This window comes from Domibacillus sp. 8LH (genome assembly GCF_038806185.1).
Classification (GTDB): domain Bacteria; phylum Bacillota; class Bacilli; order Bacillales; family Domibacillaceae; genus Domibacillus; species Domibacillus indicus_A.
Map to the genome: position 1 here is coordinate 1 of NZ_JAVJNG010000017.1, position 82538 is coordinate 82538.

Genomic DNA, 82538 nt, shown 5'->3' on the forward strand with positions numbered 1-82538 from the left:
TTTCTTCCATTGTAAATTTAGCCATAAAAACACCCCATAAATGTTAGTTTGGTGTCTAACATTTACGGGGCAGTTCATTATGCGGAAACAGCTTTTTCTTTTGGTATCGTAACAATAAATGTACTGCCCTTTTCCGGCTCGCTCTCTACAGAAATGGTGCCGTGATGAATATCAACAATCCACTTGGCGATCGATAAGCCTAGTCCATGCCCGCCGACAGTGCGGGTGCGCGATTTATCAGAGCGGTAAAAGCGGTCAAAAATACGAGGCTGGTCATCAGGATGAATACCGATGCCTTCATCTGTTACTTTCATCGTCCAGTGACGAGCGGTCTCTAATAATTGCAGGCTGACCCTGCCGCCGTCCGGTGAATACTTGACTGCATTATCCAGCAAAATGTACATAAGCTGTTTTAATCGCTCCCGATCCCCCATGACCGGCAGGCTTTCCGGTGCTTCTGTCTCAAGCGAAACACCGTTTGCTTCGGCATGCGGTGTCAGCGATTCGATCACACGGTCAGCTTCTTCCCTCACATCGAAGCTGGCCACTGTACGCTCTGCCCCGCCCGAATCAGCACGGGCCAGCACAAGCAGATCGCTGACAAGCCCTGTCATTCTTTTCACTTCCGACTTCATATTTCGCAGTAGTTTCTGTGCAAAAGGATCTGCTTCAACACCGTCTGTCATGTGAATCGCATCAATGGATGAAAGCATGACACTGAGCGGCGTCCGCAGTTCATGTGAAGCATCACCGACAAACTCTTTCTGCCGGTTAAAAGCATTTGAAATGGGTCCCATCGCTTTTTTCGACATTACAGAGCTGATAAAAATCGCTACGCCGGCAAACAGTACCGTTAAGCTGACCAGCACAACAAGCAGCCATTGAAACAATTGATACGCAAAAGAAATGTCCTTGCCAATGTAAATCATGCCGACAAACTGTCCGTTATAAAAAATCGGGCTGCCGTCAATCATCAGCCGGACTGTATCGGATTTCGGCTGTTCTTTAATTTCTTTTCCGCCAATACGCCGTTCATCAAATTTCACCTGTACGGTTTCTTCACGAATTTGATTGCGGTCAGGCACCCAGCCCGACACAAGCGAAAACAAATCCTCCCGTATATTCGGAACCATTTCATTTCCCATTACAAAATTTCCATCTGCATCTGTCACATAGTAAAAAAACTGGTCAACCCCGGCAAGCACCAGCTCCTGGCTGCCGATTCCCTGCAATTCATTTCGGGCGCTCTCTGCTAAGTAATCACTAATCACCCGCGTTTCCTGCCGGGTCAGCTGTTCAAGCTCCCGATGCTGGTCACGCAGAATGACGATATATAGCAGCGTGTATACAACCACGATAAAAAGAACGAGAAACAGCATAATTAAGCTGCTGTACTGCATGGTGAGTTTCCGCTGTGTTTGTTGAAACAAGTCGCTGCTGCTTTTGAACCAGTTTATCTTTAACCATTTATTCTTCAACTTTATATCCGACTCCCCGTACACTTTGCACAATATCCGGCCGGTCAACGAGATCGAGCTTTTTACGCAGCAGCTTTACCGTTGCATCGATCGTTTTGGTCGTTACGTCCGCCTCGTATCCCCAAATGCGGTCAAGCATCACATCCCGGGTTAATACTTGTCCTTTATTTTGTACAAGCAGGTCTAAAAGCTGGAACTCACGAGGGCTTAACTGAATAGATTGGCCGTTCTTTTGAATTGTTTGGCTATTTCGGTTCAGCTCTACCCCTTGAATAGATACCGTTTCTTCCACAATAGGGGCGTAGTTGCGGCGGGTAAGCGCCCGAAGCCGCGCCAGCAGCTCATCAATTTCAAACGGCTTTACCAGGTAATCATCCGCTCCTGCATCAAGCCCCATCACCCGGTCTTCTACGGCATCCTTTGCCGTCAGCATTAAAATGGCTCCACCGTATCCTTCTTTGCGCAGGTCCCGGCATACCTCCACTCCAGTGCCATTCGGCATCATCCAGTCTAAAATAAGAACGTCATAATGAACAGAGGATGCATAATCATAAGCATCTTCTCCTGTTTTCACCCATTCTACCCCATAGCCGCCTTTTTTCTTCAGCATAAAGCTGACTAATTCTCCAAGCTGCAAATCATCTTCTGCCAGCAATATATTCATCCGATCCACTTCCTTTCGCTTCTTTTGTTATACCATGTTTTAATGAAAAAAGAGTGAAAAAAAAAGACGCCCTCAATAGACGACTTTAAATCGAAACAAGCGGCAGCTCGATTGTAAAAGCTGTCCCTTTGTCCACCGTAGATTCAACGCGGATAATTCCTTCATATTGCTCGACAATATTAAAACAAACCATTAATCCGAGGCCTGTCCCATCTTCCTTTGTCGAATAAAAAGGTTCACCCAGCTTTTTTAATACGCTTTCCGGCATCCCTTTTCCTTCATCAGTAATCACAATTTCCACTTTTTCACCGTTTAAACGTGCCGAAGTGCGTACTACTCCGCCGTTTTCCATCGCTTCAATTGCATTTTTTATAATATTAATAAACACCTGCTTCATCTGCCCGGCATTACACCGAACAAAGCAATCCGGTTCTATGTCACTGTACTGAATGTCAATTTTCCGCATTACTGCCTGTGATTGAAGCAACATCGATACGTCTTTCAGCATTTTGCCGGCATCGCACGTTTCAATTTCAACCGACATCGGCTTGCCGAGCACAAGCAGCTCACTCGCGATCGTTTCAATCCGGTCAATCTCTTCTTCGATAATCGTGTAATATGCATCATGCATGGCGTCTTCACGGGCCAGCTTAATAAACCCCTTAATCGAAGTCAGCGGGTTGCGCACTTCATGGGCAATCGACGCAGCAAGCTGTCCGGCAAGGCTGAGCTTTTCTGTTTTAATAGTCAGCTGCTGATGAGCTTTGCGATCCTGAATGCTGCGGATAATGGCAATGAACGTAAAATCTTTTTCAATATCAAATGAAAAAGGAAAAGTCGCCACCTCAACATCTAAAATTTGGCCGTCATACGTTTTTATTTTCATTTCCTCAAGCGGTACTCTATCGTTTCGCAAAAGTTTTTCTGTATTTTCGTAAATAAGAGGATGATATTCCTTTGTGAATAAGTCCCAAATGGTCGCATGCTGCAAATCACTTTCTTTGCAATTCAGCATCTTTAAAGCGGTATAATTTCCATACACCACTTTCTCAGCCGAAAAAATAAAAACAGCATCAGGCATCTCGTTGATTAAATGTTTATAGTGCTGGACTTTTTCCTGCAAAAAGTCTTCTATAAATAGAGAGGGTGTGTTTTGTTCACTCTCATAATACGGTGAATTTGTAATCTCGTTATCTGTCATGATATGCGAGTGACCCTTCATCAGCTTTAAAGAGAAGTTTGCCGAAACATCATTGCCATCATACGCACAGACTGTGAATACGTGGAACGGTTTTAAAACGGCGTTGGCCTTTTGTTCATAAAGCGGAATTTCCTTATCGCAGTCTACATCTTTACGCCATATCACACGGCTCCATATACGAATAGGTGCGCCGTTCGCTACATAATGACGAACAGCGTCATCAAGCCCCTGCAGCACCGTTTCAGTTTCAAATGATTGATAGGCGTTATAAAATTGGCAGTGGTCCATAAATCCAATAGAGGCGATTTGTTCATCCGAGAACCCTTTTTGAGCAAGCTGCTGTTTGATTTTCTCAATCTTTTCCGCCGACTCAAGCAGGATCACCTGATGCTTCAGCTCTAAACCCGTTATGGTGAAGGAAAACATGTTTTCCCAGTACTTTTCCTGATCTGCATATAAATACAAAATTTGGGTTCCACTTATTAATTCCATATTTTTTGTTAACGCCACTTTCGGGTGTACAAGGTCATTTGGCAAGTTCATAAGCGTGATCCCTCATTTTGACATGTTTTTTCAATCTATTGTAACATGGACAATTTCTTCCGTATATATGTGACATTTCACCCACTCAACTGTACTTATGTAAGATCTTTTCGTAAAATAGTAACTAAAAGGAAGTGATGGATTGAAAACATGGTCATTCCGGCTCATATATCGCATCGTATTAATTATTTTTGCGCTTTTTTACGGAATTTCCGCTTATCCGGGCGGCTGGAGCCGATTCGCGCTGCTTGTAGCGGTTATCGCTATTTTTATGACGATTGAAGATCTTTTTATGAAAGAAGCAGAGAAAAAACAGCGAACTATTTTCGTTGTATTGTTTGCCCTTGTTTTTTTCGTTACCTTCTTTTTTATTTTTCTGGCATAAAGAAAAAAACCGCCGTTATGGGGCGGTTTTTTTATATTAACGTTTGTTTTGATCTAAATATTGATTTAGCTGTTTAAACAGCAAATGAAGCCCGCCGCTGGCGATCGCAATCGCAACAATAAACGTTACAAACATAATAAGAAAAAAGCTCATTTCTGCTATACGCCCCTCTCACGTAATCTCATGAGGTTAGTATAGCGCCGGACAGTTACACACGTGTGACAATGGAGTTAAGTTACATTACGGTTTGATGAACGAGTGAAACATAAAAGACATTCATTCGAGTTCCGTTTGTTTTGTTTCACGCCCAAGCAGAGCCAGCACAAGTACGCCGATGACAATACTTACGCAAAACAAGCCAAACACAAAGCCGATCGACTGGCCGGACGCAACAAGCGAGCCAACTAAAAGCGGACCTAAAATACCGCCAATTCGCCCAACAGAAGCCGCCATGCCGGATCCGGTACCACGGATAACAGCTGGGTACTGTTCTGGTGTGTACGCATATAGTGCTCCCCACGCCCCCAGGTTAAAGAATGAGAGAAGCATTCCTGAGGCAATCAATACCGCAGTTGATTCAGCATTTCCAAATACAAGAGCAGAAGCAGCTGTTCCAAGCAGATAAACAACTAAAACAAACTTCCGGCCCGCCCGTTCAATCAGCCAGGCAGCCGTAAAGTAGCCAGGCAGCTGTGCCAGAGTCATAACGAGGACATACCCGAAGCTTTGAATTAAATCAAAACCTTTTATCACCATTACACTCGGCAGCCATAAAAACATGCCGTAATAAGAAAACACGACCGTAAACCATACGACCCATAGTACGAGTGTAGACCGTGCATACTTTTTCGACCATACATCGCGGATATTTTGCCCAATCGTCCGTTTTTCAGCTTTAGACGGGGAAAACGCCGGCGAATCCGGCAGCTTTAACCTTAAATACAGCGCGTAAAGCGCCGGCAGTGCCCCAATGACGAGAGCCGTCTGCCATCCATAGGATGGAATAACAAAGTACGAGATGACCGCAGCCAGCAGCCAGCCCAATGCCCAAAAGCTTTCAAGCAGCACAACCACACGGCCGCGATCCTTCGCCGGAACGCTTTCTGATACAAGTGTAGAAGCGACCGGCAGCTCGCCGCCCAAGCCCATTCCAACGAAAAAGCGTAATAATAAGAAAACAGTAAGCGTCGTTGTCAGGGCGGATAAGCCGCTTGCCAGGGAAAACATCAACAATGTAATAATGAAAATATTTTTTCGGCCGATCCGGTCAGCATAAATGCCAAATACAAGCGCACCCACTGCCATACCAATAGAGTTTACGCTGCCGATCCAGCCCATTTGTTCCGGCGTTAAATCCCACTCTACTTTAAGCGCCGCAATAATAAACGACAGCATGCCGACGTCCATCGCATCAAACATCCAGCCGAGCCCGGCAATGCCAAGTAGTTTTTTCTGAGAAATTGTTTTTTCTGCCATTGATCCCTTCTCCTGTCTTTACAGATGTTATTACTTCATCACTATAGAGAATCTTTGTCGAAAAAACAACCGTTTTTCCCTTAATGCAAAATCTCTTTCAATGTCGAATTTTGCTCGACTATTTGCTTCGCTTTTTCTCTGTATACTTCTTCATGCAAGTATGTGCGGCGGCTCGGCTTTATTCCGGGTGCCCGGTCAATAGCCATCAGAAATTCAGACCGCTTCATTCCAATGGTTTTTACATAATCAAAAAAGCCTGTACGCGAAAATACCTTATGCATTCTCTCGTACCGATGCTCCTGCACAAGCGACATAATGTAAGCAGCGACACCGACTTGAATGCCGTGCATTTGCGGCTTTTCCGCCCATTGATCAAGCGCGTGTGAAATCAAGTGCTCCGAACCGCTGATGGGAGCGCTTGAGCCGCTGATTTCAGTGGCAATCCCGCTCATCGTCATCGAGCTGATCAGCTCTTTCAGTAAAATAGGGGCATGAATGTCTGCCATAGGCGTGCGGACAAAGCTGTTAACCGCTTTTTTACTGAGCATTTCCGCAAAAGCATTTACTTCTGCTGCCCCTTGTTCTGCTTCAAACTGCCAGTCGTACAAAGCTGTAATATTCGACAGCAGATCGCCAATTCCCGCCAGAATAAACGGAGCCGGTGCCTGCTCCAAAATAGTCAGTTCTGCTACAATGCCAAATGGAATTTTGGCTGGTACGCTCGTTTTTTTTTCCATTAACCATTAAAGAACAGCCGCTGCTTGCGAATCCGTCGTTTGAAGCGGATGTGGGAATGCTGATAACGGGCAGTTTCCGCAAGAAGGCGGTGTACTTTGCCACGTCGATCACCGCACCGCCGCCCATGCCAATGACGACATCGCTTGCTGTTAATTGAAACGCCCTCTCCGTAATATCATGAATATCACTCGTTCCGTCCAAAAGAACCGTCCCAACTGAACAGCCATGTAAAGCGGAAAGAAGCCGGGGTCCGTATGAGGCTTCCACAAAGCCATCCCACATAACGGTCACACGCTGAAATCCATACTGGCGTAACCGATCGCCTACAGAATCCAGCACCTGCACGCCAATTTCCATCATCGCTGGGATCGAAATGTTCGTCACTGCACGATTCATTCGGGCAGCCTTCCTTCTTTAATTAAATCTGCTTTAATATCATTAAAGCGTTCAAAGTGGACATAAGGGACTCCTTTTTCGTCTAATATAGCCGGAAGTGCTTCTTTTGCATACGTCCGGTCCGCAAAAACAGCTGGATGAGAATCTGGCTCACTGTCTCCAGCAAAATAAACGACATCATATTCTTCCTTCAATCGCTGAATCACAATCGCTTTATCAATCCCATACCGTTCTGAATAACTCCAGTGCTCCGGATCAATATCAAGGTGAATATTTTGCTCGCGGTACACGCCTTTATTTGAAAGCACAGTTACGTTTTCCAGCCCGCGGCTTTCTACAATTGGTTTAATATAGTAATCGGTGCCGGCGCTTAAAATGAAAAAATCGCCGCCAGCCGCCTGCACAGACCGGACAAACTCCGGTACATCTTCATCAATAGGAATGGACAAAATGTCTTTTGCAATCTGTTCCTCGCTTTGATGAATGGACCTAAACACTTTCGCCAAAAAATCAATATCTTTCCACTCGCCGCTTTTCCATTTCGGATATAAATCGCGTCCTTCCGGAAAATACGCATCGATCACAAGCCAGTAAAAATCGCGTTTTGAAATCGTGCCGTCAAAATCAGAAACAAATGCCCACTTTGTCATTCTTTTCCCTCCTGATGGTCTGTTATAACGTCATTATATAAAAGTCATTGTCCAAAAACGAGCAATGTCACAATTTTGTGAAATAATTCACAAATAAAGTCTGAAAAAAAGCGGCACTGAGCCGCTTCCTTTCTTTACTTTGTTGGTTCAATAAGGGCTTCCGGCTGGCCGTCCATTCCCTCTCCTAAGAAGAAAGATGGGTGAGGCGGCTGATTATAGCCGACATTCTGCCAGGCAACCGCTTGACGATACTGCAGGTCATGCATTAATGTGTACAGCTTGTGCTCCGTTAAATCCGTTGTCGTGTAAATACGAAGAGCAGAGCTGTCTTCTGTCCGCCAGGCAATTTCTTCACGCCAGTCGCCAAACAAGTCTGCTTGAATGGCCGGATTGCCTTTTGTCGTATTGTTTGAGAATGTTCCTTCTGCCGTTAGTAGATTCACAAGTTTATTTTGCTCGTAATCCCATTTGTCGATCGTACCGACGCCGGCTGCGACTGATTCGTTATACGTATGATCTGCCAGTTCCCGCAGCAGATCGCCATCCCACCAGATCGCAAAGTTTGCGGATGGAATCGAATCAGAAATCTTTTCTCCCGTTGACGTATGAAGCCCGCCTGCACGGCTGTTCCAGGCGCCTGAAACGGCCCATGCTTCAGCTCCGGCGTGACGCGGGTCAATATCTGCCGCAACTCCCCGGCCTATGTCCTGTCCGGTTTTCACGCCCCATAAAATACGTCCCGTTTTCGCGTCACGCATATCGTAGCCGTACGGGCCTGTTTTAATTTCCTGGGTCGCAAATACTTCCAGACCTGGATTTGACGGTACAAGATCACTTACATGAAGCGCGTCGCCGTGGCCAAGGCCTGTCGTATAAAGCCCTTTGCCGTTGTCATCAATAACCATCTGTCCGTATACAATTTCGTCTTTGGCATCGCCATCGATATCTGCGACACTAAGCGCATGGTAGCCTTGTCCTGCATAATCCTGCTTGCCTTCGTTTGTATCAAATGTCCATTGCTTCGTTAATGTACCGTTTTTAAACTGGTAGGCGGATACAACGGTGCGTGTATAATATCCGCGCGCCATAATTAAGCTCGGGGTTTCCCCGTCCAAGTAGGCGACTCCAGCAAGAAAACGGTCTACCCTGTTGCCATATGCATCACCCCATGAGGCCACATCGCCCCGAGCCGGTGTGTATGGAATGGTCGTTAAAGCTTTGCCTGTTGCGCCTTCAAAAACGGTTAAAAATTCATCACCCTGTAAAACATAACCGCTCGAATTGCGGTGGTCTGCATCGGCGCGTCCGATCACATTTCCCTGCCCATCAACCGTACCGTCTGCTGTTTTCATGGCGACCTCTGCTTTTCCGTCGCCGTCAAAATCGTACACAATCATTTGTGTATAATGGGCGCCGGCGCGGATGTTTTTACCGAGATCAATGCCCCATAATTTAGTTCCATCGAGCTTGTACGCATCAATGTATACATTGCCTGTGTAGCCTGCCTGGGAATTATCCTTTGAATTGCTCGGATCCCATTTGACAATATATTCATATTCCCCGTCGCCATCCACATCGCCAATACTTGTGTCGTTCGCCCGGTATTGGTACGGATCACCAAGCGGTGTCACACCCGGCTTTGGTTTATCAAGCGGAATATCCAAATAGTTTTTCTCTATTGCCGTAACAGTTTCATAGCCTTTTTCTTTTCCGGAGACAATCGGACGGATTTCGTATGTGTCACCTGCTTTTCCATCTGGATCAACCAGGTTCGCCGCACCGGAAACCGGCTGCTTGTTTACTTTTTTTCCATTGCGGAAAACATGAAATGAAACGTTCTTCGGATCTGTGCCCAGTATCCGCCAGCTCACAAACACGCCTTCATCTGTTTCCACTGCCACAGGAGACCGTTTCAAGGACTCTGCCTGCCGCTTTAAAACAGTGACAGCTTCGGTTTGGAGTACATCGGATTCTGCTGAAGCACCGCCTGCGTTTACAGCTGCTGCTTTATAATAATACGGAATGGTTGTCAGCACACTGCTGTCTGTAAAAGAAGCAGACGTTGTAACACCAGCAAATTCAAATTTACCATCTGCTGACTCTGAACGGTAAACCGCATAAGAGGAAGCTCCGTCTACAGCATCCCACGTGAATGTCACTTTATTTTTCTCGATATCGGTTATGTTCAAACCGGCTGGTTTTTGAGGTGCCGGTATGTTCGGGTCAATCAATGATACTTCCACTGATGCGGATGGAGCGGTTTCCTGTCCGCTTTCATCTACCGTTGTGACAGCATACGTGTACGTGTATCCAACATGGGCGGTTTTATCTGTGAATTCTGTAGTTGGCACGGTGCCCACTTTTTCTGTTTTATCTGTGCCGGCCATTGTCCGGTACACGTTGTACTCTTTCGCACCGCCCGCTTCCAGCCATTTTAGTGAGACGGATGGAGCAGCTGGATCAAGAGAAATGCCACTTGCCTGCGGCTGGGCTGGTGCGGTTAAAATCGGGGTAAGCTCTATACCGTTTACAATCCCCGTCGCGCCGCTGAACGCAAAGTTCATCTGCCCGTCTTTGATCGAAATATCCGGAATGATTTTTGTTGTATAGTTGTTTTTCGGTGCAGAAACGGTTCCGTAGCTCACTCCTTCTACCGCTACATCTGTGCGGGCTGTTCCGCTTAAATCACCGACATACACTTTCGCTGAATAAGATCCGTTTGGCACATCCGCTGCAAATTCCCACTTGTTGTTAAAATACCCAACCCAATCCCGGACAATATCGTTTCCGGCTGCACCACGGTCACGTCCAATCATACCTGCAGGATTCATAATGCCAAACCCTTTTTCTTTTGAATACGCGGTCGATAGGTTTACCTCGTTATATCCTTCTGCTACCGGTGTGCCGGCTAGGCCGAAGTCATATTTGTAAGCAGCCTGCTTTGTCTGCACCGTGATCGTTTGAGACGGCTCGGATTCGCCTTTCGCATTTACCGCCGTGACATAAAGATTGTATGATTTCCCTTCTTCCATGCCGGAAATCGTCAAGCGCGGCAGTGTGCTTGTCCCGATCAGCGAATACGAATCCGCCGTTGATTCTTTCCGATACACTTTATAAATATCGGTATTTTCTGTTTCATCCCACGTTAAAAGCGCTCCAGCATTGCTGATATTGCCGGCTTTGACGTTTTTCGGCACGGATGGTACGGCAGCCGGCGGCTCAACAGATGTGACGAATTCTTTTAAACTACTGCTGCTTTTTTCCACTTCACCGGCAACGAGCCGCGCCATTTGAATCGCCCCGTATTCCTGGAAGTGTGTATTATCCTGTGATCCATTTGGGAAAGCAGGATATACACCGGGATCTGTATGCAGGAAAACAGCAAGCGTGCCTTCAGGGCCAATCTCATTGAAATATTCTACGCTCCGGGCGCTTAAATCAACGAGTTCAACATTCATTTCTTCTGCGACTTCTTTCATCCCCTGTACGTATTCAGGGAAGCTGATATTAAATTGTCCGGTTGCTTCTTGAAAATCACGGCGTCCGACCGGTGTGACTAAAATTGGCTCGGCTCCGCGCTGGCGTGCTCCATTGATGTAAGTCTTGAGGTAATTTTTGTAGTCAGGTACAGACGCGTAACGTTCCGGGCGGCTGATTGTCGCGTCGTTATGTCCGAATTGAATGAGGAAGTAATCGTTTGGACGGATGGTTCGCAAAATTTGATCGAGCCGCCCTTCCGTAATAAATGTTTTGGAGCTTCGGCCGCCAATTGACTGGTTGGAAAAAGCAATGTCTTCGTTAAAGTAACGTGGAATCATCTGGCCCCAGCCTGCTTCTGGACGCCAATATTCGTCGTACGTCTGCACAGTGGAATCACCGGCAATGTAAACCGTCGGCTCTTCTCCCGCTGTCCGTTCCGGAAGTTTTTTGATAGACAGTCCATTGATAACAGGCGCTGTCCCCGTCCACTGAAGTGTCAGCTGGCCGTCCACAAGTGCGATTTCAAAGGTGCGTTCCGTAAACTCACCGGCTGCCGCAACCGTATTCTGTACTTTTTGTATACTTTCGGCCATCACGCCGGTTTCTGTTTGTTCCAATGCGTCCCCTGAAGTAATGGTTACAGCATAATCACCATTGGGTAAATCAACTTGAAATTTGGATCCGCCAGGCCGGACGAAATCTGATTGAACCGGATCCTCTCCTGTTCGTTCTACAGAAGATAAAGATTCGGCGTCTGTAAAACCAAAGCCGGTACTGCCATCATATAGGCTTCCGTCCGTTACCTGCACGGCCCCTTCTTTCACTGGACTGTCTGCTGTGCCAAAATCAAATTCTTTTACTGTGCCTGCTTCTTCCGCCTGGATAACAGCAAGCGGCGGAACACTGGAAACAGCAAGCATCGTTCCCATAACAGCCGCTGCTGCTCTCTTGTGCTTCTTGGCCATCTTATCCCTCCTTTGTTTATGTAAGCACTTACAATGATCATCGTAATCTCGTAAACTCCATTTGAATAGCCAAAAAACAGTTGTGATTGTTTAAAAAGTAGATATTCATGCTCCTTTTTTTAAGAATAAAAATATAGACCTATGACTTATAGAAGTACTTTTAGATTTTTTTTACAAACGGCAGGAAAATGGAATGATCTGTTTTTTAAACAAGGATTTAACAGTAAAAATAAGGCACATAAAAAGAGCTTTGCTCAATGTGTAGACAAATAAAATCTATTGCCAAAGGATTTCTTTCGTTTCTTTTTTATGCAAGGTGTGCAGGCGGTTGGGATGAGAGCCGATAAGGCGCCGGACGCGCGGCTTCGCTTTCCATGGAGCAGGCGCTGAGCCCGCTAGTCCCATAGGAGTCTTCGCCGCACACCCGCCGCCTGTGCGGTTAAATAAGACTGCACAGCTTAATAGATACACATGCCTGCCCTATCACCAAAGCGGTAAAAGTGCAGGTGGAAATACGCTTTTTGCTGATTTTTCGAAACACATGGGGAAGCCGGCCGGACGAAGACTCCTGCGGGATGCACAGTGAGTCGGGAGACCCCGCAGGCGCGTGCGCCGAGGAGGCTCCCGCACTGCCCGCGGAAAGCGAAGTCCGGCCGGCTTCCCCTATCGGCTCTTTTTAAGAAGCGATGTTTCTCGAAAAGTCTCCTGCCTGTTTTCGGCGGTGAAAATTCTCATAAAAAAAGACTGACGACTTTGTCGTCAGTCTCAGCAAAGCTCTTTTGAAAAAAGAGCTTTGCTTTCTTTTTATAAAAACAATACTTCTCCGGTGGCTGCGTGAACAGCTGCACGTGAATCGAGCTTGCCGTTCAGCCGGTATTTTTCACCATCATACACATACATTGGTGTGACCGTGATGTGCGGCTTGATCTTATCAAATGCTTCATTTTTCGAAAGCACTGGTTTGGCGGCTTTTTGGAATTCAGCACATGCATCCGTCATCCAGCTGCTTTTATCTACATAATGAACGACTTTATATGAATCAAAATCAATAAATACATCGTACATTCTTGGAATGACGGTAATGTCTTTTGTGTTCACCAGCCTGGCTTTGACCATGCCATTCGTCCGGCTTATGTCCGACAGCGCCCATTCACCGCTTTCTTTTGGAACGTACGTCTGCAAAAAAACAGTAGCTGCTTCGCGTACTTTTGCCTGCGTTTTTTTCGTTAATGGCTTTGTATCGGGATGAGGTGGAAACTGAAAAAGTTCTTCTTCATCGATCTCTGCAGGCCCCAGCTGCAAAAGCTTTCGCTTTACCCGCTGGTTTTTTGCGCTTTTCCATGTTAGGATGTCCTGCTTCTTTAAAACCGCTTTTCCTGTTTTATTATCGATAAACACATCATCTATCATAAACAGCGGCAGCCATTTTTCTTCTTTCATAAGCGGGTATTCCACAAATACGAGCCGCTCTTTTGCCAAGGACTCAAGCGCGTCAGCATCAAGCTGGAACTCTGCTTCTTCCGCTTCATCTGGCACAAGTCCGTAAGCAGAAAACAGGGTCAGCTTTTTTTGTTCATCCATTTCCACTGTAACCGAGCCGCCCGGCGTAACGGGCACGCCTTTGTATGCAAGGTCAAATGTAAAGGAATCTGTCTCCGCTCTTGTATCTATAAACTGGCTTCCATAGATCCAGCCGGTTTCCTGTTCAATAAATCGGATGACTTCTTCCCTGTCCCCGCTTAAAAACGAAAAGCCATGCTCGGGCGCCCGTCTGCCCACAAACACAGCATTGGTCAGCCGTCCTGTTTTCGCGTCAAGCTCTATAACAGCCGTGCCTTCTGGATTTGTTTCGTCTTCTTTACGCTCGGAATGTCCCGGAGGAAGCCATTCACTCGTAAAACGATAGCTGGTTTCGTTCCACTCGTTTTTTTCGTATGTGGCAAACGTCTCCAGGCATGTGAATTCCTCAAGGCCAAACTTTGACTTGACCATGTCGACCCATTGGGCCAATTGCGCATGTTTCACTTCTTTAAGAACCCCTTCCCCTGAACAAAATCAAGCATATACGCACGGCGCGGCTGCGATAAATAATCGGCCATACCCTCGGTCCAGCCGGCTGACTTATTGTTGGTAGAACGGCTGGCGTAATACGTGCGGATCACATCATCGTACTCATCTAAAATCGTTTCGTATTTTGTTTCATCGTATTCATTCATATGCAAAACAGCTTGCACCGGCAGACGCGGTTTTACTTCATTGCGTTCAGCCGGGACGCCAAATGTTAAGCCGAATAACGGAATCACATGTTCAGGCAGGTTTAACAGCTCACTGATCAGCCCGGGATTATTACGGACACCGCCAATATAGCAAATCCCATAGCCTTTTGATTCAGCCGCAACAACGAAGTTTTGAGCGAAAAGAGCTGTATCAATCACCGCCACCATAAAGTTTTCGGCTGTGCCCGCTTCGACCGTTTTTCCGTGCTTTTTGGCTGCATAATCAAGCCGCTTCAAGTCCGCACAAAATACAAGCGCGCGTGCCGCGCCTTTGATTTGAACGGGGTTTTTTGACAGCTCGGCAAGCCTGTCCCGTTTGTCCGCATCTGTTACATCGACAATGGAGTAGGCCTGAACAAAGTGCGATGAAGCCGCACCTTGAGCTGCTTCGATCAAGTCATGAAGCTGCTTTTCTGTAACAGGTTCATCTGTGTATTTTCGAACGGAAACATGCGATTTCAAGAACTCTAGCATAAATGATCATCCTTTCGTTTGTTGAAGAAAAAAGTCAAAGCCAAGCACTGTGGCAATGCCAATAATAAGCGTCCAAAGAGCGATACTGACTGTTATCCATAAGGTTGTCCATCCCCTGCTTGCGCCAAATGACAGCCCGATGAATACGGCAATATGCGTACCGATAAACAAGGGGCCGAGCAGCGCGAGCGTCGGAAATCCGTATCGATTCATGATTTGGCGCGCACGGTCTGCTTGTTTTGTTCCCTTAAGGCCCGTTCGCTCCAGCCGTTTTTTCAGCCAGACTTCTACTTTTGAAAAAGCGGCAATCAAGAGAAGCACTGTTATCATATTGCCTGTGAACGCCAGCAGCATGACCCAAAAAGGCGACAGGCCGCGTACAATTCCGACTGGAATCACAAGCGCAATCTCCATCCAGGGGATTGCAGCTGCGATAAAAACAAGCGCATACTCAATGAGCTGCATCCGTCTGCCTCCATCTTCTTGTTATTCTTACTTTAACGAAGGGCTGTCTTCCCCGCAACTAAAGAGCACCCGGAGCTTTCTGTTCTTCGTTTGTAAAAATATTTTAGTCTTCAGCAATCAGGCAGGAAACCGGCCCCTGCTGCTTGCCATAGTTTAAAAGTTAATAAGAGCTGATTCGTGAAATAAAGCCGCCTACCCATAGGGCTGCCCATGTGGCAATCGGATAAGTAAACAGGCTGCCGAGCAGAATGAAACGTACGAGTCTTCTTTCCAGAAACGGCCGTACCTGCCGGAAAAAAAGCAGAAAGAGGACAAGAATTACACAAGCGGAGAGCACACCCGGATTATATGCCCTGAACACAGCGAACAGCACGATATGCTGGACAGCGTTGAAAAAAATGGTCCCATAAAGGAACAGCAGAAAGGCTTTTGACTTTCCAAAGGTTAAAACAAGAAAGAAAACGAGAATTGTCAGGATAGCAACAGCTGCTGTGAATTGGCGCTGTGTGACCGCTTCTATCCTAAACCGGTTGTGTAAAAAAGATATCATTCCAAAGGATTCCTCTATGTTATGTACAAGAAAAAGAACAGGCAGCCTCCATTTACATAGGTGCCATCCAGCCTGCTGTTTGATTGGCGTCACAATATTCCCTCCCTTTAATTTATTAAACCATAGAAAGCAAATCCATTGTCCGCTTAGCGGCAGGCTGATAAGATAAAGCGAAGAGATTTATTGAAGGAGGAATATACTTTGGCACAATCATTACAAGGAAAAAAAGCTATTATTACAGGCGGGGGCCGCGGCATCGGGCGTGCGATTGCGGAAGCGCTTGCGGCGGAAGGTGTTCATATTGGCTTGATTGGACGGACAGAAGAACATGTACAAGCAGTAGCGGAGGACCTCGGGTTAAACCCGGAAGTGTCAACACGTGATATGTGCGGCCGTCCCGTACTGATGCCGTCTAAGGTAGAAATTAAAACAGCGTTCGCAGCGGCGGATGTTTCAAATCTAGAAGAAGTAACAGCAGCTGCTGAAAAAGTGAAAGCAGAGCTTGGCGGAGTAGACATTCTCATCAACAATGCCGGCATCGCAAAATTTGGCGGTTTTATGGACCTCGATCCGGACGAATGGAAAAAAATTATCGATGTTAACCTGATGGGTGTGTACAATGTAACACGCGCTGTACTGCCGGATTTAATCGAGCAAAAATCAGGCGACATTATTAACATTTCTTCGACTGCAGGCCAAAAAGGAGCACCAGTCACAAGCGCCTACAGCGCATCTAAATTTGGTGTGCTTGGCTTAACGGAGTCTCTTGCGCTTGAAGTACGGAAGCACAATATTCGGGTCACAGCTCTAACACCAAGTACAGTGGCAACGGACCTTGCAGTTGAAAATAACTTAACGGACGGCAATCCTGACAAAGTGATGCAGCCGGAAGACATTGCGGAATTCGTGGTGGCACAGCTGAAATTAAACAGCCGCACGTTTATCAAATCAGCAGGACTTTGGTCGACTAATCCATAAAAATAAGTAAACGCGCCGGGACTGCTGGCGCGTTTTTTATATTTGAATTGACTGTTTTCATCAGCTTCTCTGTTTTTAAAATGCTTTTCGTCTCTCTTTAAAAGCCTGCTGCATAAAATCGGAGCAGGCCGGCTGCTTTTTAAACAAGAAGACGAATCCGGTTTCCTGCCGGGTCTTCTGTTACATACTGATCGACGTTAGCACCTATATTTTGAAGGCGTGCCACCGCTTCTTCTCTTGCTTCCTCATTCGGAAAAACAATTGTATACCAATTGAGCCCTGCACTGTTTTCGGCTGGACGCGGCGCACCAACCCCCTGCCATGTATTTAACGCAATGTGGTGATGATATCGGCCGGTTGAGGTAAAAATCGCCTGAGGATAATGGCTGACAATCTCAAAGCCAAGTCCTTCCGTATAAAAACGTTCCGCATCCGGAATATTCGAAACATGCAGATGAATGTGCCCCATGATTGTTCCAGCAGGAAGGCCCGTAAATGTTTCTTCACTTTCCGCAAGAATACTGTCCCCGTCGAGCTGGACAGTAGCCATATCAACCAGTCCATCGTTCCACGTCCATTCTGACGCCGGGCGGTCGCGGTACACTTCAATGCCGTTGCCGTCAGGATCATCCAGGTAAATCGCTTCGCTCACGTAATGGTCGGCCGCACCAAAACGGTAGCCCGTTTGCAGCAGGTGGCGTAAAAATTGAGCCAAATCTTTTCGCTCCGGCAGCAGAATCGCAAAATGATACAGGCCCGACGTACGTCCTGCTTTCCGTATGACACCTTCTGGCTGCTCCAGTGTCACCAGCGCTGTTTGTCCATTCGCTGTTAATACAGCCTGCTGCTCGGACTGCGACAACACTTTTAATCCGATTATTTGCGTATAAAATGCAATCGATCTATTCAAATCTGTTACACGAATACTCACTTCTCCAACAAACGTATGCGGCTTTTCATGAAAATGATTCATGGTCTATTCTCCTCTTATGTTACCTTTTTAATTTTTGTTACTTTATGTAACATATTGTACAAATGATCAAAAGTGAAAGTCAAGCATCTAGATGACCCTTTAAGAGAGCTCTCTTTTTGTAGAAAAGTGAATATAGTATAAACAAACAGGGGATCATTATCAGCGTTTACGAAAAATAATGGCTGTCAATAAAAAAATGAATCTTAAAGCATCTTTTCTTTTAGCGCTTCACCTGTTACAATAAAGCCACAAGCATTATGAACTGAATATCGCCTTCATCCGTAAAGGGGAGTAGCGTCAGGAAACTGAAATAAAGTCGTCATTACGTGGAATTCATTCCTCCGGCTTTATTGACCTATTAATTTAGTGTTTAGCGAGACCTTTGCCATATACCTATGGCAGAGGTCTCTTTTATTTTGATTAAAAATAAAAAGGAGATGGGCAAATGGAAACAGAATTTATAACCGCATTATTTGCTATTATTATGATTGACCTTGTGCTCGCTGGCGACAACGCCATCTTGATCGGTCTTGCTGCACGCAAGCTCCCGAAAGAACAACAAAAGAAAGTAATCCTTTGGGGAGCGATCGGGGCCATTGTGATTCGTGCAATCGCCACATTGCTTGTCGTGTACCTGCTTGAAATTCCGGGCTTGCACTTGATCGGCGGCATCCTGCTTGTGTGGATCGCATATAAACTGCTTGTGGAAGAAGAAGAGCATGAAGTCAATGCAGCTGACTCCCTATGGGGGGCCGTGAAAACGATTATTATCGCAGATGCTTTGATGGGACTCGATAACGTTTTAGCTGTTGCCGGCGCTTCTCACGGAAACATGTGGCTTGTGGTCATCGGCTTGCTTGTGTCGATTCCAGTTGTTATGTGGGGCAGTACGTTGATTTTGAGAATGATTGAGCGTTACCCGGTTATCATTATGATTGGGGCAGCGATTCTTGGCTGGACAGCATCGAAAATGATTGTTGGCGAACCATTTATGAACGGATACTTTGCCAATCCATTTATCAAATATGGCTTTGAGATTGTCGTCGTAGCGGGTATTTTACTGGCTGGTGCATTGAAACAGCGCAAAATGGCCAAAGAAAAAAACGATACACGCCTGGATGAAAATGCTCTTTAATACATTCAAACAGCCTGCTTTCTCTGCGAAAGCAGGCTGTTTTTTTATTCCACAACGGCAACATGGATCTGCCGTTCGTCCAATCCCCTTTTTATGGCTTCATCCAATCCTCTGTCTGTAATCACTTCATAAAGACCACTTGGCGGCCCGATCGATGAAAAAGCACGCTTGCCGAATTTGCTTGAATCAGCCATTAAAAACACTTCATCTGACTGCTCCATCATTTTCTTTTTTAAAAGAGCCTGCTGCTCATTTGAATCACTCAGACCTGCATCAAGGTGAACGGCTTTGCAGGACAAAAAGGTTTTGTTCACATGGTATAAATCAAGAGAACGTTCCGCCAGCGGCCCAACAAACGATAATGACTTTGGCAGAAGAATACCGCCGATTGAAATCACGTTGATCCGTTCTTTTTTACTTAGTTCCATCACTACTTTTATCGAATTCGTAATAACTGTCAGTGTCATATTCGGCAGCGCCTTCGCCATATACCAGGCCGTCGTGCTTGCATCTAAAATAATGCGGTCCCCTTCCTGCACCCGTTTGGCTGCTTCATGTGCGATTACTTTTTTTTCCTGTACATTCGTAATGACACGCTCGGAAAAATGCACTTCTGATTCTTCATCCTGCATGCTGACCGCACCGCCATGACTTCGCTGCAGTTTGCCTTCCTTTTCAAGCTTTTCAAGATCGCGGCGAATCGTTTCTTCCGTGACGGAGAAAATATCGCTCAGCTCTGATACGCGGATACTTGACCGTTCATTCACCAGCTCTACAATTTTTTGATGTCTCTCTGCTACCAGCATCCTTTTGCACCTGACCTTTGTTTGTTTTTGTTTATTTTATCATGCCAAATAAAAAACGTCTTTCAGCTCCACCGCCACTGGACTGTTATCCGGATTCGTCTCCATTATCGGCTCCATAAACGCCCACCATTTTTGGCATACTTCTGTCTCTGCCATTTGAGCCCATTTTTCTTCACTCTCAATTTCCACATAAGCAAACAGCTTGCCCGTCGCTTCCTCTAAGAAAATTGAGTAGTTGCGCGCTCCATGGGCCCGCAGTTCCTCTGCCAGCTCAGGCCATAGCTCATCATGACGCTTTTTATATTCCTCATACTGGTCTTTATACACAGTCATCACAGTCGCTTTTCGAATCATCGCCCACACTCCGTTTCTTTTTGTTTTATCATAACTTATTTTTGTTTGTTTTTGAATACCCTTTCAAAACAAAAAAACCGGATGTTTACAAAATCCAGTTTCTTTTATGTTCAACCTCATCTGTCTGCATATGCCTATTCATTTTTCAAGACATATCATTTGTTTCACCGATTAGCACAGCTAATCTTTTCCATAAAAAAACCGGTACTTGTTGTAAGTACCAGTTTCCGTGTGTAGACGAAGTCTCTCGCTTTAAAAAAGAGCCGATAAGTGAAGCCTGCCGGACTGCACGTTCCACGGGCAGTGGGAGCCTCCTCGGCTGCGCCTGTGGGGTCTCCCGACTCACTGTACTTCCCGTAGGAGTCTTCGTCCGGCAGTCTTCACTAAGTGGTGTTGAAGATCCATAAGCAAGGATTGACTAGACATTTTCTCTTTTTTAAACAGAAAGAGACAACCTTATTAGCTCCGTACCATCTTATCACAAGCCACTTGGCGGCGGGAGGGCAGCGAGACTCCTGTGGGACTCAGCGCCTGCCCCATGGAAAGCGGAGCTGCCTGGACGCCGCCCGATCCATCCCATTCACGTGCAGGTCATCCATATAATCTGTCCACAGTTTGAAACTGGTACTTGTTGTAAGTACCAGTTTTCCTTTTTGTTTATTTGCAACCGCTGCTTTTTACCAGGCAACTTCATAATCCACTACGATGACATTGTCGGTTAATCCTTCAATTTCGGACAGAAATTTTTCATGCAGTGGGTGTGTTTGGTACTCTTCTAAAGACTGTTTGTCTTTAAATGTAACATGCAGGCCTAATGTGTACCCTTGTGCCTGTTCTACTTCATCTGTTGCGTTAATGCCGGCTGTTACCTTCATAATACCCGGGATTTCTCCTTGAAACTTCAGCAGCTGCAGTGCCAGCTCCTGTTGCTTTTCCGTTGTTACCTCTTCTTTAAATTTAAAAGACACCAAGTGTTCGTACATGTTTGCTACACACCTTCCTTTTTTTCCGTTCACTCGTTTTATTCCCCATTTTTCCAGCGGATATGCAAAAGAAAAAGCCGCCCGGTGGAAGATCTCTGGGGCGGCCTTTCGCAAAAGAACTTTTTCTTGGTTTTTCTGTTTTATTTGCTTACTTCCTGCTCTTTTTGTGACCGTTTCGACAAAATCGTTTCTTCGTATTGCTTTACCTCATTCAGCCAGCTTTCTTTCACCGGCACGTTCATCTGCTCACAGTAATAATCCCAGACGGCGCCGAACGGATACGTTTTAAACTCTTCCATCAAAGCAAGGCGTTCGGTGAAGTTTCCTTCTTCCTGCAGCTGCTTTAAGTGCTCGTTCGGCACGAGAAGCGCATACAGCAGTGCTTTAATCATATTGCGTGTACCAATCGTCCACGCTGCTACACGGTTAATGCTTGCATCAAAGAAATCAAGGCCGATAATCACTTTATCGAGCGCATCGTTACGGACAATTTCAAGCGCAATTTCCCGAAGCTCGTCATCTAAAATGACAACATGGTCACTATCCCAGCGAACTGGGCGTGATACATGCAATGCCAGCTTATCTGCATAAAGCAGCATGGACGAAATTTTGTTCGAAACTGTTTCAGTCGGATGATAATGCCCCGTATCAAGCAAGCATAATTTGTTGTTTTTCAGCGCATAACCGAGATAAAATTCATGAGACCCTACCACATAAGACTCAGAGCCGATTCCGAATACTTTGCTTTCCACGGCATCCAGGTGGTATTGTTCATCGATATCTTCAGCAAAAATTTGATCCAATGACTCTTTTAATCTTTTGCGGGGCGTCAGGCGGTCACTTGGAATGTCCTTGTATCCATCTGGAATCCAAACATTCGTTAAGCAGGGCGTTCCAAGCTCACGGCCAAAATGCTCACCGATTTTGCGAGATGCGATGCAGTGATCAATCCAAAACTTTCGGATTTCTTCGTCCGGATGCGAAAGTGTCAAGCCGTCTGCTGCTTTTTCGTGTGAGAACAGCGTCGGATTAAAATCAAGGCCGAGGCCATGCTGTTTTGCCCAATGAACCCAGTTATCGAAATGCTCTGGCTTTAATTGGTCACGGTCCACTGCTTCTCCGTTCGTTTCCGCATATAAAGCATGCAGATTTACCCGGTGCGTACCCGGAATAAGCGACAATGCTTTTTCTAAATCTGCCCGCAGCTCTTCTGGTGTGGTTGCCTTGCCCGGGTAGTTCCCCGTAACATCAATGCCGCCCGATAATTCACTTTTGTTCACTTCAAATCCGCCAATATCATCACCCTGCCAGCAATGAATCGAAATGGGCACTTTTTTTAATGTTTCAAGTGCTGTATCTACATCGATTCCCCACTTGGCATATGCCTGTTTCGCTGCTTCGTATTGTTCTTTTACGTTCATACCTTTTCACCCTTTCGATGTTGACTAAATTGTTCTATTCGTTTTGCTGCCTGCTCCTGCGGTGAAAATATCTGGAGCGGAAATGAAGCGCGAATAAGTTCCCTTCCTTCCTGCAGGCTGCCAAGTTCTTTTGAAGCGATCATCTGCATCATTAAATTGCCAACCGCTGTTGCTTCCGAAGGACCCGCATAAACTGTTCTACCGCTTACATTTGCAGTAAGCTGGTTAAGCAGTTTATTGTTTGCTCCGCCGCCGACAATGTGCAGCCGGTCAATCCGCTGGCCGGTCATTTCCTCGAGATCTCGAATCGCAATGGCATAAATAATAGCCAGGTTGTCATACACACAAGCGGCCAGCTCACCGGCTGTTTCCGGGACAGGCTGATTGGTTTCACGACAGTACGATTTGATTTCTTCAACCATGTTAACCGGGTTTAAAAAACGGTCATCATTTAAGTCGACAAACTGGCGGAAATGCTCCACGTTTCTCGCTTCATCTACAAACTCGGCAAACGTGTAATCAACCGGGAGATGCCGGCGCACTTCCTGCATAATCCACATGCCCATAATATTTTTTAACAAGCGGTATGTGCCGAAAACGCCCCACTCATTCGTATAATTATCTTCAAGAGACCGCTCACTGATCACCGGCTCAGCCGACTCAATCCCCAGCAGAGACCAGGTGCCGCTGCTTAAATACGCCCAGTTTTCGCCTTCTCCCGGTGTACCGGCAATGGCGGAAGCGGTGTCATGTGACGCAGCCACTATTACGCGGCAATCCGGCAGATCTGCTCCCGGAAAACGTTCCTTTACAAGAGGGCCAAGCTCCTCCCCCGGTTCCGCGAACGGCGGAAATTGGCGGCGTTCGATGAACAGTAATGCCAGCAGTTCCTCATCAAAATCACGCGTTTTTACATTCAGCATCTGCATAGTCGATGCATTGGTCACTTCTGTAACTGCACGTCCAGTCAGGCAGTATCCCAGATAATCAGGCACAAGCAAAATATGTTTTGCGCGCTTGATGAGCTCTTGTTTTTCTTCATACAATTGATAGAGCGTATTAAACGGTAAAAATTGAATGCCTGTTTTTTCGTAAATGCTCTTTTTGTTTATATGCCGGCTGATTTTGCTTATCGTCTGCTCAGTCCGGCTGTCCCGATAGGCAACGACTTCTTGCAAGCGGTTACCATTTTCATCAACCAATACATAGTCAACCGCCCACGTATCAATTCCTACGGTGACAGAATGATAGCCACGTTTTTTCGCTTCAGCCAGTCCTTTAATGATTTCATTAAGTAAATGATCAATGTCCCAATAACATGTATCATCTATTTCCCGAAATCCATTGGCAAAACGGTGAATTTCGTTCATTACAAGCTTGCCGTCTTTTATTTCGCCCGCTACAAGCCGGCCGCTTGAAGCGCCGATATCTACTGCAATATGCGCCATTTCCATCACTCCTTCTTTCACGCCAAAAGCAGCCGGACTGCCTATGCCATTACTGCATAAAGCAGTCCCTTGCCTGCTCCTGCTGATGAAGCCTTATCGCGTAAACGCTGCCGGCACGCCGCCGTCAACTGTAATCATGCAGCCCGTTGTTTTGTCGGCTTTGGATGAAGCGAAAAACGCAATGGATTCCGCAATGTCAGACGGATAAATGTTTACAAGCAGCGTCGTGCGCTTCCGGTAATGCTCTTCCAGCTGATCCGGTTCAATGCCGTATGCTGCCGCACGTTCATTGCGCCAGTTGGAGCCCCAAATAGCCGATCCCTGCAGCACGGCATCCGGCAGCACCGAGTTTACACGAATGCCAAACTCGCCGCCTTCTGCTGCAATACAGCGGGCCAGGTGTGTTTCAAGCGCTTTTACGGCACTGTAAGCCGAAGCATTTTTCCCCGCGTACACAGAGTTTTTCGAACCGACAAATACCATGTTGCCGCCAATGCCCTGCTGTTTCATTTGCTTGAACGCTTCACGCGCCACAAGGAAATAGCCTGTGCCAAGTACATTCATATTTAAATTCCATTCTTTCAAAGATGTTTCATCAAACGGGCTGGATGTCGCAAGGCCTGCATTATTCACGATTGAATCCACACCGCCAAACGTAACAGCTGCTTTGGCAAAAGCCGCCTGCACCTGCTCTTCGCTGGTCACATCCATTTTCACGGCAGCCGCGCGTTGTTCCTTGTACTGCTCATTAATTTCAGCCGCGACTTTTTCCGCTCCTTCAAGATTCAAGTCAGCCAGCACCACATGAGCGCCCTCTGACACTAAACGGCGGGCTGTCGCGCTGCCAATGCCGCCGGCACCGCCTGTAATAAACGCGACTTTGCGGGAAAATTCTGCTTCAGCCGGCGCTAGAGACAATTTGTACAGCTCGAGCGGCCAGTATTCTACGTTATAGGACTCGTTTTCACTTAAGGATACAAATTCACCAAGAGCCGTTGAGCCTTTCATAACCGCAATCGCACGATGGTAAAGGGCGCCGCTCACATTCGCCATTGTGATGTTTTTGCCGGAGTTTACCATCCCGACACCCGGAATAAGGGTTACACGCGGTGCCGCCTCAAACATCACATCGCCTTCGTTTTTGTTTCGTTCGAAGTACTCTTTATATTCGGCTTTAAACTGTTCTACACCTGCTTTTACTTTCTCGATCAGCTCTTCCGTCGTACCGTTCTGTGGATCCCAATCAATATAAAGCGGCTTCATTTTTGTGTGAACAAGATGATCCGGGCAGGCCGCACCTACTTGTGAAAGCGTGCCGGCATTTCTGCTGTTGACAAATTGAAGCACATCTTCTGCATCATCATAAGTAAGAATCATTTTCTTTTCATCGCTGACTGCACCGCGGATCACTGGCATCACAGCCGCCAATACGTTTTGGCGCTCCTCTTCCGTTAATGACTCGTAAACCTGGCCGCCAAATTCTTCTGTTTGTTTTTGTTTATTTTGGATATAGCTTTCTGCTTCGTTAATGATATTGATGGTTTGGCTGTATGCTTCTTCGGATGTTTCTCCCCATGTAACCAGTCCGTGTTTTTCCATAAGGACAAGCTCTGCATTTGGGTTGTTTTTTATCCCTTCTGCAATCATTTTTGATAAGGTAAAGCCCGGGCGCACATAAGGAACCCATACAAAACGGTCGCCGTAAATTTCTTTGGCAATCTCTTTCCCATTGTCCGCGCAGCAAAGGCTGATAATAGCGTCTGGATGTGTATGGTCAACGTGTTTAAATGGCAGGAACGCATGTAAAAGCGTTTCAATCGACATACGCGGATGCTTGCTGTCGACCATGCAATGCGTCAAGTACTCTACCATTTCTGCATCCGGCATTTCATCGCGCTCAATAAGCGGACGGATATCTTCCAGGTTTAAGCCGGTAAAATTCTCTGCTTTCATTGTGGCTAAATCGGAACCACTCCCTTTTACCCACATCACTTGAATATCGCGGCCCCGAAAATCTTTTTCGGTTGTTTTCATAGATGTATTGCCGCCGCCCCAGTTGCATACGGCGCGGTCAGAACCGATTAAATTGGAACGGTAAACCAGTTCTTCTACACCTGACTTTGCTGCCGCTTCATTGGACTCCCACCAGTTTTTGACCATTTTGTTTTCCTCCACCCTTAATCTTTATTTATGTTTGTTTTATTGTACAATATATTTGTTTATTTTTGAATATATTTTTTGTTTTTTGTTTGTTTTCTTTTTCCCACACAAAAAACCCCTCTCAGCTGTTTAAGCTGGAAGGGGTTGAGTTATCCCTTTAAAAGCGTCTCCGCCCCGTCTACATACACTTTTGTTCCTGTGATATGGGAAGCGTCGTCGGAAACTAGAAAAGCAAACAAACTGGCAACCTGCTCTGGCTGGCCCGGTTTTTTCGTAAGTGGAATGGCATTTTTCGGGATATCGAGTGGAAAATGAATGTCTTTGGTTCGCTCAGATTCATCCATCGACTCAAAAATATTTGTATCAATAGAGCCTGGACAGATCGCATTGACTCGAATACGATATTGAGCAAGCTCAAGCGCCGCCATTTTAGAAAAAGCGGCAATGGCTGCTTTAGATGTACTGTACGCGCTGAACCCTTCCTGAGCAAACTGGCGGCTGCCGCTGACCGAGCTTGTCAGCACGATGCTTCCGCCTCTTTCTTTCATATAAGGGATAGCCGATTTCACGGTCACAAAGGTGCCAACCACATTGTTTTCAATGGTTTTTGCCCAATTTTCTTTGGTAAAATGCTCGATTGGGGAAACAGTCCCCAAAATGCCGCCATTCGCAAAAACACAGTCAATGCTGCCTGCTTCTTCGGCAGTTTTTTGCATCACGCGTGCCATCCCCTGTTCATTGGTTATATCCTCGTGAAAAACAAGCACATCTCCTCCAGCGAGCCGGATTTCTTCCGCTGCGACACTCAGCCGTTCAGCGTTCAGGTCAACAAGACTGATCAGAATTCTGTCTGCAGCAAGACGAAGAGCAGCTGCTTTTCCGATGCCGGATGCCCCGCCTGTAATCACAGCTGTTTTCTTTGTTTTCATATTTATAGCTCCTTTTGTTTATACCCTGTTTCTTTTCGTTTACACACCAAATTGTGCCAGCTGAACAGCTGGCACCACCTATATACAAAAATGAAAAAAGCCTGCGCCAGACTCCCGGCATAGGCTTCTTCCATTCCCTTTGTGAAACGGGAATTTGCTGGAGAAGATCTGCTCATATTCAGCAGTCTACTCTGCCTATTCGCAGGAACCGCTAAATGGATTCGGCCGGCGATTTTTGAAAACCTCGCCGCTTCAAGCAAATCATTCATCCTGTACAGAGCATGCTATTGTGAATAAAAATGGATTATTCACAGATGATGGAATAAAGGCTAACAGTATTTTTTCATCCGATCACTCGACCTGGATGCTTCAAATGCCTTTGTAGCTTCCATTTAGCTGCCTCTGTAATTATCTAGTACCCGGTTCTCTTGATTTGAAACCGCTTTCTAAATCTTTTTTAATTATTTTTTATCTTTTTCTGGATTGATCACAAAAAAAGAAACCAATGAAAAAGAATAAAAACGAGTTGAGAAACACAACGGGCTGTTTTTTATACTTCGTCCTTTAAAGCAGGAAGCATCTGCTGCTTCCTGCTGAAAAGTTATTATGGGCGAATTCGTACTTCTGATGTAGCATCAAAAAAGTGCGCTTTGTTCATGTCGAAAGCCAGTTGCAGTTTTTCACCTGCCGCAATATCAAGACGTGAATCAAGGCGTGCCACAAAATTTTGTCCTGCGATGTCCGAATACACCATAATTTCTGCACCGAGAAGCTCTGACACCGCTACTTTTGCTTCAAAAGCAGATTGCTGGGATGCTTCGAGGAAAATCAGTTCATCATGAATATCTTCTGGACGAACGCCAAGAATGATTTGCTTGCCTACATAGCCCTGATCACGCAGATAACGCATTTTTCCTTCTGGCACATCAAGCCTTTGTGTACCAATTCTTACATAGCCATCGCCAAGATCTGCATTAAAGAAGTTCATTGGCGGTGATCCGATAAAGCCGGCAACAAAGGCGTTTTCCGGATTTTCATATACTTCTTTCGGCGTACCGATCTGCATGATTTTTCCGGCTTTCATAACAACGATCCGGGTTGCCATCGTTAAGGCTTCAGTCTGATCATGCGTTACGTAAATCGTTGTCGTCTGCAAGCGCTGATGCAGTTTAATAATTTCAGAGCGCATTTGTACACGCAGCTTCGCATCGAGGTTGGAAAGCGGCTCATCCATTAAGAATACTTTAGCATCACGGACAATCGCACGCCCAAGTGCAACACGCTGGCGCTGACCGCCGGAAAGAGCTTTTGGCTTCCGTTTCAAATATTCTGTCAGCCCAAGAATTTGGGCGGCGTTTTCTACGCGCTGTCTGATTTCTTCTTTTGGCATTTTGCGAAGCTTTAAACCAAATGCCATATTATCGTAAACGGTCATATGCGGGTAAAGGGCATAGTTTTGGAATACCATTGCAATATCACGGTCTTTTGGGGCTACATCATTTACACGGCGGTCATCGATAAAGAAATCGCCTTTTGAAATTTCTTCAAGTCCGGCAATCATCCGCAGCGTTGTAGATTTCCCGCAGCCAGACGGACCGACAAATACGATAAATTCTTTGTCCTGAATATGAAGATTAAAATCTTCTACCGCCGTTACATCTCCATCATAGACTTTATAGATATTGTTTAGTTGAAGTTCAGCCATTTTCCAATTCCTCCTGTAACCGTTTTCTTAAACCTATTGTATTCGCTTACAAAATAAATAAAAATAGACAGGGTGCACAAAGATCGTTCGCTCTTCATTGTGCACGTTGTCCTTCTCACTTTTGTGTGCTGATTAAACACAGCATGTAAACTAACAGAGCCCCTTCGTAGGAACGGACATCTATGCTTGTCCTGTCAATGAATTTATCAATCCGATATTGCAGGCTGTTGCGGTGCAGGTGAAGCTGCTTGGCAGTCTGGCTTACATTAAGATGATTTTGAATCAATAATTGAAGAGTATGGCGCAAATCATCATCTGATTCAAACCATTTCAATTCCTCCGTAAACAGCTCCGAGAGCTCGCTGCGGCTTTGGGCCAAAAATAGATAAGGAATAACCGTTTCAATCGTTGTGACCCGCTGCTCTGGAACAAGCAGGACCGCTTTGCGCGCCGCTTCCGTTTCCCGCTTATACAGATTTTTTAATAAAGCGGATGCTTGTGCAAACCGTCCAATAAACAGGCGCCCCGTTATGTAAAAGTCCCCGGCGAGCACATCCAGAAACGTTTGCGCCTCTGTTTTTTGGATTGGATAATCAGACTCTTCTTCTATAAGAATGCATTCCCGCTCTCCTGTCCAGACAACCAGAAAAGCATGGTCAAAAAATGTATGGGCCGCTTCTAAAAAACTGCCGCGGTCATTCTCTGACAGCTTCATATATAAAAACCGGACCCGGTCTGCGTTTAAAGCGGGGCATTCCCCATCTTTTATCAGAAAGTTCCACCATGCTTGTTCTGCCGAGGAGAACTGGCTTGCTTCCCCGTCTTCACGGATTCGAACAAAAAAATGGGAAAGAAGCTGTTCTTCTCTTTCAGACACATCTTCTTTTGGAATAGAAATATAGTGGTTCTTTTGTTTGTCGTAATAATGCAGGCGGCTTTCGTCGAGTTTAGGCTGTTCTGTCGTAATGGCTCTTTTGTAAATCACATCGATACTTTGCATCTCGGCTGCCTTCTTTCAATAAGCAGAAGCGATCCGCTGAGAGGAACCGTTCCCGCCCTTTTCTCCTTATTATACTGAAATTCGCTGAAAAACGCCTATCCAGTCCATTCAAAATCATACTGAAGGGAGAATGCAAATAATCGAAACAACGAGGCGTGTATACTCGTTGTTTCATTCCCTTTTTCATAACTTACTTGGTCAATAAAGAAGGATGAAATCATCTTGATTTCATCCTTCTCACTTCTTCTGTTACGCCCACCACATCTCACCGGCAGATTCACGGATCAGTACATCGTTTAAATTTTTCACAGCACGGCTGAAGCCTTCGTCGATAGACATGATTGCATCTTCATGCTCTATGCTGACAACATAATCATAGTTATATAGACGAAGCGCGCTCATCATGTCAGACCACTCTTGTACACTATGACCGCAGCCAACACTGCGGAATGTCCAGGCACGCGACTGCACATCACCGTAAGGCTGCATATCTGTCAAGCCGTACATGTTGACGTTGTCTTGATCAATATACGTGTCTTTCGCGTGAAAATGGTGAATAGCACCTGCTTTACCGAGAATTTTAATGGCAGCCACCGGATCAATACCCTGCCACCACAAATGACTTGGATCAAGGTTTGCACCAATGGCGTCACATGTTTCCTCGCGAAGCTTGAGCATTGTATAAGGAGTATGAACCAGGAAACCGCCATGCAGCTCGAGCCCAATTTTTACATTATGGCTTTCGGCAATTTCGCCAATTTCCTTCCAATATGGAATAAGCTTTTTCTCCCACTGCCATTTTAAAATATCATGATATTCTGCCGGCCACGGAACAACAGGCCAGTTTGGCTGCTTAGCTTCCTCGGAGTCTCCTGGAGTGCCGGAAAAACAGTTAACAACCGGCACATTCAAAAGAGAAGCGAGCTTAATCGTTTTACGGAGTACAGAATCGGATTCTTCCGCAAATGCCTTGTCCGGTGTGAGCGGATTGCCATGGCAGCTGAAGGCACTGATTGTAAGACCGCGTGACGTCACAGCTTCCAGATAATCGGCACGCTTTTTCTCATCTTCCAGCAGCTCATCAAGCGGACAATGCGCGTTGCCCGGATAACAGCCTGTACCAATTTCAACGGCGTCCAGGCCAGCTTCTTTTACATGATCCAGCATGTCCTCAAAGGACTTGTTGGAGAATAACACGGTAAATACACCTAATTTCAATGGAATCGCTCCTTTTATCTGATTTTGACGCTGCGGCCAATTTTGGCGCTTTCGTAAACAGATTCAATGATACTCGATACGTACATGGATTCCTCTGGATTTGTCAGCGGCGTGCTTTCTCCAAAGCAGCAGGAAGTAAAATGTTCCGCCTGCAAAATGGCAAACGGCTTTTCTTCTGGAATCCATGCGATATCCGAGTTGATCAGCACGCCATGCTCGGCTTTGTTCAGGCGAAGCGGAAACACATCAATACCGCCTTTTGTGCCGGAAATGCTGATCGTTTCTTCATCTTTCGGAATGTTCGCTGCCCATGAGGTTTCAAACATGACCACTGCCCCGTTTTCAAGCCGGATAAAAGCCGTGGCATGGTCTTCTACTTCAAAGGTGGCCGGGTTAATTGTACCCCATTCGTTTACCATATCTTTTTGCATACTTAAATGGTTAAAAGTAGCGCCGCTCACTTCAAATGGTTTTGAACTGCCGGTCAGCCACATCGCCAAATCAAGCAAGTGGCAGCCATAGTCGATCAGCGCGCCGCCTCCTTGAAGTTCGCGATTTGTAAATACACCCCAGCCCGGTACTTTACGGCGCCGCATGGATTTAATGCGGATCACAAGCGGCTGGCCAATTTCACCGCTGTCAATCAGCCGTTTGGCCGCACGTGATTCTTTTAAAAAGCGCCAGTGATAGGCAATAAGCAGTACCTTTTTTGACTTTTCAGCTGCGGCAACCATTTCCTCACACTCTTTTGTATTCAATGCCATCGGCTTTTCACACATGACATGAACACCGGCATTTAGTGCCTGTACGGCGGCTGGAGCATGAAATTTATTTGGAGTAGCGATAATCAGCGCGTCAATTTTCTCAAGCATTTCTTCCAGGCTCTTGCAGACGTGCTCAATCCCAAATTTTTCGGCTGTTTCTCTCGCCCTCTCCTCGTTTACATCCATTACGGCCGTGATTTCCGCTTCTTTCACATGTTTAAAAGCCGGAATATGCCGCTCTGTTGCAATGCCCCCTGTACCTAAAATGCCGATTCTCAGTTTTGTCATGTTTGTCACCTCTTTGATTAAATACGGACAGTTCGTTTTGTTTCACTTGATTCCAGTGCAGCTAAGATCACCTGCAATGACTTTTTGCCTTCATTCCCGCAGACAGGCGGAGTCGTATCCTCCAAAATGCTGTTAATAAATTGCTCTACCACACGAGAATTTGTTTGTTTACCTTCTTCATTTGACTGAATTGCACCGAGGCTGTGACGTTCACTGTTGCCATTTTTATATTGAATAATGAGTGAATAATCCGGGTCATCTTCCAAACGCATGATGCCATTTTCTGCGTAAAAGACAGTAGAGTTGTCTTCGCCGCCGTTGTACGCCCAGCTTGCGGCTAATGTTCCAATCACACCGCTTTCCGATTTTAGGACACAGACAGCATTATCATCGACTGTGGAATTTTCCTTGGCGGAGCTCTCGACAAATGCTGCCACTTCTACAAATTCTTCTCCGAGCAAATAGCGAAGCAAGTCGGTTTTATGAACACCAAGGTCACCCATTGCCCCAATAAACGCAAGCTCTTTTTTGAAAAACCAGCTGTTTGTTCCATCCACACTCCAGCCTTCCGGACCGCCATGGCCAAATGCCGTACGAAAGCTGTAAATCTTACCTAAAACACCACTTTCGATAATAGACCGGGCTTTTTGGTGGGAAGCAACAAAGCGCTGATTATGGGCAATCATTAATTTTTTACCGCTTTTTTCTGCCGCTTCGATCATCGCCTCTGCTTCTTTCTTTGAAGTGGCCATTGGCTTTTCGCAAAGCACATGCTTGCCTGCTTGGAGTGCCGCAATGGTAATAGGCGCGTGCAGTACATTCGGTGTACAAACGCTGATGGCATCGACGTCTCCATCTTTAAGTAATTCTTCATAGCTTGTATAGGCCTTTGCATTAAAATGCTCCGCGTATTTTTGGGCCCGTCCTTCCTTTACGTCACAAAATGCTGTTACTTGAACATGCTCGTTTGCAACGTACTCCGGAATATGACGGTGCTGGGCAATGCTTCCGCACCCAATGACGCCTACTTTAATTTTCCCCATTCTTTTTATTCTCCCCTTAACTCTTCAATTGGTTGTGCATTACCGTATACAGGCCGTTCTCGTTTCACCGGAGCTGCCCATTTTACTGCGTTTTGAATGACACGTTGGACATTTTCATTGAAGTATGTAGGATGTGTTTCATGTCCAGGACGGAAATAAAAGATTTTGCCGTTGCCCCGTTTGTAAGTGACGCCGCTTCGGAACACTTCGCCGCCTTCGAACCAGCTCATGAAAATGAGCTCATCCGGCGCGGGAATATCAAAATGTTCGCCATACATTTCCTCATGCTCCAGCTCAAAATATTCGCCGATTCCTTCTGCAATTGGATGTGCAGGGTCCACGACCCAAAGGCGTTCCTTTTCTCCAGCTTCACGCCATTTCAAATCGCAGGATGTGCCCATCAGTGCTTTGAAAATTTTCGAGAAATGACCCGAATGAAGCACAATGAGCCCCATGCCATCGAGTACACGCTGCTGTACTTTTTTTACAACTTCACCGCTCACTTCTTCGTGTGCAATATGCCCCCACCAAAGAAGTACATCTGTTTGATTCAATATATCCTCTGTCAACCCGTGCTCTGCTTCATCCAATGTGGCCGTTTGAACGGTCCGTCCTTCTTCTTTTAAAAAATCTGCGATTACTTGATGAATGCCTTCTGGATAAATCTCTTTGACCGCCTGCTTGTTTCGTTCATGACGAAATTCATTCCATACTGTAATATTCATAGAATCGCTCCATTCTCTGATATTTTTTTGCATGAATCCCGTACCACAACAGAAGTCGGCACTAAAATATTCCGCTTCATCATGTCCGGTTTTTCCAAAAGATCTACCAATGTTTTTGCCGCCTCATAGCCGAGCTGAAATGCATGAATATCGACTGTTGTCAGCGGCGGGCTCGAAAGCTCGGAAAGCATGGAATCCGTAAAAGTGGTGACGGCTACATCATCCGGCACCCGCAAGCGCCGCTCGTATAAAGCAGAGAGCAGGCTCATAGCCATCAGTTCATCCGTCGTCACAATCGCCGTTGGCCTTGGATCCATTTTCATCATCTCATCAATGGTTTCCTTAGCCCCTTCTTTTGAAATTTCTTTTCTAAAAAGAACTTCTGATTGAATATTCGCAAGTTTTAATGCCTGTTTATATCCTTCTTCACGATCTTTATGCACTTCAAACCTCGGATCGCCCCCGACATACGCAATATGTGTATGTCCGGCACGAATCAAATGGTCTGTTATATCACGTGCAGCTTTGACGTTATCGTTATCTACATACATGACCTTGTCAGTATGCTCCGACGGTTTACCGATCATAACAAACGGAAAGTTTTGCTCTAAAAGCAGCTGCAGCACCGGGTCATGATCCTGTGAATAAAGCATAATCATGCCGTCGACGCTTTTGCCTTGAACCATGTTTACAACTTCCCGATAAATGTCTTCATCAGATTCACCACACGTCAATAGGATGCTGTATTCCTTTTGGTGCAGCAGGTCACTCATTCCTTGAAGCGCTGCCGGAAAAAACGGATCGGACAGTGAATGCTTCGTAGACGTTTTACGAATAATCCCAATTGTTTGGGAGGACTGCGTGACGAGCTTGCGTGCAAGCAGGTTCGGATGGTAGCCGAGCTCCTGCATCACTTTTCTTACTTTTTCTTTTGTTTCCTGCGTAATTTTTGGATGGTCCGCGATAACACGGGAGACGGTCGAAGGCGCAACCTGCGCTCTCTTTGCTACATCTTTAATTGTGACAGCCATGACCGGTTCCTCCCTTTTCTAGTTTATAGTACCATTTTTCAAAAAAAATAAGAAAGTATATCGTTTCTCATAATGCCCTGCTGCAGCCCCCGCTGCGTTTTACTTTCCCAGCCGCCCGGGGGCTTCTTGTATTTCTTTGTCTCGATTGGAGCGCTTTTATACGCAGAGCGCTGCTCTTTTTATTTTACAGCTCCATCGGAAACTCCTTTGATAATTTGTTTTTGTGCAAAGAAATACGCAATGATAACGGGGATAATCGAAATCGTTAAACCAGCAAGCGCTAAATGCCACTGCTTCGTATACTGGCCGAAAAAGTTGAACAGCTTTAACGGAATCGTGTCGGTGCCGTCACCGCTGATCACCAGTGATGGAAGAAGGAAATCGTTCCAAATCCAAATCACGTTCAAAATCCCAACTGTAATAGAGATCGGTTTTAGGAGCGGGAAGATAATGTACCAAAATACTTGAAGCCGGTTGCAGCCATCAATCGTTGCCGCCTCATCAAGCGATTTGGAAATGCCTTTAAGCGCTCCGTGATAAAGAAAGATCGACAAGCTGCATCCGAAGCCAAGGTACATAAAAATCAGCCCGTAAAAGTTAAGCGCATTGGCTTTTCCGAAAATCGTAACGAGCGGAATCATAACGGATTGGAAGGGAATCAGCATCGCTGCTACAAACACAAAGAAAATGATACTGCTCAGCCGGCTTCCATTGCGGGATAATGCATAAGCAGCCATAGCGGAGAAAAAGAGAATAACCGCTACGCTCAAAAGGGTTACAAGCATTGAGTTCACGAATGTCTGCAAAAATGTTAATTCTTCAAAAGCCTGCGTAAAGTTATCAAAAGTAAACTCTTCCGGCAATTTTAGCGTATTGGTAAAAATCTCGCGTTTTGTTTTAAAAGCATTGGCAATCATTAAGTAGAAAGGAGAGATCCAAAGAAGAGCCAGTAAAATACCAATAATTTCAAGAGTCCAGCGTTTTCCTGACTTTTTCATTACATCTCCACCTCCTTTTTCTTGTTAATGTATACTTGTGTTAATGAAATAATCGCCACAATGATAAAGAAGATAACGGCTTTCGCCTGTGCTTCTGCCATTTGGTTTAATTGGAAGGCCGTTTGAACAATATCCATGGCAACCATTTTCGTCGAGTCAAATGGTCCGCCGTTTGTGAGCGATAAGTTTTGATCATAAATTTTAAAAGCATTAGACAGCGTTAAAAACAAGCTGACCGTAAAGGCAGGCATTACAAGAGGGAACGTAATATTCCGGAAGCGCTGCCATGCATTTGCGCCGTCGATCTCTGCTGCTTCAAGCAAATCTCTCGGCACGTTTTCCAAGTACGCAATGTAAATAATCATGATATAGCCAGCCATCTGCCAGCTCATCAAAATAACCATTCCCCAGAACCCTGTCTGGGAGTCGGAAAGCCAGCCTTGCAGCCATTCAATGCCGGTTGCCCGTCCAATAGCGTCAAATACTTTTGTAAAAATAAACTGCCAGATAAAGCCGAGAATCAACCCGCCGATTAAGTTTGGCATAAAAAAGATAGTGCGAAGAACGTTTTTGGATTTAATGTAGGATGTAACAAGCATGGCGAGGCCAAGCCCCATAATGTTGATAACGATAACGGAAGCAACGGAGAATTTAAATGTAAACCACAACGATCTTAAAAAGCCCTCGTCGCTGAACAGCTCAATATAATTTTTCACACCGATAAATTCTGCTGCATTTACCCCATCCCAGTCTGTGAAAGAGTAAATAATCCCGTAAATAAGCGGAAGCAGGACGACGACGCCAAGCGCAAATAAAACCGGCGCTAAAAAAAGCCAAAACATAAAGTCTTTGTTTCTCATGCTGCCTAAACCTCATTTCCGTTGAATTTTGGGAAAGAAAAAGATAACAGCTGAAACGTGCCTGTTATCTTTTTTCTTTTCATGGAATTACTGACGCGCTTTTTTCCAATCATTTTTCGCGGCTTGAATCGCTTCTTCCCAAGACGCTTCACCTGCAAGATACTTTTGAAGATGCGCCCCTAAAATATCACTCCATCCAACTGGATAGCCAAGGAATACCCATCCTTGCGTGTTTCCTTCTTCGGCATATTGATAGATCGTTTTAGAAAGCGGGTCGGCAATTTTATCTGCATCATATCCTTCATAAGCCGGGATAAATTTAAATTGTGTTAAAACCGCTTCTTTTCCTTCATCAGACGTGTATAGCCAATCTAAAAATTCTTTTGCAGCTTTTTGAGCTTCTTCATCTGCGTTTTTGTTGACAGCCCAGTATTGTGGAACACCAACCGGCATTTTCATTTCGCCGTCAACCGGGATTGGGAAGATGCCGACATTTTCAGCAAGCTCTGGATCCATCTGTTCGATTGTCGGGTATACCCAGTTTCCTTGCTTAATCATGGCTACGCGGCCTGTTGAAAACAATTCTTCTACCTGCTGTGAATAATCAAGGCTTAAAACCGGCTGTACGGAATATTTGTTTTGAAGGTCAATATACTCCTTGTACTGCTCTGCTTTTGTAAATGGAAGTTCTTTCGCCTGGAATGCTTCCATTACGCTGCCATTAAAATCGTCTGCGATAAAAGAGTTTGAGCCGTGGTTTCCTTCTGTCCATTTTTCTTTTCCAGCAAAAGCAAACACAGCGTCAATGCCAAGCTCGTCCTTTTTGCTGTCCAGCGTTTTAACCGCTTTCGTTAAATCTTCCATCGATTTAATCGAATCTGCATCCACTCCGGCTTTTTCGAAAATCTCTTTGTTATAAACAAATCCGTATCCTTCCTGGTTGTACGGAAGGCCCAGCACTTTCCCGTCTTCTGTCACACTTTCAAGTGTGCCTTCCAGCGCTGCTCCAGCCGCTTTCGTATCGCTTACATCTATCAATCTATCACGGTACTGCTGCACATCAACGGCTCCGTTAATATTAAAAATAGCCGGCTCGTCTCCTGAGGCAAATTTGGATTTCAGCGCCGAAGCGTAATCGTTCCCGCCCCCTACTGTTTGAACATTTATATCAACTTCCGGATGTTCTTCTTCATATTGCTTCGCGAGTTCCTCAAACTGGTTTTTAAACTCCACTTTAAACTGGAAAATATCTACGACCGTTTGATCGCCGCCCCCTCCGCCTGAACTGCCAGATGATTCTTCTTTTTTCTCAGCTGTTGAGCAGCCAGCAAGACCTAGAAACAATGCCGATGAAAGTACGAATGCTTTTTTTGTTAACACGTCATCTACCCCTTTGCAGTCTTTTTATTCGGTCGAAAACAGTAACCGCTTTCAACTTCTGAAATTACTATACCATCGTCACTATGAAAGCGTCAACATTTTTTAAGAAATCGTTTGCATATTTTTTGTAAAGCCTTTCAATGTTAATTTAATAGGTTTTCAATTCTTGTATATACAAAGAAAATCTGAAATACTTGATGCAAACGATTGCTCTTCTTTTCACAATAAAGTGAAATAAAAAAACAGCCTTGACGGCTGTTACAGTGTGTAGACAAAGTCTTTCGCTTTTAAAAAAGAGCTGGTGCCGGACTTCGCGTTCCGCGGGCAGTGCGGGAGCCTCCTCGGCTGCGCCTGTGGGGTCTCCCGACTCACTGTACTTCCCGCAGGAGTCTCCGTCCGGCAGGCTTCACTAAGTGGTATTAAAGAGCAATAAACAAAGACTGAATAGACGTTTTCACTTTTTCAAACAGAAAGAGACGACCTTGTTAGCTTTATACAACCTTGTCGCAAGCCACTTGACGGCGGGAGGGCGGCGCAGACTCCTATGGGACTAGCGGGCTCAGCGCCTGCCCCATGGAAAGTGGAGCTGCCTGGACACCGCCGATCCACCCCATTCATGTGTACGGTTCCGTATTATAATTTGTCTACAGTCTGAAACAGCCTTTACGGCTGTTATTCCACATTGCTATGAAGCTTAAAGGTTTGTTCGTGTGTCCGATTCTGTTTTTCTGCATAGTCCAGACAAAGTACATCAAACAGTACATGGGTGCTTTGATCAAAAAGGGAGCCGAGCGGCTGAATGCTTTTTCTTTCTCCTTCGTTCCGATACTTCGTAGCGGCCGGTATGTAAAGAATAGAAGAAGCATGGGAGGCAAGCGGAGACGCTGGATCCGTTGTGACAGCTATTATTACACATCCTAATTCAGCCGCCCTTTCTGCTGTCCAGCATACACTTTTTGTTTTTCCAGATCCCGACACAAGCACGATGACATCCCCTTTTTGAATAGATGGCGTTGTGGTTTCGCCAATGACAAATGACTGGGCACCAAGATGCATTAACCGCATCGCAAACGACTTTACCATAAATCCAGACCGCCCTTCACCGAATACAAAGATTCGTTCAGCTGATGTTAGATGGTCTGCCGCCCTTTCCAATTGCTCCTTTTGAACGTGACTGGTTACATCTTCAATTTCTGCCAGAACGGCTTTTATTTTTTCCTTCATTTTGATTCCTCCATATTTAACTGTTGTTTGAATGCAGCTGCCGCCCGGGCAGGATCCTCTGCTTTTGTAATGGCGGAGCCGATAATAAAAACAAGTGGGTTCATTTTTTTGTACACTGGCAGGCTTTCTAATGTAATTCCGCCCGCTACCGCTCTTTTTAAGCCAGCCTGCAGGCCTGTTTCACTGTTTTGTTTTGTGCCAAGCTCCTGCTCGTCTTTGCTTGTATGCAGACAAAGAATCGCATTATACCGGCTTAATATTTCCCGCTGGGCAGGTGTTGTATGAAGCAGATCGATCATCATTTGCTTACCTCTTTTTTCTGCTTCTGCTATACAGGCTTCAATCGTCACAAGCGGTGAGGTTCCCATTACCGTCGCGATATCTGCTCCCGCTTCAAAACAAAGCCGGCATTCGTACTGCGCATTGTCATTCGTTTTCATATCGGCAACAATCACTTTATTCGGAAACGCTTTTTTCATCGCCCGGACACTGTCCATACCAAACTCCTTAATAAGAGAGGTGCCGACTTCCAGCCAGTCGACATACTCTTCTGCCGCTGCTGCCATTCCAATGGCTTCTTCAATGGTCATACGGTCTAATGCCAGTTGTATGTTCACCGTACTCCTCCTAACTAAATCGGTTTATTAACCAAAGAAAAAGAAAGAGCTTTTGTAAAAAGCTCTATTGGGCCGAATCCCGAATCAGCAGGCTTGTTTCTAAAACATGCGTCTTTGGGGTAACCGGCTTTTTCATAATTTGCTGAATCAACAGTTCCGCTGCTCTTGTTCCCATTTCGTAAGCCGGCTGTGAAATCGTTGTAATAGCCGGTTCGTAAATATCAGCAAATTTAATATTATCAAAAACAATCAACGCTAAATCCTGGCCAATCTTCAAGTTGTTTTCTTTAGCAAACTTCATGACTTCCATAAAAGATAGATCATTGGCCGCTATGAGTGCTGTCGGAGGATGCTGCTGAAACATTTCTTTCATAGATGGCACAATCGCCTCATATGGAACGGATTTTACATATCGATCCTGAAACGGCAATCCCCTTGCTTCTATCGCTTCCTTATAGCCTTCAAGCCGTTCTCTCCGTGTATACGTCGTCATTGGCGGCGTCACAAGCGCGATACGGTCATGCTTTTTTTCAACTAGATATTCTACTGCCTGGCGGACAGCTCTTCGATTATCGACTACAATCGTGCTTACTTCTACACCTTCTATCTTACGGTCAACAAAAACGATCGGATATTTTTCCCTTTCCAGCTGACGGTATAATTCCTGATTGCCCCCGGACGGAAAAATGATCAGCCCATCGACCTGGCGTGCGCGCAGCATATCAATATACTTTTTTTCTTTTTCCGGGTCGTCATATGCATTGCATACAATTGCATGGATGTCTTTTTTTTGACAGTAATCCTCAATAGCCTGGCATACTTCTGTAGAAATGCCATGGACGATATTGGCCACAATAATACCAATCATTGATGTTCTTTTTTGCTTTAAACTGCGAGCAATTACATTCGGGCTGTACGAAAGGTCTTGAACTGCCCGCTCAATTTTTTTCTTTGTGTCTTCGCTCATGTATTCAAATCGTCCGTTTAAAAATTGCGATACGGTACTTTTCGACACACCCGCTTTTTTCGCTACATCCGCCATTGTTACCCGTTTCATATGTCCTCTTCCTTTAAATCATTTGAATTTTCTTTTATATTACGCTTCTTTTTGCGCAATTCCAAGAGAGGAAGCGGACTCGGGACGTTTTTTTGGCTTTGCGCCTTTTACAGCAATAATCGTCAGGATAGCTGACAGGAATAAGGATCCTGACATAAACATGTAGGAAGCCCCAAATCCTCCGGTGGCCCCGTTCAAATAGCCAACGAAATAAGAACCTGCAAACGAACCAAGCGCACCCATACTATTAATCAGCGCCATCGCTCCTCCTGCTACGTTACGCGGCAGTACTTCCGGAATAATTGCGAAAAATGGCCCGTATGGTGCATACATGGCACCGCCGGCAATAATCAGCAGCACAAACGACAGCCAGAAGTGACTTGTGCCGATCATGTAGGATCCTAAAAACGCAAAGCCTCCAATTAAAAGAAACGGCCAGACAAACGCGGTGCGATTCTGCATTTTGTCTGAAAAATAAGAGGCACTCAGCATGCCGACAATCGCCAATACATATGGAACAGAAGCAAGCCAGCCGGTTTTGACAATATTCATGTTCGGCGCGGCATTTAAAATGGACGGCAGCCACATCACAAAACCATATACACCGATGCTCCAAAGCGCATATTGCGCACTTAACAGGATCACGGTTTTCGAACGAAATGCTTCTGCATAGTTTTTAACCGGCTTGATTCCCTGCTGCTCTTTTTCAATCTCCACCTGCAAGTCCAGCTTTTCTCCGTCTGACAGCCATTTAGCATCTTTCGGTTCATCTACAACAAGCTTCCACCATAAGAATGCCCAAACGACAGCTGGAAGCCCTTCTAAAATAAACATCCAGCGCCAGCCGACCGATTCAATTAAGTAGCCGGACAAAATGGACATCCATAAAACGGTGGCTGGATTTCCTAAAATTAAAAACGTATTCGCCCGGGAACGCTCTGCTTTTGTAAACCAATGGCTTAAAAACACAAGCATAGACGGCATAACGGCACTTTCGACAACGCCAAGCAAAAAGCGGATAACAATCAAAAAGCGTACGTCGCTGACCATTCCTGTTGCCGTCGCCAGCCCGCCCCATAAAATCAGCGACCAGAAAATCAGTTTTTTGGCACTTCGGTTTTCAGCATAGTGGGCACCCGGCACTTGAAAAAAGAAGTAACCAAGGAAAAACAGAGAGCCAAGCAGCGCGGACATGGAAGCTGTAATATGTAAATCTTCCGCCATGCCTCCGGCTGCGCCGAATCCGTAATTGGCTCTATCTAAATAAGCAAGACTATACGTAATAAAAACGACTGGAATGAGACGAAGCCATCTTGATTTAGCGAGCTGTGTTTTCATTGTATGCCACCTCTTTTTCAAATTTGTTCATAAACCGTGCCAATGTCAGCCGGTCCGGATATCCTTCATGATCGCCTGCATGCCCGACGGCCATTGCACCAATTGCGTTTCCGCGCCGAGCGCACTCTTCAATCGGCAATCCTTCGAGCAGACCGCTTATCACACCAGCTGCAAAGCCATCGCCAGCACCAACTGTGTCAACGATCTGTTCCACTTTATAACCCGGCACTACTGCTTCTTGAGCGGCAGTTTTTACATATGCTCCTTCACTTCCGAGCTTTACAATCACACACGGTACACCGCGCTTTCTATAAAAATCAGCGATTTCGTCGGGTTTCGTGTACCCTGTCAGCTGTTCTCCTTCTTCGATTCCCGGCAGCACGATGTCCGCTTGGTATGCGGCTTCGTTTGTTACGCCAATCATTTCTTCCGCTGAAGCCCACAAGGAGGGCCGTAAATTGGGATCAAACGAAATGGTTTTGCCTGCTTTTTTCATAGTGGATAAAACCGATAAGGAAAACGCTCTCATTTCTGAAGACAGAGCAAACGGGATGCCTGTTATATGCAGATGGCGCGCCTGTAAAAAGTAAGCCGGATTCATTTCTTCTTCGGTTAGGCGGCTTGCTGCTGAGCCTTTTCGGTGATACTGCACATGCGGATCGCCTTCGGTCACTTTGGACTTAAACTGAAAGCCAGTCGGATATTGTTCGTCCATCCATACGTGATCAGTATTTACTCCTTCTCTTGCAAGAGCCGCTAAAATAAACACACCAAACGCATCTTTCCCCACCTTGCTTGCCCAGCCGCTTTTAAAGCCAAGACGTGCAAGGCCGATCGCCGTGTTCGTTTCTGCGCCGGCGAGCGCCTGCGTAAACTCGGTTACTTCGTGCAGCGGGCCCGGAGTTTTCGCCATAAACATTGACATCGCTTCGCCAAATGTTACAACCTCTATGGTAGTCATTGTACAACCGCCTTCTTTTTTTCGATATAGTTTTTATAAAGAAACAGATCATTCATGGACAGCGGAAACTCAAGCGCTACTGGAACTGCGGCAGGCAAAAGCTCGAAAATGATTTCCCAGTCAGCGCTTTTCCCGAGAGGAATGGCAACGGTTTGAAGCCCTTCCGGTGTTTCGTTCACCTGCTTTACATGAAGGTAACGAATATAGCTTTTCAATACATGAAATGCTTTTTGAACCGATTCACCTGTGTACCGCCAGTTTCCAGTATCAAATGTAAGGCCGGCTTCCATTCCTTCCTCGGAACAAATTTCTAAAAAAGCAGCCAGCGGCTTAATCGTTCCGCCCTGCTTTGTTTGATCATTTTCAACAAGCCACTGCGTTCCACCAGGAAGAGCTTTGCGAAAAAAATGGTCCATTTCTTTTACATTGGATTTTCCCTTCATAAACGAGCCGAGCGGAAGCTTTAACGTATCCGCCCTTATTTCTGTCATTTCCTGAACGACTATCTGCAGGTTTTCCTTGTTAAAAGCTCCATCTGCCTGAAATAGTTCAACAGGTGCAGAATAAACCGTGTAATGCTCCGTTTGAAATTGTTCCAGCGGCCTGTCCAAAGGAGTAAGAAGCTCACGCCGAATTTCGACTCCTTTGATATCGCTTTCAATAAGCTGTTTAAAAAGAAGAACCTGTCCATTTGTCTTTACTTCTGCTTCGCCAAATGCATTCATCGGAATAACAATCATTGTTCTGCACCTCTTTTTATAAATCGATTTACTAAACCGGTTTATTAGATTATATATCGGTGTAAGCGTTTTATCAAGCCTTTTTTTACCCTTTTTTTGCTTAGGAAAAAACAGGGCTTTGGCAACCCTGTTTCAGATTGTAGACAAATAAAATCTTTTGCTAAGGTAACTCTCCGCTTCTCTTTGATGCAAGGAATGCGGGCTGTTGGGATGAGAGCCGATAAGGCGGCAGGCGCACGGCTTCGCTTTCCATGGGGCAGGCGCTGAGCCCATAGGAGTCTTCGCCGCACACCCGCCGCCTGTGAGGTTAAACAAGACTGTACAGCTTAATAGATACACTTGCCCTATCATCAAAGCGGTAAAAGCGCAGGTGGAGATGCGCTTTTTGCTGATTTTTCGAAACACATGGGGAAGCCGGCCGGACGAAGACTCCTGCGGGATGCACAGTGAGTCGGGAGAGCCCGCAGGCGCATACGCCGAGGAGGCTCCCGCACTGCCCGCGGAAAGCAAAGTCCGGCCAGCTTCCCCTATCGGCTCTCTTTAAGAAGCACTATTTCCTGAAAAGCCACCTGCCGTTTTCAACAGTGAAAGCTTTCATAAAAAAAGATTGACGACTTTGTCGTCAATCTCAAACAGGGCTTATGCTGCTCTGTTTTTATAATTCAATTGTTCTTTTGTCACGGCTGCTTTCGAGCGCCGCTTCAATAACGCGGATCGTTCGTACGCCTTCCTCTCCCGAAACCGGGCACGGCTTTCCATCACGAATACATTGATAAATTTCTTTGTAATAACGCCGGTAATCACCTGGAAGTGTTACGATTTTTTCATCCCCTTCTTTTGTATAAAGCGTTCCATACTGGTCAAGCCGGTCCATTCCCCATTCGGGACTTTCCAGGGGCTCTCCATTTATCAATTCTTCTTCCTGAGGATCTTCCCCCCGCTTCATAAACGTTCCCTTTGTACCGTGCACTTTATACTTGGCGCCTTGCTCCACTGTAATCATGCCGCTGTGTAAAATCACTCGTTTCGTTCCGTACGTTAAAACAAGATGGAAATAATCCTCTACGAGTGCATGAGGGCGCTGCTTTTGAATATCTGCCGTTACACTATCAGGCATCCCAAACAGTGACAGAGCCTGGTCAATCAAATGAGCCCCCAGATCATATAAAACGCCGGAAGCTGGTTTTTTCTCTTCACGCCAGCCTCTGGCAATCACCGGCTCAAAACGGTCATAGTGTGCTTCATACACGTAAACATCACCCAGCCGACCCTCTTCTATCATTTTCTTGACAGTCAGGAAATTTCCATCATACCGGCGGTTTTGAAAAACACTAAGCATCACGTTATGTTTTTTTGCGCAGTTAGCAAGCGTTTCTGCTTCTTGAACGGTCGGTACCATCGGCTTTTCGACAATGACGTGTTTTCCTGCCTCAAGCGCCTGCTTCGTAATATCAAAGTGAAGACTGCTCGGTGTGGTTACGACCACAAGCTCTACCTGAGCGTTATTTAAAACGTCGTCCATTTGTTGGACAACGTCTATAGATGGAAAACTCTCTTTTAATTTCTCTCTTTTAGAAGACAAAATACTGACAAGCTGAAACTCCTCCATTTTGTTTAAAAATGGAGCGTGAAAGGTTGAGCCTGAAAATCCATACCCGATTAACGCTGTGCCAATTGCCTTCAAAACGCCATCTCCTTTATTCTCGTTTTTTTACACTCATTCCCTTTCTATTCATTATTCAAACGAAAGACGCTTAATGTGCTCGATAGAGTGGTACATATAGTATAATAAGGCAGAATATGAACAGAACCTTTTCACTACTTTTGAGAGGATTGACTTATTATGGCCCGCAACGATTACCAGGCAATGCTTTCTAAGCGGATGGAAAAGGAGTTTTCCAGCTGGTTTGAACAAGATCACATCCAAGAACGGGATTTATACCGTTTTTTACATACGATGAAAGGCACAGCAGGCACAATTGGCATGGGAGAAATGTCTGCTTTTTGTGCATCACAGTTGGAAACACTTTCTGAAGCAAGCGAGGCGACTATTCCGGTTCGTTCATTAAAAAACTTTATTTTTTTAATGAGAAGTTTTTTCAATAAGAAAGAATTAACGGCCCAGCCTGAAGTGAAACAGCCCGAAAGTACGCTTCACTCCATCGAAGAAAACAGCGGCTTTGTTTTATTGATTGATGAGGATGCAGAATCCGCTTCTTTTATTAAAGAAACACTAGAAGAAAATGGCATACAAGTGGTAATTGCTTTAAATGGAAAACGAGGAGTCGAACTTTTTTATACCCTTCAGCCCCATATGGTTGTCGCCGATGTTCACCTTCCCGATATGAGCGGATTCGACGTACTGGCGCAAATTGGCGATATTGCCCGAAGCCGTTATGTCCCTATTACATTGGTAAGTACGAACAATCTGGTCGAAAATACCATTCGCGCTTATGAAATGGGTGCGATGGACTTTATTCAGAAACCGCTTAATATGAGCTTATTTGTCCCTTATATTTCTAACCGATTAAGAAACAAATCGGCTGTTTCACAGTCTGCACTGACCGATGAGCTGACAGGCGCAGGCAACCGGCGCCAGTTCGCCCAAACGCTTACGCAAATGTCTGCTTTAGCGGAACGAAAACGACATACATTTACGCTTGTGATGCTGGATTTGGATCACTTTAAAAAAGTAAACGATCAATATGGGCATCCTGCAGGCGATGAAGTGCTTCGCCGCTTCAGCTCTATCGTGCTGACACTCAAGCGGGAAACCGACTATTTCTTCCGTTATGGCGGGGAAGAATTCGCCTTAATTTTAGCAGATACGACTCCTGAGGAAGGGACAGTCTTAATTGAACGGATTCGTGCTAAAATGGCCGAAACCGAATTTACCGTCCCGGGCTTTGATCCTTTTTATGTGACGTTTTCTGCTGGTGCAGCTGAATACAGAATCAATGAATCTACCGTTTTGGCAGAAGCGGACCAGGCGTTATATAAAGCAAAACGAAGCGGCCGAAACCAAACGGTTATTTATGAAATTGACAGCGGTGATGTTAAGCGCCATTTGAATATTATGATTATCGATGATGACCTTCTGGTGCGAAAAATGTTGTCGAAGCAGTTTTCCGGCTGGAAGCCAAATGAAATCGATGTGGTTGTCCACGAATATCCGGATGGCATTACATTCCTAGAGTCAGACTGGTACAAGGCTGATGAGAATTATATGATTCTCTTAGACGGTATTATGCCGAAAATGGATGGCCTTGAAGTGCTGTCAAATGTCCGCAAACGGTTCCCGGATGACAACATTGTCATATCGATGCTGACAGCCCGGACAAATGAAGCAGATATTGTTTTAGCACTAAAAAGTGGAGCGGATGACTACATTGTAAAACCATTTCACCCTCAGGAAGTGGTCGCGCGTGTACAGCGCCTGACAAAGAGGATGTTTAAATGACCCTCTCTTTTTTCCTTCTCTTGACGGTGCTCTTACTTCTATTTCAAATGGGACTGCTCCTTTATTTAGTCATCCGCAAACGTAAAAGGCAGCGTCTGGAAGAAGAAATAGAAAGCCAGTATACGCATTCAACAGAGCCGTTTGCTTCCTATATGATGGATCCATCAGACGCGCGTTTTCTTTATGCCGTCAAATCGATTCCTCATCAACAGGTTGTACTGGAACGGCTGTTAAACGGCTACGTGGCATTTACAAAAGGAGGCAGTGCCTCTCCTTTAGTGCAGCAGCTGTCGGAAGAATTTTTAACAGAACCCTATACACGCGTGTTAAATCAACGCAACTGGGCGCGGAGAGTGAACACCCTTCATTACATTGAAGATTTTCATATGTGCTCTTTAGCACCTATCCTGCGTGAACGGCTGAAGCAAGCTGGGAAACTGGACGTGGAAACCCAGCAGCTCATTCGGACACTGGCTTCTCTAAATGAAGATGTTGTCATTGAGGAGTTAAACCGTTTTTCGAACGCGCCTGTTCGGCTGTTTGTAGATGTACTTCACCGATTAAATAAAACGAATGCTGAAAAGCATGTGAAAGCCGCGCTCGAAGATGAAAATGAAACGATCAAACATGCTGCCTTTACTTATATTGCTCATTCAGGAGCGATGACTTTTTTGCCGCAGGTAGAAAAAGAACTGGCCAGCCCTCAAGTCGAAACAAGAATCCAGGCACTCAAAACGATCTTTCGGCTGGAGTATTTGTCAGAACCGGATTTGCTGGCCCCCTTTTTTGATTCTCCTTTCTGGACAGAGCGAATGTTTGCAGCACGAATTGCAGGTATTATGCAGTTTTCCCGCTATAAACAGACTTTAAGTACATTGCTTGGCGATTCAGTTTGGTGGGTGCGCTATTCAGCGGCAGAAGCGTATACTCATTTTTCAGATGGAGATGTGATTTTAGCGCATTTATCTGAGAATCACCCTGACCGCTACGGCCGGGATATGGCTGCCCAATGGCAGACATTTCGACCTGGAGGTGCCCGATAATGCATATATTTTTTCTTGTTCTTTCGTACTTTATTATTGCTTATATGCTTTTTTCAAGCTTAAGCTATATTCTTTTGTTTGGGCTGGCTTTTCGAAAAGTATACAGAGAAAGTGAATTAGATCCGCGGGAAACGACGGAGGACATTGCCGGAAATGAACGGACCTTTCCGGTCTCTATTTTAGTTCCCGCCTATAATGAGGAAGTCGGCGTAGTCAGCACAGTCCGCTCGCTGTTAGCGCTTGAATATCCGGAAAAAGAGATTATCGTCATCGATGATGGGTCAAAGGACCAAACTTCGGCCCGCATGATTGAAGAATTTCAAATGACAGAAGTGTCTTTTGCCGTTCGTGCTTATTTGGAAACGGCTGAAATCAAAACAATCTATCAATCCTCTATTTTTCCATATATTCGTTTAATCAAAAAAGCCAATGGAGGCAAAGCAGATGCCCTTAACGCCGGTATCAACCTGGCATCTTATCCTTATTTCTGTGCCATCGACGGTGATTCGGTTTTAGAAAACGATGCACTCCTGAAAACAATGAAGCCGATTATTGAGTCGGACGGCCAAATTATTGTAACCGGCGGCTCGGTCCGGATTGCCAATGGCTCGACGATTTCAAGAAGTAAAGTTGAAACCATTAATCTGCCGAGCCACCCGGTTGTACTAATGCAGATCATCGAATACTTCCGTGCTTTTTTAATCGGCCGCCTTGCTCTGAGCCGGATGAATATCCTGCTAATTGTCTCCGGGGCATTTGGTGTTTTTCATAAAGAACGGGTCATCCGCGCAGGAGGATACAACAGGAAAACAGTCGGGGAAGATATGGAGCTTGTCGTCAGACTGCACCGGCTGCTTCGGGAAGAAAAGTCCAAGCAGCGGATTGAATATATCCCAGATCCTGTATGCTGGACAGAAGCCCCAGAATCCCTTGAAGTATTGCGTTCTCAGCGGATTCGGTGGCAGCGCGGGTTATGGGAAACACTTTGGACACATAAAAAAATGATTTTTAACCCTGCCTACGGTTCAATCGGACTTCTGTCTATGCCTTATTTCTTACTTGTGGAGCTATTAGGTGCTGTTTTTGAACTGGGTGGATACTTTATGATTTTTGGCGGGTTCTTTTTTTCCTTAATTGATCCCAAAACAGCCGGCATCCTGTTTTTAGTGACCATTTTTTATGGGTCATTTATTTCTGCGCTGGCTGTACTGCTGGAGGAAATGACACTCCATAAATATCCAAATGTTTCCCACTTGGTTCGGCTTTATTTCTGGGCGCTGACAGAAACGTTTTGGTATCGGCCTTTTATGGTTATTTGGCGCATCCAAGGAATCTTTGCCGCTTTCCGTAAAAAGCACAATTGGGGCAATATGAAACGAAAAGGAATTTCCACATAACTCAGATGGAGGAGGGAAAATGTGAAAAAGATTTTAGTGGCAGATGATGAAGATATTTTGCGTATGTTAATTGTCGATACGCTTGAAGATGACTTTGAGATTACCGAGGCAGAAGACGGTCAGGAAGCACTGGACAGCATTCGGTCCGGCACATATGATTTAATTGTTTTAGATTATATGATGCCGCATTTAACAGGCATGGAGGTGCTGGAGCAAATCCGTAAGGACGGCGTTCAAACACCTGTTATGATGCTTACCGCAAAAGCCCAGGAAGCAGACCGGGAACTGGCCATGTCCTACGGGGCTGATTATTTTATGGCGAAGCCATTCAGCCCCATTGAACTTTTATCACTTATCGAAAGTATTCTGGATTAAAAAAAAGACAGCCCGCTGTGGGCTGTCTTTTTTATTCGTCTTCCTGGGCAAATCGTTTTTGAACAATGTGATAGGACTCTTTCAGCCGTTCGTTTGATTCGGTATCCTGGTCCCAGCCCTCCCATTTATATATATTCATCTTGGAGGCTGCTTTTTCAGGCACCGTTGTTTTTTGATCAAATGACTCGGCAATCCCAATACCTTTGATCTTTTGCTCTGCTTCTATTCCTTCTTTAAAAACATCTCCTGTTGCCTGCAGGCTGCTTGGGTCTTTTACATTCAACAGCAGCCACGGAATGCGAATTTCAACCTCTCCTGTTTCTTCATTTACATAGTAGTCAGATAAAGAGTCATAATCAGGCGATTCCGGGTTGCCGTTGCCAAACCGCATCACGCCTGTTTCATAGTGATCAAACGGCAGTACTTCCCCTGTATCCGGCCGGGTGATTTCCTTATTGAGCGCAAGCCGGATTGGGTTAAAGACACCACTGTTGTTTACCGGTTTTTTCGACGCAGACTTTAACATAGGAACGTCAAATCCATACTGATACAAAAATGTGTCGTAGTACGCATCTACTTTCAGCTTCCCTTCCTTTGTCCCGTCAAATGAAAGAACAAAATCCGGATCATTTTCTTTGAACGTGACAGTTTCCGCCTTGTTGCTTCCGATGCTTGGATGTACGTCAAAATAAAGCGTCGGCATCTTGCCGTTTAACAGCTTAGACCGGATATACAAGTAACGTTCATCGTGTGTGACATACAAATCATCGTTTTCTTTATAAAACGGCTCAATGCCTTGCCAGTCTTTTGTATTTCCGTCTGTTTGGATAAGCTTGCGATCAAAGCTGAGAAGACCGAATTGCTGCTCATTCGTCTGGGCGTTCGACCAGTACGGACGGCGTTCCGGATCATCTAAGTCCATCGTGTTCCACGTCCGCTTAAACCATTCATCCTGCCACGTAAAGACAAGTCCGCCCATCATTCCTTCAGCTAAAATATCATCATACATATGAACTAAGCCTTTACCCTGCTGCTCCTCACTCATAAAGCCCTGATTCAGGCCAAAAGCATTTCGATGTGTCATGCCGCGCGAAGATGGAATGCCGAATTCGGCAATCAGAACCGGCATATCGTGCGCGGCCCGCAAATCATGCAGGTAGCCGGCGTAGCTGTTATTTTCACCTCGTGAATCCTTATACGCTAAGTACTTTTCCTCTAAATTTAAAAAGTCAGGATAGTAAGGATAAGCATGATAGGACGCAAACATTTGTATATTCTGTTTCGGTTTAATGTTATTCGGGTTAACCGAAACCAAATCTTCCTGCTCCTGCGGTTCAGCCGGATGGTCAAGCAGATCGGTTGTAACCCAGTTGGTAAAGCTCATCGGCCGTGTCCACTTATACTGGTCCGCTTCATATTTCATCATCGTATCCATTTGCTCAGCCAGCCAAATTTCCATCGGCTCGGCGTCCTCTGTCCGGATAAACTCTCCATCATACTGCGCAAGATCTGTGTATTTCGTTTTCATGTTGTCAACCATAAACGGGTACCATTCGATTCCAAGCACCCAGCCGATTACGTACGGTGAAATATCAGCCCTATACGTTCCTGATGCGTGACCAATCCGTTTTGGAATATCCGCATTACCGTGAATGACATCCGCAACCCGTTTCATTTCCGCTTGAAATTCTTTTGTAATTTCCGGTGTAAACGCATCTAGGGTTTCTTCTAACGGCCCTTCATCAATCCAGACGCCGTGCAGGAGATAAATCGGCTTGTCCGCATGCTCTTCGTTATACCGCTTCAGAGCGTTGTAAAAGCCCGGCGGATGGAGGGTGTAGACGCGAATGGTATTCGCGTTTAACTTTCCAATATCCGTGAGCCATTCATAATACTCATTTTCGGAAATAGCGGCTTCTCCTGGGAAAGCGCCCGGTTTCCCCATTCCAATATTAACCCCTTTTACCGTCATCGTTTTCCATGTGCCGTTTTGAAACACTTCAAACCGGTCTCCATTTAAACGGGACGTATAAGAGAGGCCACCCTTCTCTTCCACTGGTACAGTCACTGCTTCTTTTTCTGGTTTTTTCTCCATTGAGAGAATACCTTTCATGAGCGGCACATACGTTTTCCAGAAAAAGGCCTGCTCCGGATAAAGCGTGGACGGTGTAATAAGCGCCCGCATGGAGGCAAAACCGGCATACCGATAAACGAAAGAAACGTCTTCTGTGTCGGCAAAATCTCCAGCGAAGTAAAAGAGATCCGATTGTTCATACGAATGGTGGGTAACGGCAGGAAATGAAAGCGGAATTCCTTCCTTTTCTAACACCGTTTTCCCCTTGTCCGACAAATTCCATTGATAGTTTGCTAGAATATCTTCTTTATTGTCCGGCACGGTTATATCGAACCAGTACGAATACGGCGCTCCTTTATCAAGGCCTGTAACTTGTTTTCCCTCTTCTGTAAAGCGCATCGTTAACCGCTCGTTCTCTATTTCTCCCTCTTCATCAGAGAGCACGATTACTTTTTGTTTATCTTCATTCACAAGCACAAAGCCGGCCCCTTCGAATGCCCACTTTTTGCCGCCTGCTTCATAAAGTGAGAGAATTCCATCGGTCAGCTCTTCATTTTCTCTGCTCAAATCGCTGAACGCCCGACCGGTCCATCCGGTTGGCGTTGTATGAAGAAAAGACGCCACATCTTTTTTCACATCGGCTTTTGTTGGAGAAGCAAATGTATTAAACTCCATAATCAAAGTGGTCGGATGGTCAGCCGTTTGCTGTTTGATCGTTTCCCATTCATCCATTTCGAGACCGCCATAGACTAAGTCATTTTCGTTATCATACACGCCATATGTATCGGCCGCATAAATGACATCTGCATCCTCCAGTTTCTCTGGAAGCGCCCGTTCCTTTGTTTTTCTTTCAGGAAAGTATCCATAATAGTCATCTTCTCCGCTAAACGTCTTAAAACGAAAGTGCTTCAGTACCCATGTAAGAGCCCGATGCTCCCGTTTATTATCGGTCGGAACAGTTTTGTCTAAAATTACAACTTTTTCTTCTCTCGTGCTGCCAAGCTCCCATATAATCCAGGGCAGCAGCAACAGCAAAAGAACGAATGGAAGGACAATCCATTTTTTATTTACTTTCATCTTGTTCAGAACCTCTCTCCGGGTAGAAAATAACTCCTTGCTGTATTGGTTCGGTTAAAAATCCAAGTACGGCTTTTGACAGCTGTGTCGGCGGGTACGGTTTTGTTAAGTAATGATTGACTTGGTATGATTTTCCTTTACCCTGAGCCTGATCAAGAGCAGAAGAAATGATAATCGGGATATCTTTGGTTTTTTCTTCTTTCTTTAACCACTCCACCAAATCCCAGCCATTCAGATCGTCGCCAAGCATCAGATCAATCACAATTCCAACAAGCGGTGTCCGCTTTGCTTCTTCAAAGGCTTCCGAAGGTTTCATGTGATACACCACTGTAAATCCGCTCATTTTTAATTCTTCCGATAATAAAAGAGCAAGGCTCATATCATCCTCTACTATCATAACGGAAGGACTGTTTTCATTGCCTTCTAGGCGCGCAATTCGATGTCTGCCTGTTGAAAGAAGCGGCAATGAAAAACGGACTATTGTTCCTTTTCCTTCTTCTGACTCGATTGTAATCGTCCCATTATGCTTTTCGATAATTTCTCTGCAAATTGCCAGTCCAAGGCCCGTACCGCCAATTTTGCGGCGGGCGCTGTTGTCAATCCGCTGAAATTTATTAAACAGCTTCGGTATATCTTCAGCCGGAATTCCGATTCCTTCATCTTGAATGGCGACAATTACGTTATTTTCATCGTTTGAAAGTGTCAGCGTTACATGTCCGCCGTCCGGTGAAAACTTAATAGCATTCCCTATCACATTTGTTAATACTTGAGCGAGACGCTCTTTATCCCCTTCCACCTGCACATTAGCCGCTTCATCCACCATAACGAGTGGATGACTGCTTTCGGTACGGAAGCGGGCGACCGCTTCTACTGCCAGTTCATTGATTTGTAATGGCTCCATTTGATAGACCTGGCTACCTGATTCCATGCGCTGTAAATCCAGAAAATCATTAATTAAGTTTGTCAGCCTTTTCGCTTCCTTGTAAATTGTTTCTAAATATTTCTTTTGCTTTTCAGGCTTCAGCTGTTTATGAAGCAGAAGCTCTGTAAATCCAAGCACACTTGAAAGCGGCGTTCGAAGCTCATGGCTGACTGTGCTGACGAGCTCTGTTTTCATTTGATCGACTTCGTATTCTCTTGTAATATCACGATGAACAAGAATGGTGCCTATTTTTTCTTCATTTACTAAAACCGGAGCACTATACACTTCTATCACGCGTTCTGCCGGCTCTAAAATACGATACCGGTACTCCTGCACATGATGTGTCCCGCTATCAATACAGCCTTCTAGAAATTCTCTCATTTGATCCGGGTCATCTGTTTGATTAGAAATGTGATCAATCCATTGCGCTCTTTCAATGGTTTCATCAAGCGGTACTCCACAATTGATAATCTCACAAACAGCTTCGTTTCGCTGGAGCACAGACCCGTCGTGGCCAACAAATTGAATGCCTTCATTAATGTTGTTAATGATACGTTCGTTTAAAATTCGCTCTTTGACATTGCGGTCGTACAGCTGAATACGTTCAATCGCTAAAGCAACCCGATTTAGTAAGCCCCGCAATTCTTTTTGTTCTTCCTCAGAAAAAGCGCGGCCAATCCGTGAAGCGCCAAAAAGAGCGACCATGTCTCCTTCCGGATTGTTTACGCCGGAAAAATAATCATGCACCAAAACAGAATCGGCAGCGAGCCCTTTTTCATGGGAAGCTTCTCTTGTTACCGTGAAGAAATCATCCTCTTTTAACCGCTGATCAATATAATCCGTTCGGTTCGTTGAAAACTCCTCGAACAGGGCATCTGTCATCCCTTTCAGCGCCCGCTCTCCGCTTTCCCGGATCCAAAACATCCCTAGATCCAATTCATAAATCGAATCCAAATACTCTAGTATACTATCAGCCAGCTCCTGCTTATTTAAAGTAAAAGAAAGAACATGGTTCAAGTCGTTATACCGTTCCAGCCGTTCTTTTGTTTGTTTCGTTTCATGGAGTGATTCTTCGATTTTATGCTGGTGCTCCTGTAATTCTTCCTGCTGCATAATCAGCTCTTCATTTTGAGCTGTTAATTCTTCTTCTTTTTCTTGAATGGTTCGAATCATGGAACCAAATGAAGAAAACAGCACACCGATTTCATCGTTACGCTTTACCGGCAGCAGCGAAAAGCTTTTGCCGGACGCAAAATCATCCGTCGCCTGTCTCATTTGCTCAAGCGGCCGGACAATGTCTTTCATCATGCGCCAGATTAAATAAGCAATAAACGCAAATAGTAAAAATAAAAAAATGACCATTACGAATGTAAACTCATTCGCCTGTTCGATCATTTCCTTTGATAACGCCTCAATATCATCATCAATATCCACCTTATATCGCTTCACATATTCCATAAACTGGTTCACAGAATTAACAATATCGCTGCTAGAATAATAGTTTTGAAGACCTGCATAATCATTTGCTTCCACAAAGCGAATCAATGTGGGCAATGTATCTGATTGGTATGTGCTTAAAAACTCTGTCAGCTCTTCCGTCATTTGCTGCTCTTTTGAATTTAAGCGAACGCCTTTTAACTCTTCAAGTGCGCCTTCTACTTCGTTAAGGCCTTTGTATACACGATTCAATTCCTCATTATCCCGAAATGCTATATAACCCCGCGCCCGAAAAAAAAGATCATTTAAAGAATCGCGCAGTGTTTCCAATTTCACCTGCTTATCGTACAATCTTTCTCGCTCTACTCGCAATTCATCCTGTGAATGCTTCATATAAAGAAAGGCGCCGGTCCCTGCAGCTGTCAATACTAGCAGAATAGACAGCGATAAAAGCAGATAACGGCGCCGAATACCTGACGTGACCGCTTTATTCATATTCCATCCTCTCCCTTCTATTCCTATGATTTCATTATAGATTATAGGCTGTAAAAGTTCATAAAAAAAACCCGCTTTAAAAGCGGGTTATGATCGATCTGATGAAAACATATAGTGACGCTCATTATAGGTGATGGAGAAAATAAGCGCCAGAGCCATCATATTTCCCATCATCGCACTGCCTCCATAGCTAATAAATGGCAGCGGAATTCCTGTAATCGGCAGCAGGCCGATCGTCATGCCGATATTTTGGAACGCGTGAAACGTAATCATCGCGATAACGCCCGCGCACATGTAAGAATAATAAGGAGTTTTTGTGGTCAATGCGAGTTTTGTAATGTGATAGATAAGCACAAAAAACAAACTTACAACAACCGATGCACCGATAAATCCATATTCTTCTCCAATAATACTAAAGATAAAGTCAGTATGGCTTTCCGGCAGATAGACTTCCCGGTAGCCAAACCCTTTGCCCATCGTCTGGCCTGAGCCAATCGCAAGCAGCGACCGGGTCAGGTGGAAACCGATCGAGCTCTCATAGTTATACGGATCAAGCCATGAATAAATCCGATCGAACTGGTACTGCCTGACACCGAGATATTTTTCTAACACTGCCGGCTGCCAGAGTACCATATAAAACACAAGGCCGATCAGAGTAGCGGCGCTGCCAAAGAGAGGAAGGAGTATTTTCCACGTGATACCCGAAACGAAAATCATGCCAAGCAAAATAGAAATAATAACCAGAGACGTTCCAAGATCCTGCCGCACCACAAGCGCAAGCGGCAAAGCAGTAATAGCGCCTAATTTAAGCAAAAGCATCCAATCACTGTTGATCGTTTTAATAGGGTTTTTAGAATGGTGATTCACCATTACCCGAGATAATGTTAAAATCAGAAATACTTTCATAAATTCTGACGGCTGAATGGTTCCTAAGCCCGGAAGCTTGTACCAGTTTTTCGCTCCGTTGATCGTTGGAGCAATAGATGATGGTGCTACGATCAAAAACAACAGCAGCAAAATGCCAAAACCGTACAAATACCAGGCCATGCCGTGAAATTGGTCTGAATCCAGCCGGATAAATACCAGGATAATGCCGATCCCAATCGCGTACCAGATAACTTGCCGGACGACAAAGTTTGTTCCATATTGACCTGTTGTCTGTGCACTGTAAATCGCTGCACAGCTTACAACAAACAGCATAAGCAAGATTAAAATCAACCCGTAGTCGATCCGGCTTGATTGTTGTTGAGAATTCATGTAAACTCCTCTTTCTCGTAAAAATAGACCAATTCTTATTATAACGTTATTGTTCCATTCTACAACAGCCAAACGATTCAGATAGGAGAAATCTAAGCGGGACCGTGATACAATAACTTGAACAAAATGTTCCGGCTTCTGCGTCTCACACTTAAATACGCTGAGTGCAAAAGTCGATGAACCAATCAGAAAGGAAGTTAGCAGAATGGAAGCAATTCAAACACAAGAGCAATTCGAAGAAATTATTGCCGGCAGTGAGCCGGTCATCATTAAATTTCACGCCGGCTGGTGCCCGGACTGCACAAGAATGGATATGTTTATTGATGAAATTATAGCGGACTACAGCCAATACCGCTGGTTTGAACTGAACCGGGATAATTTTCCCGAAGCTGCACAAAAATACGATGTAATGGGCATCCCAAGCCTGCTTCTTTTTCAAGATGGCGAAAAATTAGCTCATTTGCACAGTGCAAATGCTAAGTCTCCGGAGCAAGTACGTGAGTACCTGCAAAACCTTCCTGCTTAATGAACAGCCAAAACCGGCCCGTATACGGGCCGGTTTTTAAAATACGCCTTCGAGTTTATTTAACTCTTTACGCATTTCCTCTTCCGGAAGCTCTTCCCCAATCACAACAATGACCGTCGGCCGCTTGATCGGCTGCGGCTGAAAAAACGGAACGCCATACGCATACTGAAACAGCTCCGGCCGATCTCCTGAATCCTCAAACTTGATGAATCCTTTGATGCGCAGCACCGAATCCGGCAGATGTTCTACCCACTTTCTAAAAGCAGCACGCGGTACGTGATTCACGAATTCATAAGCAAATGTTCGAACATGCAGATGATGGCGGGCGTGATGCTGTTCCTGTGACTGGCTTCCACTGCCAAAAACAACTTCTCCTTCTCCATGTGTTATTTCAATTAACTGAACCTTCTGATTGAGTGAGCGGATATCTCTGCGAACGACTGCCAAGGTTTCCTCGGCGACCAAATCTGTTTTAGTGAGTGCGACAATATCACTCCAGCGTGCTTGATCCTCCATCAGCTTCCGATGGGCAATCGGCAGCCGGTTCCGCTCCACCCACCGGGCACAGTCTACGAGCGTTAAAATGCCTTTTACATCAATTTTCATCGCGATGGATGGAGACATGCAGGCATCGAGCACTTCCATCGGATGAGCAGCACCGGTCGTTTCAATATAAACGACATCCGGCTGGTGTTCCCGGTAAAGCGCCAGTAATTCCACTTCTATTTCATCTTTAATCGTACAGCAAATACAGCCGTTCAACATATCCCGCACAGCCGTTTTTTCTCCGATAAGCGCCGAGTCAACCGAGAGCGTACCGATTTCATTCATCAGAACAGCGACTTTTCTGCCTGCTTCTTTTTCTTTTTGAAGCAGTTTCAACAGCAGTGTGGTTTTCCCGCTGCCAAGAAAGCCTCCAATTATATAAAGTTCTGTTTTCATAGGCCAACCCTTTCTCAAATCCACATAGTTCCGATTTAATACACGTTATCTATTGTACATGCTCCTTTACCTTTTGCCAAAACAAAAAGCAGGAGCGAACCCCCTGCTTTACTTTGGTTTGATCACCAATTCAAGTTTTTCGATAATCAGCGTCATGACGGCATCCACACTCGCATCCTGCCGCTCACTCTGGGAGTAGGCTTCCTGCATGGCTTCAAGCAGGGCCTGCTGTTCATGGGACATGTTTTTTCTCCTTTTATCATGTTACATGTCCCATTCCCGCTGGAATGCGTGATCAAACAGGGCGAAAGCCTTAAATTTGATTTATACGTGTTCTTCTAATTCAACCCAGTCATGCGCCCAATTCTCTATTTCTGTAATAGCCGCTTTTAAGGCGCGTCCTTTTTCCGTTAATGTATATTCAACCCGAACCGGCACTTCTGCATACACTTTTCGAGTGACCATGCCTTCCTCTTCCAGCTCTTTCAGCCGCTCTGTCAGCAGCTTGCCGCTGATCGGAAATCCAGCTTTAATTTCAGAGAACCGCTGCGGCCGATCCAAAAGCTGTTTAATCACAAGGCCCGTCCATCGTTTGCCTAATAACTGCATTGCTTTTTCTACTTTTGGACAAAGCTCCATTATTCTTTCACCTCTTTTATGTACTCCTAGTATACACCATTTTAAAGAAAGATGATATCTTTCCACTTTTTAATATCTAGTCACTTGACTAATTTAATTTATTTTTTTAAACTATGTTTCTAAAGGTAACAAAATTTTATTTGAAAGAAGGTACATAAACCATGTCAAACGGTTCTATCCAAACAGATTTTTACACAGCTGTTCAAAATCGCCGCTCTCATTATGCTATTTCAAAAGAGTCTGTCGCTTCAGATGAAAGAATCCAAGAAATCATTGAATTTGCAGTTAAGCATGTGCCAACAGCTTTTAATTCACAAACAGGGCGTGTTGTCGTTCTTCTTGGCGAACAGCATGATACATTGTGGGATATTACAACACAAACGTTAAAAAATGTGGTTCCAGAAGAAAGCTTCGCTTCTACACAAGAGAAAATGGATATGTTCCAGGCAGGCTACGGAACAGTTTTATTCTTTGAAGATCAATCGATCGTCCGCAGCCTTCAGGAGCAGTTTGCCCTTTATGCGGACAACTTCCCTGTTTGGTCTAACCAGGCATCTGGTATGCTTCAATTTACCGTTTGGACAGCGCTTGAAAACGAAGGCTTCGGTGCAACCCTGCAGCACTACAATCCGCTGATTGATGAAAAAGTAGCAGCCCAGTGGAATATTCCAGCAGACTGGAAGCTCATTGCTCAAATGCCATTCGGCAAACCAACAGCGCCAGCCGGCGACAAAGAATTTGCGCCGCTTGATGAGCGTGTAAAAGTGTACAAATAATGTACCCCTTTTTTGAATAAAAAAGCGCGGACTTTTCAATATTGAAAAGTCCGCGCTTTTTAACTTTCATTGGATGAAGATCCACCGTCAATGATTTTTCGAACCGATCCTCTTTCAATTAAAGATGGCGCCAGCATAATTCGATGTCCAATTTGATCCGGCTGCTTGATGAGCTGTAACAGCTGGTCAAATGAATAATGAGCAAGATCTGTAATAGGCTGTGCAATCGTCGTAAGTCCAGGATCGGCAATTTCCGCATAAATGGTATTATCAAAGCCGATGACCGACATATCCTCGGGTACCCGCACACCCGCTCCTCTCGCTTCGTTGATCAACACAATAGCGATCAAGTCCGTTGCTGCAAATACAGCGGTTGGCTTTTTCGGGAGACGAAGCAGCTTTTGCGCGGCTTTTTTCGCTTCCAAAATATCAGAGCGGGTATCAATAACGTACGGTTCTTCAACCATCACATCTACTTCTGATAATGCCTGCTGAAAACCAATCAAGCGGGAACGCCCCGATTGGCGCTGCTTTTCGTACATAATGGCTAATTCATGGTGTCCTTTCGACAGCAAATATTTACCGGCTAAGTACCCTCCGCGCACATTGTCTGTCATGACCACACTGGCTGAAGCGTCTAAGTGATTCACAGACAGCATTACGCTCGGTACGCCGCGCTCATTAAATTTTTTGAAATGATCCATTTCTTCCGGCTCAATGGCTACCATCACACCGTCGACCTGCTTTTTAGAAAAAAGCTCTAAATATTCCCGTTCCCTCTGCTGCTTATAATCTGTGCTGCACAGCATCAGTGTATAACCAGATTCCCGTGCCCGGTTTTCCAGGGCCCGGGCCACTTCCGCAAAAAACGGGTTGGCAATATCAGGAACAAGCACGCCGACAGTATATGTTTTTTTGCCTGTCAGTGCCGCTGCGACACTGCTCGGCTGGTAGTCAAGAACCCGCATAATCTCTGTTACACGCTTACGGGTTTTTTCGCTGATCCGCCCTGTATTGTTCACGACCTTGGATACGGTAGCAATAGAAACTCCCGCTTTTTCCGCCACGTCATAAATCGTCGGTTTCATATCATCGTTTCTCCTCGTGTCATTCTATTCTTAGAGTAACACGAAACGCCGTGAATCACTTCATGTGACGCTGAAATTTTTCAGTCAGCATCCCGCTTTATTATTTTTTCTTGTGCTTGCGTGCATCGATATAAACTGCGACTGTAATGATGACGCCTTTTAGAATTTGCTGCCAGTATGAAGAAACGTTCATTAAATCCAGCCCGTTATTCATTACCCCAATAATCAATGCGCCGATAATGGTTCCGCCAATCGTACCAATGCCGCCTGTTAAGCTTGTTCCGCCGATAACAGTCGCTGCAATGGCATCAAGTTCGTACATGTTACCAGCCGTCGGCTGCCCGGAAGCAATACGTGCTGTTAAAATCAGTCCGGCAATACCGACTAAAAGGCCATTGAATGTGTATACTAAAATCTTTACTTTTGTTACGTTCACACCGGCAATCATCGCTGCCTGCTCATTACCGCCAATCGCATAAACATATTTACCAAATCTTGTTTTATTTAAAAGAATGTAAGAAATCACACCTATAATGGCAAAAATGATGACAGGTACCGGGATGCCGGCAATCATGCCCTGTCCAAGAAACAATAATGAATCCGATAAGCCGCCGATTGGGCGTCCGCCGCTGTAAAGAAGCGCAAGTCCGCGTGCCGCAGTCATCATGCCAAGTGTCACAATAAAGGGAGCGATATTTCCTTTTGTGATTAAAAATCCGTTAAAAAGGCCTGTGCCGGCGCCAATTGCAATGGCAACAAGGATAGCTACAATGAGTGGATATGTTCCTTCCTGTGCAACGGTAGCAACAAGCACAGACGTCAATGCCACGACAGAACCGGAAGATAAATCAATTCCGCTTGTAATGATAATGAAGGTTACGCCAATTGCGATGATTCCGATGACCGCCATCTGTCTTACGATGTTAATAATATTGTTGGAATTGATAAAGTTCGGTTCAAGTGCCGTCATAAGCCCGATTAATGCAACTAAAATAATGAGCATTCCATACTTTTTGAATATTGTTCCTGCTTTTGACTCTTTTTGAACGCCTACACCTGGATTGTTATTCGTAACGGTTGATAAGTTACTCATCCCTTTTGCCTCCCGTTCTTACGATGTTTTTTGTTTCATTAATTCCCCGCGTGTCGCAAGCTCCATAATCGCTTCCTGTGAAGCTTCCGATCGGTCAAGCTCCCCTGTCTGGTATCCTTCACTCATGACGACAATACGGTCACTCAGCCCGATCACTTCCGGCATTTCCGATGATACGACAATAATGGCTTTGCCCTGCTTGGCCAGCTCAAAGATCAAGTTATAAATTTCACTTTTCGCTCCGATATCGATGCCGCGAGTCGGCTCGTCAAGAAAGAGAATATCCGGATTGTGGAGAAGCCAGCGTCCGATAAGCACCTTTTGCTGGTTGCCTCCGCTTAAATTGCTGATCAGCTGGTCCATATTCGGCGTTTTAATATTCATTTTTGCCTTTTGGTCCGCACAGTCGCTCTCAATTTTCTTCCGGTCAAGCAGTCCGCCTTTTTTATATTTGTTGATATTCACCATGATCATGTTATCCCGCACACTGAGCGGCAGGAAGCAGCCGGTTAATTTCCGGTCTTCTGTCAAAAGGCCGATGCCAGCGCTGATCGCATCTTTCGGCGAACGCATTTTTTTGGACTGACCGCCGACAAGAATTTCTCCTGAATCTGCCTGCATCGCACCGAAAATGGTTTCCAGGATCTCACTGCGTCCAGAGCCCATTAAACCGGCGATGCCGAGTACCTCTCCTTTACGGACCTGGAAATTCACATCATAAAACTTTCCTTCTTTTGTTAAGTTTTTGACTTCAAGGGCTACTTCTCCGATGTCTGCATGCTCTTTATTAAATACCTGGGAAAGCTCGCGGCCGACCATCATTTCAATCAGACGTTCACGGGACATATTGGCGATAGAATCTGTGCCGACATACTGGCCATCCCGAAAAACAGTTAATGTATTGGCAATTTGCTTGAGCTCTTCCATTTTGTGCGTAATGTAAATGATGCCAACGTTTTTCTTTTGCAGCGAGCGGATAATGTCAAATAAATGGGCCACTTCTTTGTCGGTAATGGCGGATGTGGGTTCGTCCATGATGATAAGCTTTGAATCATAGGAAACCGCTTTGGCGATTTCGACCAGTTGCATTTTTGCTACCGTTAAATCAACCATTTTGGCTTTTGGATCGATTGTTGTAATGTTCAGGCGTTCAAAAAGCTCTCTCGTGTTGGCCACAAGCTGCTTTTGGTTCACAATTCCTGTTTTTCCGTATGTTGGTTCGCGTCCGAGGAAGATATTTTCTGCCACATTCATTTCCGGCACGGGGTTTAATTCCTGGTGAATCATTGAAATGCCTTTATCAAGCGCTTCACTGACATTGTTAATCTTCAATTCTTCACCGTCGAATAGGACGCTTCCTGTGTCAGCAGTATAAATGCCGATCAGGATTTTCATCAGCGTGGATTTACCTGCGCCATTTTCACCCATCAAGGCATGTACTTCTCCTTTTTTTACATCCAGCCTAACGTTTTGCAATGCTTTAACGCCTGGAAAGCTTTTCGATATATCTGACATTTGTAAAATGTACGGAGATGTCATTTTCCTCACCCCAAGTTTGTTTTATAAAAGCCGGGCGGTATAAACCGCCCGCTTTTTCTTACTGCCATTTTTTCTCGTATGTTTCTACGTTTTCAGGTGTGATTAATTCGAACTCAACGTAGTTCATTTTTTCAACTTCTTCCCCTTTGGCTGCTTTAGCTGCAATTTCAAGCCCTTTTGATCCTTGGCCAGCTGCATCCTGGAACACAGAAATTTTCAGCTTTCCTGATTTTACATACTCAAGTGCATCCGGTGTGCCGTCAATGCCTGCTACAGTCACTTCTTCAAGCTTACCGGCTGCTTCAAGTGCCATGATTGCACCAATCGCCATTTCATCGTTGTTTGCTACAATAGCGTCAATTTTCTCGCCTGATTGCAGCCAGTTTTCCATCAATGTCATCCCTTTTGCGCGATCCCAGTCCGCATTCTTTTCTTTTACTAGTTTCATGCCTGGATTTTTCTCAATTACTTGCTTGTTTCCTTCCGTACGTTTAATTTCTGCTTCTTGTCCAGATTGGCCGTTCATAATGGCCACGTTTCCTTTACCGCCTAGAAGTTTCGCAACTGCCTCCATTTGCATAATGCCCGAATCAATTGAGTTACCGCCAACAAACGCTGTTGCATCTTCAATTCCTTCATACGTACGATTCACCACGACAATTGGAATTTCTGCTGCATTTGCCATATCCACGATTGTGCCTACAGATTCTGTATCAACTGGTACGATTGCAATTGCATCTACACCTTGTGAAATAAACGTCTCAACTTGAGACATCTGCTTTGCTGCGTCATTCATTGCATCCACATAAACGCCTTCAATATTGCCTGCTTTTTTCTCATAATCCATCATGCCGTCCTGCAGGTAACTGAGCCATTTATCGTCAAAGTCCGGAAGTGCCACACCAATTTTTAATTTATCATCGCCGCCAGCACTGTCTCCTCCTCTACATCCTGCCAATACAGCTGTTAGTGCTACTATCAACGCCATGAACAGAAAAAACTTTTTCTTCATTTTTTTCTTCCTCCCCCAGGTTGTTCATATATGGAAACGACATGAAATCGTTTTCAAAAAATTGAATGTGTTAGATTGCTTGTCCCTGCATCCCCAGCTCGTTTCTTTTACAGCACATACAGTTTCTTCGAAAAAGGTTAAGCGTTTTCCCAATTGGCACTATGTGTCCTTTTTCCTGTGCTTGATGCAGCCTTGCTCAAGAGATCTTCCAGCTTCACCGCATAACTCTTTTAATCGGGAATCCGCACACTCTAATAATCAGTCCCTCACATCTTTGCAAGGATTTTATTCTTTCTTCCTACCTTCATGCTATTACCTCTGAAAGCAATTAATTTTCTGAATTTTCTTGATTAAGTAAGCGCTTAACTAGATATTAATCGATGTGTTTTTAAAGATCAAGAAGAATTTTGCAAAAAAATAGATGTGAACGTGAACAAAATTAAAAAGTTTTCAATTTGACATGTACTTGACTTAATTATCGGGTAAACTAAAAGCATCTAGTAAAGGAAATGCACAGGAGGAAGAATCATGAAGAAGAAAACAATGTCATATGTTATGACGGGCGCGCTATCTATTACAATTTTAAGCGGTGTTCCCTCTTCTCCAGCTCAGGCGGCTTCCCCGCAGCTTATAAAAGAACAAACGGCCTCGTCCGTTGCTCGTACAGGCACAAGAAATTTTGCCGATATCATTGCAGATCAAGCAATGGCACTCGGTATTTATAATGAACATGATGATTTGGAAACAGCTGCTAAAAAAGTCCGTCTGGCAAAATTACAGCGCCAGGCCGAAGCTCTCCATCTTGATACAGCTGGAAAAGATGAAAAAACACTTCGCCTTCAGGTGAAAAAAGCCCATGAAGCCTATGTACATAATGTGGCGGATCAGCTCGGCATCCAAACAGAAGGACAGCGCACAAAAGAAATCATTGCGGCCATTGCGGGAGTAAATAAAACAGCGGCTGAACAATTAAATGGATTTTATTAAAACCGGCCAAGCAAGGCCGGTTTTTTGTCGAACCCTTATAAGAAAGGAAAGGAAGATAGACATGCAGACAGTTTTAATTGCAGAAGATGAACCGGCAATCAGCCAGGTATTAAAGGTATATGTGGCGAAAGCCGGCTTTGATGTTGTACAAGCTTTTAATGGGACGGAAGCGGTTGAAAAGTTTCATTCGATTTCTCCTTCTCTTGTTCTGCTTGATGTGATGATGCCAGGAAAGGATGGCTGGGCGGTATTAAAAGAAATTCGGGAAAGCAGCAGCTGCCCGGTGATTATGCTGACGGCTTTAAATGATGTGAACTACCGGCTGGACGGCTTAAACGGCGGAGCGGACGATTATATCTCTAAACCATTTATCGCCGATGAAGTCGTTGCACGCATACGGGCTGTGCTTCGCCGTTCCGATTCAAAACGCACCGACGAGAATGTACAGCACTTCGGAAGCCTGACGATTGACTTTACCGCGCATCGTATTTCTTTAGGAAGTAAAGACATTACCTTAACACCGCGGGACTTGTCTTTGCTGCTGTTTTTAGCAGCAGCTCCCAACCGCACCTTTACGCGGGACCAGCTTTTAGATGAAGTATGGGGGCATGATTACGATGGAAGCGATCGTGCAGTTGATTTATCTGTGAAGAGAATCCGGAAAGCACTGGCAAAGTGGCCGTCATCTGAGGGGGAAATTAAAACATTGCGCGGCTTAGGGTATCAATTTGTTACGGCGGAATAGAACACGGCGCATCTCACTGCTTCGCTATTGGACAACCCGTTATGCCATTACCCTTGCTCTCGGCCTGCTTGTCCTGGCTATGCTGTCGGTCGTCTGGATTCAGCACACGACTCTTCAAAACCGGCTCGATGTATCCGAGTTTTTAGCAGCGGAGCTTGCCGGCCGCATTGCCGGCAGCCAGCAGGTTGGCGATGACTCTGAGGCATCTTCTTACCTTGACCGGGACATGCTCGATGTGCGGGATGAACTGAGAAAAATGGAATCCCCTCCTTCCATTTTTATTACGGATGTGAATGGTGTGATCATATCCGCTGGTGACGATAACTTATACAAAGAAAGTTCTTTTCCGACCGCTGTGCTGGAGAAAAACAGTGCGGTACAGACCTTTTCCGCCTTAAACGATGACACCATTGTTTACTTGATCAAAAAACCAATCGTGGTAAATGAGGTTACATTCGGATGGGTCGTCATGCTGCAGCCGGAAGATAAATTTGCTGATTTAAACGATGAATACCGTCTGCTCGCGATGCTTATTATCGGCAGCGGCCTGCTTGGCTGGGCAGCGATTTACATTTTATCGCGCCGGCTTGCACGGCCAATCAGTGCAGCAGCTGCCGCGGCCAAAGAAATTCGCAACGGTAACTATGGAGTGCTCCTTAAGCCTTCGAGGGCAAAAGAACAGGAAGTATACGACCTCGTCACGTCTTTTAACGATATGGCTGTCCGCCTTGAACAGCTTGAATCTATTCGTGCTGAACTGCTTGCGGGTGTCACCCACGAGTTAAAAACACCTGTTACCTCAATCAGCGGTCTGCTTCAAGCTGTCAAAGACGACGTTGTTACCGGGGAAGAAGCGAAAGAATTTCTTACGATTTCTTTAAAAGAAACGGAACGAATGCAGAATATGATCAATGACCTGCTCGAATTCAACACGTTTGCAGCCAATGCTCTGCCGGTTTCAACCGCGCCGCATGAACTCAATGAACTAACAGGGGACATTGTTCATGAATGGAACTTAGCCCGTAACCCGGACGGCATACCTATTCATTTTCATCCGTATGAGCGGGACTTGATGGTGCTGACGGATCCTGACCGCCTCCAGCAGATTATGATGAACCTGCTCAACAACGCGGCTCATGCTATTGAAACGAAAGGCCAGCTTTCTGTTACGATTCGCACTAATGAATCGTACGCCCTCATTGACGTAGCCGATACGGGAATTGGTATTCCGGATGCTGAAAGAGCCTTGATTTTTGAACGGTTTTACCGTGGAGAAAATAAAAAATATAAAGTCCGCGGCCTCGGTCTCGGTCTCCCGTTCAGCCAGCTGCTTGCCCGGGCCATGGATGGCGACCTGGAGCTGAAGGAAACATCACCTCTTGGTACAACCTTTACGATTAAATTAAAAAAACAGGACTGATGCCTCCGCATCAGTCCTGTTTTTGGATTACTTGCTAATCGCTTTTTCAATTTCATCAGTCTGTTTTAAAACAGACTGCAAGCCTCCGCCTGATAAGTACCAAACGTTTGCATCAAGGTAAACGACATGATCATTTTTCACAGCTTTTGTGCTCTTCACAAGATCATTTTCTACAACCTGTTTTACAGAAGACTCTCCGTCTACTACAGCCGCACCGCGGTCTATAACAAACAAGTAGTCTGGATCTGTTTCCACTAAATATTCAAATGAAACGCTTTGTCCATGGGTAGATACTTCAATGTTTTCATCAGCTGGTTTTACACCGAATACGTCATGAATAATACCGAAGCGTGACGCAGGTCCGTACGCGCTGATTTTGCCTTCATTCGCCAAAATAATAAGTCCATTTTCGTTCATTGATGATGCTTTTTCGTTTAGTGCCGCTACTTTTTCATCAATAGCTGTTAATTTTTCTTTTACTTCTGCTTCTTTATCAAAAATTTGACCGATTATTGTTGCATTTTTCTTGAATGATTCCATGTAGTTCGACTCATCAACAGCAAGATAAACAGTCGGCGCAATCTCCGCAAATTGGTCGTATAAGTCCATTTGACGGCCTGAAAGAATGATTAAATCTGGTGCAAGTTCATTAATTTTTTCAAAATCCGGCTCTTTTAAGCTGCCTGTGTTTTCATACTTTTCATCTTCAAACTTTGAAAGGTAATCCGGAATATTTTCTTTTGGAAGGCCGACTGGCTCAACTCCAAGTTCTGCCATTGTATCAAGTGAACCAAAATCAAATACAACTACTTTTTCCGGGTTAACCGGCACTGTTGTTTCGCCAAGCTCATGTGTTACGGTTACTTCTTTTGGTGTTTCATTGCCCTCTGCCGGCTCTGTTTCTGCTTTCTCGCCAGAAGTTGATGAACTGCATGCCGCTGCGATTACTGCAAAAACGGCCATAACGATAAATAATAGATACTTTTTCATAATGCTCTCCTTTTATCAGCTAAAATACACGCATATTTTTTGATTGTTAATTTCCTGAATAGACATATCCATGCCATATACCTGTTTGAGTGTCAAGGTAGTAATAATCTCATTGACCGTTCCCTGCGCTTCAATTTTCCCGTCTTTCAGGGCCACAATATAATCGGAATACACAGAAGCAAAATTGATATCATGAATTACGATTAAAACCGTTTTGCCCAGTTCATCAGCCAAGCGGCGCAGCACTTTCATAATTTGAACAGAGTGCTTCATATCCAAATTGTTCAGCGGCTCGTCTAATAGAATGTACTCGGTATCCTGAGCGATGGTCATCGCAATAAACGCCCGTTGCTTTTGCCCGCCAGACAGCTGATCTAAGTATCGGTCCTGCAGTTCCTCAAGCTCCATGTAACGAAGCGCTTCGTCAATGTGAACGTGGTCTTCTTTTGTTAATTTCCCTTGTGAGTAAGGGAAACGCCCAAAGGCAACAAGATCACGGACCGATAAACGCAGGTTTAGATGATTAGACTGCTTTAAAATAGCCATTTTTTTGGCTAAATCTCTGCTTTTTGTTTCGTTTACTTTTTGCCCGTCGATCAGCACTTCGCCAGTATCCGCACTCATCAAGCGGCTGATAATGGATAAAAGTGTACTTTTCCCGGCACCGTTCGGACCAATAAACGATGTGATTTTTCCCTTTTGAATATTGACTGACACATCATCAACAACTGCTTTTAATCCGTATGATTTCGAGACAGACTGCACTTCTACCATTATTTTTTACTCTCCCTTAACAATAAGTATATAAAGTAAATGCCGCCGACAAAGTTAATGATCACGCTAAGCTGCGTAGAAAAAGTAAACACATGTTCAACAATCATTTGACCGCCGGCAAGCGCCGCAATCGACACAAGTATCGAAGCAAAAATGAGAACGGAATGCTTATAGGTTTTAAACATTTCGTAGGCCACATTCACAACGAGCAGTCCAAGAAACGTAATCGGACCAACAAGCGCCGTGGCAACGGAAATAAGAACAGCAATAATAACAAGCAGCCGTTTAACCGTATAATCGTACTCAACTCCGAGGTTAATTGCCGTTTCTTTTCCGAGTGAAAGAACATCAAGATATTTTAAAAATTTCATTAAATACAGCAGCATAGCAGCAGTAATCACGGCTGCCATCATCAAAACCTCTGTCTGGACATTGTTAAAGCTCGCAAACATCCGGTCTTGAATAATTTGAAATTCATTTGGATCAATCAATACCTGCATAAATGAGGTAAAGCTGCCGAAAAACGTACCGAAAATAAGGCCAAGCAGAAGCAAGAAGTAAATGCTCTGCCCTTCTCTACGAAAAAGCAGCCGGTACAGCACAAGTGCAAACAGTACCATAAAGCCGATCGAAATCGCAAAGTTCACCTGCTTGTTCATGACTGTCAGGCTGGTCGAGCCAAGGAAAAATACAAGCGTTGTCTGCACAAGCATATACAAGGAGTCAAGCCCGATAATGCTTGGCGTTAAGATCCGGTTGTTCGTTACCGTTTGAAACAGCAGTGTAGCGACTGCAATAACTGTTCCTGTCAGCACAATCGCTGCAATTTTTTCTGCCCGTCTTGGCAGAGCATAGTCCCAATTAGGTCCAAGCTCAATAAACATATAGCCGGCTATCGAAGCTGCCGCCAGCACAATTAGTATGATCAGTTTGCCCTTTTCACGCATAATCCCGTCTCCTCATCAGCAAGTAAATAAAAATCCCGCTCCCAATAACGCCAACCGTTAAACCGATTGGAATTTCATATGGGAAAATGATGATTCGCCCGAGAATATCGCAGAACAAAATGAATACAGCTCCTAAAAGCGCGGTATCAAACAAGCTGTTTTTTAAATTGTCCCCCCGGTAAATCGACACAATATTCGGAACAACGAGACCAAGAAACGGAATAAGCCCGACTGTCAGCACAACGAGTGTGGTAGACAGCGCCACAATAACGAGCCCGACGTTTACAGCCTGCTTATAATTCAAGCCGAGATTTTTTGCAAAATCCTCTCCCATTCCGGCGATCGTAAACCGGTCGGCGAAGAAGTAAGCAATCACAACAAGCGGAATACTTATGTACAGCATTTCATAGCGCCCGGCTGTAATCATAGAAAAGTCTCCCTGCAGCCAAGCAGACATGTTTTGAATCAAATCGTGCTTATACGCAAAAAATGTTGTGATGGAACTGATAATATTTCCGAACATAAGCCCGACAAGTGGAATAAAAATAGGATCTTTCATTTTAATCCGGTCAAGGATCTTCATAAACAGAAACGTGCCGGCAAGAGAAAATAGAAAAGCAATAACCATTTTTTCAAATGGACCAGCCGACGTAAAGACAATCAGCGCAATGAGGATACCAAATCGGGCGGAATCCATCGTTCCCGCTGTAGTTGGCGAAACAAATTTGTTGCGGCTCAGCTGCTGCATAATAAAGCCACTGATACTGAGCGTTACTCCGGCAATTAAAATACTGATCAGCCGTGGAACCCGGCTCTGCCAAAAAATCTGCGTCTGGTGATCGCTAAATCGAAACAAATCCAACGGCGAAATAGTGGTAACGCCGATAAACAGTGAAGCAAAAGATAATAAAATAAGCAATAATACTAAGTAACGTTTTTTCATTCATTCGCCCTACCCTTTATATTGCTGTCAGGCAGTTAGTGATAGAGAGATTCATTCTCAATTGAAGCGAAAGATAAAAGCCGATTGGAAACCGGCATCCTTTCTACGACAAATTACGTCGGATACGATCCAGCGTGCGCAGGCACTGTTCAAATTCAGCCGGATCAATTCCGTTTGATGCATCTTGTATGGTTTGAAAAGCGATCGCTGTATAATCGTCCTTCATCCGCTTGCTTTCTTCCGTTAAAAAAACAAGATTTACCCGTTTATCCGTCGGATGCGGACGCCGTTCAACGAGCCCATTTCGTTCCATATTTGCAACAAGACGCGACACACTTGGCTCATCCCGTTCATTTAACACGGCAAGAGATTGCTGCGTTTGACCGTCCCTTTCAAACAAACGGCTTAACAATTGCCATTGTTCATGGGTAATCGGATAACCATTGGATCGAAAATGCTGATTCAACCTGTTCGTCATCAGACGCGAGCTTTGAAACAGCTTGTATCCGAGTGAATCATCCAGCTTATACATAGCTCTTCACCTCTAACAGCTTATCTCCATTATTGTAATGGAAATAACTTGTCTGTGCAAGTATATGTCGTATTAAACGGATGCGGGCAATGATGCTTCTACAAACGTTTCGTTTTTAAAATCCAGGATATAATCCGGTTTTTCCCGTTTTGTGCGGTGGCCGGCAATGTGAATCGGACTTTTTTTCCACCCTTTATAAGCTTCTTCTGATTCCCACTGGATCGCCACAATCACTTTTTCATCTTCTTTGCTGCGTAAACGGACCCAAATTTTTTTATCGATAAAGCCATCCATTTCCGCCATGGCATTTTTCCCTTGAAAGTTCTCAACGACCAAGTGGGATGTGCCCGGTTTTACCGTAATGGTTTTCATTTCAACAAACATGGTTTACCTCCTTTTTACCAAAATGAAATTGTTTTTTACTCTATCATTATATTGATAATGATTTTCAGTGTCAATGAGCAGTTTACTAAATGAATTGTTTTCCCGTTTGGCAGATTTTCCTTTATCATGAAACAAGAAAGAAAAAAGGAGCTGCTTCCATGAAAAAACAATCGTTTGCAATTCAATTCTGGAAACCGATTCTTATTCTTTGGCTGATTGCGGCGGCTGTTTTTGGATTCTTTGCTGCTAAGCTTCCTGCCAAGCTTGAAGGAGACGGTTTTCGGACAGATGGTGACTATGAAGTGGTTCAGCAGGAGCTGCATGATACATTTCATTTTCCGGAACAGACCCTGCTTGTTTTATTTGAAGAGAGGAATCATGAATCCTCTAAGGCCTTTCAAACAAATATTAGCTCTGTCTTAGATGAAATTGACCAGACTGTATCGCCCCCTGCCATCGATTCACCTCTTGAAAAAAAAGAATGGCTGAAAGAGGACATCGCTTATGCCGCCATTCATTTTGATGATTCGTCAAAGCCAATGGATCCTGTGATTGATGACGTACGGGCTATTTTAGCAAAAGAAGACGGCATCTCGCTGACAGGCGGACCTGTTATTTCAAAAGATATTAATCAAGCGAGCCAGGATGACTTAAAACGAGCCGAACTGATTGGACTGCCTGTGGCGCTTATCGTGCTCCTGCTTGCTCTTGGAACTGTGGTCGCTTCGATTCTTCCGCTTGTGATTGGCGGTATGACGATTATTGTCGGCTTCGGGATTTTATCCTTTATAGCCGACTCGGTTGATTTGGCTATTTTCATTTTAAATATCGCCCCAATGCTTGGACTGGCACTGTCGATTGACTTTTCACTTTTATTTATTAATCGTTATAAAGAAGAGCGCTCTCGTGGCCGGTCAATCGATGAAGCAATCCGGATTACACAAGCAAAAGCCGGCCACTCCATTCTTTTTTCCGCTTTATGCGTATTTATCGGGCTTGGTTCAGTGCTGCTGATCGACATTGATATTTTTAAAAATGTGGCCATTGGCGGTATGACTGTGATTGCGGTCGCGGTGATCGCGTCCATGACACTGCTTCCGGCGCTTCTAAAGCTTCTTGGCAGCCGTATTTACAAAGGACGGATTTTGCGTATCTCCGGAAACTCTGCCAGCCGGTGGCGCTTATTTGCCCGATTCGTGATGAAGCGTCCTGTTTTAGTCGCGCTGCTTGCTCTTTTTCTGCTCGGCACAGCGGTGATTCCAGTGAAAAACATGCACCTGGCCATTCCAGCAGCAGATTCATTGCCGACTACGTTTGAATCCCGTACGGCTTACGATAAAATTGAAGAGAACTTTATGAAAGATAACGCTTCAACGGTGTATGCAGTCGCTGAACGAAAAAACGGCTGGCTTGATGAAGACGGATTAACGGTTATGAAAGAACTTGAACAGAAATTAAAGCAGAGCGAAACCGTGAGTGGTGTAGAAACCTTGTTTTCCATAAGCGGCCAGCGTGATCCGGCTGTACTTGCGGCTTCTCTTGAAAATCCGCAAACAGCCGCAAAGCTTGAACCGGCAATGGAAGGCTTTATTCAGGGAGACAAGCTTTTGTTTCCCATTTCACTTAACGCAGAAGCCGCCTCTGACAAAGCTCAGACAGTGGTTCGGAACTGGAGCAGGGATGACTGGCCAGTGAAGATCACATTTGGCGGCCAGCCTAAATTTAACCAGGAGCTGTATGATGAGATTTTTGATAAAGCAGCCCCTGTGCTGGCGGTTATCTTGATTTCAACCTTTTTTATTTTAATGATCGCGTTCCGGTCGGTTCTCATTCCGCTCAAAGCGATTATCATGAATGTTCTCAGCCTTGCTGCTACGTTTGGTATTCTTGTCTGGCTGTTTCAAGGAGGGCATCTTGGAATGGAACCAGCTTCTGTTTCTCTTATTCTGCCAGTGCTCGTTTTCAGTCTCGTGTTTGGCTTAAGCATGGACTATGAAGTGTTTCTCATCTCCCGCATTCGTGAATTTTATATGGACACATATGACAATTCATATGCGACTGTAGAAGGGCTTGCAAGCACAAGTAAAATTATTACTTCTGCTGCTGCCATTATGATCGCCATTACCGGCGCTTTTGCTTTTACCGGCGTTGTGCCAGTAAAACAAATTGGAATCGGTATTGCGATTGCCATTGCGATCGATGCGACCATCGTGCGCCTGCTGCTTGTGCCCAGCTTAATGAAACTGCTTGGCGCAGCCAACTGGTGGATGCCGTTTCGAAAAAAACCAAAAAAGCAGTCTTCTTAAACAGAAGACTACTTTTGCAAGCCTGCATTCAGCTATGAAATATCGAGCCGGCGACGATTTCATCAGCGCTTTTTTGCAATAGCTCTTCTACTTTGAATGGCCCGGATCGCTCTGAAAAAGACTGGACAATGTGATAGCCGATACAATACCCAATCCACTTGGGAAGGCGGCGATCTTTTTTTCCATATAAAAAATCATGCTGTAGTTCTTTATCTGTACTCTCCAGCGCAGAAACAAACGCTTTTTTCCATAGTTTCATTGCCGTTTCAGGTGAATACAGACCCGCCCAGGGAGCAAGCTGCTTTTCCCCATACAGTTCTTTTACCGCAAACTCAGCTATTCCTTCTAAAACGAGGGCCTCTTTTAAACGTAAAGAATGATCTTCTTTTTTAAAATGATCTAACCAGCATACATGATTGTACTCATGTGCCAGCAGGGCTTTTACTTCTTCTCTTGGTAAATCAGGTGTCAAAAACAAAAAAATAACTTTCCCGACAGCAGCTCCATTTTTCTTAGGGATAGTCGCTCTGCCTCTCCAGCGTGCTTTTCGTATCGGAAAAAGAACAATATGTGCTTCAGGTCCATTCCACTTTTGCTGCAGCTCTTTGTATTCCCGTGCCGCCAGATCCCACATACTGCTTTTCTCCATTTCCTCCACTGTGTTCCGTACTTTTTTCCATCCAGACGGATCAAACAATCCGGCGGCAAGCAGGTGATAGTGAAGTTCCTCTGGGCTGAACGCTGGAAAAAAAGAGACCAGCGGAGCACACAGTGTCTTACATTGAATAAAATACACTTCCTTTTTTCCTTTTCTTTCACACTCTCTTATAAACTCATCCAGCCATGCTCTGCTGTTTAATACCGGCATGATGCTGCCTCCTTTTTCACTGCCCTTCTTAATATATATATGAATAAGTTTATTTTGGAGCAGCCGTACTGTTTTTATAGAAAAAAAGTATATTTCATAGACTTTTCGTTTATCCATCTCTTTTTTTCCTGCATAAACTATGAAACAAAGAAAGGAGGAATATCATGTCTCGAGCACACTTTTATCATCTTTGCTCACAGCACACAGGAAAAAAAGTGAAAATTACCTGCCGTGATGGCAAAGTTCATACAGGAAGAATTACCCGCGTAACGAGAGACCATGTTTGGATTCGTCCTGCCGGCTTTTTAGGAGGGTTTGGCTACGGATTTTATGGCTGGTATGGCTATGGATACGGCTATCCGGTTGCCCTGGCGGCTATTGCCGGTTTTGCCCTCGCATCTGCCTTTTTCTTATGGTAAAAAAATAAAAAAACGGTCATCCTATGCAGGATGACCGTTTTTAAAAGCGGGTTAGCCGGTAACAAAGGACTTGAATTTTTCATAATCTTTTCGATGACATTCAACCGTCAGCTTTGTTCCATTCTCTTCATACTCTGTTTTGAGCACAGCCGCGTGCTCATTAAAGTACGATACAACTTCCCCTTCATCAAACGGGACAAGCAGGGTACAGCGAACATAGTCTTTAAACAAGTGCTCTTTCAGCTTATTTGTCAGCTCGCTGATACCCGCTCTTTCTTTGGCGGAGATATATACCGACTCACCGGCTGTCTGCGGGTATTCGACACCGGCCCGGTCTGCTTTATTGTATACATAGACGACCGGCATGTTTTCTGCCCCAATATCTGCGAGCGTTTTTTCCGTAATATCTATCATTGTTTCAAACTGCGGGCTTGATACATCAATGACATGAACAAGCACATCGGCAAATGCCGCTTCCTCCAGTGTTGAGCGAAACGCTTTTACAAGATGGTGCGGCAGCTTGTTTACAAATCCGACCGTATCAGCGAGCAAAAACTCTTTTTTATCCGGAAGCTCAATGCTGCGCACAGATGTATCCAGCGTAGCAAAAAGCATATCTTTCTCAAAAACCTCTCCCCCGTCTCCGCCGTACGTTCCGAGCATTGCGTTCATAACAGTTGACTTACCGGCATTTGTATAGCCGACAAGCGCAGCAACAGGCAGGTTGTTTTTTTGGCGCTGTCTGCGCTGTACAGTCCGCTGCTCCGAAATTTTCGCCAGTTCTTTGCGTAAATAAGAAATTTTCGACTCAATTTTCCGGCGGTCAAGTTCGAGCTTCGTTTCCCCGGCACCGCGGTTTTTAAAGCCTGAGCCGCCCCCCTGACGCCCAAGTGCCACATACGTGCCGACCAGGCGTGGCAGCATATACTGAAGACGGGCCATCTCCACCTGGAGCTGCGCTTCTTTCGTTTTGGCACGCCGTCCGAAAATGTCTAGAATAAGCATAGTACGATCGACCACTTCGCAATCAAGCTCTTTTTCAAGATTTCGAATTTGCGATGGCGACAGCTCACTGTCAAAAATCACGACATCCGCTTCCATCTGTTCGACAAGGTGCTGCAGCTCTTCTACTTTTCCCGTTCCCATATACAGAGCGGGATGTGTACGAGGCAGATTTTGCGTCAGCTCCCCCTTTACTTCGATGCCGCACGCTTCCGCGAGATTTTTGAGCTCTTCCATTGAGTACAGAAAATCTCCCTCGCTATCCGTATTTACACCCGCTGTAATGCCCTTGAGTTGTTCGGTTTTTGTTTCGTTCATAGGGACCTCCGTTCTGAAAAAACCGCAGACATCGGCCTGCGGTTCGGTTTCGTGCTGTTAGTTTACCACGCCCGTGTCTTTTAAATCAAACGCTGTGAACGCTTCTTTCCATATAAAAAAGCGGGGTATGCACCCCGCTTACAAAAAGACGAAATAAATGACCGCTGCCAGAATGATACGATAAATGGCAAACGGAGTTAATTTGATACGGTTAATTAATTTCAAGAAGAACTTAATGGAAATTAAAGCGAAAATAAAAGCACTGATAAAACCGACCGCATAAAAAGGAAGATCGGAGCTTGAAATATACTCAAGGTTTTTCAACAGTGAAATAGAGCTGGCCCCAGCCATAATCGGCACGGCCATAATAAACGTAAAATCCGCTGCAGCACGATAACTCATGCCAACAAGAACCCCGCCGGAAATGGTAGATCCAGAACGTGAAAAACCGGGAAGCAGAACAGAAAGACATTGGAAAATACCAACAAGAAATGCCTGCTTATACGTTATTTGATCAACAGTCTCTGCTATATTAGCCGTCTGCTTTCTGCCCCTGTAAAGGTCTGCAATCATCATCAGGACAGCACCAGCCACAAGTCCGATTAACACAGTCTCGGTTGTAAACAAATACTTATCAATCGTATCTTCAAACAAAACACCTAAAACCCCGGCCGGAACCAATCCAACAAGCACCTGGCCAAGACGAAGCCGATTTTCTTTGCCTCGTGTTTCTTTGTTTAAGCCAAGCAAATCAATAAACCGCTGCCTGAATACAACAACCACCGCTAAAATAGAACCAAGCTGGATGACAACCTTGAACGTATTAGCTGCATACTTTCCCAAAAATTCTTTAGAGTGAAGCCACATATCATCGACAATAATCATATGCCCTGTTGAAGAAACCGGGGCAAATTCGGTCATTCCTTCTACAAGCCCGAGAATAACCGCTTTTAATAGAGTGATAAAATCCATTCCTATTCTCCTTTGTCAGATTTCCACTCTCTAAAGTAGCATACTTTTCACTATACGCCAATCGATTACTGTTTAGACTTCCATTCTGCCAGAATCTTGAGAGCCGCTTCTTTACTTAAATGAATACCGCCGCTAAATGAATGGCAGTCAGGTGATGCAGCGCCCGTTATATAACACATTTGCGTTTCTTCCACCTGCTGCTCTGTGTACTTCTCAATCGTAATTTCATCCTGCTGTCCTACCACCCGTACCCGGTCTTCCGGAGAAATACCCAGCTCCTTCCGCACCGCTTTGGGCAGAACCACCCGTCCCTGCGCATCCATAATTCGCTTTGATTTCACCGCAATCATGCATTTCACCTCTTTTAGTAAGATAAGACTACTATTCCACCCTTCCTTTTTTTAGTCAAAACACGATAAATAAGGAAAAAAACAGAAAAAATGCTTTTCATAAGATCCTATTACCTAATTAACTATTTTAAAAATGAATCTTATAGCTTATTTTTTACGATAAATAGGCTTAAACACCTAATAGACCGAATATAGAATGTAAATTTACTGTTTTTACAATTAATGTTAAAACTAGTTTTTTAAATGATACGAAAAGCTTCTATCTATACTTTGCTTTAAGAAAAAGAGAACAAAAGGAACGCCTTATGAAAACTGAGTTTTAGAATTTTAACAGCAGCTTTATCAGCTCTTCTCATTTCCTACATCCTTATTCTTCAACTCTAATTTACGAATGTAGAGAAAATGCATGAACAGCTTAACGATTTGTCTCCATCCTCTGCCGATCAAAAAAAACAGATCACAATAATATAAAATAAAAAACGCCTTGCGAACAAGGCGTTTTTCTTATCAGAACAATTAAGCGAGATGGGTTTTGAACCACTGTGCTGCTGCCTGCACTTCTGTGGCTGTCAGCATATGACCATTCATTTCCCAGTGAACGTCTGTTTCTGCACCGGCACCAGCCAGCAGTGCCGCTAAATCATCTGTTTCTTTCGCCGGACAAATAGGGTCGTTTTTTCCAGCTGTAATAAAAATAGGGGTGCCTGTTAAATCCGGAAGTTCAATCCCTCTTCTCGGCACCATCGGATGATGAAGGATCGCACCTTTTAAAAAATCTTTCAAATGAAATAATAGACTTGCGGCAATGTTTGCGCCATTCGAGTAGCCGATCGCCACTACTTTATTCCGGTTAAACCCGTAGTCGCGTGCCGCCTGGGCTAAAAATTCATTTAATTCATTTGTGCGGAATACTAAATCTTCCTCATCAAATACCCCTTCTGCCAGCCGTCTGAAAAAGCGCGGCATACCATTTTCAAGCACATTTCCCCGCACGCTCAATACAGATGCATCCGGATCAATACTGTCAGCGAGCGGCAGCAGGTCATGCTCGGTGCCTCCTGTTCCATGTAAGAGAAGCAGGACACGGTCGTTTGATCCTTTTCGAAATACATGTTTCATGGCGCTTCCACCTTTTCTGTTTTTATTATCTTGAATTAAAGATAATGGTACAGGAGGAAGAGAAGCGCGTCAATTCCTTTTCCCTTAATACGCAGCCGCCAGAGCCATTTCACGTTCCAGCTGCTCCCGGCAGTTGACGACGTCGCCAATGACAATTACAGCCGGATTGCCTATTTCCTGCTTCTGCGCTTCTTCTGCAATACGACATAGCGGCGCTGTTACAACGCGCTGTGCATTTGTCGTGCCCTGCTCAATCACCGCGGCCATCATTGCCCCTTTGCGGCCATGGTGAATGAGCTGCTTCGTAATATGATCTAAGTGTTTCATGCCCATATAAATCACAAGCGTGTCTACAGACGTGGCAAGCTTCGACCAATCTGTTTCCCCTTTGCCCTCCATTTGATGCCCGGTGACAATGGCGAATGAATTGCCATATTCCCGGTGTGTGATGGGAATATTTGCATAAGCAGGTGCAGCAATGCCCGCTGTAATACCCGGAATAATTTCAACCGGGATGCCAAAGCTTCTCGCATAAGCAGCTTCTTCGCCGCCGCGTCCGAACACAAACGGATCACCGCCTTTTAAACGCACCACACTTTTTCCGTCAGAAGCGAACTTTACCATCAGCCGATTAATACGGTCCTGAGTCATCACATGATTGCCTGGAAACTTTCCGCAGAAGACGCGGACAGCTGATGGTTTTGACTCCTTCAACAGCTCTTTGTTTACAAGCCGGTCATATAAAATAACATCGGCCGTTTGAATGGCTTTTAATGCTTTAACGGTAATGAGTTCCGGATCGCCCGGCCCTGCTCCTACAATCAATACACCCATCTTTGTCCGCCTCCTTCTTTAAATAAATAAGTATACGTCGTCGTCTTCAATAACGGCTTTATAAGTGGACACACAGCCAACATCCGGCGCCTGCACTTTACCATCAGTTGTGCAAATTTTCCAGTCATGCATCGGGCAGAAAACGTGCTCGCCGCTGACAATTCCTTCTGCGAGCACCCCGCCTTTATGCGGGCAGCGATTTTCAATTGCTCTGACCGTGCCATTTCCAAGTTTAAACACAGCCAGTTCCAGCTCTCCCACCCGGACGGTTTTTCCCATTTTCTCCGGTAAATCCGCAATGGATGCGATCCGTACCTTCTCCAATGTTTTCTCCATGTTCATGGCCCCCTTTTATTTTGTCGTGCTCACAAGCTCCGTTTCATATAATTCTTTTCGGATTTTTTCGCTTTCGATTACTTCTTTCCACGGCTCTTTTGTGACAGACAGTGCTTCGTCGATCCGGGCATTCAGCGCATCACGCGTTGCTTTATCGGACAGAACTTCTTTAATATGGTCAAGGCCGACACGCTCTACCCAGGCCGCCGTCCGTTCAAGATATACCGCATCCTCCCGGTAATACTGCATAAATGCACCTGTCATTTCCATTACTTCTTCGTTCGTTTTTACTTTGCAGAAAAGATCGGCTGCCCGCAGATGGGTTCCGCCATTTCCGCCAACGTATATTTCCCAGCCGCCGTCTACACCCACGACTCCAATATCCTTGATTCCAGATTCTGCACAGTTACGCGGGCAGGCAGATACGGCCATTTTCACTTTATGCGGTGTGCCGATTCGCTCGAATTTCTTTTCCATCTGGATTCCCATGCTCATGGAATCCTGGGTGCCGAAGCGGCAGAAACTCTCACCGACACAGGTTTTAACCGTTCGTAATGTTTTTCCGTACGCATAGCCGGACGGCATATCCAAATCCGCCCACATACCCGGCAGATCCTCTTTTTTTACACCAAACAAATCAATCCGCTGGCCGCCGGTTACTTTAATGAGCGGCACATTATATTTATCTGCTACATCAGCAATTTTCCTCAGATCATCTGCTGACGTTACACCGCCATACATCCGCGGTACAACTGAATATGTGCCATCTTTTTGAATGTTGCCGTGCATCCGCTCATTCACAAATTTAGAGGCTTTTTCATCTTCGTATTCTTTCGGATTAATCATGCCTAAATAATAGTTCAGTGCTGGACGGCACTTTGAACAGCCGCCGTCTGTTTCCCAGCCAAGCACATTCATCACTTCTTTTGTATGAGTCAGCCCTTTTTCGCGAATTGCCTCAACGACTTCATCACGGGAAAGCGTGGTACAGCCGCAGATCGCTTCTTTTTGGTTCGATGTGTCAAATCCATCTCCTAATGTATGGGCAAGCAGGTCTACAACTAGTGGTTTACAGCCGCCGCATGAACGGGATGCGCTTGTGCAGCCTTTCACTTCCTCGACTGTCGTTAAGCCGTTTTCTTTAATGGCGCAAACAATGTCGCCTTTGGATACACCATTACAGCCGCAGATCAATTCACTGTCATCCATGGATGCGACAAGGCTTTCGCCGCCTCCCGCTTCTTCTGCAGCGCCGATGTATTC

At 45.0% G+C, this 82538-nt stretch carries 75 protein-coding genes and 1 pseudogene; 15 read left to right on the top strand and 61 right to left on the bottom strand.

Translation table 11 applies throughout. The features are described from left to right. Window positions 1–77: 77 nt before the first annotated feature. The 3 genes from RG959_RS16885 to RG959_RS16895 all read right to left on the bottom strand — a co-directional run bounded on the left by RG959_RS16885 (window position 78) and on the right by RG959_RS16895 (window position 3886). Window positions 78–1478: a sensor histidine kinase gene (locus tag RG959_RS16885; protein WP_342798113.1), complete on the bottom strand. Its 1401-nt coding sequence runs from the start codon at window positions 1476–1478 to the stop codon at window positions 78–80. Continuing rightward, window positions 1468–2142: a response regulator transcription factor gene (locus tag RG959_RS16890; RefSeq protein ID WP_342798114.1), complete on the bottom strand. Its 675-nt coding sequence runs from the start codon at window positions 2140–2142 to the stop codon at window positions 1468–1470. Before RG959_RS16890 ends, RG959_RS16885 begins: the two co-directional genes overlap by 11 nt. A gap of 85 nt (window positions 2143–2227) precedes the next feature. Continuing rightward, complete coding sequence (locus RG959_RS16895) at window positions 2228–3886, bottom strand: ATP-binding protein (protein ID WP_342798115.1); 1659 nt, start codon at window positions 3884–3886, stop codon at window positions 2228–2230. Between the two features lie 142 nt (window positions 3887–4028). Between RG959_RS16895 and RG959_RS16900 the strand changes: the two genes are divergently transcribed. Then, on the top strand, window positions 4029–4271 hold the full coding sequence (locus RG959_RS16900; RefSeq protein WP_251269943.1) for a hypothetical protein: 243 nt from the start codon (window positions 4029–4031) through the stop codon (window positions 4269–4271). A gap of 276 nt (window positions 4272–4547) precedes the next feature. Here the strand turns inward: RG959_RS16900 and RG959_RS16905 are convergent, their stop codons facing one another. The 8 genes and pseudogenes from RG959_RS16905 to RG959_RS16940 form a co-directional block, all read right to left on the bottom strand. Further along, window positions 4548–5747, bottom strand: a complete 1200-nt coding sequence (locus tag RG959_RS16905) for an MFS transporter (protein WP_342798116.1) — start codon at window positions 5745–5747, stop codon at window positions 4548–4550. 80 nt (window positions 5748–5827) lie between these two features. Continuing rightward, window positions 5828–6881 (bottom strand): annotated as a pseudogene (locus RG959_RS16910) (iron-containing alcohol dehydrogenase family protein). Beyond that, window positions 6878–7531, bottom strand: coding sequence for an MtnX-like HAD-IB family phosphatase (locus RG959_RS16915; RefSeq protein ID WP_342798117.1), 654 nt, complete (start codon window positions 7529–7531; stop codon window positions 6878–6880). The pseudogene RG959_RS16910 and the gene RG959_RS16915 overlap by 4 nt, the downstream one beginning before the upstream one ends. Before the next feature lie 134 nt (window positions 7532–7665). Beyond that, window positions 7666–11976 carry a rhamnogalacturonan lyase family protein gene (locus tag RG959_RS16920; RefSeq protein WP_342798118.1) on the bottom strand — a complete coding sequence of 1437 codons (4311 nt, stop codon included), beginning with the start codon at window positions 11974–11976 and terminating at the stop codon, window positions 7666–7668. Between the two features lie 804 nt (window positions 11977–12780). Next, on the bottom strand, window positions 12781–14001 hold the full coding sequence (locus tag RG959_RS16925) for a hypothetical protein (RefSeq protein WP_342798119.1): 1221 nt from the start codon (window positions 13999–14001) through the stop codon (window positions 12781–12783). Continuing rightward, window positions 13998–14726, bottom strand: a complete 729-nt coding sequence (gene nfsA / locus RG959_RS16930; RefSeq protein ID WP_342798120.1) for an oxygen-insensitive NADPH nitroreductase — start codon at window positions 14724–14726, stop codon at window positions 13998–14000. The genes RG959_RS16925 and nfsA overlap by 4 nt, the downstream gene beginning before the upstream one ends. A gap of 6 nt (window positions 14727–14732) precedes the next feature. After that, window positions 14733–15191, bottom strand: a complete 459-nt coding sequence (locus RG959_RS16935) for a small multi-drug export protein (RefSeq protein ID WP_342798121.1) — start codon at window positions 15189–15191, stop codon at window positions 14733–14735. A 160-nt stretch (window positions 15192–15351) separates the two neighbouring features. Then, window positions 15352–15834, bottom strand: a complete 483-nt coding sequence (locus tag RG959_RS16940) for an HXXEE domain-containing protein (RefSeq protein ID WP_342798122.1) — start codon at window positions 15832–15834, stop codon at window positions 15352–15354. Window positions 15835–15942: 108 nt separating this feature from the next. On the opposite strand from RG959_RS16940, the gene RG959_RS16945 reads away from it, so the two are divergent. Then, window positions 15943–16719, top strand: coding sequence for a 3-ketoacyl-ACP reductase (locus tag RG959_RS16945; RefSeq protein WP_342798123.1), 777 nt, complete (start codon window positions 15943–15945; stop codon window positions 16717–16719). Between the two features lie 139 nt (window positions 16720–16858). Here the strand turns inward: RG959_RS16945 and RG959_RS16950 are convergent, their stop codons facing one another. Next, on the bottom strand, window positions 16859–17692 hold the full coding sequence (locus RG959_RS16950) for a VOC family protein (protein ID WP_342798124.1): 834 nt from the start codon (window positions 17690–17692) through the stop codon (window positions 16859–16861). A gap of 445 nt (window positions 17693–18137) precedes the next feature. Here RG959_RS16950 and RG959_RS16955 point away from each other — a divergent pair, with 445 nt between their 5' ends. After that, complete coding sequence (locus RG959_RS16955) at window positions 18138–18827, top strand: TerC family protein (protein WP_315694434.1); 690 nt, start codon at window positions 18138–18140, stop codon at window positions 18825–18827. Window positions 18828–18871: 44 nt separating this feature from the next. Here RG959_RS16955 and RG959_RS16960 read toward each other — a convergent pair whose 3' ends face one another. The 24 genes from RG959_RS16960 to RG959_RS17075 all read right to left on the bottom strand — a co-directional run bounded on the left by RG959_RS16960 (window position 18872) and on the right by RG959_RS17075 (window position 43877). Further along, complete coding sequence (locus tag RG959_RS16960; RefSeq protein ID WP_342798125.1) at window positions 18872–19633, bottom strand: DeoR/GlpR family DNA-binding transcription regulator; 762 nt, start codon at window positions 19631–19633, stop codon at window positions 18872–18874. Between the two features lie 39 nt (window positions 19634–19672). Next, complete coding sequence (rhaM, locus tag RG959_RS16965; protein ID WP_342798126.1) at window positions 19673–19987, bottom strand: L-rhamnose mutarotase; 315 nt, start codon at window positions 19985–19987, stop codon at window positions 19673–19675. 145 nt (window positions 19988–20132) lie between these two features. Continuing rightward, complete coding sequence (locus RG959_RS16970; protein ID WP_342798127.1) at window positions 20133–20285, bottom strand: hypothetical protein; 153 nt, start codon at window positions 20283–20285, stop codon at window positions 20133–20135. 379 nt (window positions 20286–20664) lie between these two features. Next, window positions 20665–21003 carry a Dabb family protein gene (locus RG959_RS16975; protein ID WP_251269955.1) on the bottom strand — a complete coding sequence of 113 codons (339 nt, stop codon included), beginning with the start codon at window positions 21001–21003 and terminating at the stop codon, window positions 20665–20667. Between the two features lie 107 nt (window positions 21004–21110). Then, window positions 21111–22391 (bottom strand): L-rhamnose isomerase, encoded by a 1281-nt coding sequence (gene rhaA, locus RG959_RS16980; RefSeq protein WP_342798128.1) that lies wholly within the window; start codon window positions 22389–22391, stop codon window positions 21111–21113. Beyond that, window positions 22388–23839 carry a rhamnulokinase gene (gene rhaB, locus RG959_RS16985; RefSeq protein ID WP_342798129.1) on the bottom strand — a complete coding sequence of 484 codons (1452 nt, stop codon included), beginning with the start codon at window positions 23837–23839 and terminating at the stop codon, window positions 22388–22390. Before rhaB ends, rhaA begins: the two co-directional genes overlap by 4 nt. A 93-nt stretch (window positions 23840–23932) precedes the next feature. Further along, a complete protein-coding gene (locus RG959_RS16990) occupies window positions 23933–25999 on the bottom strand; it encodes a bifunctional aldolase/short-chain dehydrogenase (protein WP_342798130.1) in 2067 nt (688 codons plus the stop codon). 149 nt (window positions 26000–26148) lie between these two features. Then, the gene (locus tag RG959_RS16995) at window positions 26149–26928 is read right to left on the bottom strand and encodes an SDR family oxidoreductase (protein ID WP_342798131.1); all 780 of its coding nucleotides are present in this window, start codon (window positions 26926–26928) and stop codon (window positions 26149–26151) included. Window positions 26929–27532: 604 nt separating this feature from the next. Continuing rightward, window positions 27533–28633, bottom strand: coding sequence for an ABC transporter ATP-binding protein (locus RG959_RS17000; protein WP_342798132.1), 1101 nt, complete (start codon window positions 28631–28633; stop codon window positions 27533–27535). A 115-nt stretch (window positions 28634–28748) separates the two neighbouring features. Beyond that, the gene (locus RG959_RS17005) at window positions 28749–29633 is read right to left on the bottom strand and encodes a PucR family transcriptional regulator (RefSeq protein ID WP_342798133.1); all 885 of its coding nucleotides are present in this window, start codon (window positions 29631–29633) and stop codon (window positions 28749–28751) included. Between the two features lie 249 nt (window positions 29634–29882). After that, the gene (locus RG959_RS17010; RefSeq protein ID WP_342798134.1) at window positions 29883–30851 is read right to left on the bottom strand and encodes a sugar phosphate isomerase/epimerase family protein; all 969 of its coding nucleotides are present in this window, start codon (window positions 30849–30851) and stop codon (window positions 29883–29885) included. A 14-nt stretch (window positions 30852–30865) separates the two neighbouring features. Beyond that, window positions 30866–31903, bottom strand: coding sequence for a Gfo/Idh/MocA family protein (locus RG959_RS17015; RefSeq protein WP_342798135.1), 1038 nt, complete (start codon window positions 31901–31903; stop codon window positions 30866–30868). 17 nt (window positions 31904–31920) lie between these two features. Then, window positions 31921–32946 carry a Gfo/Idh/MocA family protein gene (locus RG959_RS17020; protein ID WP_342798136.1) on the bottom strand — a complete coding sequence of 342 codons (1026 nt, stop codon included), beginning with the start codon at window positions 32944–32946 and terminating at the stop codon, window positions 31921–31923. A 5-nt stretch (window positions 32947–32951) separates the two neighbouring features. Next, window positions 32952–33671 (bottom strand): ThuA domain-containing protein, encoded by a 720-nt coding sequence (locus RG959_RS17025; RefSeq protein ID WP_342798137.1) that lies wholly within the window; start codon window positions 33669–33671, stop codon window positions 32952–32954. Then, the gene (locus RG959_RS17030) at window positions 33668–34702 is read right to left on the bottom strand and encodes a LacI family DNA-binding transcriptional regulator (RefSeq protein WP_342798138.1); all 1035 of its coding nucleotides are present in this window, start codon (window positions 34700–34702) and stop codon (window positions 33668–33670) included. The genes RG959_RS17025 and RG959_RS17030 overlap by 4 nt, the downstream gene beginning before the upstream one ends. A gap of 179 nt (window positions 34703–34881) precedes the next feature. Then, a complete protein-coding gene (locus RG959_RS17035) occupies window positions 34882–35700 on the bottom strand; it encodes a carbohydrate ABC transporter permease (RefSeq protein WP_342798139.1) in 819 nt (272 codons plus the stop codon). Further along, window positions 35700–36560: a carbohydrate ABC transporter permease gene (locus tag RG959_RS17040; RefSeq protein ID WP_342798140.1), complete on the bottom strand. Its 861-nt coding sequence runs from the start codon at window positions 36558–36560 to the stop codon at window positions 35700–35702. Before RG959_RS17040 ends, RG959_RS17035 begins: the two co-directional genes overlap by 1 nt. An 87-nt stretch (window positions 36561–36647) precedes the next feature. After that, window positions 36648–37940, bottom strand: a complete 1293-nt coding sequence (locus RG959_RS17045) for an ABC transporter substrate-binding protein (RefSeq protein ID WP_342798141.1) — start codon at window positions 37938–37940, stop codon at window positions 36648–36650. Window positions 37941–38612: 672 nt separating this feature from the next. Continuing rightward, a complete protein-coding gene (hxlB, locus tag RG959_RS17050) occupies window positions 38613–39164 on the bottom strand; it encodes a 6-phospho-3-hexuloisomerase (protein ID WP_342798142.1) in 552 nt (183 codons plus the stop codon). Then, the gene (gene hxlA / locus RG959_RS17055; protein ID WP_342798143.1) at window positions 39161–39781 is read right to left on the bottom strand and encodes a 3-hexulose-6-phosphate synthase; all 621 of its coding nucleotides are present in this window, start codon (window positions 39779–39781) and stop codon (window positions 39161–39163) included. The genes hxlB and hxlA overlap by 4 nt, the downstream gene beginning before the upstream one ends. 64 nt (window positions 39782–39845) lie before the next feature. Continuing rightward, window positions 39846–40838 carry a LacI family DNA-binding transcriptional regulator gene (locus tag RG959_RS17060; RefSeq protein WP_342798144.1) on the bottom strand — a complete coding sequence of 331 codons (993 nt, stop codon included), beginning with the start codon at window positions 40836–40838 and terminating at the stop codon, window positions 39846–39848. Between the two features lie 39 nt (window positions 40839–40877). Continuing rightward, window positions 40878–42176 carry an MFS transporter gene (locus RG959_RS17065; protein ID WP_342798145.1) on the bottom strand — a complete coding sequence of 433 codons (1299 nt, stop codon included), beginning with the start codon at window positions 42174–42176 and terminating at the stop codon, window positions 40878–40880. Beyond that, complete coding sequence (locus RG959_RS17070) at window positions 42157–43137, bottom strand: sugar kinase (RefSeq protein WP_342798146.1); 981 nt, start codon at window positions 43135–43137, stop codon at window positions 42157–42159. The genes RG959_RS17065 and RG959_RS17070 overlap by 20 nt, the downstream gene beginning before the upstream one ends. Then, entirely contained in the window at window positions 43134–43877 is a 744-nt protein-coding gene (locus RG959_RS17075) for a hypothetical protein (protein WP_342798147.1), read from the bottom strand. The genes RG959_RS17070 and RG959_RS17075 overlap by 4 nt, the downstream gene beginning before the upstream one ends. 385 nt (window positions 43878–44262) lie before the next feature. Here RG959_RS17075 and RG959_RS17080 point away from each other — a divergent pair, with 385 nt between their 5' ends. Further along, the gene (locus tag RG959_RS17080; RefSeq protein WP_342798148.1) at window positions 44263–44421 is read left to right on the top strand and encodes a hypothetical protein; all 159 of its coding nucleotides are present in this window, start codon (window positions 44263–44265) and stop codon (window positions 44419–44421) included. A 111-nt stretch (window positions 44422–44532) separates the two neighbouring features. Here the strand turns inward: RG959_RS17080 and RG959_RS17085 are convergent, their stop codons facing one another. Continuing rightward, on the bottom strand, window positions 44533–45561 hold the full coding sequence (locus RG959_RS17085; protein ID WP_342798149.1) for an oxidoreductase: 1029 nt from the start codon (window positions 45559–45561) through the stop codon (window positions 44533–44535). A 159-nt stretch (window positions 45562–45720) separates the two neighbouring features. On the opposite strand from RG959_RS17085, the gene RG959_RS17090 reads away from it, so the two are divergent. The 4 genes from RG959_RS17090 to RG959_RS17105 are packed head-to-tail and all read left to right on the top strand — an operon-like array spanning window position 45721 to window position 50152. Further along, window positions 45721–47337, top strand: coding sequence for a diguanylate cyclase (locus RG959_RS17090; RefSeq protein WP_342798150.1), 1617 nt, complete (start codon window positions 45721–45723; stop codon window positions 47335–47337). Continuing rightward, window positions 47334–48380 (top strand): HEAT repeat domain-containing protein, encoded by a 1047-nt coding sequence (locus tag RG959_RS17095; RefSeq protein ID WP_342798151.1) that lies wholly within the window; start codon window positions 47334–47336, stop codon window positions 48378–48380. Before RG959_RS17090 ends, RG959_RS17095 begins: the two co-directional genes overlap by 4 nt. Then, window positions 48380–49777 (top strand): glycosyltransferase family 2 protein, encoded by a 1398-nt coding sequence (locus RG959_RS17100; RefSeq protein ID WP_342798152.1) that lies wholly within the window; start codon window positions 48380–48382, stop codon window positions 49775–49777. Before RG959_RS17095 ends, RG959_RS17100 begins: the two co-directional genes overlap by 1 nt. 21 nt (window positions 49778–49798) lie before the next feature. Further along, window positions 49799–50152: a response regulator transcription factor gene (locus tag RG959_RS17105; protein ID WP_251269979.1), complete on the top strand. Its 354-nt coding sequence runs from the start codon at window positions 49799–49801 to the stop codon at window positions 50150–50152. 31 nt (window positions 50153–50183) lie between these two features. Here RG959_RS17105 and RG959_RS17110 read toward each other — a convergent pair whose 3' ends face one another. The 3 genes from RG959_RS17110 to RG959_RS17120 all read right to left on the bottom strand — a co-directional run bounded on the left by RG959_RS17110 (window position 50184) and on the right by RG959_RS17120 (window position 57414). Beyond that, entirely contained in the window at window positions 50184–53303 is a 3120-nt protein-coding gene (locus tag RG959_RS17110) for a hypothetical protein (protein WP_342798153.1), read from the bottom strand. Beyond that, window positions 53290–56157, bottom strand: coding sequence for an ATP-binding protein (locus RG959_RS17115; RefSeq protein WP_342798154.1), 2868 nt, complete (start codon window positions 56155–56157; stop codon window positions 53290–53292). The genes RG959_RS17110 and RG959_RS17115 overlap by 14 nt, the downstream gene beginning before the upstream one ends. Window positions 56158–56244: 87 nt before the next feature. Then, window positions 56245–57414: an FtsW/RodA/SpoVE family cell cycle protein gene (locus tag RG959_RS17120; protein ID WP_251269982.1), complete on the bottom strand. Its 1170-nt coding sequence runs from the start codon at window positions 57412–57414 to the stop codon at window positions 56245–56247. Window positions 57415–57619: 205 nt separating this feature from the next. Between RG959_RS17120 and RG959_RS17125 the strand changes: the two genes are divergently transcribed. Further along, window positions 57620–57940 (top strand): thioredoxin family protein, encoded by a 321-nt coding sequence (locus RG959_RS17125; protein ID WP_342798155.1) that lies wholly within the window; start codon window positions 57620–57622, stop codon window positions 57938–57940. Between the two features lie 36 nt (window positions 57941–57976). On the opposite strand, the gene RG959_RS17130 is transcribed toward RG959_RS17125, so the two are convergent. From RG959_RS17130 to RG959_RS17140, 3 genes are all read right to left on the bottom strand, one after another. Beyond that, window positions 57977–58882 carry a CobW family GTP-binding protein gene (locus RG959_RS17130; protein ID WP_342798156.1) on the bottom strand — a complete coding sequence of 302 codons (906 nt, stop codon included), beginning with the start codon at window positions 58880–58882 and terminating at the stop codon, window positions 57977–57979. A 108-nt stretch (window positions 58883–58990) separates the two neighbouring features. Beyond that, window positions 58991–59125, bottom strand: a complete 135-nt coding sequence (locus tag RG959_RS17135; protein ID WP_285878672.1) for a hypothetical protein — start codon at window positions 59123–59125, stop codon at window positions 58991–58993. A gap of 81 nt (window positions 59126–59206) precedes the next feature. After that, window positions 59207–59521, bottom strand: a complete 315-nt coding sequence (locus tag RG959_RS17140) for a winged helix-turn-helix transcriptional regulator (protein ID WP_242231801.1) — start codon at window positions 59519–59521, stop codon at window positions 59207–59209. A 161-nt stretch (window positions 59522–59682) separates the two neighbouring features. Between RG959_RS17140 and RG959_RS17145 the strand changes: the two genes are divergently transcribed. Beyond that, on the top strand, window positions 59683–60297 hold the full coding sequence (locus tag RG959_RS17145) for a nitroreductase family protein (protein ID WP_342798157.1): 615 nt from the start codon (window positions 59683–59685) through the stop codon (window positions 60295–60297). A gap of 59 nt (window positions 60298–60356) precedes the next feature. Here RG959_RS17145 and RG959_RS17150 read toward each other — a convergent pair whose 3' ends face one another. The 4 genes from RG959_RS17150 to RG959_RS17165 all read right to left on the bottom strand — a co-directional run bounded on the left by RG959_RS17150 (window position 60357) and on the right by RG959_RS17165 (window position 65029). After that, window positions 60357–61385 carry a LacI family DNA-binding transcriptional regulator gene (locus tag RG959_RS17150; RefSeq protein WP_342798158.1) on the bottom strand — a complete coding sequence of 343 codons (1029 nt, stop codon included), beginning with the start codon at window positions 61383–61385 and terminating at the stop codon, window positions 60357–60359. Window positions 61386–61485: 100 nt separating this feature from the next. Continuing rightward, complete coding sequence (locus RG959_RS17155; RefSeq protein WP_483298902.1) at window positions 61486–62478, bottom strand: ABC transporter permease; 993 nt, start codon at window positions 62476–62478, stop codon at window positions 61486–61488. 18 nt (window positions 62479–62496) lie between these two features. Next, window positions 62497–64017 carry a sugar ABC transporter ATP-binding protein gene (locus tag RG959_RS17160; RefSeq protein ID WP_342798159.1) on the bottom strand — a complete coding sequence of 507 codons (1521 nt, stop codon included), beginning with the start codon at window positions 64015–64017 and terminating at the stop codon, window positions 62497–62499. Between the two features lie 58 nt (window positions 64018–64075). Then, entirely contained in the window at window positions 64076–65029 is a 954-nt protein-coding gene (locus RG959_RS17165; protein WP_342798160.1) for a sugar ABC transporter substrate-binding protein, read from the bottom strand. A 528-nt stretch (window positions 65030–65557) separates the two neighbouring features. Here RG959_RS17165 and RG959_RS17170 point away from each other — a divergent pair. The 3 genes from RG959_RS17170 to RG959_RS17180 all read left to right on the top strand — a co-directional run bounded on the left by RG959_RS17170 (window position 65558) and on the right by RG959_RS17180 (window position 68181). Beyond that, entirely contained in the window at window positions 65558–66016 is a 459-nt protein-coding gene (locus RG959_RS17170; RefSeq protein WP_342798161.1) for a hypothetical protein, read from the top strand. A gap of 61 nt (window positions 66017–66077) precedes the next feature. Then, on the top strand, window positions 66078–66761 hold the full coding sequence (locus RG959_RS17175; RefSeq protein ID WP_309088897.1) for a response regulator transcription factor: 684 nt from the start codon (window positions 66078–66080) through the stop codon (window positions 66759–66761). Next, window positions 66745–68181, top strand: coding sequence for a sensor histidine kinase (locus tag RG959_RS17180; protein ID WP_342798162.1), 1437 nt, complete (start codon window positions 66745–66747; stop codon window positions 68179–68181). Before RG959_RS17175 ends, RG959_RS17180 begins: the two co-directional genes overlap by 17 nt. Window positions 68182–68208: 27 nt before the next feature. On the opposite strand, the gene RG959_RS17185 is transcribed toward RG959_RS17180, so the two are convergent. The 6 genes from RG959_RS17185 to RG959_RS17210 form a co-directional block, all read right to left on the bottom strand. Beyond that, on the bottom strand, window positions 68209–69171 hold the full coding sequence (locus RG959_RS17185) for a siderophore ABC transporter substrate-binding protein (RefSeq protein WP_342798163.1): 963 nt from the start codon (window positions 69169–69171) through the stop codon (window positions 68209–68211). A gap of 15 nt (window positions 69172–69186) precedes the next feature. Then, window positions 69187–69945 carry an iron ABC transporter ATP-binding protein gene (locus RG959_RS17190; protein ID WP_242231809.1) on the bottom strand — a complete coding sequence of 253 codons (759 nt, stop codon included), beginning with the start codon at window positions 69943–69945 and terminating at the stop codon, window positions 69187–69189. Beyond that, a complete protein-coding gene (locus tag RG959_RS17195; RefSeq protein ID WP_342798164.1) occupies window positions 69945–70892 on the bottom strand; it encodes an iron chelate uptake ABC transporter family permease subunit in 948 nt (315 codons plus the stop codon). The genes RG959_RS17190 and RG959_RS17195 overlap by 1 nt, the downstream gene beginning before the upstream one ends. Next, window positions 70885–71835 (bottom strand): ABC transporter permease, encoded by a 951-nt coding sequence (locus RG959_RS17200; RefSeq protein WP_242231811.1) that lies wholly within the window; start codon window positions 71833–71835, stop codon window positions 70885–70887. Before RG959_RS17200 ends, RG959_RS17195 begins: the two co-directional genes overlap by 8 nt. 103 nt (window positions 71836–71938) lie before the next feature. Then, window positions 71939–72367, bottom strand: coding sequence for a MarR family winged helix-turn-helix transcriptional regulator (locus tag RG959_RS17205; RefSeq protein WP_242231812.1), 429 nt, complete (start codon window positions 72365–72367; stop codon window positions 71939–71941). A gap of 72 nt (window positions 72368–72439) precedes the next feature. Continuing rightward, window positions 72440–72751: an antibiotic biosynthesis monooxygenase family protein gene (locus RG959_RS17210; protein ID WP_342798165.1), complete on the bottom strand. Its 312-nt coding sequence runs from the start codon at window positions 72749–72751 to the stop codon at window positions 72440–72442. Window positions 72752–72909: 158 nt separating this feature from the next. Here RG959_RS17210 and RG959_RS17215 point away from each other — a divergent pair, with 158 nt between their 5' ends. Further along, window positions 72910–75057, top strand: a complete 2148-nt coding sequence (locus RG959_RS17215; protein ID WP_342798166.1) for an MMPL family transporter — start codon at window positions 72910–72912, stop codon at window positions 75055–75057. Window positions 75058–75085: 28 nt separating this feature from the next. Here RG959_RS17215 and RG959_RS17220 read toward each other — a convergent pair whose 3' ends face one another. Beyond that, window positions 75086–75925 (bottom strand): DUF2268 domain-containing putative Zn-dependent protease, encoded by an 840-nt coding sequence (locus tag RG959_RS17220; protein ID WP_342798167.1) that lies wholly within the window; start codon window positions 75923–75925, stop codon window positions 75086–75088. Window positions 75926–76089: 164 nt separating this feature from the next. Here RG959_RS17220 and RG959_RS17225 point away from each other — a divergent pair, with 164 nt between their 5' ends. Next, complete coding sequence (locus tag RG959_RS17225) at window positions 76090–76344, top strand: S1 domain-containing protein (protein ID WP_242231816.1); 255 nt, start codon at window positions 76090–76092, stop codon at window positions 76342–76344. 51 nt (window positions 76345–76395) lie between these two features. Here RG959_RS17225 and hflX read toward each other — a convergent pair whose 3' ends face one another. The 7 genes from hflX to RG959_RS17260 form a co-directional block, all read right to left on the bottom strand. Beyond that, window positions 76396–77664 (bottom strand): GTPase HflX, encoded by a 1269-nt coding sequence (gene hflX / locus RG959_RS17230; RefSeq protein WP_342798168.1) that lies wholly within the window; start codon window positions 77662–77664, stop codon window positions 76396–76398. Between the two features lie 138 nt (window positions 77665–77802). Further along, the gene (locus RG959_RS17235; protein ID WP_251269999.1) at window positions 77803–78636 is read right to left on the bottom strand and encodes an undecaprenyl-diphosphate phosphatase; all 834 of its coding nucleotides are present in this window, start codon (window positions 78634–78636) and stop codon (window positions 77803–77805) included. A gap of 65 nt (window positions 78637–78701) precedes the next feature. Further along, the gene (locus tag RG959_RS17240) at window positions 78702–78986 is read right to left on the bottom strand and encodes an AbrB/MazE/SpoVT family DNA-binding domain-containing protein (RefSeq protein ID WP_315694377.1); all 285 of its coding nucleotides are present in this window, start codon (window positions 78984–78986) and stop codon (window positions 78702–78704) included. Between the two features lie 516 nt (window positions 78987–79502). Further along, on the bottom strand, window positions 79503–80105 hold the full coding sequence (locus RG959_RS17245; protein ID WP_342798169.1) for an alpha/beta hydrolase: 603 nt from the start codon (window positions 80103–80105) through the stop codon (window positions 79503–79505). Window positions 80106–80189: 84 nt separating this feature from the next. Next, window positions 80190–80939: a uroporphyrinogen-III C-methyltransferase gene (gene cobA / locus RG959_RS17250; RefSeq protein WP_342798170.1), complete on the bottom strand. Its 750-nt coding sequence runs from the start codon at window positions 80937–80939 to the stop codon at window positions 80190–80192. Between the two features lie 18 nt (window positions 80940–80957). Then, on the bottom strand, window positions 80958–81275 hold the full coding sequence (nirD, locus tag RG959_RS17255; RefSeq protein ID WP_342798171.1) for a nitrite reductase small subunit NirD: 318 nt from the start codon (window positions 81273–81275) through the stop codon (window positions 80958–80960). Window positions 81276–81290: 15 nt separating this feature from the next. Then, the coding region (locus tag RG959_RS17260; protein ID WP_342798172.1) for a (2Fe-2S)-binding protein at window positions 81291–82538 on the bottom strand (1248 nt) is incomplete at its 5' end.

Excerpts from the sequence above, each read along its gene's own strand:
- RG959_RS16890 (WP_342798114.1), bottom strand. The coding sequence starts at position 2,142 with ATGAATATATTGCTGGCAGAAGATGATTTGCAGCTTGGAGAATTAGTC.
- RG959_RS16895 (WP_342798115.1), bottom strand. The coding sequence starts at position 3,886 with ATGAACTTGCCAAATGACCTTGTACACCCGAAAGTGGCGTTAACAAAA.
- RG959_RS16905 (WP_342798116.1), bottom strand. The coding sequence starts at position 5,747 with ATGGCAGAAAAAACAATTTCTCAGAAAAAACTACTTGGCATTGCCGGG.
- RG959_RS16915 (WP_342798117.1), bottom strand. The coding sequence starts at position 7,531 with ATGACAAAGTGGGCATTTGTTTCTGATTTTGACGGCACGATTTCAAAA.
- RG959_RS16920 (WP_342798118.1), bottom strand. The coding sequence starts at position 11,976 with ATGGCCAAGAAGCACAAGAGAGCAGCAGCGGCTGTTATGGGAACGATG.
- nfsA (WP_342798120.1), bottom strand. The coding sequence starts at position 14,726 with ATGCTAGAGTTCTTGAAATCGCATGTTTCCGTTCGAAAATACACAGAT.
- RG959_RS16935 (WP_342798121.1), bottom strand. The coding sequence starts at position 15,191 with ATGCAGCTCATTGAGTATGCGCTTGTTTTTATCGCAGCTGCAATCCCC.
- RG959_RS16950 (WP_342798124.1), bottom strand. The coding sequence starts at position 17,692 with ATGAATCATTTTCATGAAAAGCCGCATACGTTTGTTGGAGAAGTGAGT.
- RG959_RS16955 (WP_315694434.1), top strand. The coding sequence starts at position 18,138 with ATGGAAACAGAATTTATAACCGCATTATTTGCTATTATTATGATTGAC.
- RG959_RS16960 (WP_342798125.1), bottom strand. The coding sequence starts at position 19,633 with ATGCTGGTAGCAGAGAGACATCAAAAAATTGTAGAGCTGGTGAATGAA.
- rhaM (WP_342798126.1), bottom strand. The coding sequence starts at position 19,987 with ATGATTCGAAAAGCGACTGTGATGACTGTGTATAAAGACCAGTATGAG.
- rhaA (WP_342798128.1), bottom strand. The coding sequence starts at position 22,391 with ATGAACGTAAAAGAACAATACGAAGCAGCGAAACAGGCATATGCCAAG.
- rhaB (WP_342798129.1), bottom strand. The coding sequence starts at position 23,839 with ATGGCGCATATTGCAGTAGATATCGGCGCTTCAAGCGGCCGGCTTGTA.
- RG959_RS16990 (WP_342798130.1), bottom strand. The coding sequence starts at position 25,999 with ATGGTCAAAAACTGGTGGGAGTCCAATGAAGCGGCAGCAAAGTCAGGT.
- RG959_RS16995 (WP_342798131.1), bottom strand. The coding sequence starts at position 26,928 with ATGAAAACAAAGAAAACAGCTGTGATTACAGGCGGGGCATCCGGCATC.
- RG959_RS17000 (WP_342798132.1), bottom strand. The coding sequence starts at position 28,633 with ATGGCTGAACTTCAACTAAACAATATCTATAAAGTCTATGATGGAGAT.
- RG959_RS17005 (WP_342798133.1), bottom strand. The coding sequence starts at position 29,633 with ATGCAAAGTATCGATGTGATTTACAAAAGAGCCATTACGACAGAACAG.
- RG959_RS17015 (WP_342798135.1), bottom strand. The coding sequence starts at position 31,903 with ATGACAAAACTGAGAATCGGCATTTTAGGTACAGGGGGCATTGCAACA.
- RG959_RS17020 (WP_342798136.1), bottom strand. The coding sequence starts at position 32,946 with ATGGGGAAAATTAAAGTAGGCGTCATTGGGTGCGGAAGCATTGCCCAG.
- RG959_RS17025 (WP_342798137.1), bottom strand. The coding sequence starts at position 33,671 with ATGAATATTACAGTATGGAATGAATTTCGTCATGAACGAAACAAGCAG.
- RG959_RS17030 (WP_342798138.1), bottom strand. The coding sequence starts at position 34,702 with ATGGCTGTCACAATTAAAGATGTAGCAAAGAGAGCGCAGGTTGCGCCT.
- RG959_RS17035 (WP_342798139.1), bottom strand. The coding sequence starts at position 35,700 with ATGAAAAAGTCAGGAAAACGCTGGACTCTTGAAATTATTGGTATTTTA.
- RG959_RS17040 (WP_342798140.1), bottom strand. The coding sequence starts at position 36,560 with ATGAGAAACAAAGACTTTATGTTTTGGCTTTTTTTAGCGCCGGTTTTA.
- hxlB (WP_342798142.1), bottom strand. The coding sequence starts at position 39,164 with ATGAAGGAAAAAATAAAAGCCGTTCTGGCAGAAATTGAAGATGTAACC.
- RG959_RS17060 (WP_342798144.1), bottom strand. The coding sequence starts at position 40,838 with ATGAAACGGGTAACAATGGCGGATGTAGCGAAAAAAGCGGGTGTGTCG.
- RG959_RS17065 (WP_342798145.1), bottom strand. The coding sequence starts at position 42,176 with ATGAAAACACAGCTCGCTAAATCAAGATGGCTTCGTCTCATTCCAGTC.
- RG959_RS17070 (WP_342798146.1), bottom strand. The coding sequence starts at position 43,137 with ATGACTACCATAGAGGTTGTAACATTTGGCGAAGCGATGTCAATGTTT.
- RG959_RS17075 (WP_342798147.1), bottom strand. The coding sequence starts at position 43,877 with ATGATTGTTATTCCGATGAATGCATTTGGCGAAGCAGAAGTAAAGACA.
- RG959_RS17090 (WP_342798150.1), top strand. The coding sequence starts at position 45,721 with ATGGCCCGCAACGATTACCAGGCAATGCTTTCTAAGCGGATGGAAAAG.
- RG959_RS17095 (WP_342798151.1), top strand. The coding sequence starts at position 47,334 with ATGACCCTCTCTTTTTTCCTTCTCTTGACGGTGCTCTTACTTCTATTT.
- RG959_RS17100 (WP_342798152.1), top strand. The coding sequence starts at position 48,380 with ATGCATATATTTTTTCTTGTTCTTTCGTACTTTATTATTGCTTATATG.
- RG959_RS17110 (WP_342798153.1), bottom strand. The coding sequence starts at position 53,303 with ATGAAAGTAAATAAAAAATGGATTGTCCTTCCATTCGTTCTTTTGCTG.
- RG959_RS17115 (WP_342798154.1), bottom strand. The coding sequence starts at position 56,157 with ATGAATAAAGCGGTCACGTCAGGTATTCGGCGCCGTTATCTGCTTTTA.
- RG959_RS17120 (WP_251269982.1), bottom strand. The coding sequence starts at position 57,414 with ATGAATTCTCAACAACAATCAAGCCGGATCGACTACGGGTTGATTTTA.
- RG959_RS17125 (WP_342798155.1), top strand. The coding sequence starts at position 57,620 with ATGGAAGCAATTCAAACACAAGAGCAATTCGAAGAAATTATTGCCGGC.
- RG959_RS17130 (WP_342798156.1), bottom strand. The coding sequence starts at position 58,882 with ATGAAAACAGAACTTTATATAATTGGAGGCTTTCTTGGCAGCGGGAAA.
- RG959_RS17135 (WP_285878672.1), bottom strand. The coding sequence starts at position 59,125 with ATGTCCCATGAACAGCAGGCCCTGCTTGAAGCCATGCAGGAAGCCTAC.
- RG959_RS17140 (WP_242231801.1), bottom strand. The coding sequence starts at position 59,521 with ATGGAGCTTTGTCCAAAAGTAGAAAAAGCAATGCAGTTATTAGGCAAA.
- RG959_RS17145 (WP_342798157.1), top strand. The coding sequence starts at position 59,683 with ATGTCAAACGGTTCTATCCAAACAGATTTTTACACAGCTGTTCAAAAT.
- RG959_RS17150 (WP_342798158.1), bottom strand. The coding sequence starts at position 61,385 with ATGAAACCGACGATTTATGACGTGGCGGAAAAAGCGGGAGTTTCTATT.
- RG959_RS17155 (WP_483298902.1), bottom strand. The coding sequence starts at position 62,478 with ATGAGTAACTTATCAACCGTTACGAATAACAATCCAGGTGTAGGCGTT.
- RG959_RS17160 (WP_342798159.1), bottom strand. The coding sequence starts at position 64,017 with ATGACATCTCCGTACATTTTACAAATGTCAGATATATCGAAAAGCTTT.
- RG959_RS17165 (WP_342798160.1), bottom strand. The coding sequence starts at position 65,029 with ATGAAGAAAAAGTTTTTTCTGTTCATGGCGTTGATAGTAGCACTAACA.
- RG959_RS17170 (WP_342798161.1), top strand. The coding sequence starts at position 65,558 with ATGAAGAAGAAAACAATGTCATATGTTATGACGGGCGCGCTATCTATT.
- RG959_RS17175 (WP_309088897.1), top strand. The coding sequence starts at position 66,078 with ATGCAGACAGTTTTAATTGCAGAAGATGAACCGGCAATCAGCCAGGTA.
- RG959_RS17185 (WP_342798163.1), bottom strand. The coding sequence starts at position 69,171 with ATGAAAAAGTATCTATTATTTATCGTTATGGCCGTTTTTGCAGTAATC.
- RG959_RS17190 (WP_242231809.1), bottom strand. The coding sequence starts at position 69,945 with ATGGTAGAAGTGCAGTCTGTCTCGAAATCATACGGATTAAAAGCAGTT.
- RG959_RS17195 (WP_342798164.1), bottom strand. The coding sequence starts at position 70,892 with ATGCGTGAAAAGGGCAAACTGATCATACTAATTGTGCTGGCGGCAGCT.
- RG959_RS17200 (WP_242231811.1), bottom strand. The coding sequence starts at position 71,835 with ATGAAAAAACGTTACTTAGTATTATTGCTTATTTTATTATCTTTTGCT.
- RG959_RS17205 (WP_242231812.1), bottom strand. The coding sequence starts at position 72,367 with ATGTATAAGCTGGATGATTCACTCGGATACAAGCTGTTTCAAAGCTCG.
- RG959_RS17210 (WP_342798165.1), bottom strand. The coding sequence starts at position 72,751 with ATGTTTGTTGAAATGAAAACCATTACGGTAAAACCGGGCACATCCCAC.
- RG959_RS17215 (WP_342798166.1), top strand. The coding sequence starts at position 72,910 with ATGAAAAAACAATCGTTTGCAATTCAATTCTGGAAACCGATTCTTATT.
- RG959_RS17220 (WP_342798167.1), bottom strand. The coding sequence starts at position 75,925 with ATGCCGGTATTAAACAGCAGAGCATGGCTGGATGAGTTTATAAGAGAG.
- RG959_RS17225 (WP_242231816.1), top strand. The coding sequence starts at position 76,090 with ATGTCTCGAGCACACTTTTATCATCTTTGCTCACAGCACACAGGAAAA.
- hflX (WP_342798168.1), bottom strand. The coding sequence starts at position 77,664 with ATGAACGAAACAAAAACCGAACAACTCAAGGGCATTACAGCGGGTGTA.
- RG959_RS17235 (WP_251269999.1), bottom strand. The coding sequence starts at position 78,636 with ATGGATTTTATCACTCTATTAAAAGCGGTTATTCTCGGGCTTGTAGAA.
- RG959_RS17240 (WP_315694377.1), bottom strand. The coding sequence starts at position 78,986 with ATGATTGCGGTGAAATCAAAGCGAATTATGGATGCGCAGGGACGGGTG.
- RG959_RS17245 (WP_342798169.1), bottom strand. The coding sequence starts at position 80,105 with ATGAAACATGTATTTCGAAAAGGATCAAACGACCGTGTCCTGCTTCTC.
- cobA (WP_342798170.1), bottom strand. The coding sequence starts at position 80,939 with ATGGGTGTATTGATTGTAGGAGCAGGGCCGGGCGATCCGGAACTCATT.
- nirD (WP_342798171.1), bottom strand. The coding sequence starts at position 81,275 with ATGGAGAAAACATTGGAGAAGGTACGGATCGCATCCATTGCGGATTTA.